The organism is Aminipila sp. (assembly GCF_032051575.1).
GTDB lineage: Bacteria > Bacillota > Clostridia > Peptostreptococcales > Anaerovoracaceae > Aminipila.
Genome location: NZ_DAMBYD010000005.1, coordinates 1 through 115343, shown reverse-complemented (window position 1 = coordinate 115343; position 115343 = coordinate 1). Strand labels below are relative to the sequence as shown.

Sequence of the window (115343 nt, the reverse complement as noted above, 5' to 3'; positions counted from 1 at the left end):
CTATTGACATTTAATAGTTCAAATATTATAATGATGGTACAATTAACGTTAGGAGGGGTACTATGTCTCATCAATATGATGAATATATGCAAGATCGATTTGACCTTTATGGAACAGAATATAGGATAGTAGCGCCTGAAAATGCAGAGGAACTTGTCCATGCATTAGAGGTAAAGTCGGCATTAGAAACACACATTAATGGGTTAATACATGATGAAGATTCAAGTGAATATGAGAGCCTTTTACAAGAACAAACTGATAACATACAAGAGTATATCGATTCGCTGGGAGAATTCGACAGTACTATACTTGCTTCTAATATTGCATTCCTTTGTAAAAAGAACGGAGTGCGTATTGGAGAACTTGAGGAAATGCTTGGAATAAGTACAGGGTATATTTCACGAACAATCAAAGAAAATTCAAAAAAGAAAATGAGTGTAGATATCGTATGGAAGATTGCACTTCTCTTCGGTACAGATATTAAAACTTTGACAGAAACACAAATGTGGGTTTCACATACCAATACTGATCTCCTTGAAAAATTTCTTAATCGCTTGTATCAGGATACAAAAGATAATTTCTTTGCATGGGAATATGATGGTGGCCTTATGACAGTTTTGAATGATCGTTATAAGCAAATGGGACTTGTAACAGAGGACGCAGATGAAACTGCTGTTTATCATCCAAATCATTTGAACCAAGGATATAAATGGTTGCTTGCAAAGGATATTGTATATCTTGAATCCTTCGAAGAAAAAAAGGATTTAGTAATTGTTCCATATAAGAATGATGGAAACGGAGAATTTGGTGGGTATGATTTCATATTTGTCTGGCAAGATGAAGGACTTTGGTGTTGGGAGAAAGTATTTTATACAAGTGATGATCCTTTTAAATCATTACAGAATGGTGCTGAGAAACTATATGACTTAATTGAGAGTGCAGAGTATGATGCAAAACTCTCGCCCAAAGTACATCAGATAATTACAAGCTATGTGAAGGGAGGACGGCCAGAATGATAAAAAAAGCTGTTCGAAATTTTGCATAGTGGCAATCCTAATCTACCTCGTGTTTTTGATGTTATTATCGATGGAGATAAGATTAATTTGGAGATTAAGATGAAAAAGGACAAGATAGATCGAATACCCTGGAGGATGTCTATATCAAGTAGAGGCTGCAAAATCCGGAGCTTAATCTAGTAAATTGAACCGACAAAGAGCCAAAGTATGACTTGAGTGAGTGGAATTCAGCCCATGAAAAGATGGGCAAGGGGATTACTCTTCTAAAGAAGAACTACTCAAGTTGAGATCTATTTTGAACGGAATAAATTTGTAAGAAGTGCATAGGACATTTTAGTAGTGCATCCACATAAGATAAAGTATCGTTTTATGGGTGCCTTTTTTAAAAGCATATATTGGGAAATAACAGATAGAATGATATTTGCACTAATACAGCATCTTAAGTGGAGGTGAATTCTGTTGGATTTAAAGTTTATAACGCAAGATGATCGAGAAGCTTTATATAACGAAATATGGACGGATCCTGTTATTACAGTAGCTAAACGCTATGGAATATCAGACAACGGTCTGCGCAAGCATTGTAAAAGGCTAGGAATTCCTCTCCCTCCTAGTGGTTATTGGGCAAAAATAAATTCAGGACAAAAGGTGCCAAAACCTGCTTTACCTAAGGTAACTGGAGAGTTAAAAAAACATATTCGTAATTATGCAATAAAAATAAGAACAGATATTAGACAAATGTCCGATGAAGAACTAAGGGCGGATGAGGAATTTCATCTATTTAGGGAAGAAACAAAGGTGTTAATAAATGAAACCTGTTCTAATATCCAGGTAAAATGTCAGCTTAGAAATCCACACCATATAATTGAAGAACATAAGGAAGAGGTTATTTATAGACGAAAACGAGACAAGATATTAAAACGGTCTAATATGAGTCCAGGATATTATTCGAATGTTAAAAGCAAATACAGAGATAATAAGGCTATTATACCAATAAATGTTTCGAAACTAGTATAAATAGAGTTTATAGAATTTTGGATGCAATTATTAGAACTCTTAATGAAATGGAAGGGTATGTTAGAGTAAGTAATGAATCAGGCACAGACAAAGCCTACTTTGTCGTCATGCATTCAGTTTATTATTTTGAGTTTAAAGAAGAACCAATAAAAAAGAGTATAAACTCCAGTTCACCTGAGCTGCAGAATATTCTCATATTATCAATCTCAACAAAGAGTTGGTTTACTGATGGTGGGCAACACATTATGAATTATAAAGATAATGGTAATGAACCGCTGGAAAACCAAGTGGGAAAAGTTATTTATGATATGTTTGTTGCGGCAAATAAGCATCTCGCCATTGATGAATTAAAAGAGCGAGAACAAAAAAGAGAATGGCAGGAACGAGAACGACTAAGGCAACTTGAAAAAATGAGAAAAGGAGAATTAGAAGAAATAAAGCTTCTTGAACAAGTTGTATTGGATTGGGATAAGGCTGAAAAGATACGAAGGTTTACGGAACGTATGGAAATAGAAATAAACAGTATTGAAGACCCTGAGAAAAAGAAGAGACTTTTCGAATGGCTCAGTTGGGCTCGTGCAAAAGCAGATTGGCTAGACCCCCTAACTGAAAAAGAAGATGATCTTTTAGGAAAAAGTAAGCATATCTTTGAATTGATCGAAGAATTAGGTTAGAACCTTTATAACAATTCTTGCTCTAGGGTTTTAAAGTCGTCTGAATCAAAAAACGTGTTAATTGAGATTTCTAGACCGTCACATATTTTTTTCAAAGTAACAATGCCGGGATTTTTACTTTCGCCATTAAGGATGCTCTTAATGGTTGCTTGTGGAATCCCACTTTTATATGCAAGTCCATTCTGAGTTAAACCTTGCTCGGTCATGAGATTATTTATTCTTTTGACAGTTGCTTCATATATCCTCATACTACATCTCCCTTTGTTATAGGATATAAAAGCTAACAAAAAAAAGTTAGTGATAACTCACTAACTTTGTAATATTTTTTTTATAATGTCTATTTTATTTCTTGTTCTAATTTTTCGAATTGTGGGGATTTAAAGAATTCACCCACAGTTATTTCAAGTCCATCGCAAATCTTTTTTAAAGTAACAATGCCAGGGTTTTTACTTTGGCCATTTAATATACTTTTAATTGTCGATTCGGATACACCACTTAAGTAAGATAATCTAGAAACGGTTAGATCCTTTTTAACTAATAATTCTGTTATACGCTCAATTGTTGCCTTATAAATGCCATCGTCCATAAAATCTCCTCCGATAGTTTTATGACGATATCATATAACATTCTCTTGGCGAAATTCGACGATATTTCGACGAGTGAGAAATAATAAATATGATATTATATTTTCATACTAATTATGCAGAGAAGTTGGAGGCTATATGGAATTTAGAATAATAAGGAATATTAGTGTTTTAGGCAAAAATAGGATGTGGATAAAAGAACTAAATATAGTTCGTTGGTATAATAAGCATGACAGATTTGACATAAGGGAATGGACTCCAGATCATATGTACTTTAATAGAGGAATAACTCTTTCTGATCAAGAAATGCACAATCTAAAAGAGGCAATTAACGAACTGTATGATAGAACAGAAGATTATTGATTAATGATATGCGTAATAATGTCTTTAAAGTTTAGATTTATTGTTACGCATTTTCTTTGTTGACAAGAGGAATTGGACGATGCCATACTTAGGGAAATCTATGAGTGTAAATGCTGCTATTGCACATAGTAAAGGTTTACTCCCTTTATCGAGTATTACAAAAGAAATGCTATTAAAGAATGGTTTTACATACCCAAAAGTTTTCTTTAATTGGTTATGTCAAAAAGGATATATCAAACCATCAGAATTTCATCATGCATCTGTGTCGTGTAGGATGGTGCGATATTATGATCCGAAACGGATAAGATTTGTGGTTCAAGTATTTGATTTAGATTCTCTTTATGCATTATACAGAAGAAAAATCACTAAAGAAGAACTTCTTCATAGTAAAAATGTTGAATTTGTTAAAGTAATTACTTCTGGATCAAGGCTGGGAGTAAAGCAGGATCTTATATTATTTTGTATTAAGGTTGATGGTTATATGATGTGGTCAAAAGATACGGCACTTGATATGAGATATACTGCACTAATTGAAAATTATGGTTTAAGTAGACCTCGAGAATGGCATAATCCAGACAGCAATAAAATCGTGCGTAAGATTATAATGTTTAAAGATTTAAGAGTGCGACGTGTACGATAATAGGCAGATGAATAGATGGGATAATATGTATAGGAAAATAAACAGTAAAAAACGTTATAAAAGATCTTTAATAATAAATAATATCATGGAAAATGATTATGATTCTATGTGTGGAATAGCAGATCAAGATATGACTAGACTTTTTCGTGAATCAGTTAAAGCCTCAATTAAAGAAAAATGGGATAAGGGATTGCCAGTTGCTAGGTATGATATGATTTTAAAGAAAGCCTACTTAGAGTGGCCCGATGGAAGACGCGAATATATATAGAACAATACATATATAGAATAATTTAATAGTTTACTTGGGTCTCATTTAAAAATTGTGTTGCAAAATATTTTAAAAAGTGATATTTTATAATAAAATTTTATTATTTGGGAGAAAAAAATGAACAAGATAAGATATTTAAGTGGTGACACATCTAAAAAATTTAATTTTAAGTTTAAAATATAAGAAATAAGGACATCTAGATGTCCTTATTTTATTTTTTGGACATAACAAAATAATTATTACATTATATAATTCATTTTTATGAAAGGAGTTTCTCTTGCAGAATATAAGTACACCTAATATAAGTAAAATTAAACCCGCAATCGGAAGCTATTACCATTTCGCTGTTTATCATCACAAACTTGTTGTGGGTGATAACAGACTTATCCAGCGTAATTTTGTCGTTATTAAAGATGAAAATAACGATATTGTCTGTTTTACAAAACTTCATAAATACATCCACTCAAGACGTAAAAATGCTGCGAAATCTATTTCTGATGATGGGAATAATCGTTTTATTTTTGTTTCGCAATTTCTAAATTATATACTCATAAGAAACTATTCGAAATATGGTATTGATAAAATCTGTGATTTTACTTATCAATCTATTCAAGATTTTTTCTATGATTACGGTTCCCTTGATGAAAACGGTTATGGAAGAACAAAAATTACAGTGGATAGGTGCTGTGAATCAGTAATGTCTTTTCTTGCTGAGTATATTAAAACTCATAGTCTAAGATGCAAACTTAGACTAGGGGACATTATTGAAGATGCTACATATATAACCAAACGAGGGATTCGAAAAACTTATAAGATACCCAAATTTGAAATAATCTATTCTGGAGTATCAAAAGAAATTCTTAGAGATATGCCTGATTCAGTTTTTCAAATGATTTTATCGTATTCAATGACATATTATAAAGAAATTTTAATGCTAATTGCACTAAGTGCATTCACAGGTATGAGGCCAGCAGAGGCTTGTAATGTGAGGCAAGAAATAAGTCCATTAGGAAGCGGAATAATTATTTCAAAATTAAACAACAGAGTTAATAGTATAAGTATTGATCTCAGGAGTGAAATGGTATTAAGAAGTGACCTTAAATCTGTTGGGTGCATAAAAAAGGAGAGGATGCAGAAAGTTTACTCTAAATTCATTACACCTTTCATGCAGTGTTACAAAATTTATCTTGAATACATTGCAGACAAAAAGTATGAAAAGGAATATTGTCCATTATCTATAAATAGATGGGGCAAAGCAATGACCTATAACTCTTATAGGCAGATATTTAATACTATGATTGCGGAAATGCAACCCCTTATGTTTAACAGTGAAAATGAGCAGATACAAGAGTTTGGGCATCTGTTGCTAGAGCATCACATAAGTCCACATATTTTTAGGCATTGGTTCTCAGTAAGACTTACTATACTGGGTGAAAGTGCAGCAACGCTAAAATACTGGCGCGGGGATAAAAATCCAGAAAGTGCAATTACTTATTTACAAAATAAAAGCGAATTATCATATAAATTTAAAGAAATTAATAATGATTTATTTGATGCAATGCTTGAATTTTCAATTAGAAGAAAGGATCAACTATGATTAACAGTTCATTGATAGATATAATTAATTTTTGGGAAGAAGTGCAGAAAGAGACTAAATCAAAAAATTATGGAGTATCAGACTTTATAACATATCTTGAAGATAATAATTGGTTTGAGACAAATCCAGTTGTTCTGCACACTGAAAATAAAGACATAATAAAAATACCTACAGAATTTATTTCACTTTATAAAAAATCTATCGTTTCATTTCTTGAAAGAATAAGTTTATCGGATGAGGAAATGCTAGAATACCTTCTATGTAAATTAGGTGAAAAATATCCTGATACTTCGGAAACAATGAGAGAGTTTATTAAAGAAAGTAAACCAAATTTAAAACATATAATTCAGATTACTGATTTCCTTATAACTTATATGTCTGAAGAAATTCACAAAATGGATAAATTAGAACAAATTCTTGATCAGTTTTCATCTGAAATGGCAATAGCAGTAGGTCGGACCTTTACTGAATATTTAAACTGGCTTAAAAACAAACGAATTACAAAGTATGAGGAAGTAAGTTTACCTAATATTAATAGAAACGAAGGTAGAAATACAAAATACGCTTATAATTTTGAAACATGTTTACGCTTGTATTATGTATTATTCTCACCACAGTCTATTGAAGAAAACGATTTCTATACATTAATTGCAGATAATCCTAAGTCAGCAGTTGCATTACTATTCCTATCCCTGCATATGATTTGTGCCCTAAGAGATGAGGATCTAAAAAGGATTAGGCACCCAAAACTAATGGATGCACCTCAAAATGTGTTGGATTCAATAAAAAATAGGACAATAAAAGATACTGATGCTATTGTAGCAGTGGAGAAAATTCTGCGTGAAATTGAAATTCTTCAACCTAAGCCAAATAAGACATCACGGCACTCTGGAATTCCATATGTCAAACTGTTTATTCCGGAAAGTATTAAAGTACATTTTGGATACCTATTTTTAGCTGCTGAAGCACATTATCTTCTTAAAGAAAACAAGAAAAAGCAATATTACATATATCCAATAACTACATATGAAGAATTCGAAAAGTATCTTGGAGATGATATTGCGGAAATCTTTTGGGATAATGACTATAGTGCCCAAAGCTTTAATAAGGCATATATGCAACTGTCACAGCAGTATATCGACTCAGACCTCAGTGGAAACCAAACAATTAAAGAACATCCTATCGGATATATGTTTGCTGCCTTTGCACGTTCCCATAAGGCATCCTATGAGGAGTTTGCAAGTATGACCGCCACCTACCTAAAAGATAGAGCTGCAACTGGACATACAATGGAGTTTATAATAAAAGAACTAACTGAAAGAGGGGTATGTTCATTTGTCGTATCAGAACTATTAGAAACTTTATATGGTAGAGATTACAGCCAATTATCAATGAAGGAACAATCAAAAGCAATTCAAACATTTAGCCTTACTCCTTATGAAATAGAAAGTTCCGTTTTGACTTATGAAGCTGCGCTTAAAAATGCGTCTTTAATTGTTTCTGAGCTCCTACAAGGGTCACAGAAAGAAAAACAAGATAGCGCAAATAGAATTCTCAATAATATCTCTCTTGGGACTGCAGTATCAAAAGAAACAGATGTAATGTGCTTAATGACTGCATTTGGTAAAGATTGCCCATATACCAGCAGAAAGCAATGTATTGGATGTAAGTATGAAATATTAACTAAAGGTGCAATGTATACACTTGTCTATGAATACCAAAGAAACCTCAATCTCTACAAAGAAGCTGAAAATGAAATATTGAAAAATAAATATTCAACGATTATCAGGCAAGTTATAACTCCTGTAATAAAAGAGATGCTTATATATATGGAAAAAAAAGTAGGTAATGATAGTGTTGAAGAGTTTGAGCAAATAGTCAAGGGGGTCTTGAATCTTGAGTCTTAAAAAAAATATATCTGTAGTAAATAGCTGGACCATGTTTGAGGTTTTAAAAACGAAGTCTGAATTTGATGACAGTTTTATAGAAGAATCAAAAATAAAATTCAAAGAGTACAAAGATCAAGGAATTATAAAAAATAGTTTATTTGACGATGAAACCTGGCAAATGTACGACGAATATAATAATCAAGGAATCTATTTTGATATCAACAAGGATTCATATAACCTACATTACAAAAAAGAAACTGGTATGACTCATGAAAGATTTACTGAATGTTTGAAGGCTTTTGTTATTTTCTGTATAGGAGATTATGTTTTAAACACATTGGCTAGTTTTGTCAATGATATAAAGAAAATATGTGCAGTTTCTATATTTATGCTTGATGAAATAAATATCAGTATTACATTTCCAAATGTATCCGAAACTTTTTTTGAAACACTTCCAATGGAAAATGAAAATGCGAAAGAACAGATTGTAGCTTCTCTAATTTTATATGCTGAATCTAAAATCAGTTATAATACGATCCAAAATAGGAGAGAACTATCAGACTTTATGAGTTATTTTAAGTTTGGATATTTATTGGACAAGTATTGGAAGCAAACTATTAGCGAAGATGAGAGACTCTTTTATTATCCCGTTTATCTCTGGTGGAAAATTACAGGTATTATTCCAACAAGACCGAGAGAATTTATTTTGACTCCACGTAACTGCCTTACTCGTGAAAACGGAACATCTATGTTGATTCTTCGAAAAAGTAATCTAAAAGGTAGTAATCGGAAAGTAAATTATAATATTGAAAAAGATTATATCAAGGTTCAGTTTCCAATTAGCGAATCCCTTGCAGATGAAATAGAAATGTATATTAAAATGACTGAAAAATACCCGGATAATGAGCTTCATACGCTTTTTAGAGCTGAGCCACATTTTGCAAAATTTAATATGAAAAAGTCAAGAGTTAACAGATTTTATACTTATGTAAACCTAAGCTGCGTGCTTCGTATTTTCTATTATGAAATATTACAAGAAAACTATGGGCTAAAAGTTTCTTTATCAAAGGGGGAGTTAGACTATAGTTTTGATAACGATAACATACAGTTTATTAACCTCGGTGAAACACGCCATATTTCAATGATCAATGCTATTGCAGAAGGCTGTTCTCCAGAAATAGTCATGCAAATGGCGGGTCATGAAAGTGTTGATATGAGTGCCCATTACTATTCTAATATGTCAACTTATGTAGAATGTAGGACCTATGCAAAATTTATGGCAATGAAACAGGAAGATATAAATTATATCCTTGGGAAAAACTGCTATATTCCATCAAACGTAGAAACATTTATTAAACTTGAAAATGATGCTCGTTGTTATTCAAAAGCATTGGCGGAAGGAGATATGACAGATTGTATTGCAGCTTCAGGGGAAAATGGTGAGATTGGTTATTGTCCAAGTTGCAGATTTTATAGGCAAGGAGGATTTGGATATTTTTTCACTAATACTGATATCTATAAAAATAAAATTGATACTGATTTGGAATATCTCCAGAAAATAGTGAAACTCGTAAGACAAGGAAAAGGGATGAATGAAGATATTAGAGAAGCATTGCTTCGTTTTAAATCTGATAGACATGATTATGAATTGTATCTTTTTGAAAAATTTGAAAAGGAAAGAAGGGAAAAATTAGATGGCAAGGCCTAAAAAAATAGATGATATTCAGCTGGTAGAGGGAACAAAGAAATATTTTATAGAAGTATGTAATGGTAATGTTAGAATGCTCAAGTATAGGTCTATAGCGTTATATTTAACCGAACTATATGGCATTCAGATTGAAGATTATGACCTAAAGAAAAGCAAAACATTCAAGGATTGTATTATAAAATTAAAAATACTTCCTGAATTAGATCACATTCCTAATAATCTATATTTTAAAAGGCTAGATATTGATGAATTTATTAAAGTAAATAATACTAACTCTTTACTAAAAAGTGCTTTAGTAACTTTAGATTCATTTTACGAAAAAATTCATATAGATGCTAGTTCAATATTAGAAAATAACAAAAAACTTGTAGCAGAAATCACAGAGCTTAAAAAAGAAAAATCGAAAATTATCGCAAATAATACTGAACTACGGCAAAACATTGAGACAGTATCGCAAACACTTGAAAATGCAAGGAATAAATGTATGGATCAGGATAAGAGAATCAAGACATTACTTAACATTATCAATACTCATATTTACCCAGAGATTGCAAATGAACTACTTGCTGAAAGTGGATTGATTAAATACAATCCTAAAATTATTAGTGAGGAAGGCAAGAAAAATATAATGAATGACTTCGATTCAATAATACCTTTTATCACGGATTGTCAGGAGAATAAAGAAGAAAAAGATACTCCAAAGGATAGAATAGTTGCTCTATGTGATGTTTTAGATAATATCTAAAAGGAGAAACAAAAGTAAATGACTAGTGAAAAAGAAGAATTATTAAAAGACACTAATCCAACTGCATATGAAGAACTAATTGAATTTATGCCTATTTATGGATATAGTTCTTATAAAAAAGAGACTCTTCCTAGTGAACTTACTCAATACTTAGGCGTATGGCAATGTCCAACAGGTAAGCACAAATGGATTTCTACCATTTCGTATAGGGCTAATACAAAATCAGATCCAGGATGTATCATATGTTTAAATAATAAATTAAGGCTTATACCAAAGCTAATTGAGCAGAGACTTCATTACACAGGTAATAGATTTATTCTTGAATCATTTCTATATAATACAAGAACATATGCAATTTACTGGAAAAGAGAAAACTTAGATACATATGATTTTAGTACTTATTCAGATAACTATGAGAGTCCCTACAGTACACTTAAAGAAATGTACCCAATACTCGCAGAAGAATGGACTACAAATAATATTGCTTCTGCAGATAAAATTTTCCCTAATGATTATTGTAATTATGAGTTTGAATGGAAGTGTAGAAAATGTGGAGGGATTTATAAAGCCTCTTTTGATAGAAAAATTAGAACCGAGAAATATGCTTGTCCTTATTGCAATGGCAGATTACCATTTTTTGAAGATTCTTTGGCAGGCAAGTTTCCAGAGATTTCAAGGAAATGGGTTCCTTCATTAAATGGTAAGCCCCCTGAGCAGCTTTTTGTTAGTCCTAACGAATGGGCGCATTTTAAATGCTCCGAGTGTGGTGTTATTTACAGTAATTCAACAGAAAACGAAGTTTATAAAGAATGCGAATTTTGCCGGTGTGGTGTTACACTGCAATATTCGGAAAGGTTATATAGGGAGGCTCGTTTTAATAAAGATTATTTACCCCCTGATATGACAACGCCTATATTTTGGACATGTGAAGAATGTGAGAATTCGTTTAATGCAAGCCCATACAATCGGTTCCACAAAAAGGCTTCATGTCCGTACTGTAGCGGAAAGTATGCTATAAGAGGTAAAACATCGTTGAAAGCTTTATATCCTAAGATTGAATCCCAGCTTATCAAAGACGAATTGGTTAACTTTGATACAGATTCCATTTTGCCAACTGACTATTCATCGAGGTATTTTAATTGGCATTGTATTGAGTGTGGAAATAGTTTCCAAGCAACGATTTCAAAACAAATTGAAGGTAGTGATTGTCCATATTGTAGTGGAAGGCTTGCTATTCCAGGCAAAACATCGTTCAGAGCTTTATATCCTGAGATTGAATCCCAGCTTATTAAAGACGAATTGGTTAACTTTGATACAGATTCCATTTTGCCAACTGACTATTCATCGAGGTATTTTAATTGGCATTGTATTGAGTGTGGAAATAGTTTCCAAGCAACGATTTCAAAACAAATTGAAGGTAGTGATTGTCCATATTGTAGTGGAAGGCTTGCTATTCCAGGCAAAACATCGTTTAAGGCTTTATATCCCGAAATTGAATCCCAGCTTATTAAAGACGAATTGGTCAAATTTGATACAGATAATATTGTTCCAACTTCATACTCATACATCCGTTTTAATTGGTATTGTAACAAATGTGAGAAAATTTTTAAAGCAACAATTCAAGAACGTATAGAGGGAAGTAGGTGTGTCTATTGTGAGGCACGAGCAAATTCAATTTTTACTTTATATACAGAACTTATAAATAGAGAATGGAAGTTTCAAAATAATACCTTATTGACAAACCCTAGATATGAATTACCATCATCAAAATTAAGGGTCTGGTGGATTTGTCCAATATGTAATAACGCTTACTCATACCCAATAAATAAACGAGTAAAAGATTATTTACGTAACAGAAATTCTTGTACTATATGTAAAGGGCGAATGAGGGTAAAGCATAGAAACTAAAAAATATTTACAAAATCTGCTCCACAATTGAGCAGGTTTTTTATTTTAAAAAAATTATTCTAGAGAATTAAAATGAATATCAATTCAAAAAAGTACTAAATTATTGCCAAAAAAATTTTTCAGTTATGCGTGATGTAAGAAAATGTACTAAGAAGGGTGTCTTTTAGTACGTTTGCAACTATTCCTAAAATATTCATTTTCGGAATAGTTATGCCTATGTAACCATATATTACTAATTATATTCTGTTTAAAGCCTTATTTTTAACAAATACTATTGATATGGCAAAAATTATTTATAAATTAAGGAGTTAAATAAAATGAAAAAAATTTTTTTACTATTATTGGTTACTACCCTCACTATATTTATGATCGGATGTTCTCAGCCTAATACAGGAATTACTTTAGACAAGAACAAAGATAACACATTTGGAGCCCAAGAAACAGTTCAACCCGTTGCTACAAAAACACAACTTGGTGATTTTAAAGCACAAGATGTTAATGGAAAAGAAATCACTAAAGACATTTTTGCAGATTATGACCTAACCCTTGTAAATCTATTTACAACTTGGTGTTCACCTTGTATAAAAGAAATCCCAGAGCTAAATGCCGTTGACAAAGAAATGGCAGATAAAAAAGTTAACATTATCGGTATGGTACTTGATGTAAATGAGAATGGTACAATTGACAAAAGTAAGCTTGATAAACTAAATAAAATCATTGAATCTACAAAAGCAGAATACACAATGGTTTTGCCAGATGATGTCTTAAGGGCTGGTCGACTAAAAGGTGTTGATTCTGTACCTGAATCATTTTTTGTAGATAAAGATGGTAATATTGTAGGCAAAACTTATCTTGGTTCTCACACGAAAGAAGAATGGATTAAAATTATTGAAGATGAACTTGCAAAGCTAAAAAAATAGCAGAAAGGATTTTCTATGCAGATACAAAAAATGAAGCATTTAAATCTTTTTACTATATTTGTTATTGCTATCAGTCTTTTCTCTATTGCTTTTGGAGTGTATCGTGGTGAAACTCCTGTTATGTTTGAGAAGGCAATTAATATATGTTTGGAGTGTATTGGAATTGGATAGAAAGTTAAACAATAATGATAATTTCAGGCATACCATGCAAATTTTTTGGGCACTTGTAACAAATAGCTTTATTATAGGTTTTGTTCAAGGTAAGATTTATCAAGGAAAATTAAAAAATGTTTGCGTTCCAGGACTAAACTGTTATTCTTGCCCAGGTGCTATAGCCTCCTGCCCTATTGGCTCATTACAAGCAGTTATTGGAAGTTATGAATTTAAATTTTCTTTTTATATTGCAGGATTCATGATCTTTATAGGTGCTGTAATGGGGCGTTTTGCATGTGGCTGGTTGTGTCCTTTCGGGTTAATACAAGAATTATTATACAAAATACCTTTTTATAAAAAAATAAAGACTTTTAATGGAGATAGGCTTTTACGGTATCTTAAATATGTAATACTTGTTGTATTTGTTATATTAATGCCACTTTTTTTAGTAGATATAATTGGACAAGGTACTCCATATTTCTGTAAACTAATATGTCCAGCTGGCACATTAGAGGGAGGTCTTCCACTTGTTTTAGCAAATAAGGCTCTTCAGGAAACTGTAGGTTGGTTATATGCTTGGAAGAATCTATTGCTTGTTATTACCATAATTGGTTCACTTATAATATATCGACCATTTTGCAAATATATTTGTCCACTTGGAGCAATCTATTCCCTATTTAATCCAATATCTGTTTATAAATATCATGTTAACACAGAAAAATGCATTAACTGCCATGCTTGTTCAAATGCATGCAAAATGAATGTCGATCCTGTTAAGAACTCTAATGATTTAGAATGTATTCGCTGTGGCCTTTGTAAGAGTATATGCCCTACAAATGCAATTGAGTATAAATACTTTGACAAAAAATCTATTAATGAGACTAAAAAGGAGATTAAATAATAAGTGCTATGATGACAGCTCAAAATGTATATTTTGTAGAGTAAATCCGGCTGCATAAGCAGTCGGATTTTTTGTTGAATATGGTTCACATAAAATTTTTATAGTATCCTTTTTTATATATTCACATTACTCATATCAGTTAATAGTCCATGTTTTTCATAACTTGTTTGCTGTACAATCTGATTATGATCATCTACAAATAATACACTAGGTTTATTCTCTTTTGCCTCTTCTGGTGTCATCAGAGCATATGACATGATAATAATTTTATCACCAACCTGTACGCATCTTGCTGCCGCCCCATTAAGGCAAATAAGACCTGAACCTCGCTTGCCTGCAATTGTGTATGTTTCAAAACGATTACCATTATTTATATCTACTATACATACCTTTTCGTATTCTAAGATGCCTGCAGCCTCTAATAGTTCTTCATCAACAGTTATACTTCCTACATAATCAAGTTCTGCCTGTACTACTGTTGCACGATGTATTTTCCCTTTTAGCATTGTAATGTTCATAATTATCCTCCATTTTACTGAATATAAAAAGCGCCTATTTACCCTCAATAGAAAACTCTATTATCGTAAGCAAACAAGCGCTTTGTGTAAACTAAAATATAAATTTATCCAGTTGCATAGTTAATACAACGAATATAATAGAATAATTTTTTTAGTTCCTGCCACTTCTGCTTTACATGGGTCAAGACTATCTAATTGGTAATACTACTATGCAGTTATTCTTTATTCGCCCTGCTGTCCATATCTTCATACGGTACAGTGAGCATCTATAAACTACAGCATATGTATAATCTACTGGATTATCATAACTCGATTTTAATTAAAAATCAAGAATTTTTTCACATTCTCCTATGATTTCTGCAGTAATAGTAAAAGCCCGAAGTTCTTTTGAACCTCGGGCTTTTAACAGCAAATTTATTTTATTACTGTAACATTACTTGCTTTAAGCTTACCATTTTTAGGATCTGTTTCTGTGTCAAAACTAACGCTTTGTCCTTCACTTAATGACTTATATCCATCAGAAAGAATAGCTGAGAAATGAACAAAAACGTCATCTCCACCATTATCATCTGCAATAAATCCAAAACCCTTATCTTCTTTAAACCATTTTACAATACCTGTACTCATTCAATTACCTCCAAAAATATTATTTATTATTCTAAACGTGCTTACATAAATTGCAAGCATTCGTTAATGACTTCTTCTGTAAGTTCAAACTCAGTAATTTTCTCTTCTATCATTATTGTCTTCCTTCCCTTTATTATTTCTATTGCCATGATACTTCATACTACTCCATTAAAACTTCTATAATGTTCCAATTGATTTAATGAAATTGTATTAATTAATTTGTTATTTCTTTTGTCTCTTCTGTGAAAATAGCAAGTATATTCACATAGATATCATCAGGCAGTTTTTCATCTAATAATGGCTTTCGGCTTTCAATACCTAGCTTTTTATCTAAAATCTTATCCATACGAATTAGAGTTTTTTGTTGGTCAAAACCTAAATTGATAATTTCTTTCAATAGATCAAGTGCGGTTCTCATTTTTATCTCCCCCTTATTAAACGGATTGCCAAATGAATCCAGATATTAATGATACTTACTTTTAGAAATTCCAATCCCATGGTAACTATTATTTCTCTTGTAAATTTCTTTCATTAAAAATAAAAAACTCTCGCAATAAAAATCACAAGAGTAAAACAATATCTTATTTATTGATTATTAATTAAATATCTAGTACTCATTGAGTACATCCTTCTGCAATGTCTTTATTATATCATATATAAAATTATAAAGCAAGGGAAAAAAGTTTATTATTTTGAATAATCCGGAATCAGTATTTTCTGTCCAGGATAAATACTATCTGCAGTAATATCATTCAAGCTGCAAATGTCATATACAATTTTTCTAACATCTGTATAATTAGGTCCATATTCACATGCAATGTTCCATAGTGAATCACCGGATTGAATTTCAATTTGTATTGGATTCTCTTTAGTTAGACTGCTGGCATTATCTAAACCAAAAAAATTATATGACATAAATACAAAAGCAATAAATATAACAGTAAGTGACGTAATAAATCTAAACTTTGATTTTATTCTATATGATTTTTTCCTATTTTTCATGGCATATTCCTCCTAAAGTCTTTAAGAACTTCTGTTCGTATTTTTATAATATACGAATACTTGTTCTTTGTCAACAGTTTTATAAACATTTGTTCTTTTGTTTATTTGACCTGAATGTCCCACTTTGTTACCTGCATATGTGGTTGCTGCAAACATCTGATTATTCTTATACCAATGTTTACTTATACATTGTATTTCACTAGTATGAACAATATTCATGATTATTTAAAGAAGAAAAGATGTGAAGAAAAAGAACATAAAAAACTCTAATCAATATTTTGATTAGAGTTTTTAGTCGTACTTATGTAATATCTCAAATTTTTCTGTTAATGTAGAATAATCTTTTACTTTACACGATTAAACATAGGATGATTTTCATTAAACTGTACCAGATCCCACAGATTTCCATACAAATCTTTAAAAACCGCAACTATACCATAGTCCTGTTCTTTAGGCGGCCTTACAAATTCTATGCTCAAATCGTTCATTTCGTTATAATCTCTCCAGAAATCATCTGTTCCCAGAAACAAAAATACTCTTCCACCCGCTTGATTTCCAATAAACGGTTCTTGTTCTGTTTTTGATGCCCTTGCAAGTAAAATAGTAGTACCAGATGAACCCGGTGGGGATACCACTACCCACCGCTTATCCTGTTCCTCTTGATAAGTATCTTCCACTAAAGTAAAATGTAGCTTATTCGTATAAAAGTCAATTGCTTCGTCATAATCCTTAACAACTAAAGCAATATGTACCAGTGATTGTACCATAACCCCTCCTTGCATTTTAATTTTCCCATATTACATATGCACAAGCTTATCATACCCTTTATCTATAAGAATCGTAAGTTTTTCATGATGCCTTGCACCCCAAATAAATAAAATAGTCATAATAACAGCAAGAACACCTATTCCAATGTAACTGCCTTTGTTAAACATGCTTCCAATCATAATAGAAGCCATCATGGCAGGAGTTCGCCCAACTAAACTAATAATAAGAAATACCTTCAGTTTCATTTCGGATACACCTGCCGCATAAGTAAATAAATCTTTCGGCAAACCTGGTATCAAAAATATGACAAATACTAATATGAACGCACGTTTACTATTCAGTTTTTCTATAAACCTTGCAACTTTCCTTTCATCAAATATAAGATGAATTGCATCTTTACCTAAAAATCTAGCCAGATAAAAAGTAATAATCGTACCAAGAGCGGTTCCTATAATGGAATACAAATAACCAAACCAGAAGGTGTATACATATCCAGCAGCAAACTGCATGGCCTGACCAGGAATAATACATATAACAATCTGCATTATTTGAATTCCTATATATACAAATACACTGGCAGTTTTATATTTCTGTAAATACGCATTTACTGCATCTAAGCTTTTAAACTGGCTTATAAATTCACTTTGGTAAAGTATTATATATAATGGTATGCCAACTATTACAAGAATTAATAGGGCCAGTTTTATAATTGTAATGATAATCTTAATTCTTACTCTTGATTTCTTCTTTTTTTCTGCGATAGTTTCCATAGATCGCACTCTCCTGCTACATGTTTTTTAATAATTTTTTATCATAAAGGGATTGAAGCGCTTTAATTACACCAAATTTTGAGTGTTCATAAGTTAATCCACCTTGAAAATAGATAATGTACGGATCTCGTAAAGGTCCATCTGCACTTAATTCGATGGAAGAACCCTGAACAAATGCCCCTGCAGCCATTATTACCTCACTATCATAGCCTGGCATAGCCCATGGTACTGGCTTTACGTGAGAATCGATAGGTGCTGCAGCCTGTATTCCTTCTGCAAATGCACACATAGCTTCTGGCGTATAAAGTTTAACCGCTTCAATTATGTCACTTCTTTTTTCTGTAGGTTTTGGACATACCTCATATCCTAAATTGTCAAAGACCTGAGCACAAAGGATTGCCCCCTTAACAGCCGCATTTACAGCTTTAGGCGCAAGGAATAAACCCTGAAACATCGTTCTTGTCTGTCCAAACATCAGTCCACATTCTCCACCAATTCCTGGAGATGTCATTCGATAAGAAATATTTTCAACTAAATCAGCTCTTCCTGTAATATATCCTCCCGTAAGGGCCAATCCTCCACCTGGATTTTTAATTAGCGAGCCTGCAATGATGTCAACGCCTACTTCAGTAGGTTCCTTCGTATCTAAAAATTCACCATAACAATTATCCGCCATGCAGACAATATTTGGATTAATACTATGAACAAATGCAGCCCATTCCTGAATTTCAGGAATAGTAATGGCTTTTCTCCATCCATATCCTGTAGCTCTCTGTACAGTTACCATTCTTGTCTTCGGTGTAATGGCTTTTTTTAAAGCTTCCAGGTCGATATTTCCTTCAGGTGTTAATTCTACCTGATTGTAAGTTATACCGAACTCTTTTAATGAGCCTTTACCTTCTCCTCTTAAACCAATAACCTCTTCTAAAGTATCATACGGAGCTCCTGTGCAATAAATAAGCTCATCTCCAGGTCTTAAAATACCTGTTAATGTAAGGGTAAGGGCATGAGTACCATTTACGATAATAGGTCTCACTAAAGCCGCCTCAGTCTTAAAAATATCACAATAAACCTTTTCAATAGCCTCTCTGCCTGGGTCATCATATCCATATCCCGTATTCCAGCTAAAGTGCATATCGCTGATTTTATTTTTCTGAAAAGCCTCTATAACTTTATATTGGTTAAAGGCCATTATATCATCAAGATCTGCAAATAAAACTGTTACAGCTTTTTCTGCTTCATCTATAACTTTCATGACTTTAGGTTCAATGCCCATTTTATTTGTTAATAATTCGTATGTATTTTTCTGCATGTAACTTTTTAACCTTTCCCCTTCTATAGTTAACATAATTTTTTTATAGTAGTTCGTTTACTGAACACTTTACCTTTTACCCTTACGTTCTAGTTCCCATTCCATATTATTTACCAAATCACGTTTAACATTCTCTTTATGTTTGGCATATAACTGAGTTGTTGTAACATTTTCATGGTCTAAAAGAACTTGAACATCATATATATCTTCACCTCTGCCGATTAAACTTGTAGCGGCTGTAGCCCTTAATTTATGCGGGCTGTATCCGCCTTTCTGTGATGTCTTCAAAGCATACGCGGTGTATTTTTTCACCAGTTCGCGAATCTGTCTTTCGGTCATCCTCTTTCCTTGTAAAGAAAGAAATAAAGCTCCTTTATTTTCTTCATCTAAAGAATCATCCGAGCCTCTTTCCTGCTCTAAATATTCATTTATGACAAGTTCACAGGACTTATTAATCGGCATAATGGATTCTTTTCCACGTTTTCTATATATTTTAAATTCTCCTCTGTCGAAATTGAAGGTGTCTACATTTAGCTGTTGTAGCTCAGAGAGTCGTAACCCATAAGTAATGAATAAGACCAATATAGCTTTATCCCGTTTTTTAGTCTTTTTCCAAAACTCAAGCTGTTTTTTAGTCATTCCTGTTCCATCAGAAACCGTGCTAAGCATTAGTCTTACTTCTTCGTCAGTAAGTGCTTTTATTTCTCTTTCTCCAGGTTTAGGCACTCTGATTGGGTCCAGTCCATCCGTAATATTCTTTGATAGAATTTCATCTCGAAACAAATATTTAAACAATACAGATAAAGATGATTTTTTCCTGGCCAAAGACCTGTTATCGTTTTCATAAATATAAATGCTATCTTCTTTTTCCTTTTGATATCTTCTGGCAAAATCCAAAAACGTATTAACATCTCTAGCTCTTATTGACTCAAAGTTATTTGGAGACAGTTCATTAATTTTATCGCACTTAAACATACAAGAGTCAATTAAATAACTGCAGAAAAACTTAATGTCATTTAGGTATGCAAGTCTGGTCATTGGAAGAACACTGCCCCTTAAATAAGCAAAAAAGCCATTCATAAAAGAAGGAAGCTCTTGTTCTATAGCCTTACATTGGTCGTAAATCTCCTGCTCTTTCTTTAAGATGTTTTCTGGCTTGCCAGTTTTATTCTGAATTTTTATCTGTTTTCCTTCAGCCATGTGATAATCTCCTTTAATGCCTCATCATCACTTTTATACTCTGAAATATTAAACCATTTTATATCATCATACCTTCTAAACCAAGTCATTTGCCTTTTGGCATAATGCCTTGTATTTCGTTTTACAAGATAGATAGCATGTTCTAAATCATACTCTCCATTTAAATAACCTATGATTTCTTTATATCCTATCCCTTTCATAGATATATTATCCGCAGTAAGACCCATATTCAGCAGGCTTTTTATTTCATCAACCAATCCCATATCCAGAAGCATGTCCACTCTAAGATTAATTCGTTCATAAAGTTCTTCTCGGTTGCGGCAAAGTCCTATTATCTTATAGGCATAATCCTTTGTTTTTATAAAAGACTGCTCAAAAGATTTTATACCTTCTTCTGAATGATCTGCAACCTCTAAAGCCCGAATAACTTTTTTTACATTGTTGGGATGAATACGTGCTGCAGCTTCCCTGTCTTTTTCTTCAAGTAATTTGTGCACATATTCATTACCATATTCTAAGGCCAGCTTTTCAAGCTTTTCTCTATACACATGACCAACAGGCGGTGCAGAAAAATCCATATCATAGATAAGAGAATTTACGTAAAGCCCTGTGCCACCAGAAATAATAGGGGGTTTCTCTTGTAAAAATATCTGTTCAATAGCACTTTTGGCACGTTTCTGGTACTCTGCTACAGAAAAGGGTTCTCTTGGATCTATTTCATCTACCAAGTAATGCTTTACCTGAGCTTGTTCTTCTGCTGTAGGTTTCGCACTTCCTATATTCATAAACTTGTAAAGCTGCATTGAATCTGAAGATATAATCTCACCATTCAAGCCTTTTGCTATTTCAATTGCATATTTAGTTTTTCCAACTGCAGTTGGTCCTGCAATAATTATTATTTCTCTATTCATAACTCATTCCATTTACCGTAAAGTAATTATTTAAACCCTTTTAAACATTTTTTCAATTTCATACTTAGTCATTTTTATAAAAGTTGGTCTGCCATGTGGGCAAGAATATGGATTTTGGCATTTAGCTAAATCCTCAAGCAATCTTTTACATTCTGCCATAGAAAGAACATCATTTGCCTTAACAGCAGATTTGCAAGCTTTCGTAATAATTTTATTGACTTTTGCCTCATTTTCAATATCTACATTTTCTGCGATATTTTCAAGGAAATAATTTACCATGTTTTGTGCTTCAGAAAGATCCATAAACATAGGGATTTCCTTAACAATGTAAGCTTTTGCTCCAAAAGGCTCAATTTCAAACCCCATGTTCCGCAGTATCTGCACCCATGAACCTTCAGTTGATTTTATAGAATAAGATACTTCAACCATTATAGGGGTTAAAATTGTTTGATGAATTTTTTCCTCACATTTATACTGCTTTAATAATTGTTCATAGAAAATACGTTCATGTGCAGCATGTTGATCTATTAAATAAAAGCAATTATCATCAGTAGCTGTAATGTATGTATTAAAAATGTTCCCTGTAATACTAAGTTTTTTAAAGAATGATTCTACCGGAGCCAATTCACTTGAAGCAGATTTACTGATTCCATCAGGTTTGTAGTTAATTTCTTCCTGTTCTTTCACCAATGTAGACAATATATTTTTTACGTCAACTTGTTCTTGGCTAACTTCACTTTTCTTTATTTCTTGCTTATTTTCGCTTAATACGTTTACAACCTGTTCATTTACTTTTGCTTCTTGAATCTTTTGCTTAAAAACAACTTCATCATTCTTTGCCTCAGTGGTATTGTGCGTCATAACCGCAAATTTATCTACTATTGGATTTATTTTTTCAGGAAAAGACGGCTTGGATAAAATCACATTTTCAGAAGAATTTCCAGTAGAACCTGTATGTGCTGAATTCTTAACGATATGATTGCTATTTACTTGTGGAATCGCCTGTGCAGAAAGTAAACCTCTTTTTATGGATTGTGCAATAAAGTTTTTAACTTCCATATCCTGATGAAAGCGTACTTCTTTCTTATTTGGATGAATATTTACATCCAAAAGTTCAGGTTTAATTTTAAAAAACAAATAGGCTATAGGATACCTTCCTTCAAATAATCTTTCACTATATCCCTCTTGAACAGCAAAATCCATTACTTTGTTAGATATAACACGTCCATTTACGAAAAAAATTTGCTGCTTCCTATTTGTTTTACTATAATCAGGCCTGGAAATATAACCATTTAAACACATATTTTCGTTTTCACTGGAAATATAAATAAGACCTTCCCCCACAGCCTTACTGTATACTGTAATGATATTGCTATATGTATCCCCTTTTCCATTTGTGGAAAATAAAATGGTGCCGTTATTTATTAATCTAATCTTAATATCGGCATATGCAAGAGCTATCTTTGATATAAAGTCTATAATTAAAGTACTTTCCGTTGCATCTGTTTTCATAAACTTTAATCTTGCAGGGGTGTTATAAAATAAATCTGAAACAATTATAGTCGTTCCGTCAGGGCAGCCTGTAGCTGACTTTTCAAAGACTTCTCCACCGTGAATCTTTAAAGAAACACCAGTTTTAGCTTCTGCTGTTTTAGTAATCAGTTCAACTCTTGATACAGCAGCTATACTGGATAAAGCCTCACCTCTAAAACCCAAAGTTAAGATACTGTTTAAATCTTCATCTGTAGTAATTTTACTAGTTGCATGACGTAAAAAAGCCAGTTCAACTTCACTCTCATTTATACCACTGCCATTGTCCGTTACACGAATATAGGTTTTACCCCCATTTCGCATTTCTAGGGTAATATTAGTCGCACCTGCATCTATGGCATTTTCAACTAACTCTTTTACAATAGAAAGAGGTCGGTCTACTACCTCACCAGCAGCTATTTTATCTGCTACATTTTTACTAAGAAGTTTAATCATTTGCAGCCTCCTGCAATTCTTCTAATATTTTAAGTGCCTCCCAAGGGGCAAGTTTCATTAAATCAATACTTTTCAGCCTTTCAATAACCGGATTTGGGGCAAAACTGAATAAAGATAACTGTTCTCCTTGAGAAGGATCCGGTTTTTTACCATTCTTTTTATTTTTTATAAGGTTGCTTTCATTATCATCTACTTCTGTAACAACATGGTTACCAATATTTAAAATGCTTTCATGGTCATATTTACCCGATTCAAGTCCAACCAGCTTATTTTCTGCTGCTTCAAGTACCGGTTTTGGAACTCCTGCAATCTTTGCTACATGAATACCATAACTTCTACTGGCGCTTCCGGATACAATCTTATGAAGAAAAATAATATTACCATTTTCTTCTGCCACATCTACATTTAAATTTCTTACCCCGGGGATACTTTCCTCTAAAGCCGTAAGTTCATGATAATGAGTAGCAAATAAAGTGCGTATTTTATTTTTATTATTACAAAGATACTCTACAACAGCCCATGCTATAGAAAGACCATCATAGGTACTTGTTCCCCTTCCAATCTCATCCAGGATAACAAGGCTCTTAGAGGTTGCTGTATTTAAAATATAAGCAAGTTCACTCATTTCAACAAAAAAAGTACTTTGACCCTGTGCTAAATTATCGGAGGCACCAATTCTGGTATAGATTCTGTCTACAATTCCTATGGAAGCACTCTCACAAGGCACAAAACAACCTGCCTGAGCCATCAAAACAATTAATGCCGTCTGACGCATATATGTAGACTTACCCGCCATATTTGGGCCTGTTATGAGCAACATGCTTGAATCGCTGTCATTGACATAAACATCGTTGGATACAAATATGCCATCTTTAATCATTTGTTCAATAACAGGATGTCTGCCTTTTGTTATGATAAGGCTGTTATCATCATTTACTTCAGGCTTGACGTAACCTAATGAAGTGGATACATGTGCAAATGAAGTCAACACATCAACAGTTGCAATAGCTGTAGATGCTTTCTGGATTATTCCAATATATTCTTGAATTCTGTTTCTAATTTCAGCAAATATTTCATATTCCATCTGATTTATTTTAGACTCTGCATTCAACACAAGGCTTTCCATATCCTTAAGTTCTGGGGTAATAAAACGCTCACAATTTACAAGAGTCTGCTTACGAATATAATCTTCCGGTGCCATATCTAGATTAGATTTGGTTATTTCAATATAATATCCAAATACCTTGTTGAATCGAACTTTAAGATTTTTAATGCCCGTTCTTTCACGTTCTTTACCTTCAAGTTCAGCAATCCATGCTTGTCCATCTTTAATAGAAAACCTTAGAGTATCTAATTCCTCTGAGAACCCATTCTTTATTAGCCCGCCTTCCTTTATGGTAAACGGTGGTTCTTCAACTATGGCACTTCCGATTAAATCATGAACCTCCATTAGTGAATCGCCTATTTCATTATTTAAACTATTAAATAGACTATTATCTAGAGAATTAAGTTCAACTTTAAGTTCTGGAAGAATAAACAACGAATTTCTAAGAGCAACTAAGTCTTTACCATTAGCATTACCACATGCTATACGGCCAGCAAGCCTCTCTAAATCGTAAACCCTCTTTAATGCTTCTTTTATGTTATTTCTGATGATAATCTCATCACAAAGCACTTCTACCGCATCTAATCTCTCATTAATCTGACTACTGCAATTTAATGGCTCTCTTAGCCACTGCTTCATCTTTCTTGACCCCATAGCCGTATGGGTTTTATCTAAAACACCAAGCAGAGATCCTTGAACACGTTTTTCGTATAGTGTTTCTGTAATTTCAAGATTTCTAATGGTAGCTTTATCTAAGGACATATGTGAACCAATATCATAAACCGTAACATTTGTAATATGGCTCAAATTATGTTTTCTTGTTTCAAATAGATAGCTTAAAAGCGCCCCTAAGGAAAGGCACGCAATTTCAGAATCGCCAAGACCTAAGCCTGTAAGCGATTTTGTATTAAATTGTTTTAGAATAGCATCGTTTACAGTAACAATATTATGATAACTTTCTGTGAGTGGGTTAAAATATGCATCCGTAACCTTTTTCATTTCTTCAATAGAAACAAACTTTTCTGCAGATTCATTAATGATTACTTCTTTTGCCTTAATTTTTACCAGTTCATTTAATAATATTTCAATCATACCAGTGCCGTTAATGCTTGTAGTATAAAGTTCACCAGTAGATATATCGCAATATGAAATCCCAGCTCCATCTTCACAAATGTAAATAGAGGCAAGATAATTATTTTCTTTTTCATTTAACATTGTCTGATTGACAATTGTTCCAGGCGTGATAATCTGTATTACTTCACGCTTCACAATACCTTTTGCAGTGGCAGGATCTTCCACCTGTTCGCAAATCGCAACTTTATATCCTTTATCCACTAACTTTGCAATATATGTATCTGCGGAATGAAAAGGGACTCCGCACATCGGAGCCCTTTCCTCTTGACCGCAGTTTTTTCCCGTCAAGGTTATTTCCATTTCTCTGGATGCTGTTATGGCATCCTCAAAGAACATTTCATAAAAATCACCGAGCCTAAAGAACAAAATACAGTCCTGATGATTTTGTTTTATTTCCATATACTGTTGCATCATAGGTGTTAATTGCATATATTCTTTATACTCCTTTAAATTAAATAGATTTTTATTTATGTCCTAATGCTTTATACTTTTCTAATCCTAATCTCATCAGTTCAACACCACGTACTAAGTCTTCCTTATTAAGTACATAAGCAATTCTAAGTTCGTCCATACCTAGTCCCTTTGTTCCATAGAATCCCTGAATTGGAGCATACATAACTGTTTCTCCACAATCATCAAATTCTGTCAAAAGCCATACTAAGAAGTCTTCAGAGCTTTCCACTGGAAGTTTAACCATGATATAGAACGCGCCGCCAGGTTTCTGACAAACAACTCCAGGAATCTTCATGATTTCATCGTAAACAGCATCTCTTCTGCTTTCATATTCAGCTCTAACATCATTAAAATATGATGGATCAAGTTCATATAATGCAGTTGCACCTATCATGTCTAGAGTTGGGCAGCATAAACGTCCCTGAGCAAGCTTCATAGCGTTGGACATAAGTTCTTCGTTCTTTGATACGATACACCCAATTCTTGCGCCGCAAGCTGAGAATCTCTTTGAAACGGAGTCAATAATAATAACTCTGTCTTTCACGTCTTCTAACTGTCCAAATGAAGTCATTTCTCTTCCATCATAAGCAAATTCTCTGTAAACTTCATCAGCAATAATCCATAAATCATGCTTTTTAGCTACATCCGCAATAATCTGCATTTCATCTCTTGTCAAAATAGTGCCTGTTGGATTGCCTGGGTTTACAAGTGAGATAGCTCTTGATTTATCAGTAATTACTTTCTCTATTCTATCTGCAAAAGCGTAACGGTAACCTTCTTCCGCATTTGTTGTAATAGGAACAACTTTACCGCCAGCAGCAGAGATAAATGTCTGATAATTTGTGTAGAATGGTTCTGGAACAAGAACTTCATCACCATGATCAAGTAAGCAAGTATAAACCATACTTAATGCTTCGGAACCTCCATTAGTAATAAGTACATCTTTACGTTCAATATTCATATCAAAACGTGAGAAATACTTTGCAATAGCATCTTGTAACTGTACAAGGCCACCTGATTCTGCATATGCCAATACTTCAGAATCAAAGCTTCTTATAGATTCCATAAATGCTTTTGGTGTCTTAATATCCGGCTGTCCGATATTAAGGTGGTAAACTTTCTTACCTTTTGCTTTAGCTTCAATTGCGTACACATTGAATTTTCTAATTGGTGAAAATTGCATTTCCTGTACTTTTTGTGATAATTTCATTTTAACTTCTCCTTCTTATTTTTTAAATGAAATAGTCAAAATAATAATTTTGAAATATATTGAAAAAATTTGAAAACTAGTCTAAAGTTTCGTGGGACATGTCAGCAATTTGCTCTACCATATCGTCACTAAAATCTTCACTTTCCTTTTTCTTTAAATGCAGTAAATATTCAATATTGCCTTTAGCTCCTGTTACTGGGGAAAAAGTAAGACCCTGTGGGTATAATCCACAATCCTTCGCATATCCAATAACATTTCTTATAACTTCTTTATGGACTTTTATATCCCTAACGATTCCTTTTTTTCCAACTTGTTCTCTTCCTGCTTCAAACTGTGGTTTTACAAGGCATACAATACTGCCAGTTTCCGCCAAAAGATTGCTTGCCACAGGGAATACCAATTTAAGGGATATAAACGAAACATCTATACTTATAAAATCAATATCTTTATCTACAGTGTCGAAATCCAAATATCGAATGTTTACCTTCTCCATATTTACTACTCTTGGGTCATTTCTAAGTTTCCAATCCAATTGTCCATAGCCTACATCTATAGCAAATACTTTTGCAGCTCCATTTTTTAGCATACAATCAGTAAATCCCCCAGTAGATGCGCCTATGTCCATACAAGTAGCTTTTTCCAGATGAAAATCAAACTCATTTAATGCTTTTTCAAGCTTAAGGCCGCCACGGCTAACATATGGGCAAATATCTTCTTTCACAAAGAATTCTGAAGTGTCACTTACTGAAGTACCGGCTTTATCGATTCTTTGCCCATCCACATAAACGATTCCTGCCATAATAGCACTTTTCGCTTTTTCTCTTGATTGAAACAATCCTTTTTCAACTAGTACAACATCCAGTCTATCCTTCAATAAAGTCACGCACCCTTTCACTTATACCCTCTACATCTAATTTATATTTTCCAAACAATTCCTTGTCATTTCCATGCTCAACAAAATATTCAGGCCACCCAATATTCCTACATGGAATATTTATATCGTTATTCAACAGCAAGGTTACTACCTGCTGTCCAAAACCACCACTAATAACATTGTCTTCAATAGTAATGATTCGTTTTGATGCTTTTGCTGCACTAATTATAGACTCTTCATCCAAAGGATGAATGCTTCTTGCATTTATAAGTCCAACATCTAATCCTGCATCGCGTAAATTTAAACACACCTCATATGCAATAGACAGCATTTTTCCTACCGCAAATATAACTACATCTCCACCTTTAAAAATATCTCTATTCTTAAAGATAGTACCATATTCACCGTTATATACAGTGGAAAAATCTAATGCCTCACCTCGAGGATACCTTATTGCACACGGTCCGTCAAGTGTTAAGGCATATTCAAACATTTCTGCCAATTCAGTGCCATCTGCCGGGGCAAGTACAGTCATATTTGGCATATGGTTTAAATAGGATAAATCAAAGACACCATGATGGGTCTCACCATCTGCACCAACATTTCCTGCTCTGTCAATGGCAAATATAACCGGTAATTTCTGCATGCACACATCAATCATCATTTGATCATAGGCTCTTTGAAGAAAAGTAGAGTATATGGCAACTACTGGTCTGTAACCTGCAACTGCAAGTCCAGCCGCAAAAGAAACCGCATGCCCTTCAGCAATACCCACATCAAAAATCCGATTGGGATATTTTGCAGCGTACTTATCTAAACCTGTTCCATTAATCATGGCTGCACAAATAGCCACAACTTTTTCATTTCTGCCGGCAAGCTGAATCATTTTATTACCGAAAACTTGAGAATATGAAAATCCATCAGCAGCTTTGAGTGGTAAGCCAGTTGATGGATTAAAGGGCGCTACTCCATGAAACTTGTCAGGACTGGTTTCCGAATTTCTGTAGCCTTTTCCCTTTTTAGTAAGTACATGTAAAACAACTGGACCTTCTACATTTTTTGCAAGCATGAGGGCTGTTGTCAAATCTTCTATATTATGTCCATCAAAAGGTCCCATATATTTAAATCCAAATTCTTCAAATAAAGCCCCTTCTACCATTGCATATTTAATGGAGTCTCTAAGATGTTCAATTCCAGAATATAAACTTTCACCTACTCGCGGAATGCCTTTTAAAGTTTTCTTAACTTGTTTTTTAAAATCCAAGTAAGTAGAAGACATTCTTAAATTACTCAGATGTTGAGAAACTCCTCCAATATTTTTAGATATGGACATCCCGTTATCATTTACTATGATAATCATTTTAGATTTTGATGCTCCCGCATTATTCAGTGCCTCAAAAGCTAATCCTCCAGTTAAAGCGCCATCTCCAATAACTGCTATAACTGCAAAATCATCTCCATTTAAATCTCTAGCCGCAGCGATTCCTGCTGCAGCAGAAATTGAATTACTGCTATGGCCTGTGTCAAAACAATCATGGGGACTCTCCTCTCTTTTAGGAAATCCACTCATACCGCCATACTGTCTAAGGGAAGAAAACCGATCCGCTCTTCCCGTTAAAATCTTATGCACATAGGACTGGTGTCCTACATCCCAAATTATTTTATCTCTAGGGCTGTCAAAAACAGTATGCAGGGCAATAGTAAGTTCTACCACACCTAGATTAGAGGCTAAATGTCCTCCTGTTTTTGATACATTTTCTATGAGAAAATCCCTTATATCATAAGTCAATAACTCCAATTCGTCATTGGACATATATTTTAAATCTTCAGGGAAATTCCCCGTTAAAAGATTTATTTTTTTTCTATCTCCCATTGTACCATTCTCAAAAATGAGCTCCTTTATAAATTATTTACCACGAACCACCATTTCCTCAGCAAAAGTATTAAAGAACTCAGCTTCATCATAATAAGATTCTAAGAAGGACAATGCTGTTTCAGTAAGCTCCTTTAAATAAGCTTTACACTCCTCCAAATCATACAAACAAGGATAAGTAGATTTATGCTTCTTCTGATCATTTCCAGCTTTTTTACCCATTTCCTGTTCATTGCCGCAAATATCCAGTATATCATCCGCAATTTGGAAAGCCAGACCTAAGTTCTCGGCATAGCCAGTCAAGTCCCTAAGCTGCTGTTCTGTGGCTCCTCCTAAATAGGCACCAGCCCGCACAGATGCAGTAATAAGAGCTGCGGTTTTATTTAAATGAATATAATCAAGCATTTCTTTTGAGCATTGCTTATTCTCTGCTTCCATATCAGCAACCTGACCAGCGACCATACCTCGGCAGCCAGCCCCCTTTGACATTTCATAAATTGCTCTGATTCTGCGCTTTAATTTAGTAGAATCATCTAAATATAAAAGCATATCCTTATTCATGGCTTCAAAAGCGCTGGTAAGCAGTCCATCGCCTGCAAGTATGGCCATAGCTTCCCCAAAGACTATATGGTTCGTAGGAACCCCTCTTCTAAGTTCATCGTCATCCATAGCTGGCAAATCATCATGAATAAGTGAATACGTATGAATGTATTCTATAGCACAGGCATAAGGAATAGCATTCTGAATGTCTCCGCCTACAAACTCACATGCAGCAAGCAGCAATACAGGTCTAAGCCTTTTCCCACCAGCAGTCAAACTGTATTTCATAGCATCATATACCGTAATGCTCTTATGGTCAATTTCAGGTAAGAAGTCCAAGATGTGTTCATCAATTAAATTTTTGTACGTGGAATATGAGATATTGTCCATAACACGCGCCTCCTTTACTGCTTAGAATAAACTTCTATTTTCTGCTTAGCGTTATTTAATATAGTATTACATTTATTATAATACTCAATGCCTTGTTCAAAACTTTTTAAAGCTTCTTCCAGAGACACATGATCACTTTTTAAGCATTCCGCCGAAAGTTCTAATTTTTCAAGAGCTTCCTCAAATGATAAATCCTTTTTGGCTGCCATGATTATTTATCCTTCCTTATTTTTGTTACTATGCCTTCAATACTTCCATCTTTCATTATGGTGATAAATTTTTCATTAATTCCTATTGATTCTACAGAATTAATGATTTTACCTTCACTATTGATTATAGCACTATAACCTCTATCCATAATATTTCGTGGATTTAATGCTTCTAATTGATCTTTAACTGAATCAATCTTATTCTTTTTATTATATAGCATATTACTTATAAGAGTAAGCATTTCTTTATACTGATTGTTAACACTATTTATCTGAAAATTAATTCTGTTTTCAAATTTTGATACTAATGCTTCTATATTACAGCTTTGAAGTTTAAGTTCTTTACATCTAATACAGCTAGTAACTTGGTTTTCTAAATTAGTTTTAAGCTGTAACATATAGTGTCTTAGTTCATTTATATCAGGAACTGCCATTTGGGCAGCCGCTGTTGGTGTTTCGGCCCTTTTATCTGCTACAAAGTCAGCTATGGTAAAATCAATTTCATGTCCAACCGCAGATATAATCGGAATCTTTGATTCAAAAATACTTCTGGCAACAATTTCTTCATTAAAAGCCCAAAGTTCTTCTATGGATCCTCCACCTCTACCTGCAATAATCGTATCCGTTTCAGGAAATAGCAGGTTGACCTGTTTGACTGCTTCTGCTATATCTGGTGCAGCACCAGGTCCCTGAACTAACACAGGATAAACCAAAACATCTACTATATTGTTTCTATTTTTTATTATTTTTATAATATCTCTAACCGCCGCTCCTGATTCAGAAGTGATAATCACAATCTTATGAGGAAAAAACGGAATTGGCTTTTTATATTTTTCATCAAATAATCCTTGCTTAGAAAGTTTTTCTTTTAATTTCTCGAATGCAATACTTAAATTTCCTAATCCGGATATTTGAATATCCCTTATATTTAAAGAGTACGTGCCACCCTTTTCATATAAATATATATATCCCTCTGCAGTAATTTCCATACCATCTGCTATTTCAAAGTGCAAATGCTGTAAATTTTCCGCAGATAAAAAACAGTTTATCTTACTATTCTCATCTTTTAGTGTAAAATATACATGACCTGTTCCATGAAATTTTAAATTAGAAATCTCGCCCACCACAGAAACACTGCTTAAAAGAGGATCTGATTGCAATACTCTTTTTATATACGCATTTAGTTGTGAAACTCTTACGGGCTTTATAGCCATAAGCTTTTTCCTCCTAATAATGCTATCCCTACAGCATTATCTCCAGACAAGTCTTGTCTACCAAATTCAATTTTAACCTCTTTATTTGCAAAGAAGTTTTTTATTTCATGACTAATATACTTACTACAGGACACTCCTCCTGCAAATATTATATCTTTAATATCAAATTGATCTGCTGCCTTTGCTGAAACAGAAGCAATAGTTGTAGTAATTTTATCAAATAATTCTTTTATTAAGATATTCTCATCAAATTCGTTGTTCTTCCATGCATCACTTTGTAAAAGTCGATTGCACTGAGTTTCTATTCCAGAAAGATTAAAGTATAATCCATCCAATTTAATCTTGGTCAGCTGTTTCTGTTTCATTTCTTTTTCTGTCTTTACTTGTATTGCACGTAAATCCATCTCTTCGCCTGCGGGGAAATTCATTTCTAGAAGGACCCCTACCCGATCAATGACTTGTCCAAAAGAAATGTCTTTACTTCCACCTACAATTTCTATTTGTCCATCAACAATTCTAAGCAATTCACAGGTTCCACCTGATAAATGCCATGCTAAAAAAGATTTCTTCTCATTCATACTGCTATAATGTTTTATTGCCTCTAAATGTCCCTCTTGGTGTGAGAATTGGAGTAAGGGAACGTTTAGAGTATTTGCAATGGCTTTACCGAAGCCATAACCTGCTTTAAAACAAGGCATATAGGATCCCTCTATAGGTCTTGGCTTATTGGATACAGCAACTGCTATTATATTTAATTTTTGACTTGTAAGTGTTTCAAATAATTCAGGAAGGTTCTCAACATGCTGAAAAAGGGCCTCTGATTGCCTCAAACCCCTTTCACCTTTCTTCACTCTTAATAAACATCTCTTGTCAATTACAATTGTTCCATCATTGTCAACAACAGCAATTGAAGTTTTATAATTACTCGTATCTATCCCTAAAATATAATTATTCATTTCTTTAAGCTTCTGCTATCTTCTGAGCTACCTTACCTAAAATACCATTTATAAATTTACTTGAATCATCCGTTCCAAATTTCTTAGCAAGAATAATCGCCTCATTTATTGATACCGATGTGGGTATATCATCCATATAAAGCAATTCTGCTGTAGCCAGTCTTGATATGGCAAAATCTACTTTACTCATTCGATTAATTTTCCAGTTTACGCTAGATTCCTCTAATGTATGGTCAATTTCAGCTTTATGTTCTAAAATAATATCAAGCAATTGGTCTATATAAGGCCTTTGAATTCTTAAATCACCTTTATCCTGTAGAAATTTCTCTTTAATTTCAACATTATATTCATTTTGTGCTTCCATTTGAAATAAAAGCTGCATCATTAGTTCTCTCGCTTCATTGCGATTCATATTTTAATCCTCCTGCGCTTCTTGATCTTTCTGCTCTGCAAAGTGTACACCTTGAACATGTATGTTTATTGTTTTTATTTGTATATCAACCATGCTTTCAACCTCTTTTTTTACATTCTTCTGAATGTTCCATGCAACTTCTGGTATCTTTACGCCATAATTAACAATTACATAAATATCTATAATAATTACATCATCCTCTTTAGATAATTTGATGCCTTTTTTTAAAGGTTCTTTTCCAAGTAGATTCCTAGAAATAGTATCAGTTAATCCACCACTTAATCCAGCTACACCTTTGGTATTTAAAGCTGCATTTATAACACAAATAGCTATAACATCATCGGATATTTTAACTGCACCTAATTTTTCTTCTTGCTCGATACTCATAACCTTCACCTCAGTAAGTTTGTCTATGTTTATTATAGCAGATGTGTTTAGTTAAAACAAGACCCTCAAACTGTGTCAGTATAAGTAAACTACTATACTTTTAGCATATTTGAGGGTCCACAGGAATATTAAACTTTACTCTGAATTATAATCTGATTTGCTGGACGGCCAGTTTCTCTAATAACAATATCGCAAATTTTTGCTACATCTGCCTGGTCAAGCTGATCTTTATTCACTGTTACATTAACCGCATTATCTGTTAATAATACCAAGCATTCTGGAAGTCCCTTTGCGGAAATTAAACTTTCTATTGTTTTTTCCTTTTCCATATAGCCTATAATCTTAAGTTTTTGCTGAGTTGCATTTTCTTTTTCAACTGCGTTATCTGTTTCTGCTACAACATCTGTCAGCATGGATATAACCTGATTCCTATCTGTGTCAATTGTGTCTCTTATTTCACCAAAATATGTATCAGTATTATTTAATTCTGCTACATCATCTGATGTCACTACTTTAGAAGTTATGCCACTATTACTAGTACTGCTAATCCCAGCTCCACTTACAGCTTGATTTCCAGCTACAGCTTTAATATTTAAACTATCAACTAATACGTCTCCATCATGTTCCAACATTTCCTGTTGTTCATAATTAGTATACTCTGCTGAAGTCTTTAAAGCTTCCTCCTTATTCAGTGATTGATTTACAGCAGCTAAACATAAAACCAATCCTAGTAAACCAAACAAAGCTAATTTTTTCTTTTTAGAAACCTTATTCATTGTACAGATCCCCCATTCTCCTCATCCTCGGACAAAATAATTGGCATGCTTACTTCAACTCCGCCATTTTCATCTACAATCTGCCTTCTTCCATCTTTATTGTTTGTAACAACCTGGAAGGTTAAAAGCATTAAGCAGAGGACAACTATAACGGTTATAAGCTTATATATTATTATCTTAGCAGAAATATTCCTCTTCTTTTTTTTCACATGAAAATCCTCCACAGTAATATATATTTAACACTCTTGTTCTTATTCCAGAAAAATTAAAAGTGGTGATAAAATTGTAGCCATAATTATCAATGAAAATATAAATTTTATATAATTTTGCATTTCGCTAGAAGGTAATAAAGTCTCAATAAAAGATAGTGCTACTACAATTATAAATATATTCCGAACCCATTCTTTTATAATCTCCATTTTTTTATAATCCACTATCTCAGCAGACTTCCTCCTCCAACTCCGATAATTATAGTTAAAAATACGAGAAACATTAATGCTGCTAAAAACAAAACCACAGCCATTGTTATAACAGAATTCCCCATTTCATTCATACATCCGGAAACCTGTTTGTTACCTATAGGCTCAATAACTATTGCAGTCACTTTATAAATTACAGCAATCGCCATCAGCTTTATCAGTGGTATTGCTAGTAAGGATATGACCAAGATAACACCAAAAATACTAATACCATTCTTTATAACTCCTATACAAGAAATTACCATATCAATAGAGTCTGCTGCAAAACCTCCTACGATTGGGACAAAATTATTTACGGAATAGCGAGCCGTATTAATAAGAACTCCATCGGCAGATTCAGAAACAAAACCTTGTATTGCCGTGATTCCTGCAAAAAAAGTAACACATAAGCCCGTTGCAAAAGTTGCTACACCTCTTAAGAATACTGCTAATTTATTTACATAATCTCTATCAGTAAGGCTATTAACTAAAATAAATATGGATGAAATAAAAATTGCTGGCAATATGAATTTTTGAAGTATTGTATTAAATAGTGTAATCGAGCCAACAACAATTGGATTTAATATACTCCCAGTGGTTATTCCTCCAATACTAATAATTAATGGTATTAATATGGGAAGCAATATCTGCATGGTTTTAGTCATAGTATTAAGTGTATCTGCACACATATTATAGGTCTGTGAAAAATTATTCAGACATAACCCAATAACAAAACAACTGCATACAATAACTCCTAATCTGGATACTGCTTTATTTCCAAAAGAGTTTGAAAGATTTGTTAACAGACCTATTACTATGCATATTGTGACTAACTGAACTCCAAGAATTAAGCTGCTTTTCATTTCATATAAAAATAGGTCTTTAAAGTTTTGAATAATGATTTGTGAATCAAATATAGGCTTACCGCTTATTGCGTTATTTATGATCTCTTGAATACTTAAATTGGGAACCAACCCTCCACTTTGAAGGGATGTATCTTCCATAATAGTTTCAAGTTCGCTAAGGTCTAAAGCGTTAAGCTGCTCTTGTATAATACTTTTGTAATCCATATGTACCTACCTCACCTTTGTCCATATTTCATATATATGGACATACTTAAATTTTATGCACATTTTTTGGACACAAAAATATGGCTTCGCCACTCCGTTATGGAACCCCATGGTTCCCTTCGGCGCTCATTTTATTCGCCGAACACCCTCCTTTATTGGCAAAGAGGCTTCCGCCCCTCTCCACTTCCTTTTTTATATAATGGAAAATATCAATAGATTTTCCCATAATATAAAAAACCCGTCAGGCATAGTCTGACGGGAAATGTAATTTGCATTTTTATTTTGTTAATTATTCTACTCCACAACTGTTTTCATGTTCATCTTCATCTGCATTAGGATCGAATCCTTCAAGGCCCTTATATGTTTTACCATTTTTCTGAGCATAATCATAAATAGCAGATTTAATTGCATGATCTGCAAGCACTGAACAGTGAATCTTGACAGCAGGTAGACCGCCAAGCTCATCAATAATCTGTTTGTTTGTTACTGCTAAAGCTTCTTCTATGGTTAATCCCTTAATCATATCTGTAGCGACACTTGAAGATGCTATTGCAGAACCACAGCCAAAGGTCTTAAATTTTGCATCCTTGATGACATCATCTTCAACCTTTATGTCGATTTTCATCATATCTCCACAAACAGGACTTCCATATGTACCTGTTCCGTCTGCATTATCAATTTCACCAACATTATGTGGGTTCATGAAGTGATCCATTACTTTATCATTATACATTGCCATAATATATTACCAACCTTTCGTCTTAGAAACAGAAGAAATGTTTCTCAATTTGTTTACAACCCCAACTAATTCTTCTACAACATAATCAATATCATCTTTCGTAGTAGGATCTCCCACTGTAAATCTTAATGATCCATGTATTCTTTCTACTGGTATTCCTAGTGCAGAAAGTACATGAGAAGGAACAAGTGATGCCGAAGAACATGCTGAGCCAGTAGATACGGCAATCCCTTTCATATCTAAATAAAGAAGCATCGCTTCGCCTTCGATAAATTCAAAAGTAAGGTTAGCATTTCCCGGAAGTCTAAATTCTTTGCTACCATTAAGTGTAACATTCTCTATTTTTGACATCACTTGATCAACAAAATAATTTCTCAGTTCACTTATTTTTTTAACATGTTCATCAAGATTCTCATATGCTAACTCTGCTGCTTTACCAAACCCTACAATACCAGGGAGGTTTTCAGTTCCTGCTCTTTTCTTACTTTCCTGAGCACCACCATGCATAAAGTTAGAAAGCTTTACGCCTTTTCTAATAAATAATGCTCCCGTTCCCTTAGGGCCATAAATTTTATGTGCTGACATTGACATTAAATCAATCCCTAATTCTTTAACATCAATATGAACATTACCTAAGGCTTGTACCGCATCTGTATGGAAAATAACTCCATTTTCTTTAGCGATAGCTGCCAATTCTTTTATTGGTTGAATAGTGCCTACTTCATTATTTGCAAACATTATACTAATCAAAATAGTTTTATCAGTTATTGCTGCTTTTAATGTTTCAGGATTTACTCTCCCATCCGGCTCTACATCAAGATAAGTTACGTCATATCCATGTTTTTCAAGATAATCGCAGGAATGCAGCATAGCATGATGTTCAATCTTGGTTGTGATGATGTGATTACCCTTATTCTTTAATGCATCTGCTATTCCGAAAACCGACCAGTTATCCGCTTCAGTACCTGAAGCTGTAAAGAATATTTCCTTATCTTGTGCATTGATAAGCTTTGCTACTTGTACTCTTGCTTTTTCCATAGCTTCCTTAGAAGTAGCACCAATTGTATATAAGCTGGATGGATTTCCAAACATTTCTGTGAAATATGGAATCATTGCCTTCATTACGGCTTCCTTAACAGGAGTCGTTGCTGAATAATCTAGATATACTTGTCGCATAATTTGCTCCTTTTATTTAAATATAAATTAATTTTCCAATAAATATTATACCAACATTTCCAGAAATATAAACCCCTTTTTTAAAATTTCCTAGTAAATAAATATGATATAAGGCTATTTTCTTATATAGGATCAAAGCAAGACAATTTATAATTATCATTATTTTTCTTAAAAACCACATGATAATTACTTTCCATGAAGTAATCTTCACTTAGCCCGCTCATCTCCCATAGAATATCTACCCTGTATGTCATATATTCTAACAAATTTTTTTCTAATTTAACATTTGTAAAGCTCATTTCTTTCACTACGTCTATTTGTGTGTTTTCCCATTGCCTCAATTGTTTTATATCTTCTGTTATAATAGGATATGTCTCAATTTTTTCTAGGTCAGCTTCTGCTTTTTCTTTCGTGATTTGATTATAAAAAGCTTTTTGCATAATGCTTGTCCTCTGTTCAAGTATATCTTTTACTATGTCCTCTTCTACAGGATTACTAAATCCTGAAAAGACACTGATAATAATTACAATAATGGCACCAAATGTTAATAAATGATAGTATTTCTTCATAACGCATATACCTCCAGAAATACTATATAAATAAAACAGCGAGAAATTTGTTACTTCTCGCTGTTTTTCTAAAGTAAATTAATTCACTTTTATTTCAATTTCGACGTCTTCTTCAACATCTTCTACAATTTCTATGTTTGACAGTTGATTTCTAAAACTCTCTCTAAATTTAGTCAAATACTCTTTTCTGAGTGTTTGCTGCTCTTCTTTTTCAACATCAGTTAATCCGACACGTTTTGATTTTTTTGCCAATTCATTAATTCTATCAATTTTTTCTTTTGAAAGCATTTTATATTCCTCTCTGTTAATTAAACCCTTTTTACTATCTCATATGCTCTATGCTCGTTTTGCTCTAATTAAAGTACTCTTGCTAATACCTGTTTGTTCTTCTACAATCTTATAGCTGTTATTCTTTAACAGAGTAAGTGCTTCTTCTATTTCAGAATCAGAAAATTTTTTCGGTCTTCCCTCTTTAAATCCTTCTTTAGTTTTAGCAATAGCTTTTCCAGTCTGAGTTCTTTCTATTATCATGGCCTTATCAAATTCTGCGAAGGCATACATTATATTTACAATCATTTTACCTGTATGTGTTCCATCAATCATACCCATGTTTATAATATTTATACGTATATTTTTACTTAATGCTTCTTCAATAAAAGCGATACCTTCCTTTATTGTTCCACAAAGCCTGTCCAATTTAGAAACTACTAAAGTATCTCCGCCATACATCTTAGTAACACATTCTTTTAAACTGGGTCTTTCTTTTGGATCCTCATATTTTTCAATTATCATTTCTGCACTGGGATATCTTTGCTTAATTAGTTTTGTTTGATCTTCTATTGAGTTCGCTTCAAATTGACCCCTTGATGAAACACTAGCATATCCATAAATCATTTGTATCAACCTTTCATATTTTGACTATAAGTTTTGGCACACAGTATGTTTTTTATTATATAATAGTTCTTTAAATACTGTCAACAGCCACGGAAAATTTTCTAGCAGATAAAGCTACTGAAATTTCTGTATGAGGATTGCACATCCTATTTTTTACGGGCAAAACTTCAAAATAAATGGTGCTAATCCTATGGACAAGCACCATTATACAAAAAAATATTTACTGTAATAAAATTATGTTAAGAAATCTTACGTTCTAATCTTAGTTTATCAGCTATAATTGCGATGAATTCCGAATTGGTTGGCTTTCCTTTGTCATTATGTACGGTATATCCAAACAAATTATTTATTGTTTCAATTTTTCCTCTGTTCCATGCAACTTCGATAGCGTGTCTTATTGCTCTTTCAACTCTGCTTGGTGTTGTATTATTAATTTTTGCTATTGCTGGATATAACTCCTTAGTAACTGCTCCAAGTAAATCCATGTCTTCAACTACCATGGTTATAGCATCTCGTAAATACTGATACCCTTTTATATGAGCAGGAACACCCACTTCATGAATAATATTTGTAATATCAACTTCCAAATCATTACTTGTTTTTTCTGTGCTATTATTTACCACAGTTCTTATGCTGGTAAGTTTTCCAGATCCTTCTTCAATCCCCTCCCCAAAAAGTTGATTGATTCGTTTTGATAAAACACCCAAATTAAATGGCTTAACCAAATAATATTCAGCGCCTAATTTTGTTGCTTTCTGAGTAATTGATTCTTGTCCCACTGCAGAAAGCATGATTGTTTTTGGATATTTTGGCAAATCCATGTTATTTATGCTTTCTAAAACACCAAGACCATCCAGGTGCGGCATAATCATGTCTAAAATCAAAACATCCGGTAAATACTTTTTCACACAATCTACAGTTTGTATTCCATCATTTGCTACAAAGGTAATATCAATATTTTCTTGTTCTGTGAAATAATCGCTCAGAATTTCGCAAAAATCCTTATTATCATCTGCAATTCCGATACTTATTTTTGTCATCACATATCCCCCTTAATTTCATAATAATCATCATAGATTATTATATTATTTAGCAATACTCCAGCATCTATTAATTTATACTTTTTCTGTAGTTTATGCAACATAAATTATCAGAAAATATACATAAGTTCTGTCATTTTTCGACATGATTCGACATTTGTTCCTGCATCATCCACTCAATAAAAATGCCATAACCTTTTTGAGGATTGTTGACAAATACGTGAGTTACAGCACCTATAAGCCTTCCGTTCTGAATAATCGGACTACCACTCATGCCTTGAACAATTCCACCACTCTTCTTCAAAAGTCTTTCATCTGTCACCTTTATTGTCATACTTTTTGTATCTGGTTTAGCTTGTTTATTTACTTTTTCAATTTCTATTTCAAAACAATCTACTTTATTATTATCTAAAGTTGTCAAAATATATGCTGGGCCTACTGTAACAGAATCCTGATATCCAACTGGTAAAGGTTTGGCATAATATGGATTAGTTATTTTGCCATATAAGCTGCCAAATATGCCGAATTCAGTATTTTTTTCCAGACTGCCAAGCGGATCATCAGCCTCATAGAATATACCTCTTATTTCACCGGGGTCTCCCGCTTTACCCTGCTTGACAGACTCTACCCTTGAATTCACCAATTCTCCTTCCGCTACTGGGAGGATTGCAGAAGTTTCAGGATCAGTTATTGCATGGCCTAATGCTCCATAGTAGTTGTTCTGTGGATCATAATAAGTTAAAGTTCCAATACCTGCCGTCTTGTCCTTGACCCAAATTCCTAATTTATACATATTGTCAGATTTCGCTATGACAGGGGTTAAACTTATCTCTATAATATCGTTTTTTCTCTGAAGTTTCAACAAAACCTCACCTCTTATTTTATTTACGATATTCTGCACCTCTGTGGCACGATAAACTTTTTGTCCATTTATCTCTAATATTGTATCACCAATTTGTAATCCAGACAATATCCCTGGATTAACTACTTCTCCAGTTATGGTTTCAATTTCCTGAAGACCTACAATTAAAACCCCTTTGACATCCATCTTAACGCCTATAGATTGACCTCCAGGCATTAATACTTTCTCTGTTACAACATTAATAGCTGCTGGTGCAGGTTCTTCTGTCTGTTTTACAACCAGTGAAATACCTGTAATAACAGCAACTAATAAAACAAATACACATAGCCCTTTAACAATTCCATGTACTCTCATTTTTTTCATAAAGCAAATAACTCCTAGCTTTCAAAGTCTTGTAATAATTCTAATAATTCATTTTCACTCTTTACCACTACACCCTCAGAAAATAATTTCTGATCCTCCTCACTCAGTAGTGAAAAAAGAATGTCCGTAGTTCTAAGTAGGTTTTCTACTCCATTCTTATCATACTGGTAAATTTTTATTACCCCATCTGATTCCTTAACTAAATAATATTCACTTGATTGATTTTCTTGAACATTATTATCATTATTATCTGAATTTAAATTACTATTTTCAGAAACCTTATCCTTTTCAATGTTATTTTGCTTTACTGTTTGATTAACATTTGTACTAATATTCTCACTTTCAATTGTAGCCTCCGGGGAGGAAAGGAGACTAGTAATCAAATATCCAATACCTAATATGGCAACTAATGTGATATAAAAGCCTTTTCGCTCTATTAAACTTTTTTTTCTTGTAAACATAAAAACCACCTCTTACTAGGATAGTTTTAACAGAATTACCTATTTTAAACCGTAATTTTACTTTTAAATTTTGCAAAAGTTTTTTCACCTATACCGCTGACATTCATAATTTCCTCAATTTTTTTAAATTGGCCATGCTCCTGCTTATAAGAAATGATTTTTTCAGCTGTTGAAGGACCTATTCCTTTAATGGTTTGTAACTCAGCAGAAGTAGCTGCATTGATATTAATTAATCCTTCTGAATCTGGATTCAGTTCATTTTGTTGATTATGGTTTTTATCTGCATTAGTAACAACTGAGGACTTACTATTTTGCATAGGTTGTTCAGCTGTGCCATTAGCAATCTGATCTTTTGTAAAAACAGTTATTTTGTCTTCATCCTTTACAATTTGTGCAAGATTAAGATTGCTTATATCTGCATCATCTTTTAACCCTCCTGCAATCTCTATTACTTCATAAACCCTTGCCCCTTCTTTCATTTCATAAACATAAGGTATCTCGACTGCTCCGGTGATATCAACATAGATTTTTTCCGGTTTATTTTTTTCTACTTTCTTCTCCCCGATTGCATTAGATGTTACAGTCTCTTCTATCTGCTTTTGATTTTGAATCCTACCATCTGCATTATTTATTAATTTAAATTCGTCATTATCCCCTTTATAGTCACGAATACAAAAAACAAAAAAAGCAGCCGCAAAAAGTATAAAACCCGCAGCTACCTTTATAATCATTTTCTTATGATACCTAATAAAATTTTCAACATAATCCCTATTTAAATAACTTTTCATAATATACCCCCCTTGAAAATAAATGTTAATTTATGATTAATTTAACTTTATTTTACATTGGTAAATTATGGATGTCAACATTTTAATTGTAATTATATGGTGAATTTATTGCTGAAAATTATGTTTACTCTCATTACATCAATATCATATCTTGACACATCTATATTTAAAAACCTTATTATTGCATCAATAAGTAATTCTGGGCTTAAATTAGACTCGCTTCCAGCATCCAAAGAAGCTGAAACAATTATTTTGCCATTAACTTTAGAAAAAGCTAACTTAATAATTTTGGTTTTTATGTCTAAATCCACTAACTCTTTTGATTTTTTCTGCTTCTTTTTTACAATAATATGTTCCTGCGAAAGAAATTCATGACAAATTTCTTCGCAGCTTTTTCCTTTTAATAACTCTTCCCCAAAAGGTATTCCTATAACATACTCAGCTGATTCCGTAAGCGCCGCTAAAGTTTTGCCGTCTTCTTTATATTCAACGCAACCTAGTATTTTCAATCCCTCAGGCATTATAGAATCTAATTTATTTTTGATTTCTTCAACCAAAATATCTTGTGATGTTTCAAATTCCAGCAATTCTGAAATACTAGAGTATCCTAAAGAAAGTGGCTGTGCAAATCCCATCTTAGGGTGGGGATTAAAGCCATGGGAATAATCTAATTTTATACCTACACGTTTAAAACTTCTTTTAAATAATCTTAATAAATCCAAATGTGATGTATATTTAAAATAGCCTTCTTTGGAGAACTTTAATACATACTTAGCCATTAATACCCTCCATTTCACACTTTACATTTTTATTCATGCCACAACCAACACAACCCTTTCTGCAATCTTGGGTTATTTCCTCTTTCCTAGCCTTATCATTTTCGCTCATTAAAAATTCTTTTGTTACACCACAGTCAATAATTTCCCATGGCAGGATTTCATTATAACTTCTTTCTCTGATTGTATAAAAATCTTTATCTATGCCTGTTTCCTCAAAAGCCTTCATCCACGCATCATATTTAAAGTGTTCAGTCCATCCATCAAATTTGCATCCTAATTCAAAAGCTCTGATAAGAACTTTTGATACACGTCTGTCCCCTCTTGCAAATACAGCTTCCAAAACACTTGTATCCGTACCGTGGTAATTAAAAGTTACGCCTTTAATAGGTCTTAACTTTTCTCTAAGGTATTTATGTTTCTCACTAAACTGTTCTGCTGAATCCTGTGACATCCATTGAAAAGGAGTATGTGCCTTTGGAACAAAGTTTGACACACTTACGGTTACATTAAATCTCCCTTTCCCATTAATTTTCTTATTCATTTCTACAATATTTGAAGCTATTGCATAAATTCCATCTATATCCTCAAAGGTTTCTGTTGGCAGACCATTCATAAAATAAAGTTTAATGTTCTTCCATCCTAATTCAAGGGCTTGTTCTACAGAGTTATAAATATTTTCCTCTGTAATACATTTGTTTATAACATCCCTAAGCCTTTGGGAACCTGCTTCAGGTGCAAAGGTCAGACCAGATTTCTTATATCCTTGTATTTCCTGTAATACTTTAAAGGAAAATGAATCTAGCCTAAGTGAAGGTAATGATAATGAAACATTATTATTTTTGCACATATGCATCAAATTAGTTGCTAATTCTTCAAATTTAGAGTAATCACTTGTGGATAAGGATAATAAAGACAGTTCCTCATGACCTGTGTTTTCAAGTTGTTTTTTAGCAAGTTCTTCAATTAGCGCCATTCTTCTTTCTCTTACTGGTCTGTAAATCATACCTGCCTGGCAAAAACGACATCCTCGAGTGCAGCCTCTAAATGTTTCCACAACAGACCGGTCATGTACAGTTTCAATGAAAGGTACAATTGGATCCACAGGAAAATCAACTTCATTTAGATCAGGAATAATGCATCTTAGAATTTTATCTGGTGCTCCTTCATATAGCTTGTCCACTCTGGATATCTGGCCATTTTCGCCATAAACAGGATTATAAAATTTAGGAACATAAACCCCTTGAAATTTTACAATTCTTTTATAGAACTCTTCTCTATTTTCTCCTGCATTTTGTGAAATCTGATATTCATTAAATAATTTAATTAATATTTCTTCTCCGTCTCCAATTAAGAAAATATCTACAATATCAGCCAAAGGTTCTGGATTATACGCACAAGGCCCCCCTGCTATAATTATAGGGTAACTTTCATCTCTCTCTTCACGTCTTAAAGGAATCCCTCCTAGATTTAAAATATTTAAGATATTAGTAAACGAAAGTTCATATTGAAGGGTAAACCCTAAAAAATCCACAACATTTATAGGAGTTTTCGTTTCTAATGTAAAAAGAGGTGTTTTCTCTTCTCTTAAAATTTGCTCCATATCAAGTCCAGGACTAAATACCCGTTCACAATAAATATTTTTTTCTTTGTTTAAGATATTATATAAAATCTGCATACCTAAATATGACATACCTATTTCATAAGTATCTGGAAATGCAAAGCAGAATCTTGTCATATCCTTTGTGATTTCTTTTTTTGCAGAATTAAGTTCGCCTCCAATATATCTAGCCGGTTTTTCAACTCTTTTTAGTATGTTGTCCAAATTTAAATTTAAGTTCATTGAACCTTCTTACCTTTCTTTACTCATTAATTCATCTATCGTAATACCTAATCTGTCCTCAATTTTTGACAACAGTAGTTCTGTTTCTGCTTGTTTCTTTAGTATTCTACTCACCGCATCAGGTCTGTCTTTAACCTTTTCTACAATATATGCCATGCGTTCAGCTAGGCCTACATATTTATCTTCTTTTACAACTCTGTCTCCAAAACAGACCATGTCAACTTCTGCTAGGTCATCCACCTCTTTTTTTAATTCATAAGTCATATGAGCCTTGATAATGTCTGCCTCATCATTATATCCCAATAATCTGGCAATTTGCGCACCTTTCTCTTGATGATTTTCCTCAACCCTAGCAATATCGTGAATTAAAGCTGCTCCCCGAATTAATTCTATATCTAAATGGCTGCCTTTCTGATTTAATGCTATTGCTAATTTAACAGCAGCATCAGCTACTGCCTTACAATGTCTAATCACATGAGGCGGCGTATTATATTTTTTTAACAATTCCAAGCATTCTTCAACAGTTAAATATTTATGTGGCATAAAAGTAACCGAACCTTTCAATGCTGATTGATTACAGCAGCGTTGTTTTTATCTAAATACGTATTATATCACATTTTTTCTATAATTAGCCATAGTTTCCTCTGTATACTCCATGGCATTTTTAGTTTTATCCTTTAAATCTTTTATATTGTCAAGAGTATTTAAGCATGTTTCTTTTATATCTAAGGTTGTATAATCCTTAAAAATAACCATCTCTACTTTGTTTGTAACCTGGCCAATCATTTTATTGTCCGAAGCTTGACATCCCATGAAAATTAAACCAATAATTATACAAATGATTGTTTGTTTTATAATTCCCATAACATTACCCTCCCCCATATTTATTAATACGTTGAAGTCCTTTAAATAATGCTATTATTAACAAATTAATAGGCAGTCCACTTTGAACTGCCTATTAATTATTTAATATTCTTCGAAATATTCAAATTCATAATCAAATATACTTATTGTATCTCCTTCTTCAAGTCCCATTTTCTTTAATTCTTCTAATGCACCTTTCTTTTCAATATATTTATACAAATATCTCAAAGAACCGCTATCATTAAAGTTAGTAGAATCAAAGATTTTCTTAAGCTGCTTTCCTGTAACCACATAGGTTCCATCGTCAGCAACTGAAGTATAAATCTCCTTGAAGTCTTCTTCCATATCATCTCTTTCAAAGTCAAAGAATTCATATTCTTCTTCCTGGTCAGGGGCTTCTAAGGCCAGTTTGTCCAACATTGCTGCTGCTTCAGCTAGTAACTCATGAATACCAAGATTAATAGGGGCAGAAATCGGGAATACTTTGATGCCCTTTGATTCCACATATGCCTTAAACTCAAGGAACTTAGGATCATCTTCCTCCACCATATCCATTTTGTTTGCTGCAACAATCTGAGGTTTTAAAGCTAGCTTTTCATTGTACAACTTTAATTCATTGTTAATTTTATCAAAGTCTTCAATAGGATCTCTGCCTTCAGAACCGGATATATCTACTACATGAATAAGAACCTTTGTTCTCTCTATATGCTTTAAAAATTCATGGCCTAAACCAGCTCCCTGATGTGCGCCTTCTATAATTCCTGCAATATCTGCCATTACAAAACCATCATCAAAAATCGCAACCACTCCTAAGTTAGGAGTAATCGTTGTAAAATGATAATTTGCAATCTTTGGGTTTGAATTTGTAGATACAGATAATATAGTAGATTTACCTACGTTAGGAAAACCAACTAACCCCACATCTGCTATTAGTTTCATCTCTAAAACTACATTTCTTTCTTTTGCAAAACCACCTGCCTCTGCAAAATTGGGAGCCTGACGTACAGAGTTCTTAAAGTTCACATTACCCTTACCGCCTTTACCACCTTTTGCGGCTGTAAAACTATCACCAGATTTTACAAGATCCTTCATAACAAATCCAGTTTCTTCATCTATTACAACAGTTCCTGGCGGTACTTTAATAATAAGGTCCTCTCCTTTTTTACCAAACCTTTTCTTTTTCATACCGTCCTGTCCATTTTCTGCTTCATATTTTCGTTTAAATCTAAAATCCATAAGAGTTCTAAGACTTGCATCAGCCATAAAGACAACATCTCCGCCTTTACCACCGTCACCACCGTCGGGGCCGCCTTCTGGGACAAATGGTTCTCTTCTAAAAGTTACAGCACCATTCCCACCTTTACCTGATTTAATTGTTATTTTGGCTCTATCTACGAACATATTTGAGCCTCTCCTTCCTATACAGAAAAATCCCAATATAAAACTATAATTTATTTTAAAAGCCCCTATAAATAGGGGCTTTAGAATCAATTTAAGCTTCTTTAGGATAAACGCTTACTTGCTTTCTTGTTTTGTCATATCTTTCGAACTTTACAGCTCCATCAATCTTAGCAAATAAAGTATCGTCTCCGCCAATGCCTACATTATTGCCAGGGTGGAACTTAGTTCCTCTCTGTCTAACTAGGATGCTACCCGCACTTACGTACTGACCGTCGCCTCTCTTAACGCCTAAACGTTTCGACTCACTATCACGACCGTTCTTGGAGCTACCTACTCCCTTCTTACTTGCCATAGACTACACCTCCTTTTTCTTGTGCTATCTTGCTAATTTCTTAGCTATTATGATAAGCTAACTTATCAATGATTTAAAAATTATTCTGCTGCTTCTTCAGCTTCATTTGCTGACTTAGTTTTTCTAGCTTTTCTAGCAGAAACCTTTTCGATCTTAATCATTGTATAAGGCTGTCTGTGTCCCTGCTTCTTTCTGTAGTCTTTCTTTGACTTATACTTGAAGATGATAACCTTCTGTCCTTTGCCATGTTCAACTACAGTTCCGGCTACATTACAACTTTCAACGTATGGAGCTCCAACCTTAACTGTTTCTCCATCGCTTATTAAAAGTACTCTATCGAAAGTAATCTTTTCTCCAGCTTCTACATCTAACTTTTCAACTGTGATTACATCGCCTTCCTGTACTCTGTACTGCTTTCCGCCTGTTTCAATTACTGCGTACATATGTTCTATACCTCCTCTATCCAGTCTCGCCATTTAAAGGTAGCAACCTAAAAAGTTACATTTACAAAAACCCATTCTGAGCGGCTTACAATAAAGTATAATATCATATAGGACATGTAGTGTCAAATGTTTTTTATGTAAACTACAATATTTTTAATCCTCAATAACAACACCATCTTCATCTACTAATAGACCTTCTTCTATTTCTTCTACCTCATTTGTAGGTTTCATATTCTCTTTTAACAATGCTTCTATCCTATTTAAAATCTCAGGATTATCGATCAAGAATTTCTTAACATTTTCTCTTCCCTGTCCAATACGATTACCGTCAAAACTGTACCAAGATCCCGCTTTTTCTACGATTTTAGCCTCAACACCACAGTCTAATACATCGCCTTCTTTTGAAATTCCCCTTCCATACATAATGTCAAATTCAGCCTGCTTAAATGGCGGTGCAACTTTATTTTTTACTATCTTTACTCTTGTTCTATTTCCAAGTACTTCATCTCCTGCTTTTATGCTTTCAATCTTTCTTACATCAAAACGCATAGTTGAGTAGAATTTAAGTGCTCTGCCTCCAGTCGTTGTCTCAGGATTTCCAAACATAACCCCAACTTTTTCACGAAGCTGGTTTATAAAAACTACTGCAGTATTTGATTTATTTATGCTTCCAGTAAGTTTTCTAAGCGCCTGAGACATAAGCCTTGCTTGAAGCCCCACATGACTATCTCCCATATCGCCTTGAATTTCAGCTCTTGGAACTAATGCAGCTACAGAGTCAATAACTACGATGTCAAGAGCTCCGCTACGAACAAGCATTTCACAAATTTCAAGTCCCTGTTCACCAGTATCAGGCTGTGACACAAGTAATTCATCTACATCTACACCTAAATTTCTAGCATACTCAGGATCAAGAGCATGCTCCGCATCAATAAATGCTGCTTTTCCTCCTGCCTTCTGAGCTTCAGCAATTATATGAAGAGTAAGCGTTGTTTTACCTGAAGATTCAGGTCCATAAATCTCAATTACTCTTCCTCTTGGAATACCACCTATACCAGTAGCAATATCCAGGCTTGCTGAACCTGTAGAGATAGCTTCAACATTTAATTTGGCCGAATCATCACCAAGTTTCATAATAGCTCCCTGTCCAAACTGCTTTTGAATTTGAGCCATAGCCTCTTTTAGTGCTTTTTCTTTTTCACTTTTATTTATATTTACATTAACTTCTTTAATTTCTTTACTAGCTGCCATTTGTTCCCCTCCTAAACACGATGAACATTTGTTCTTTGTTAATAATACCTTACTGATACGCTTTGGTCAATAGTTTTTTTACAAAAACAAACTTACAGTTATGTGGATATTTCTATATTAATATACAAATTTTACCATGTCAAGTGCTTTATCCTATCATATGTCTGTAATTAAGCCATATTAATACGGAGACATCATTCAATTAATTCTTTAACCAATTCAAACATAGTCAACATAGAAATAGTTCTATTTGATTTTCTATCACCTTGCAGCCTTAATTCCCTACATATTTTTTGATCATCATATACCGCACAAACATATACTAGTCCAACTGGTTTTTCTATAGATCCTCCACCAGGTCCTGCGACCCCTGTAACAGACACACCTATTCTAGTTTTGGAAACTCTTTGTATACCTTCTGCCATCTCAACAGCTGTCTGTTCACTAACTGCACCATATTTATCCAGGGTGGCCTTTTTTACGCCTAATTCTTCCATTTTAGCTGCATTACTATAAGTTACAATACCCCTATCAAATACAGCAGAAATGCCCGATATATCCGTTAAAGTCTGCGCAAACATTCCACCTGTGCAAGATTCAGCACAGGAAATAGAAAGATTCTTTTCTATTAATAAATTACCAACTACCATTGGTAATTTTTCATCAAAGCCCCTATTAAAATTCTCAGAATTTCTGTCATCGCTATTCTTCAGTTTTTCATTCATAATAAAACCTTCTTTCGCTTCGATTTTTCCAAATACGTTAATATGCCATAAATCTTTGATTTTTAAATAAAAATTAAGCAAAACGAGCTGCTCCAAAATATTAATTTTGCAACAGCTCTTGTAAATTCTTATATTGTCAAATTTATCCCAACGAATTTTTTATTTTAATTTATACAAACAGATATCTTACTGTAAGGTGCTAATCATTACATAGAAAATACTGATTTATTCTTTAGTATGTATTCAATACCAGAATAAATCGTCATAATCAATGATGCCCATAAGAAACCATTGGCTAACATAGTAATATAGGTTAGAACTGGAGCAAATGTTTCTACGTTTACAAGAAGTAAAAGAGGTACTGCAATCATCTGCAGTACAGTCTTTATTTTCCCACTCATACCTGCTGCTATAACAATTCCTTCTGAAGCAGCTACAGTTCTCATACCTCCTATTGCAAACTCTCTTGCAAGGATAACTATAAGCATCCAAGCTGGCACTAGGCCATTGCCTACCATAAGACAAAATGCGGAATAAACTAAAATCTTATCAGCAAGCGGGTCCATAATCTTACCAAAATTAGTTACAAGGTTGTACTTCCTCGCAATCTTTCCATCCAGCATATCTGTCAGTGATGCGACAATAAATATAAGAAAAGCTATTAAATTATATCCCATCATATATGATGCTACAAAAAAGGGAACAGCAATTATTCTCCCTATGGTTAATTTATTGGGTAAATTCATCTCTATACCTCCACTCCTACTAAATCATAATCAAATGCGTCTGTAATCTGAACCATAACCATGTCGCCTGGTTTCAAAACTCTATTAGATTTGAAGATAATTGAATTATCTATTTCAGGAGCATCATACTCAGTTCTACCAATGTAAGTGCCTTCTTCGTCCTGTTCCTCTACAAGGACTTGTAAAGTTTGTCCAACTTTCTTTTGATTAGATGAAAGAGAAATCTCCAATTGGAGTCTCATAATACAATCCTTACGTTTTTCTTTTACATCAGAACGTACCTGCCCCTTCATTTCTGCAGCAGGTGTACCTTCTTCTTTAGAATAAGTAAATACTCCAAGTCTTTCAAACTTCATATCTTGTACAAAATTGTAAAGTTCATCAAATTCATCTTTTGTTTCTCCAGGAAAACCAGTAATCAAAGTCGTTCTTATATTAATATCAGGCATAGCTTTTCTGAGTTTCTCAATCTTAGTAACTATGCTTTCACTTGTTGAACGCCTATTCATTAATTTTAAAATCTTATCACTGCTATGCTGAATAGGTATATCCAGATAATGGCACACCTTCTTTTCATTTGCCATAACCTCAATTAACTCATCTGTAATCCGGTCTTCATAGCAATACATAAGCCGAATCCAGTGCAATCCATCAATCTTACAAAGCTTTTTAACAAGTTTGGCCAGTGTAAATTCACCATATAGATCAATTCCATAAGCCGTAACATCCTGGGCAATCAAAATCAATTCCTTACAGCCACGTCCTGCTAACAGTTTGGCTTCCTGTAATATATCCTCTTCTTTTCTGCTTCTATAATGTCCACGAATATGAGGAATAATGCAGTAAGCGCAAATATTATCACAGCCTTCTGCAATTTTAATAGTAGCTGTATATGGATTTCCCTCCAGCTTTCTGGCCTTTATCTCAGTAAATTCCTGATTGCAATCATAAACATGAATTTCTCTCTCTGTCTGATGCTGTGATAAGATTTTAGGTAACTCATGATATTCATTAACACCAAGAAATATATCTACTTCAGGCATTTCCTTAAATAAATCATCTCCATAGCGCTTAGAAAGACAGCCAGATACAATAAGTAAACGCTTCTTATCCTGTTCTTCCTTTAATTCTGCCATTTCAAAAATTTTATCAATGGACTCCTTCTTTGCATCATTAATAAAGCCGCACGTGTTCACAATAATAGCATCACTGTCAACCGGATTATCTACTATACAATGCCCGTTCTGTTCCAAAATCCCTGCGGCCATTTCAGAATCGTTACTATTTTTGGGACAACCCAAAGTTTCAAAATAAATATTCATTCAAAATTTCCCTTTTATTTTATTATTTTTTATGAGGATTTTATAAAATTTCTTCAGGAACCCCATTGTCCTCAAGCACTTCTTCTCCCTCTGATCTTATATTCATAAGCTCATCCAAAGTCATCAGTACTTGTCTAGGTCTGCTGCCATCAGCAGGCCCTACAATACCTCTTGCTTCCATCATGTCCACAATTCTTGCAGCTCTGTTATAGCCTATTCTAAACCTTCTCTGAAGCATAGAAACGGAAGCCTGTTCTGCACGAACAACGGTTTCAATAGCATCTGCCAAAAGTTCATCCCCATCATCGGAAACCTCTGGAGTATTAGCTTTTTCAATACTAGATATAACGTCATTTGCATATTCAGTTTCTGTGTACTGCTTCTTTAAATGTTCTATAACGCTATGTACTTCAGAATCGGAGATAAAGTTTCCCTGAACTCTGACCGGTTTTCCTGAGCCTAAAGGATTAAACAGCATATCTCCTTTTCCTACAAGCTTTTCAGCTCCAGCCATATCTAAAATAGTTCTGGAGTCAAACTGTGACGATACTGCAAAAGCAATTCTTGAAGGAATGTTTGCTTTAATTACACCAGTAATAATATCTACAGATGGTCTTTGTGTGGCAACAATTAAATGCATCCCCGCAGCTCTGGCCATCTGAGCTAGTCTGCAGATAGATTCTTCCACTTGTGATGGTGCTGCCATCATTAAATCTGCCAGTTCATCGATAATAATTACAATCTGAGGCATAAACCGATCCGGTTCGCCTTTTTCCTTAACCAACTCGTTAAATCCAGCCAAATCACGTACGCCCTCTTCTGCAAACTTTTTATATCTGTCTGTCATCTCCGCTACAGCCCAGTTAAGCGCTGCTGCTGCCTTACTTGGTTCAGTAACCACCGGAATCAGCATATGGGGTATACCATTATAGTTTCCAAGTTCAACCACTTTAGGATCTACTAGCACAAATTTAACCTCATCAGGTTTAGCTTTGTATAAAATACTAACAATTATACTATTAATGCATACACTCTTACCTGAACCTGTGGAACCTGCTATAAGCATATGTGGCATAGTTTTAAGATCAGCTACAATTGCCTTGCCCGCAATATCTTTTCCTACTGCAAATGTAATCTTTGATTTTGAATCTCTAAATTCTTTAGAATCAATAATTTCACGAACAGTTACCATATTAATTTTTTCATTTTCTACTTCAATGCCAACTGCTGCTTTACCAGGTATGGGAGCCTCAATTCTTATACTTTTAGCCTCTAAGTTAAGGGCAATATCATCTGCCAGCCTAACTATACTGCTAACCTTCACCCCCGTATTGGGATGTATTTCGTAGCGAGTTACAGCTGGACCTTGTGTGACCTGAACAACCTTAGCGTCTACTTTGAAGTCCTGTAATGTTTTTTCTAACTTTGCAGCTTTTGTCTTTAAATTGTTAGTCAAAGCCGCATCATTTTTGTTCGTGTTATTTTTATTCAGAAGCTCAATTGAAGGGAATTCATACTTTGCCATTGCTTCACCTGATTTACTTACGTTAAGCTCTGTGGTATCTAGTTTTGCACTTATGGCCTCCTGCTTTGTAAGCTTCATCTGCATCTGGTGTCCACTTTCAATTTCATTTTTGTTTAAAGGCTCTACTTGAATAGGCGTCTTTTCTGGCTTACTTTCAATTTCTGATATATTTTCATGCAACAACTCTGTAGATGGCTCTTCATAGCCTTTAATTTTTAAACCTGATAAATCAATTGGTTTAGCTGCTACAACCGGCTCTGATATAGAAACAGGTATAGTAACATCATCAGAAAGTCCAAAACCTACAGGTATTGGAGCCGACTCTTCCAGCCCATAACTTATTTTTAATTCTGGCTCAGGCTTAACTTCGTTTTCTAATTGGCCTTCATTTTCCTTTTTCCCCTTAAAAAGCTTGTCATCCTTCATATAGTCTAAAATATTTTTCTTTTTTTCACTAGACTTAGCCTGATGAATCATAGGTGTGTAGTTTTTCTTCAAATCTAGTTCAAGCTGTTTTTGTTTTTCCACCATTAGTTCAGCCTCTTCTGCCGCTGCCTGATCTTCTATTTCCTTTTTTACTTGCTTTTTAATCTTATAATTATCAATAAACTGTGATATAGGTGTATTTATTATAAGCATTAAACAAACAATTATCACAAGCGTAGCAAAAATATAAAGCCCAGTAGTGCCTACGGCAACAATAACAATTAAGGCTAAAAACATACCTATTGCTCCACCGTTTGCCAACTTTATCCCAGCTTTAAACCAGCTTAAGAAGTCAACATATGCAAAAGATATTTTATTTACATCAATATACCTTCCACTAAAAATAATTGAAAACATAAGAAATGTTATCACCAATAAGATTGCTGACCGTTTGTTTATATGTGTTGTCTTTTTTAAAAGCAGTAAAATGCCATAAAGAATCAGATAATATGGCAAAATAATAGCAACTTGTCCAAAACAGCCTAAGAAAAAATTTTTTATAACTACACCTAGTTCTCCTGCAGCTTCGGTTTGAATGGATAACGCAAAAAAAACACCAATAGCCATTATTATTATAGCCCAGATTTCGTCCTTCACTCTGCTGCCTGTCCTATTTTGGGTCTGTGCAGACTTTTTAGCCGCGCTGCTTTTCGTACTCTTCCCCGCTCCAGATGCTTTATTTTTAGATCCAGGCGGTCGTCCCGGCTTCTTTTTTTCTTCTGCCATATTATAAATACCTCGCTAAAATAAATTTGTTCTAATTATACCTTTTATGCTATAAATACTGAATATATAATAACTGCAGCACCTAACACCCATGTATAATATGAAAAATAACATAATTTCTGCTTAGAAACAAAAGCAATCATTGCTTTAATTGCAATTAAACCTGATATAGCCGCTACTACTACGCCTGCAACAATCGGAATGATAAGTGTCATATCCATACCATCTTTAAAAGCTGCTGGAGCTTCTAAAATGACTGAACCTAGAATTGAAGGAATGGAAATAAGAAATGCATATTTAACCGCAAGTTCTCTATTTAATCCGCAAATCAGTCCACCAAACAAAGTAGAACCTGATCTTGATATTCCTGGAGTAATAGCTATGCCTTGGCATATACCCACAAGAACTGCATTTCTAAACTTCATTTCTTTGATACCTTTTCTATTCAAATTTAATCTCTCTGCAATCCAAAGAATAGTACCAGTTACAACTAATCCGATACCAATAGGCAATAATGTAGTATAAAAACTTTCAAATAAATCATTAAATAAGACTCCAATTATAGCTGTTGGTATAGTTGCAACAATAATCATATACCCAAGTCTTCTTGTCTGATTTTTCTTTGTCCCAAGTCCTTTTCCTGTAAAAATATCTCTTATTACATAACAGAGTTCTGCAACAAGTTCAACAATATCTCTCCAATAAACAATAAATACTGAAATCAATGTGCCTAAATGTAGCAAAACTGCAAAGGACAATACGCTTTCGCCCTCAATTCCAAAGAAATATTGTAACAATGCAAGATGTCCTGAACTGCTTATAGGCAGAAACTCTGCCAACCCCTGTACTAATCCTAGTATAATAGCCTCAAATAATGTCAATTTAACTGTCCCCTTTCAACTTATAAAATTCAACATAAATGATATGTCATGCCAGTGCATGATTCAATGTTGATTTCATTGCAGCAAAGCTGCTTCAATCAAATTAATATTATAACATAAAAAAGAGGATTTTCAAAGAAAACCCTCTCAAAATTAACCAAATTAATTATTATTTTATTTAGATTGAATATAGCCTTTAGCTGTTAATGTTTCTGCACAGAGAACTGCACCACCTGCTGCTCCACGCACGGTATTATGTGAAAGTCCCACAAATTTAAAGTCATATACATGATCTTCACGTATACGGCCAATGGAAACACCCATACCGTTTTCATAGTCAACATCTGATTTAACCTGTGGTCTGTTATCTTCCTCCATATACTGAATAAACTGTTTGGGAGCGCTTGGCAAATCAAGTTCCTGAGGAAGTCCCTTGAAGTTTTTCAGCTTTTCAATAAGCTGCTCTTTGGTTGGCTTCTTCCTAAACTTTACAAAAGCTGCCGCAGTATGCCCATTCAATACTGGGACTCTTATACACTGACATGTAATAACTGGTTCTGCAGCTTTTTCAATAACACCATTTACAACCTTACCCCATACTCGAAGCGGTTCCTGCTCACTTTTCTCTTCTTCACCGCCAATGTAAGGAATAATGTTTTCTATCATTTCAGGCCATTCAATAAAAGTTTTTCCTGCTCCGGAAATTGCCTGATAGGTTGTAGCAACTACTTCATAAGGCTCAAATTCCCTCCATGCACTAAGTGCAGGAACATAACTCTGAATTGAACAGTTTGGCTTAACTGCAATAAAACCATTTGTGGTTCCAAGACGCTTCTTCTGATGCTCTATGACTTCAAAATGCTCTGGATTAATTTCAGGAATGACCATAGGTACATCTGGAGTCCATCTATGTGCGCTATTATTTGAAACTACAGGCGTTTCTGTTTTTGCGTAAGCTTCTTCTATTGCTTTAATTTCTTCTTTAGTCATATCAACTGCGCTAAAAACAAAGTCCACCGTAGATGCAACTTTTTCTACTTCGTTAACATTCATTACTACTATTTTTTTTACTGCCTCAGGCATCGGTGTGGTCATTTTCCACCTTTTACCTACAGCTTCTTCATATGACTTACCCGCACTTCTTTCGCTTGCGGCTACAGTTACCACTTCAAACCACGGATGATTCTCCAAAAGAGAAATAAAACGCTGCCCTACCATCCCTGTTCCACCAAGAATTCCCACTTTCAATTTCTTGTCCATTTTCTTACTCTCCTATACATATTATATATTGAAATTCTAAAATTTATGCAATTTCACTATTTTTCGCTGTTAATTTGTTATTTTATCACAACTTTTACTTGTATTCAATATATTTTAAATATTATCTTTATTTTTTATAGTATTTTAAAACTTTTAGATTGACATTGAATATATTGAAATAAGAAAGATTATATTTTTTTATAGGTATAATGAAAGGATGATTAGGATATGACACTTTTCACAGGTGCCGCTGTAGCACTTGTAACGCCTTTTAAAAAAGGTAATGTAGATTTTGACACTTTAAAAAAGCTTATTGACTGGCAGATTGAAGAAGGTATTGATGCGATTGTAAGTTGCGGCACTACCGGTGAGGCTTCCACTTTAAGTGACGAGGAACATATTGAAACAGTTCGTTTCACAGTTGAACATACTCAGGGAAGAGTACCTGTAATTGCAGGAGCTGGCAGTAATGACACAAGTCACGCAGTCTGGCTGTCACAACAATTGGAAAATGTTGGTATTGACGGTCTTTTACTGGTTACACCTTATTACAATAAATGTACACAAAAAGGTCTGATTAGCCATTATAAAGCTATTGCAGACTCAGTTAGTTCGCCATGTATACTCTACTCAGTCCAAAGTCGCACTGGAGTAAATATCACTCCTGCAACCGTTGCAGTGCTTTGCACTCATCCAAATATCGTTGGAATAAAAGAGGCAAGTGGTAACATTTCTCAAGTAGTAGAAATTGCAAAATATATTTCCCCAGACTTTGCACTTTATTCTGGCAATGATGATATGATTGTTCCCCTTTTGTCTATGGGAGGCTTAGGTGCAATATCAACAGTTGCTAATATTATTCCTAAAGATACACACGAAATGATAACAGCATACTTGCAGAATCATTCAAATAAAGCCCGAGAAATGCAACTACGAATGAAGTCTCTTATAGACGCCATGTTTATAGAAGTCAATCCTATACCTGTAAAGGCAGCGTTAAATATGATGGGTATGATAGAAAAAGAATACCGTATGCCTTTATGCGAACCTGAAAATAAAACCTTATATCAAATAGCTAACGAATTAAAAAATTATGGTCTAATAAATAATAATATCTGATCAAAAAAGCAAATAACACCGGACGCATGTCCGGTGTTAAAATTTTGTTTGTGTTTACTTTTTTACGCTTACGCTTCAGAAGCAACAACTTCCTTACCATCGTAATAATTGCAATTCGGGCAAACTCTATGTGGAAGTTTTGGCTCGTGGCACTGAGGACAAATTGAAAGTCCAGGTAATGCCTTCTTCATGTTTGGTGATCTTCTCTTGTCTCTTCTTGCTTTAGATGTTTTCCTCTTTGGAACTGCCATTTTTTACACCTCCTTTTGCTCGTGTCTCTTTGTATTTATCTCATCACAAAACTATTTGTGATAAATGCAACTACTAAAGTATACCTTTACGAGACACATATGTCAACAATTATTTTAAATTCTTTGTGATTTCAAATGTATCTCTTGCAATCATAAGTTCTTCATTTGTAGGAATAAGGATTACTTTAACCTTTGAATCATCTCTACTGATAACCATTTCCTTACCTCTAACTTTGTTCTTAACAAGGTCAAGCTTAATTCCAAGATTTCCAAGATCATGACAGATAACATCTCTCATTTCAATTCCATTTTCCCCAAGACCAGCAGTAAATACGATTGCATCAACACCATTCATTTCTGCAATGTAAGCACCAATGTAGAATCTAACTTTATGAGCAAATACCTTTAGGGCAAGTTGTGCTCTTTCGTTACCTTCTGCTGCTGCATCTTCAATATCTCTAAAGTCACTGGATATACCTGAGATTCCTAGAACTCCAGATTTCTTGTTTAAGATTTCATTAGCCACACCAGCTTCTAAACCTTCTTTTTCTCTGATATAAGTAACGATAGCAGGATCAATATCTCCTGAACGTGTACCCATAACAAGTCCTTCAAGTGGAGTGAATCCCATTGAAGTGTCAATACACTTACCTCTCTTAATAGCAGATACGGATGCGCCATTTCCTAAATGACAAGTAATAATCTTTAAATCGTCAAGTGAACAGTTCATAATATCAGCAGCTCTTTGAGCTACATACTTATGGCTTGTTCCGTGGAAGCCATATCTTCTGATACCATGCTTCTGGTAGTATTCATAAGGAATCGCATAAATATATGATTCAGGAGGCATAGTCTGGTGGAAAGCAGTATCAAATACGGCTACCATCGGTGTCTTTGGCATTAATGTCTGACATGCTGCAATTCCCGCTAGATTAGGCGGATTATGAAGAGGTGCTAATTCAATGCATTCTTCAAGCGCCTTAATTACCTTCTCTGTAATTAATACTGAATGTGCATACTTTTCACCTGCGTGTACAACTCTGTGTCCAACAGCCCCAATTTCATCCATTGATTTAACTACACCGTGTTCTTCACTCTGAACTGCTTCAAGAACATGTCCAATAGCATCCTTATGATCGTTCATAGGTACTACAAGCTTAAACTTGTCCATACCAACTTTTTCATGTGTTATTACTGAACCTTCCATGCCGATTCTTTCTACAAGACCCTTACATAAAAGAACTTCATTTGTCATATCAAGAACTTGATATTTTAATGATGAACTTCCGCAATTAATTACTAATACTTTCATCTCATTTCCTCCGTTATATATATATAATTTTTTAAACTGTTAAACATAACTCATAACATTATACTCCCTTTCAACGATTTTTCAAGTATATTCATCAGGTTTTGCAATATATATACATAATACTACAATAGACTTTTATTATCGTATTATCTCAACCGATATTTTATTAGCTTACATATTTATATTGTTATTTATAATTAAATTTAAATGTGATAATATACAAATATGAGAGTTTTAGGAATAATAGCTGAATATAATCCATTTCATAACGGCCATCTATATCAATTGCAAAAATCTATTGATATGACTGAGGCCGATTTTGTTGTTGCAATAGTCAGCGGCAGCTTTACACAAAGAGGCGAACCTGCTATTGCTTCAAAATGGTCAAGAGCAGAAATGGCTGTCAGGAACGGTATCGATTTAATTATAGAGCTACCTTTTGTTTTTGCCTGCAATAACGCTGAATACTTTGCAAAAGGTGCAATTGAAATATTAAACAGACTAGGATGCGTAACACATCTATCTTTTGGAAGTGAGTCTGGCGATTTAACCCAGCTAAAAACAGCAGCGAACTTTCTTTCCTACGAAACGGATGAATTTAAAAACAATTTAAAAAGCAACCTTGATGCAGGTCTTTCCTATCCTAAATCCCGATCTGAAGCAGTAAAAGTTACTCTTGGTGAACAATATTCTAATCTAATGGTAGATCCCAACAATATTTTGGCCATTGAGTATTTGAAGCAGCTTCATTTGACTAATAGTGACATAATTCCAGTTACTGTAAAGCGTTACATCGCTGATTACCATGATAAAAAACTTATCGGTAACATAGCCTCTGCTTCTGCTATAAGAAAAGCCTTAATTGGCAATGAATTTAATGCTGACATAATAGAAAAATTCATTCCCCAGGAAACGTTAGATGTCTTAATAAAGAATTGCAATCATTCATGTTTAATTCATTCAAATTTTAAATTTGATGAACTTTATTACAACATGGTGACCTCAAAAATCCTTACAACTAAATGTTCTGATTTAAAAGAAATATTTTCAGTTGCAGAAGGGCTTGAAAATAAACTTAAAGAAACCATTCGAATTTCAAATAATCTTATAGAATTAAAAGATCATCTGAAATCAAAACGCTACACGGCAACTAGAATCAGCAGAATATTAACGCATATAGCTATGGGTCTTACTAAAACTGATTTCAATGATATTTTAGAAACCAATGAATATTATGCTCATATTTTGGGTTTCAATAAAAAAGGAGCAAAACTGCTTAAAATCATAAAAAATAGTGAAAAAGCAACGCTCCCATGTATTACCAATATAAATAAAGAATCCGACAGTTTAAGAAAATGTCAATTATTATTAAGTTATGATCTTATTGCTTCTGATTTTTACAATCTGTTGTCAGGCGAAAATCTTTATAATAATTCTGACCAGCTTCATAAACCTTACATGGAATTATACTAGGTCATTATAACATGATTTGGGTTAGAATATACGCTAGCCCTCCTGCTATAGCACCATGACAAATTTTAACTAATAGCAAATATGAAAACCTCACATTTGTACCTTCCAGCATGCTCATAGACTGTCCTATTATGGATAGTCCACCAAAAGAAATTAGAATACAGCATCCAATGGTCTTATCAGCTAAAGGAATAGCCATCGTACCACTTATAGACGAACAACCTACCGTCATTTCCAAAATTCCTTTTATAAGACCTACATAATAGGGATTACTTATTCCTTCTAAGATACCTGACAGCTGCATAATGTCTGTAATCATCATGAACATTACAATATAAGCCAGAATAATCCCTAACGACTTAAATGAAGTAATTATGGAATTAGTAAAAGCTTCTAAATAATTATCATTAAATCCATTCTTTTCTATTCTTTGTTTCTTAGAATACCTATAGTTTCTATATTCTTTACTTAATGCACCTATTATTACTGAAAATAGCACTCCATTTAAAATAGCACCACCAAAATGAGCTATTGCAATAATGCTTCCACTGGTATTATTGCCAATCATAGATGCTCCAACCGCGCCAACTATAAAAGCTGGTCCCGAAGTACTACAAAAGCTCATTAACCTATGACACTCTATACTTGGAATATAACCACTTCTTCCCATATCTCCAATTACTTTTGCACCCATAGGATAACCGGATAAAGCACTTAAAGAAAAGGTAAAACAACTTGGGTTTAAATATCTGGTTATACCAATACCATTCATAAAATTAGCACAAATAAAAAATGGAAGCATAGCTGGTAATATGTTATTTGCCCATATTGCTATACCCTTTTGTGCTGAAAATAAGGCTATCTCGGGAAATGCCACCATAAACACACATGCAAATCCAGCCGACAATACAGCTATTATATATCTAAATTTTAATCTTATCGCTTTTACAGCAAAAAAAATATTATCCATGATAAATCTTATGAATTCACCACAGATAATATACGTTGTTATACTATTAGTTTTTAGACATCCTTGTCCATTTGAGTCTTATACGCTAAATCTTTTATTTCACTTCTGTTTGAAGCAAGAGTTGCATTAACGCTCTGAAAGGTATTTTCCATTTTATTAAACATATCTGCAAAATATGTAGCATTTAATTGGTCCATCTTATCTTGAAAATTGAACAAAATGCTGTCTATGTAATCAAAAGTATTAATTTTAAGCTGCTTACAATTTTCTTCAGCAATACGCATGATTTCATCTGCTCTCATCTTAGATTTTACTACAATATCATCATTTTCAACCAGAACTTCAGCCTGTCTTTTAGCATCAGTTATAACAGTCTCGTATTCTTTCTTTGCTTCTTCCAGAATTCTTTGACGTTCATCCTTTATCCATTGTGCCTGCTGAATTTCATCAGGAAGCTCTACTCTTATTTCTTTAACTATTTCTAAAATTTCTTCTGCATCAACCATAATTTTTCCTGTTAAGGGAAAGCTTGTGCTAGTATCAACAATTTCTTCTATTTCATCTAATAATTCCAATACTTTCATTGAAATACCCTCCTGTTTTTCTCTCGTAAATTATGTAAATTATTTATACTTCTTTTTCATATAATCTAATACACCATCTGGTACTAAACCTTCAATTTTTCCATTAAGCATAAATACTTCTTTTGCCATGCTTGAACTTAAAAATGAAAATTCTGGACAAGTCATTAAAAATATTGTCTCAACATTTTCATCATACAATCTTGCATTCATTTGCGCCATTTGAATTTCGGATTCAAAATCTGTAGTTGCTCGAAGACCTCTTACTACAACGTCAAATTGCTGTCTGTTTACATATTCTGCAAGCAAACCTGTAAAATCATCTACTTCCACATTATCAAGATGAGAAGTCGCCTGTTTAATAAGCATCTTTCTTTCATCTACACTAAAAAGCGGATTTTTGGAAGGATTTGCTATCACTCCTACTACTAATTTATCGTATAGCTTTGAAGCCCTATTTATTAAATCTAAATGTCCATTTGTTATAGGATCAAAAGATCCTGCATATAATGCCTTTTGTTTCATTAACGTGCCCCTGACTATTTTTTGCTATCAAATATTGTAGCATATTTATCCATAAATTGATACTGCTATTTTCCCATATCTCTTTTCTTTAATAATTTGATATTTACCTATTGTTTCAGGCAATTTTTCCTGCAAACTATGCTCTGCAATAATATACCCATCTTCTGTAAGTAAATCAAAATCATTTATTCGTTGTATGCATGAAACCATTAAACCATCTTTATATGGTGGATCTAAAAAAATAATCTGTGCCTTTACTGGGATGCGCTTTAGAACCATTTCATAATCCCCTGCAATTATAGTTGATTTATCTTGAACTTTACATGTATTAATATTGTCTTTGATTAAAATTAAACTGTCTTTAGACTTGTCCCCAAAATAGCAGTGCTTGGCCCCTCGGCTAATTGCTTCTATTCCTAAATTACCTGTACCTGCAAACAAATCAATGACAACTTCATCATAATAAGAATCTGCAATCATACTAAAAATTGCTTCTTTAACTTTATCTGACGTTGGTCGAACCTTTTCATCTTTAGGACTTGCTAATTTTCTACCCTTTAAATCACCCGCTATTATCCGCAAATATAATTCCTCACTAACTTTTAAATTTCCAGTCTTTAAATCATATTTAAGACTTACGTCTTATTATTTTACCATTAAATAAAGAAAATATCTACTGTAATCAGTAGATATTTTCCTTTTCTAATGAAATGTTATTAACTTGGTTATCGGTTATTTTCCTGATAACTGCTGTTCAGCCATGTCAACTAGCTTCTTTGTCATATATCCGCCTACATAACCGTTCTGTCTTGCTGTAAGGTTACCCTTATCCATGCTGTCATAATTAGTCATTCCTAATTCAGAAGCAACTTCTGTCTTCATGTTTTTTAACGCTGGCTTGTAACTCTTATTCATTTTGTCCTGTAATGTCATCTTATACCTCCATCTCGGCTTTATGTGAATTCTATCCACTTTGCCGTTTGAAAATTTTACAGTTAAATGGTCCTATTTGAAAAACATTTTCAAATAGCCATCCGCTGTTTACGTTATTAATTTATCCCAAGGAGGTTTTTATATTCGATGTAATAATTTCATATGATGGTTGGTTTTGGATTAAATGCTTAATACTGCATCTTCCCCAAAAAGTCGTACAGTTTTCAGCTTAATTGCTGCCATTTCTTCAGTTAAAAGTTTTGGATCTTCTTCTAAAATCGATTTTGCTTCTTCTCTAGCTATGTTAAGTATTTTAATATGACGGATTAAGTCTGCCAATTTTAAATCTGGTATACCATGCTGCCTTACTCCAAAAAATTCACCAGGGCCTCGAAGTTCTAGATCTTTTTCTGCAATCACAAATCCATCTGATGTAGAAACCATAATATCTATCCTTTCTTTTGATATAAGAGTTTTTCCTTTTGATATTAAAATACAGTAAGATTGATGTTTCCCTCTTCCTACTCTTCCTCTTAATTGATGCAGCTGTGCTAATCCAAACCTTTCTGCATTTTCTATCAGCATAATTGTAGCATTTGGAACATTGATTCCAACTTCGATAACAACTGTTGAAACCAGAATATTAATGCTCCCCTCATAAAATTTTTGCATAATCTCATCTTTTTCAGCCTGTTTCATTTCTCCATGGAGTATTGCTACTTTTATATCATAAAAATCTTTTTGCAGCTGTTCATAAAGCTCTTCGGCTGAAACTACATTTTCTACGGATTCCGATTCCTCAATTAGTGGTGCTACCACATAAGCTTGTCTGCCTTTTTCAATTTCCTGCCTTATAAAAGAATAGGCTCTTCCTCTATTATTTTCATCCACAGAGTTTGTAATTATTTTCTGCCTGCCTGGTGGAAGTTCATCTATAATGGATATGTCTAAATCCCCATAAATAATTACAGCTAATGTCCTTGGAATAGGTGTAGCGGTCATAACTAATATATCTGGATTATTTCCTTTTTGCGCTAATACGTTTCTTTGGTTCACGCCAAACCTATGTTGTTCATCTGTTATGACCAGTCCTAAATTTTTAAATATAACATTGGGCTGAATAAGTGCATGAGTACCCACTAAAATATGTATTTTCCCTTCTGCCAACTGCTCTAGAGTATCTTTTTTATTTTTAGCAGACATACTGCCCGTTAATAATCCCACTTTTATATCATGCTTGTCAAATTCCTCTGTAAGCCCCTCAAAGTGTTGTTTAGCAAGTAATTCTGTTGGTGCCATAAAAACACCTTGAAATCCATTTTTTACCGCCTTATATAGGGCTATTTCAGCTACAATGGTTTTACCTGAGCCTACATCTCCCTGTACCAGGCGATTCATAACTTTATCAGATTCCATATCCTCATTTATTTCATTAACAACTTTTTTCTGCGCATTAGTAAGACTATAGGGTAATCCTCCGATAAATTGTTCTAGGTTTACTTCTCTACTAAAGCAAATTCCTTTTTCCTCTGAATTTATCTTATTATTTATTGATAAAAGACCAATTTGCAAAAAAAGAAATTCATCAAATATCAATCTATACTTTGCCACTTTCAAATGGTTTTTATCCTGTGGAAAATGAATATTACTTAAAGCATATCTTATATCACACAATTTGTTCTTTTCAATAATATTTTTTGTTAAGTGCTCTTGAAGTTGTGTAACCAAATTCCTAACTATACTTTGCCACTTGTACATATCAGCCTGGGATATTCCTGCGGTCAGTGGATATATTGGTATAATTCCCTGTTCATTATCTTCTCCACTTTTAAAAAATTCAGGATGAATCATTTTAGTCTTTCCATATTCAATGGTTACCCTGCCATAAAAGGTATATTGATCTTCAATCTGGAACTTATCTATAAGGAATTTTGCATTAAAAAATACAACTTCCATTCCGCCGCTATCATCTGTCACAAGTAATTTTAAATTTTGTTTTTTTCCATATCCACCTTTTACTTTTAATTTTACTTTTCCCTGAACTAAAGCAAGAGAGCCGTTCTCCAGCTCTCTAATTTTTCTAATCTGCCTTCTATCCTGATAATCTCTAGGAAAGAAATACAAGAAATCTTCAATTATAGTTATACCCATTTTCTTTAAAGCTTCAGCTTTTTTAGGACCTATCCCCTTAATTGCATTAACTTTATCGTTAAGATTCATACTACTATCTCCTAACTTCAATATTTCTTCTTGCAATGTTTTTTGAAATCATACCTGTAACAACAATTGCTACACTGTTAGGTTCTATAGATGTCAGTTCATAAACTTTATCGTGTATGTCATTAATTAAAGTGTTGGTTACCATACCTATACTAGTCCCAAATTTTACTACAATATAAAGTTTTATATCTAACCCTTTTTCTCCCATGGTTATTTCCATATTATTTATATCATCTGTTACACCGATTTTAGCTGCAAAAGTTGTTGCCTTATTTTTATAATTAGAAATTAGCACTTTACCATTAAATGGGAACACTGTCTCCGTCACTATTTTAGCAATAACAGCTTTTTCTATAATAATGCTGCCATTTTCAGTTTCCTCTTTATATAGCAACTTTCATTCCTCCTATCGGTTCTTAAACGTACATTAAAAAATCACTGTTATTTTATCACATTCCTTTATCAATTAAAACAAATAACAAATATATTTTATCTGCACCATTTTCTTTTTATATGCATATAATATATAGGGGGCAAAATAATGGGAAATAAACAATATGGATGTAGCAAGCCTACAAAATATAATAAATGCTGCAAGAAAAGTGACGCCAAACATTTAGCTTTTATCATGATTGTTTTTGGTCTTGTGTCAGTTTGTGCTTTTTTTCTTCCTATTAAAGCCTGGATTCTGCTTTTAGGTGGTCTTCTGATTTATTGTGGCTGTAAGCTAAAGTAAATACATTATTTAAAATTTATACTACATAAAAAAAGACCTGCTATAAGCAGGTCTAATTTATTTTGCATAATTAGATGGCACGGTTAACTTTGTTTGATCTGATGCATCTTGTGCATACGTTAGCTCTTCTAACAGTTCCGCTTTCATTAATTCTTACTGTCTGAATGTTAGCATTCCACTTTCTTCTTGAATGTCTGTTGGAATGGGATACATTGTTTCCAGAAACCTGACCCTTACCACAAATTTCACACTTTCTTGACATCTTGCCGCACCTCCTTTAAATATCTTAAGCAATTAAGCATTTTTTCGATTATTTCGAGTGAACTCGAACAAACGATATTATAGCACAAGTTATACCACTTGTACAATACTTTTTTACATTTTTCGTGAATTATTTTTATTCAGCTAGTACTATATACCCCATTTTTCTAGTTAAATTCATATCGATATATCGTTGATTTCTGCTTCCTCTAAAGTTTAATGCTAAATCTTTTTCAGCAAGCATAAATTTACCATCGATTAGATAATCTGTCAGTAATAGTAACTCATTAATGGATTCATTATTTTCTGCCATAATTTGCAACTCTTCAAAAGTATAACCCGAAAATATAACAATATCAAGACTTCTTTTTTTTATTTCTTCAGCCAATGTTAAAAACTCCGCTGGCTGGCACATAGGATCTCCGCCACTAAATGTTACTCCTGCGAGTAATGGATTTTTATCAATTTCATTAAGGATTTTTTCTATGGAACAGTCATATCCCCCTTTGAAATCGTGAGTTTCAGGGTTATGACAGCCCTCGCATTTATGTGGACATCCCTGACAAAAAATGGTAAACCTAATACCGGGTCCATCTACTATAGATTCTCTAATTATTCCGGCAATACGAATACTAGATTTTCTCCATTTTTCCGGTTGTGACATCATGTTTCACTCTTTCTTTTTCTTCAGCTTGCTTTGCATTATTAAATCGATCTACTGTTCCCACAAGGTAGCCTGTAATTCTTCTTATTCTTTCAAAGCCAGAATCCCCATCATCTTCTTTTCTATGGCATAATGGACATTCATTGTCAATAATCCCTGTATAACCACAAATAGGATCTCGATCTACTGGGTGATTGATAGAACCATATCCAATTCCACTTTCTTTCATGCATCTCACCACTTTTTCAAATGCATCTAAATTTTTGCATGGATCTCCATCTAATTCAACATAAGATATATGTCCACCATTTGTAAGTGAATGATAAGGAGCTTCTAACTTAATCTTTTCAAAGGCTGAAATATTATAATAAACAGGAATATGGAAAGAATTCGTGTAATAATCTCTGTCCGTTACGCCTTCAATAATACCATATTTTTCTTTATCCATCCTTACAAATCGTCCAGACAATCCCTCTGCCGGAGTTGCAATCAGTGAATAGTTGAATCCAGTTTTCTTTGTTACTTCATCCATCCTCTTTCTCATATATCCAATGATGTTAAGTCCAAGATTCTGAGCTTCTAAAGTTTCACCGTGATGGTTTCCAATTAATGCTTTCAAGCATTCTGCCAATCCTATAAATCCAACTGTCAAAGTTCCGTGTTTTAAAACTTCCCCTACACTGTCATCAGGCTTTAATTTTTCAGAATCAAGCCATATACCTTGTCCCATTAAGAATGGATAATTTTTAACTTTCTTTGAAGCCTGTATCCTATACCTTTCCATAAGCTGATCAACAACAAGTTGTAATTTTCTTTCTAAATCTTCAAAGAAAATATCTACATTACCATTAGCTTTAATAGCTAATCTAGGAAGATTAATAGACGTAAAGCTTAAATTACCTCTTCCTCCTACCACTTCTCGCGTTGGATCATATGCATTTCCAATTACTCTTGTACGGCATCCCATATAAGCCACTTCTGTATTTATATCGCCTGGCTTATAATACTGTAAATTAAACGGTGCATCTATAAATGAGAAATTAGGGAATAATCTTTTTGCAGAAACTTTGCAAGCCAGCTTAAATAAATCATAATTAGGTTCTCCAGGATTATAGTTGATACCTTCTTTAACCTTAAATATATGAATAGGGAAAATTGCAGTTTCACCGTTTCCAAGCCCTGCTTCTGTAGCAAGCAGAATATTCTCAATAACCAGACGTCCTTCAGGCGTAGTATCTGTGCCATAATTTATTGAGCTGAATGGGATCTGTGCTCCCGCACGGGAATGCATCGTGTTTAAATTATGAACAAATGCTTCCATAGCTTGATAAGTTGCTCTCTTTATTTCCTGATCTGCATATTTTTTAGCTTTTTGCTGAAGCTTTGTTATATCATCAGAATTAACTTTTTGTGCCAATAATTCTGCTTCTTTTTCTTTATAATCATTATCATCTGCCATAATAGGAGAAACACTAAACTTTTCTTCAATTTCATGACCAATGTTTTTTGCAATTTCCACTCCTTCTTCAATATCATAAAGGATGTTCATAAGTTTTCCTAGGTTATTCCAATATAATTTCTTATATGTTTTTTTAACGCCATCTGCCATACCATAATCAAAATTCGGAACGCTTTGTCCTCCATGCTGATCATTTTGATTTGATTGGATTGCTATACAAGCTAATGCTGCATAACTCTGAATGTCATTGGGCTCTCTAAGGAATCCATGCCCTGTAGAAAATCCGTTTTTAAAGAGATTTTTTAAATCAATCTGGCAGCAAGTAGTAGTTAGTGTTAGAAAGTCTAAATCATGAATATGTATGTCTCCCTCTATATGTGCTTTAGAATGAGTAGGATTTAATACATACATTTCATAGAACTGCTTTGCACCTTCAGAACCATATTTCAACATAGTTCCCATAGCTGTATCACCATCAATATTGGCATTTTCTCTTTTAATGTCGTTTTCTTTAGCTTCTTTAAAAGTCAGGTCTTCATAAATCTTCATTAACCTTGTATTCATTTCCCTTATTCTTGTTCTTTCTGCACGATACAAGATATATTCTTTTGCAGTTCTAGCATGTCCATTTTCAATTAAAATCTTTTCTACAGCATCTTGTATTTCTTCTACAGTTGGAGATTCAGTATGTTTTACTTCAACAAGATATAGTTCAGCTTGTCTTGCTAAATATCTTGCCATTTCAAAGTCGTTTCCGCCTAAAACCTGTGCAGCTTTATAGATTGCTTCTGCAATCTTATCTATATCAAATTTAGCCATACGACCATCACGTTTCCTTATCTTTTTTATTACATCCATTCTTTATCTCCTCCTGTTAATCCTTCCAAAGCAATAAAAATGTGAAAGCTTACTTTTTAAGGACTTTACAATATTTATTGCTATATTTATGTATAGTTGCTATAAACTGTACCATATCTAGTGCAGCCACAATAAAATTATACCTACTAATTATTGAAAGTCAACAAAAAATTCCGTCGTAATTGTTAAATAATTTGTCGTTTTTTCTGTAACCCTTTATATACCTTATTTAAAGGACCAAAAAAAAATCACATAAAAATAACACAGAGTAACTCAGTGATTCTTTAAATACAACTAGTTTGTTTTTACTCTGTGTTCTACGCATTATTCTATTCCTTACACACACTATATATAGTATATATTATACTCATCTGTCGTGGATTTTTCCATAATACTCCGCGCGAAGCAAAGCCAGCAAATGTAAATCATAATATCTGCCATTTTTCTTGCAGGCATTTCGTGCAAGACCTTCATGTTTAAATCCTAGTTTACCATATAATGTAGCTGCAATATTATTTCCTTCAAAATGATCCAGGGTAACTCTTTCCATATGTAGATTCATAAAACAGTACTCTAATATAAGTCTGAGTGCTTCTTCTCCATACCCTTTACTTCTATTTTCTTTATTCCCTATGTAAATTCTAGTTATATCCAGAGAATCACTCTCTACATCAATTCTACTAATAAATATGCGTCCTATAGGAATCTCTTCCTTCGAGCATATGGTATACTGTAATTTTGTTTTGTCAAATTCTCTTGCAAAAAATTCCCTTACAACATCTTCATAAGTTCTATCTGAATTAATGCTGAAAAATTCCGTAACAGAGGGTTCTGTCTCCCATTTTATAAACAATTCGCAGTCACTGAAAATGGTTGGCCTTATTATTATATTCTTAGATTCCATGTATATATCCTCCTCTCAAAGTTTACAAAATTACTCTTTAATTATGAAGTTTTTATTAAATCACTGTAATTTTTTTTTACACTATGTTATTATATTGAAGCATAATATCATTATAATGTAAAAAATATAAAATATAAAGAGCATAATGAAATATAGGAGTAGTTTATGAAAAAAATAATTTCTTTAATTCTAATAATCATACTAGTACTATTGTCTTGTACTGGTTGTAATAAAGGCGAAACTCAATTTGAGGAAAAATTAGCAACTGAGCTAAATGCAATTTATGAAGATTTACTGGAAAAGCTTCCTGATACAACGAATATAGATGCACAAAAGGAATATCTTCTAAAATGGGCAAGTAACCATAAGGTACCCGTTTCTTATGATAAACAAAATAATATCATTATGTCAAAGAAAGCAACAAAGGGCTATGAAGATGCACAAAGTACCATTTTACAATGTCCAATAGGAGTTGGTGAACCCTTTGAACAATACCAGCCTATGGCAACCGCTTTATATTTAATTGATAAAGTTGAAAAACATGGTTTTATTCGGGTTGTGTTTACTACAGCCACCGAGAATGAATTAAGCGGTGCAAAGACTATAAGTACTAATTATCTTGATGGAGATAACCTAATAAATCTTACATGGGCAGAAAAAACAACGTTCACTATAGGCAGTGCAGGTACAACTGAATATGATTTTTCAAAACAATTACAATGGATTGAACCTACTTATCCTAAAGCTTATGAAATATCTATAAAGGGTTTAAATGGCGGCAGCTCAGGTGTTACTTCAGGTAGTCACCCAAATCCAATTAAAATAATTGGAGATTTTCTAGCTTCTGCTAAAAGTAAAGGCGTTCTTATAGAATTAGCTTCTTTTAACGGAGGTGAAACTGCACGAAATTACCCTTCAGAGGCAACAGCTGTTGTATTAATCAATGACAATGATGTAAGCAGATTCGAAAAATGGTTTGAAAATGATGCATCAAAATTTGAGGACAAGTATAATGATACAGAAGAAAATTACACGTATACTATGACCCCTATAGCCTCTCCTCAATTTGTCATTTCTAAAGATGACAGTACCAAGGTATTCAGTTTATTATATACTATGATAAATGGTATCTATTTAAAATCGGATGAGGGTGAAATAGTAGCAACATCAAATATTGGAACCATTAGAACAAGTACTGGTAATCTTGATGTAGCAATTTGTGCAAGAAGTCAAAAAGAAGATACTTTGCAAGAGATTTCATCCACTTTTGCGGTTATTTGTGGATTGAATGATGTTTCATATAAAGTAACAAATCAATCCCCTATTTGGAATAAAAATGAAGAAAGTCCTTTACTTCTAAGGTTATCTGACGTATTCATTAGTAATTTTGATAAGGAAATAAAAAATAAAACAACCATGAAGGATACAGAATGTGCCTTATTTAAAACACGTAACCCAAATTTAGATGTCATATCCATGAGCGTAAATTTTGAAAATGGAATTACTGAAATCGAAGCACTTCAGAAATATATCGAATCTTTAAATGTACCTTGGAAACCTGCCACAGAAGAGTCTCAAGAATAAGAAACAAAAAAGCCTGAAACTTTTATAAATAAAGGTTTCAGGCTTTTTTGTTTCTTATTGAAGACTTGCCCATGTCTAGAGATTTTTTAATTTGCGACCTTGAGCTGTTCTAAGATTGAAGTACAACCTTCCTATAAAATCATCTGATTCATCATCACTTTTTAATGCTGCTATTGCATATGCAAAGCTAATATCCAATTTTTTATCTTGAACCACCAAAGGAGTCTTCGTCACTTCCTCATGAACATCTTTACAAATCTCTTCTACTTCCTGCGATGTTTTATTAATAAAAAACATACCCATTTCATCTGGCCCTAACCGCCCTGCCATTCCTCCATGAGATATAGCACACTTTTCCATTATACCCGCAACATACTGCAATACTTCATTTCCAACATTGTAACCATATAAAGAATTTATTTGCGTATAGTTATCTATATCGATTGCAGCGCCTGTTAAAGTATTAAATGCAACTTCTTTTTGTAAAAAATTATCCAGATAGTTCTTTATGTAATCAAGATTATATAAACCGGTTAATATATCTCTAACGGCTAATTCATTAAACTGAGAAACTATATTTTCCACATTTTTATTCTCAGAGCGATAATAATTAAACCCAAGCATACTGGAGGTTATGTCTTTTACTAATTCTAAGGCTAACATTCTGTCCTGAATTTTAACAGGCTTTGAAATGATTAGCATAACTTTTCCATACATAAATTCTAATTTTACATACTGTCTTTGTTTAACACAAGAATGCCTTGCGACACAGTTAGGGCACTCTTCTTTTCTATCCCAAAATATATAGCAGCGCCCTTCTTGTATGTTTAATTTATTATCTTGGTCATATTCAAATACTTCATGAGTTTTAGGATCTACTAACCTGTAAAAATCAAATATACTTTCACCTGTACAATATAGCTTTAGCGACTCATTCATTAGTTTAAACTCAAACATAGCTTTCTCCTTTTTTCATACAATAATATATTCAACTCTCTTCTTATATAGATTTTATCATATATACAAGATAAGGTCTAAAAAATTTTAAATATTTTGAATAATTTGTCATAGTAATCTGTAAATACGCTATTTTTTCTCCAGATAAAAGTCATATCATGTTGTATTTTGAGGTCTTTTAAATTAATTTTTCTAAGCGTTTTGTCTTGTAATTCCTTTTTTACGGCAGCCTCATATAAAAAAGTTACGCCACAATCCTGCTCTGTTAAATATTTTATTACATTCATGTTGCTAATTTCTACTTTATTTTTAAAATCATTTAGTGAGTAATTCTTTCCTTCCAATGTTTTCTCCAGAATTTCCCTTGTACCTGAACCATCTTCCCGTACAATAATAGTTTCATCAAATAAATCTCCAACTAATTCAGGCTGTTTTTTAAATTTATGTTTTGCTGCACATACGGGAATATAGTTTTCTCTTGAATATAGTCTGTGATCATATTCATTTTTAGTAAAATACCCCTCGACTACTGCGAAATCAATTATACCTTTATCTAATTTTTCCAACAGTTCACTTGTATTGGCTACCAGCATTTTCAAAGATACATTATGATTTTCTTTTAAATAATTGCAAACTTGTTCCGGTATTAAAAATTCACCAATGGTTAATGTAGCTCCAAAAGTAATATTTTTATTTTCAGTTAATCCTAATCTAATTTGCTCTTTTAGATGAATTTCATCATGTTTCATAGTAACCGCTATATCTAATAAATATTTGCCTGCTTCAGTTAACTTCATCTTTTTTCCTATAAACTCAAACAATTTTGTTTTATACTCATCTTCAAGATAATGGATATGCTGCGAAACAGCTGGCTGAGTAATATTTAATTTGTCTGCTGCCTTAGTAAAATTCATAAATTCACACACAGTTATAAAAGTTTCAATTCTAAAATCCAACATATTATTCCCTCACTAAATAACATTCTATTATCTACATATTTTACCACTAATCTGTCAAAATACCATAACAAATCATTATCTTTATATAATTTATTATAATTTTACTTAATAATATATTCTTGCTATACTAAAACAAACAACAGAATTTAATTAAAAGAGGTAGCATATGAACTTTATTCAAAAAAATTTAAAAGGAATTTTATTATGTATAGCAATTGCTGTACCATCCTGGTTCTTAGGAAAGTATTTTCCTATTATTGGCGGACCTGTATTTAGCATTCTTATCGGCATGATTATTACATTATTTTTAAAATCGAAAGATAACTTTCAATCAGGAATCAACTTTACCTCAAAAAAAATACTGCAATATGCAGTCATTTTATTGGGTTTCGGCTTAAATTTGTCTGTAATATTATCCACTGGAAAACAGTCATTACCAATTATAATTACAACTATTTCAACTTCACTAATTATTGCTTTCCTGCTACATAAAGCCATGAATATATCTTCAAAAATTTCTATATTAATAGGTGTTGGCTCATCAATTTGTGGCGGTTCTGCAATTGCTGCAACAGCCCCTGTTATAGATGCTGATGATAATGAAGTGGCTCAATCCATTTCTGTAATATTCTTATTTAATGTAATTGCAGCACTTATTTTTCCAACTTTAGGCTCAATCCTGGGTATGTCCACTGAAGGTTTCGGTTTATTCGCTGGTACAGCCATTAATGATACTTCTTCAGTAACTGCAGCAGCCACAGCATGGGACGGCATTCACGTGGGAAGCAATGCTTTAGATATAGCTACAATCGTAAAACTAACAAGAACGCTTGCTATTATTCCCATAACATTAGCCCTTGCTTTTTTGAGAACAAGAAAAGAGAAAGCCTTAAATTCTAAAGTAAATATAATAAAGATTTTTCCATTCTTCATCATATATTTTTTATTTGCATCTATTGTCACAACGATTTTCAATCTTTCACCTGAAATTACAGGTCCAATTAAAGAATTAAGCAAATTTTTTATCATTATGGCTATGTCAGCAATTGGCTTAAACACAAATATTGTAAATCTGATAAAAAATGGCGGCAAACCTATTTTCATGGGCTTATGCTGTTGGATTGGAATCGCACTAATAAGTATACTAATTCAGTTTGTACTAAACATTATGTAAAATTAACTCAGGAGGCTGTCTCAAATTTTTTCGAAACAGCCTCCTTTTCATAATCACTTTACGTTCTGGCACATGAATTCTACAATATTATCTTTCATTACAGGTCTGACTTGATGTTTTGTTCTTGGAACCATAATAAGCTGTACGTTTGGATTTATTTCTGGTAATACATGATTTAGCATCTTTACCCCATCACTATTTACATATCGATCAAGTTTTCCATTTTGCATAAGAATATCTACATTTTTTAACTTTTTATAATCTTTAAATGGAGAATTTATAATAATAAAATTATCTATTTTATTAATTGTATCCATATCTTCTGCTACTGTAAGCCCCTGCTTTGAACTATAAATGCTCCGACTAAGTTTGCTTCCGATTAGTTGTTCAAAATATGGCGTAGAAATAGTAGGTGCTATGGCCATTGGATGATATTTTCCATAAACCGCATAATGAAATGTAATGCATCCTCCCATAGAAAATCCCGTTATTCCTAATTTATTAACATTTACTCTATGATCTTCTGCATAATGATCTAATAGAACATCATACTCTTTAGAAGTTTTTACTATTATTTCTACTAAACTTAAGGGGTCTTCCTTTCTTTCACCATGGGCGTAAGCGTCAGGTGATACTACAAAAAACCCTTTTTCTGCCAATTGAATTGCTAATCCTATGGTTGATTCTTTTCTATTTTTGAAACCATGCTGCACTATAATGATAGGTTTTGGCTTTCCATCGTTCCTATAAGTCTCAATAACAGGAATATCTTGTACATATGTATTTGTACTTGTAACTTCAGTCACTTTCTGATTAAAGCTGTCAGGAGTTCCTTCCATATATATAAATGAACTTAGTATAAAAAGCAAACCAATTATTATGGCTATTCCTATTCTCTTTTTCATTTTTTCACACCATAAATTCTTAAAAAATGTGGCTTTGCCACTCCGTTAGGGAACCCCATGGTTCCCTTCGGCGCTCATTTTATTCGCTGAACACCTTCCTTTATGGGCAAAGAGGCTTCCGCCCCTCTGCACTTCCTTTTTTATATAATAGGAAAATCTATCAATATTTCCTATTATATAAAAAAACAGGTTTACACAGTCATCATAGCACTGTGTAAACCCATAGTCTATCTTTTCTATATCAGATTTTTCTTTTAAAATAACCTTTATCTGATTTTAAATCTTGCAATCTGATCTTTAAGTAATTGTGCCTGTGCAGATAATTCCTGACTTGTTGCAGCACTTTCTTCTGCTGTAGCTGCATTAGTCTGAACCACATTTGAAATCAATTCAATACCCGCTGTCACTTCCTCTAATGATTGCGATTGAACTTCTGTCTTTTCAGAAATTTCTCCTATAGCTGAAATAATCTCTTTTGTGCCCATTACAACATTTTCCAGAGAAGTTGCTGTAATCTCAGCAAATTTAGCCCCCTCCTGTACTGATCTAAGCGAACTTTCAATTAACCCAGTAGTATTTTTAGCAGCTTCTGCACTCTTTGATGCAAGATTTCTCACTTCATCTGCAACAACCGCAAATCCCTTCCCTGCTGCTCCAGCTCTAGCAGCTTCAACTGCAGCATTAAGTGCTAATATGTTCGTTTGGAAAGCTATATCTTCAATGGTTTTAATAATATTTCCAATCTGACTTGAAGTATTAGTTATATCATCCATAGCCTTAAGGAGTTCGTGCATCTGTTTATTACTGTTTTCTAATTCTGTTCCAACTGCCTCAGCCTTATCATTAGCATTATTGGCATGCATTGCACTTACCTTTACCTGATCTGTAATCTCCATAATTTTAGCAGAAAGTTCCTCTACCGAGCTTGCCTGTTGAATTGCTCCCTGACTTAATGACTGTGAACCATCAGAAAATTGTTCAGCACCAGTTGCCACTTGTTCAGCAGCTACTCTCATTTCATTAAAGGTTATATTCAATGAATCTAGGATTCTGTTTAAATCCAGCTTTATTCTATTGAAATCTCCCATAAATTCTGTTTGAATTGCCATATCCAGATTTCCAGATGCTACATTTTCAAGTACTTCGGATATTTCATTAATATGCTCACCTAAAATCTTGGAAGTTTCCATAAAAATTTTAGCTAGTAGACCTAATTCATCTTCTTTATAGATTATGTCTGTATTATTGTGAGAAAGGTCACCACTTCCCATCTTTTCTGCTAAATGCATTACATTATCTACTGGTGCAAGACCTTTCTTTAGTGTCATAACACTAACAAGAATAAGTACAGCTAATCCAATGGCTCCAATACCTGCTAATGCTAAAGCAATCTTCATTACTGAACTCATTGCCTCACTTTTATTTACTACAAAAGCACTTGACCAATTAACATCAGTTCCCCCTAATGTAAGTGGTTTGTGCATAACTAACGCTTTTTTTCCGTTTGAGTAAGGGTTGTTAATCTCATCTGTTATTGACTTTCCGTTTTTAACAGCTTTCTGAATTTCCTCATAATCCAAAACTGATTTCGGAACACTTCCAACAATTTTTTTATCTACAGTATTAGCCATACAAGTTCCCTGACTTGTAACTATATAACTATATGATGTCTTATACCCTCCATTCACATAACTTAGCCCTTGTATGCTATTCATATCGATATCGCAATTAGCAACACCTAAAAATTCACCATTTGCATTTACAATAGGACAACTCAAAGTAATCAACCATACTTTTTCACCTGTAGTTAATTCATACTCATAAGGTTCTGTCACATGAGTTGATAACTTTTCCTTTGCCGGCAAATAATAATCCGCAGTTCCGTAAGAATCAAAATCATTTAAGATGTCAAGACCTGAACTCGAGCCATTACGATAGACATAATACGAAAGCCCATTAGGAGTATTCGCAATAAACTTGTTTGGCTCAAAGGCAAAATACGCTGAAAATATTTTGTCATTTTTTAATACCCCTTGCAAAGACTCAATCAGCATTTTATTGGCATTTGCGCTATCCAGGGCTTGATATCTTTGAACCTCTAATGATAAAGCCTGTGAAAATATATTCATACTATCCAGATATGATAAAACTTCCTTGGCATTTTCATCCGCAATATAATTTAGTTCTTTCTCTGTCATTTTAGTTACGGTAGTACTTGTTAACCAACTCAAACAAGAACACATAACAACTATTACAATTAAGATTATAATTGCCATAGTAATAGGTATTTTTACTGACAGTCTGTTTCTCCATAAAATTTTTCCTTCATTCATCACAATTCTCCTTCTACAATTATCAAATACAAGTCCTGATCTATTTTTATCAATGAAAATAAATATAAAATCTCTAAGTGTATTAGAATAATATTTGGGTTAATTTTAGCATTTTATGTCAGTAAAAGCAACGAATTCAGCCAAAAAAGCAGAAAACCAACATCACTCTTGTTGTTTTTCTGCTTTTTTTGTCTTATTAAAATATATTAATTAATCTGTTATATGGCTTTAACTCCTTAATTTAAAGTTTCCAATTAAATCTTTTAGCATTTGTGCCTGTCCTGATAGTTCTTCACTTGCTGCAGCACTTTCCTCTGCAGTGGCAGCATTAGTTTGTACCACAGTTGAAATTTGGTCTACTCCCAAATTAATTTGTGCAATTGAAGTAGCCTGTTCAATTGATGCAGCTGCAATTTTATCAATTAGACTTACTGCTTCGTTTGTTACCCTTGCACTTTCGTCTAATGAGCTTGCTGTTTTACCAGCCAGTTCTGATCCATTTTCAACTGCCTCTAGTGTTTCATTAATTAGGGAAGTTGTACTTTTAGCGGCTTCTGCCGATTTACCAGCAAGGTTTCTCACCTCATCCGCAACTACTGCAAAACCTTTTCCTGCACTACCTGCCCTTGCTGCCTCTACAGCTGCATTTAAAGCAAGAATATTTGTCTGAAATGCAATATCTTCAATGACTTTGATGATTTTTGATATTTCAGAGGACTTTATTGTTATTCGATCCATAGCGTCTACCATGTTTCTCATTTGTTCATTACTGTTTAGCAGTTCTCTGCCTGCCAGATCAGCTCTGTCATGTGCTGATTTAGCATTCGATGCATTTTGACTAATATGTTCACTAATTTCAGTAAGAGATGCGGCAAGTTCTTCAATAGAACTTGCCTGTTCTGTTGCCCCCTGAGATAATGCTTGCGCTCCATTGGAAACTTGATCAGACCCGGTTGCTACTTCGTCTGCCAGTCTATTGATTTGTAGTAATGTAACACTTAAATTCTCCAAAAGTGCCTGCATATTATCCTTTAATATTTTAAATTGTCCCAAGTATTCTCTTTGGGGTTGAATTGTTAAATCTCCTTGTGACACACTTAATAGAGAATCCGAAATTTCATCAATATATCCCTGATAATTGATCAGCCTGTCTATAGTCAAATTAAATGATTTAGCAAGTTGTCCAACTTCATCCTGTGAATTTATGGAAAGATTAACATCAAAATCGCCATCCGCAATTTGTTGCGCTCCCTTGGTGATTTTTAGAATAGGCTTTACAATTGCAGTTGCTATAAAATAAATAGCTATTACAACCACTAATAGGATTAAAGCTATCAGTAACGCTACCGATTTAATTGTAGCTTCAATGCCGTTATCTAATAAAGTATTAATAGTTTCCATCGGTACACCAACAAAATAAATACCTATTATATTTTTATTGGAGTCATAAATTGGTTTGTATCCTGTCATATAAGACTTATTAAGAATATCTGCCTGCCCATAGTACGCTTTCCCTTTAGATATTTCTTCATAAGCTTTTCCCTTTACATCTAATGTTGTCCCAATCACTCTATTCCCTTTATCATCTGTAATAGTAGTAAGTATACGTTTATAATCACTGCCATCTTTGGCAAAAACAGTAGCAACAACATTCATATTTTCAGCTAACTTATCAATATACTCATACCTTTCATCAATTGGTTTTCCGAACTGATCTACGAGCTTTCCTTCACCTAAGAGACTTACAGTACCAAACTGTTCCTCAACATATAGTCTAAGCATATTATTGTCACCATTTAATTGATTTTCCATTTGAGTCTTCATAATGGCATCAGTAACATTAAATCCTTTAATAAGTCCAATCGTTACTGTCAACAGGGACGATACAATAACCAAAACAAGTACAACTAAAATCATTTTTCCTTTTAAACTTCTCATTAAATACATACCTCCAAATTTGTAGTCATTGTATAGCAAGTCCGTTAACTTATTTAAACTATTGGTATATTGGGAAATCTATACATTTAATCATCATAGCTTACTAATACGCATTAGCTTTTTAATGCATAAATTAACATATTTTATGTACGACGTCAATGGTTTATAAAAATTATGTCGAATTATGTTAAAAAAAGTAGCTGCTTGAATATTTATTACCACATTTTTACTATATGTAAACAAAGTAAAACGGTAACCATCAAAATTTTAAGTGTACTATTCTAAAAAAATCAAGTATACTTATAGGTAAACTAGGTTTATATAATAATGTCTAAATCTGTCTGGTGGGAGGACAATATGGATAAAAAAAATCAAATACTTAATGCTGCTTATGAACTTTTTGCTGAAAAAGGATACAGCCTATCAATGTCTGAAATTGCAGAAATTGTCAAAATCAAAACACCTTCTCTATATAGTCATTTTAAAAGTAAGGATGAAATTATTGAAATAATAATAAAAACTGAAATCGAACATTGTTTTGATACAATTCACAAGAAAGCACAAAAATTAAAAGATAAAAGTTGTGAGGAAAGACTTAAAAATATATTGTTTCATACGATTGAATATTGTGATAAAGGCAGTCACTTAAGATTTTGGAGGAATATGTCTTTATTAGAAAACAAAGAGCTGAGAAATATGAGTTCAACTTTCATCCAGGAACGGGATAACTGTCTGGTTGATAATATAAATAGTTGTTTTGAAAAGGGAATTAAAGATAAAGAAATTAAAGATACAGTAAATGAAGGACAAGTTTATTTATATTTTTCCATGATACAAGGTATCTTGAATTCAACACTTTTGATTCAAGATAATTCAATATCCACTGAGAATTTTGCCTCAATGGCTTGGGATGCCTATTGGGATGGGATCAAGGCCTAAATAAGAAGAAAAAAGCAACTGATACGTTTTATTGCGTCTCAGCTGCTTTTTTTTCACAAACCTTTATAAAATCCTTAAAAGCCGTTGGAATAGCATATTGCTGGTTTATTTGGTTTTTCGTAACCCAAATAAAATCTACTACACTTTTATCTGCCTCCGCAAGAACAAAATACCCCTTCATATGCCATTCCCTATGACTAAATATATGCTTCGATGGTATTAACTCTGTAATCTGTTTAACTTCAATTCCCATATCCGTCAAAACATCCTTACATTGATTTTCGTTCAGATAAACATCCACATTAGGAAATTCCCAAAGATTTGGTAGTAATCCGCCTGCTTCTCTTTTTCGAAGGGCAAACTTTCCCTTTGATGAAATCACAAAAACAGTCTTTTTATCAATACTACGTACTTTTTTTAAAACTTTTATGGGTATTTCTGATGTTAGTCCATGCCTATATGCCTTACAATGTTTACTGACTGGGCACTGGATACATTTTGGTTCCCCATTTGGAATACAAATTGTTGCACCCAAATCCATTAATGCCTGATTAAAATGGCCCGGTTCTTCTTGTGAAACTAGATGAGCCGCAATTTCTTGCATTTGTTTTCTTATTTTAGTGTTACTTATATCCTCATGGCTCGCAAGTAATCGTGCTATAATACGTAGAACATTTCCATCTACTGCAGGAACTGCTTTCCCAAATGCAATCGAAGCAATGGCCCCTGCTGAATATGGTCCGATTCCGGGAAGAGAAACCAACTGCGTAAGTTCTGATGGAAGTTCTCCCTGATGTTCTGCAACAAGAATCTGAGCAGCTTTCTTCAAATTAAGTGCTCTGTTATAATAGCCAAGCCCCTGCCAAAGTTTCAGTAATTTATCTTCCTCTACAGCAGCAAGTGCTTGTACAGTAGGCAATTCAGAAATGAATTTCATAAAATAAGGTATAACTGTGTCTACTCTGGTTTGCTGTAACATCATTTCTGATATCCAAACTCTATAAGGTGTAGGCTCGTTTCTCCATGGAAGTACTCTGGCGTTTTTATGGTACCATTCCAAGAGATCACACTGAAACAGATAATTATTCTTCATTTTGCGGAAATATAACTACTAGCATCATTTTAAAAGTTTCCTGTGCAGATACAGCATGTGGTTTCTTTGCGGGCATAATCAATGTTTCATTTGCCTTTAATACATATTCCACTCCATCCACAGTGAATTTACCGGTGCCCTCCAAAACAGTAACCATAGCATCTCCGCTTGAGTCATGAGAACTGATTTCTTCCCCTTTATCAAAAGCAAATAATGTAATACTCACAGCTGAATTTTGTACCAAGGTTTTGCTTACAACTTGGCCTGAAAGTACTTCAACCTGATTTGCCAATGAGATTACTTCTTCATGATTAATGTTTTTAATAAAAACGTTTTTCATTATAATTCCTCCTTTAAAATATGATTTTCTTACCTATGACTTACGATAAAGATAACTTCTTATACCTTTCATACCGTTCTCTCGAATTTTTCTCTGCCAATACAAACAATTCTTCTGCCTCATCTGGAAATATTTTAGCTAAAGAGCTGTAGCGGACCTGACCCATAAGAAAATCACGAAAACTTTCTGTTGGTTCTTTTGAATCAAGGATAAAGGGGTTCTTTCCTTCGTTCTTTAAGTCCGGATTATAACGATATAAATGCCAATACCCAGCCTTAACAGCTCTTTGAATTGTCTCCATACTTCTACCCATACCTTCCTTTATTCCATGACTTATACATGGTGCATAGGCAATGATGAGAGATGGCCCTTTATAGCTTTCTGCCTCCACTACTGCTTTCATAAATTGAGCATTATCTGCATGAATGCCAACCTGTGCTACATAAACATTTCCATATGTCATCATCATTAAACCAAGGTCTTTCTTTCCTGACTTTTTACCTGAAGACGCAAATTTAGCAATAGCTGCAGTTGGAGTTGATTTGGAGGCCTGCCCTCCAGTATTGGAATAAACCTCTGTATCAAATACAAGCACGTTGATATTCTCACCAGATGACATAACTTGGTCAAGTCCGCCAAAGCCAATATCATATGCCCAGCCATCGCCGCCGACAATCCACTGAGAACGTTTTGTCAAATAATCTTTACGTTGCTTAATACAATCTATCAATTGCATAATTTTAGGATCAGGATTCTTATAAATATCTAAAAATTTGAGCAATTTATCACTTATCTGCTTACTGATGCTCCCATCCTCTTTATTGTTTATCCAATCGTTGATTAGGCTCTTAATATTTTCATCTATATTGGCCGCAATCAATTTTCTCATATTTTCTTCAAGATTATTCCTCATTTGCTTCACTGCCAGATGCATCCCAAAACCAAACTCTGCATTATCTTCAAAAAGTGAACTAGCCCAAGCCGGACCTTTTCCTTCTTGGTTAGTAGAATATGAAGTACTTGGCGCACTGGCTCCCCAAATAGATGAGCATCCTGTGGCATTGGCAATCATCATACGCTCCCCATATAATTGAGTAATCAGCTTAATATAGGATGGCTCCCCACAACCGGCACATGCACCTGAGAATTCCATTAGTGGTTCCTTAAATTGGCTATCTTTAACTGATTTACCAAGGGCTATTTTAGTTTTATACCCAATTTCACAGTTAGCAAACTTCCAGTTCTCTACTTGTTCATTTTGTGTGATAGCAGGTTTCATAATTAATGCTTTTTCTTTTGCCGGGCAAATATCTGCGCAATTACCACAACCTGTACAATCCATAGGACTAATCTGCATTCTAAAATGCAATCCTTCATATACTTTGCCTTCTGCTTTTCGTGTTTCAAAGGAAATCGGTGCCTTTCGCACTTCCTCATTTGTAAGAAGGAAGGGTCTTATTACTGCATGCGGACAAATATATGAACATTGGTTACATTGAATACAGTTTTCTTCAATCCACTCTGGAATATTAATTGCAATCCCACGTTTTTCGTAAGCAGTAGTTCCAGATAGAAACGTACCATCTTCTCTACCCTTAAATGCACTAACAGGAAGTTTCTGGCCCTTCTGTGCCTGCATAGGTCTCATTATAATTTTTACAAAGTCAGGTTCTTCATCAAATTCTTTTGTATCCATTTTTTGATTTCCATTTAAATTTAGCCAATTCCTTGGAATCTCTACCTTGTGAACACTTTCAACGCCTTTGATTATAGCTTCTTGATTCATCTGAACTACCTTTTCTCCCTTTGTTTTGTAAGAATAGGTTACAGATTTATTCAGTTCATTAATAAACTCCTCTTGTGAAAGGATTTGAATGAGTTTAAAGAAAGCGCCTTGCATCACCATGTTTATACGATTGCCCAGACCAATGTCTTTAGCAATTTTAATTGCATTAATTGTATAAAATTTTATATTCTTTTCTGAAATTATCTTTTTATATCTAATAGGTAGATATTCTTCCAATTGTTGGTCAGACCATTGACAATTAAGAACAAAAATACCCCCAGTCTTTATATCATCAAGTATATCATACTTATTGACATATGATTGGTTATGACAGGCTACATAATCTGCATTTGCAACAAGATATGTGGATTTAATTGGTGATTTTCCAAACCTAAGGTGAGAAATAGTTACACCTCCAGATTTCTTAGAGTCATAATCAAAATATGCTTGAACGTGATTATCTGTTTTATTACCAATAATCATAATAGCCTGCTTATTCGACCCCACCGTTCCGTCAGAACCTAATCCCCAGATCTTGCATGAGAAACGGTCAGATGGTTCTGTGGAACTGATATAAAGTCTTTCCAAGGAAGTATTTGTCACATCATCGACAATTCCAAGTGTAAAATGTTTTTTGGGATATTTTTGTTTTAAATTTTCATATACAGCAGTAATGTCTATTGAATCGGTATCCTTTGAGCCTAAACCGTATCTGCCGCCAATAATCATTGGGGCATCCTCCATCCCAATATAGCAACTACATACATCAAGGAATAGAGGTTCACCAATTGCTCCTGGTTCTTTAGTACGATCTAAAACAGCAATTTTTTTAACAGTATTAGGAATGCAGTTTAGCAAATGTTTTACAGAAAAAGGCCGGAATAGGTGAACCTTTACCAAACCATATTTTTCTCCTCTTGAATTATAATAATCTATTGTTTCTTCAATAGTTTCAGTTACAGACCCCATTGCTATAATAATATACTCCGCATCTGGTGCACCATAATAGTCGAAAAGGCCATATTTTCTACCAGTTTTATTGCACATCTTGTCTAAATATTCTTCAACAACTGAAATCAGATTATTATAAAACGGATTACTTGCTTCCCTTCCTTGAAAATAAATATCTGGGTTCTGTGCGGTTCCTCTGATTACTGGATGATTTGGTGACAGAGCTCTGTCTCTGAAATCCTGAATTGCCTTATAATCTATCATCTGAGCATAATCGGAGTATTCAAGAGCTTCCACCTTGTGTATTTCATGAGAAGTTCTAAATCCATCAAAAAAATGTACAAATGGTACTCTTCCTTTGATTGCAGATAAATGTGCAATGGGAGCAAAATCCATAACCTCTTGTACCGATCCACTGGCTAACATGGCACATCCTGTTTGCCTTACTGCCATCACATCCTGATGATCCCCAAATATACTAAGTGCATGTGTAGAAAGTGCTCTTGCACTGACGTGAAGAACTCCCGGTAATAGTTCACCTGCTACTTTATATAGGTTTGGAATCATTAATAGCAGCCCTTGCGATGCAGTAAATGTAGTTGTTAAGGCTCCTGCCTGTAGTGATCCATGAAAGGCACCCGCTACACCTGCTTCTGACTGCATTTCAACCAGACTGACTTCCTGATCAAATATATTTTTCCTTCCCTTTGCAGACCAGTCATCTGTAACCTCCGCCATACCAGAGGATGGTGTTATTGGATAAATAGCAGCCACATCTGTAAAAGCATACGCAACATATGCTGCTGCTGTATTACCGTCTAAAGTCATCTGTATCTTTGACATAATAATTCTCCAATTCTATCATTCTTTTATAGCTGACTACCATTGTCTACCCAATTTTTTGCTTTTCCAATGTTATACTCTGATGGAATATTTAAATTGGTAATACTTGCTGTTTGTTCTGTGTTTGTCCACGCTGCTGTACCTTCATTATTTGTAGAATCTACCGGGTTTAATCTCATATTGTCTGCTCCGTTTAGCGTATTTTTTGTGCTGTCCTTCATTAATGTTTATCCTCCTTAACTGGTGATATAAGTAATAACTTTAAAATTTCCAAAAACATAAATTATTATGCTAATTTCATACATTTTGCTAGAAAATAAAGTTAATTATACTTTTTATACAAAAAAATAAGAGTTCTTCAAATCTGAAAAACTCTTATTACATATTTTATATTATACTATGGGCTTGACACATATGATTCTTTTGAATTTCAACTGTTTCAAAGCTTGCTGAAAGGCCATCATAATTTAGCATTCTTCCGTATAGCACACCCTCCAGACCTAATAGTATTTTTATGCATTCTACCGCCTGTAACGACCCAATTACACCAACCACTGCCCCCAAAGCAGGGCTCGGCCGTTTTAACACTGTATCACCATATCTAACACATTGGAGGCAAGCGTACTCTCTTTTAATTGCTATTATAAACCCATAAAAGCCATTTACACCGCCTTCAACTAATGGTATATCCATCTGTAGACATCCGCGATTCACAATTAACCGCGTTTCCACATTGTCAACACAATCTATAACCACATCTGAACCTTTAATTATTTCCATAATATTATTTTCTTCCAGCTTTTCCGATACCTGATGTATTGTAATTGTGGAATTAATGCGACTTAAAACCTCTTCAGCAACTTCTACTTTTGATTTTCCTACTTCTTTTTCGCCATATAGAAACTGCCTGTTTAAATTTGATTCCGATATCGTATCATAATCTACCAGAGTAATTGTTCCAACTCCTGCACAAGTAAGATAGGTAAGTACTGGTGAAGCAAGCCCACCAGCACCTATTACCACTACCTTTGATTGTTTTAATATATTCTGGCCGTTTTCACCTATCTGATTCATCAAAACCTGACGTTGATACCTCATCATCAGCCACCTCCTACTGGTGGAAATATAGCAAGAACATCTCCATTCTTAACAGGTGAATCTAGTTCAGAATGTCTCCCATTTATTAGATAGATAGATACTTCATCGTAAGAAATGTGGAAATAATCTAATACTTCGCTGGCTACGTGAAACTGGTCGGCATCTAAAAAAGTATTCTTCTGCCTGCCTTCACGAAATGTTGCAAATAACCTTACTTCAATCATCATAAACCTCCCTAAGGGCGATCATCTGATATAAATTAATTGATTCCCTTGTAATTTTTATATATGAATATTACATTAATCCTAAACGTTCTAATGTTTCCTGTGTTGGGAATCCGTTCTCCCAGCCACGCACTTTATAATACTCAGGTAATGTAATAGCAATCTGGCTTACCTGACCTTGTGAAGGTCCATTAGAAATCGGTTCCTCTGTTAATCTTTTCGGCAAAGAATCATCTTCTGGCTTCATACCGGCAGCTTTATTGAACATACGTTCAATGTTGTAAATTCTTTCGCCTACCTCTAACAATTCTTCCGCTGTGTAGCTTGTTCCTATACCCGCGTTCAATAAGTCTGCGTATTCAGCTGCCCCTAAAGCAAAAGACGTAAATAAACAAAGTCCCATAGAATCAATTACCGCAGTTAAATCCTGCAAAACCTTAGCCCACAAAGCCTTACCTTCCACTGCTGTACGATCTAACTGCTGTGGCAAACCAAGAATCTCTGGTGAGATCATATAACCACGCACATGACAACCACCTCTGTTACTTGTTGCATACGTAATACCTATACCCTGGATAGCACGTGCGTCATATGCTGGTATTTCTAGCTTCTTTACACTCATTGAAAGTTCAGGATGTCCATAATGTTCGCACAAACGATAAGAGCCTTCCGCCATGAGTTTGCCTAACGGCATTTCTGCCTCTCCCATTCGCTTAGTCCATTCAACAATAGCTTCCGAACTACCCCAATTTAGTGGAACACCCTCACATTCCTCTTCAGTTATATATCCCTTTTCATATAATTCCATAGCAGCAGCTATGGTACAAGGAGTGGAAATGGCATCTAAACCATATTCGTTACACCAGTAGTTTGCTGTATTAATTGCATTTAAATCATCTATTCCACAGTTACCGCCATATGCCCATAACGGTTCATATTCCGGTCCACCTACAGCTTTACCCTCCATCTTTACTACACGGCCACAGCCTATTGAACATCTATGGCAATAGCTCTGTTTTACAAGATAATCACTTTTCAAAGTTTCACCTGAAGTATTGTCAGCATTTTCAAAATAGGACTGCTGCCAGTTTTTCGTTGGGAAAGAGCCTGTATTATTAATAATATTCACTAGAACAGCTGTTCCAAAAGTAGGTAATCCACCACCTGTCACTCCATTTTCTTTAATAAGACTAAAACATTTTTTGCTTACTTCTTTTAATGCTTCTGAATCGTAGGCTTCCATTTCTTTTTTGGTTGCTGTAACCGTAATTGCTTTCAGGTTTTTCGACCCCATAACAGCACCAACACCACTTCTTCCTGCCGCACGATCTTTATCATTCATTATGGCAGCTATTAAAGACAAATTCTCACCTGCCGGCCCAATGTTTAAAACAGAACAATCTTCATGTACTTTTTTTAATTCTTCATCGATTTCTTCACTCTTCATGCCTACATACTCATCTGCAGGCATCAGCAAAATCTTATTATCCTCAATATTAATATAGACAGGAGTCTTTGCCTTTCCCTCTACAATGATTGCATCCCATCCTGCATATTTTAGCTTTGCTCCCCATATACCTCCAGAGTTTGAACTTGCAATCATACCATTCAATGGTGACTTTGTAACTACCATATAACGGCCTGATGTAGGAACTTTTGTTCCTGTCATAGCACCCGTGATATAAATCAGTTTATTGTCTTCTGACAGTGGATCAACTGTTGCAATCCCCTCATCATAAAGCATTTTTGTTCCAAGTCCACGTCCTCCGATAAACTTTTTTGCTAACTCCAAATTTAACTCTTCAACCTTTATTTGTCCAGTTGACAGGTTAATGCGCGCTATCTTTCCATTGTATGCTGTTTGCATAATATCACCCTTTCCTTTCAATAATGAAATGTTCACAAAAACAAATGTATTGTGTTTACATTAAAATGAAATAGAAAAGGAGTCCTTTCCAAGCACGGGAGGCATTAATTCTTAGGTTAATACCCATTGATTTTATCTACTCAAGATAAAACTCGGATCCTTTTTCAGTATAATACATTATATTTCTGAATATTTCAACCATTTTCGATACATTGCAATATATTACATGCTTTTATTCTTTCCATATCTTATCACCAACCTGTATTCTCCCCGACTGTACAACTTTTGCAAACCTTATGCCTATTTTTAATTCACATGGTTGATTCTCTTGTATCAGCCTGCACTCAAGAAAACATCTCTTGGAATATGCCGTAACCTCTATCGTTGCAGCATTTGTCTTCAGTATATCTCCTTGATTAAGATAGGCATAATTCAATCCTTCCGTCACAATATTTTCCTGAAATCTTGCTAAGCATAATCCTTCTATCTCTTGTGTAACTGTCCATATTTTCGCATTTGATGAAATTAAAGCTATTTGTTTTTCACCCCCCATTGCATGACAATCCCCTATTATGCCTTTTCCCTCCTCAAGTTCTACAAACTGAACATTTTCAAATGATAGTTCTCTATTCCTTTGTATCTGAAGTGCTTCTACATATCCTGACTGCAATTTTTCACCTCTCCGTTAGTGCATTATCTCATCAATAAAGTTGACCAGCCCTGCCTCCTCATATTCATAACCACCTGTTTCATCCAAACGAACATGAAATTCCTTACTTTTCAATACATTTATAAATGTTGTAATTTCCGGAAGTTGTAAATACTTAACTGGTATAGCAAAATCATATTCCTCTAACCCTATTTCAATAAAGTCTAATTTCATTGCTTTGGCAGCCGACAGGATTCCTAAACCTGCATCTGCACTGTCACTTGATACAAGTGCAGCTACTGCCATATGTGTAGCCGCTTCTCGGTCATATCCTGGAATCTCACAAGGCTCTATGCCTGCTTGTTTCAACTTATAATCAAATAAAACTCTTGTTCCTGCTCCCCGTTGCCGATTAACATAACGACAAACTTTCAAATCCTCTATTCCTTTTATGTGTAATGGATTGCCCTTTTTTACAAATATACCTTGAATGCGCATTACACCTTTGATTAATGCCATTGGTTCATTAAATATTTTTTTTAGATAAGATGTATTATATACACCCGAAGCTTCATCCAATAAATGAATAGGTGCAATATGAGCTTCTCCCCTTTTAAGTGCCATTAGACCTGCATAACTTCCTACATGTGTACTTGATAAATGTGTGCCCATATAATTTACAGACATCAAATCTGCAATCATATCTAGTATTAAATCATGACTTCCGATAGAAACAATGGTATGTCTTATTTCTTGCAGACTCCTGTATAATTCTACTGTTACAGTGTCTCCTGCTTCTACTCCTTCACTATTTTGATTAATTACGCAAAAACCATCTGCACGTACAAGACTCATAGCTGCACCTGCACCTCGGGCAAGTGGAGATGCAACCAATTTATCTCCCACCTTCCCAACCTTTACCCTGACATATTCTTTATGCTTCAGCGAAGACACCATACGCTTGGATATTATTGCTTCCACCACATCATTTTCATAAATACTTTCTCCCGTAAATAAAGAAAGCACTGGTTTTACAAAATTTTCGAAGCCAATATAAGCGGATACAGGATAACCTGGCAGTCCTACAATTGGCTTTCCTTCTGCAATCGAAAGAATTACGGGCTTCCCTGGCTTAATGGCTACTCCGTGAACAAGTACCTCACCTATTTCCCGTAAAATGTGTACTGTGTAATCCTCTGTACCTGCACTGGATCCTGCATTTACGATAATCAAATCATAGCTATTTAGTGCATTTTTAATAGCAGCCTTAATTTTTTTATAGTCGTCCTCAATAGGTGAAAACCTATAAGCTATTCCACCATAAGAAGTTACCATTGCCTCAAACATTCTAGAATTTGATTCAAGAATATCTCCATCCTTTGGTGTTTCCGTTGGTTCAATTATTTCTGTCCCTGTAGGAAAAATGGCAATTCGAGGGCATTTCACTACTTCAATTTTTATAATTCCTCCAGAAAATAATACTCCTATGTCAATAGGCCGTATTTTATGCATACCAGGCAACAGCATTTCACCTGTAACAATGTCTTCCCCAATAGGCCTGATATGCTGCCAACTGGCAGCTGCTTCAATAATTTGCACAGTATAATCATCTACCTCAATCACTTCCTCTGCCATAATAACCGCATCATAGGGATAACGTATTGGATCGCCTGTGTCAACCACCTTAAAGTCTTTTTCCTTTTTTAAAACAAGAGGTGTTCTTTCAGAAGCATTTTTTGTATTTAATGCAATAACTGCAATCCCATCCATAGCAGCGGCATTAAAAAGAGGGGAAGAACATTTAGCATAAACAGCCTCCCTTGTTATTCGTCCTAAGCTGTTCTCTACCGGTATCCACTCATATTGCCTGTGTATTATTCCTTTAAGTGCCCTCATATAAACATTGAGGGCTTCATCTGGTGGTGTATTACTTAAATATAAATTTCTTTTACCCATGCCTTTAGTACCTTTCAAATAAAAAACACCTCAACCACTTCGCCTTTGTTTATGCCTTCTTTATTCTGATTAATTAAAATATAACCATCTGCTCTTGTTAGAGTAGTAATTAATCCAGACTTCCCTAAAATTGGTTCAGCATAATATTGATTCCCTTGTTTAATTAGTTGCACAAGCTGACAAGTCATTTTTCCTGGAGCACTGGCAAAATTAGATGTTATTTGTGCAAATATTGATTTTTCTAGTGGCTGATTTGTAATCCTTTTCCAAAACCAGATGATAAGCAATTCAAATACCAAGATTGCAGCAACTGGATGTCCTGGAAGACCTGCCAGTAAGGTTTTTGTATTTTCGTCATATCCTAAAATTGTTGGTTTTCCTGGCTTTAATGCCAATCCGTGGGTAAACGAACCACGACTTGCTACTTGATTAATAATTTTATTTGTTACATCCTTTTTTCCCTGTGAACTTCCACCAGATATAATAATTAGGTCACTCTGCTCCATTGCCTGAATTATTGCTTGTTTAAGCAACAGCTCATCATCCTTAAGCACCTTTAAATCTATAACTTCCAGTCCATGCCTAATTGCCTGAGCATAAAGAGAATAGCTATTAATATCTCTGATTTTTCCCAAATCTGGTTTATGCTCTGGTAATACAAGTTCATCTCCTGTTGAAATAATAGTAATTTTCCAAGGTCTGTATACATCAACTTCTGTAATTCCCAAACAAGCTAATGCTCCTATTTCTTGGGGACGTATTATAGTTCCACATTTTATTACTAATTCACCCTTCTTGATATCTTCGCCTTCTAAAACTATATTTTTTCCATGTGCAATAGAAATATAAACAGCCGTTTGCCTTGTATCAAACATTTCACAATACTCAACCATTACCACTGCATCTGCTCCTTCTGGTATCATTCCCCCAGTTGGAACATATACACATTCTCCAGAATGTATTTGTTTTTGGGCAGATGCCCCCATAACAATCTCATCAATAACTTCTAAGAAAACCGGCATACTTTCTGATGCGCCCACAGTATCTTTAGAAATAACAGCATAACCGTCTACAGTTGAGCGACGGAATGCTGGCACCTGTTCTTCTGAAAAGATATCTTTTGACAAAATATATCCGTGAGCTGAAAGTAAATTCATACAAATTGTATGAAGAGTTGAATTTTGTACAATATTTATTAGTTTTTCCCTTGCTGATGCAATGGTATCTACCTTTAATAATTCCATACTACATTTATGCCTTTCCGTAATTGAACCAAGCTTTGCTAATTTCCTATATGATATCTTTCTAAATACTGTTTAATAATAGGATCTTCAACTTTTGAAAAAAGCTCTTTTGGTGCTCCAGAGGATAGTATCGTTCCGTTTGCCATAAAATGCACCTGATCACATATTTTATAAATATGTGCAAGTTGATGACTTACTATAATCCATGTAATAGGTTGTTTTATTTGAATCTCAGAAATAATCTGTTCAAACAATACAATACTGTCTGGATCTAAGTTCGCTAGAGTTTCATCCATGAGAACTACCTTTGGTTTAAATATTAATGCTCTGGCAATAGAAAGTTTCTGACGTTCTCCGCTTGAGAGACTTGGGGCATATTGCTTTTCTTTCCCCCATAACCCACACTTACTTATACACTCCATGATTTCACTTTGAGGAAGCTCTTGCTTTCTGATTTTTAATGGATAAATAAGGTTTTTATATACTGTATCGTGAAGCATGTATGGTCTTTGTGTAATAATTGTAATGTCTTTCATGGTAATTGGACCAATGTCAATTGTCCCTTTATCTGGCTCAATCAATCCTGCCATTAATTTAATCAGTGTAGATTTACCACTCCCATTGTTTCCTATCACCCCATGAATTTTATTTTCTTCTATTATTAAATCCTTAATATTCAAATGAAAGTTTCCAATGTTTTTTTCCAATTCAATAATTCTCATCATTATTCTCGTACCTTCTAATAAAATCAATTATGCTTTGGATTATAAAATATATGACAAGTAATACCACTCCCAAAGTAATTGCTTCACTGAAATCGCCTTTATTTCTCATCAATACTATTGCTGTGGTCATCGTTCTTGTCTCATATTGTATATTTCCCCCTACAATCATCACAGCACCCACTTCACTGATAGACCTTCCAAAACCAGTAATAATTATAAATAGTACATCATTTTTCAATTCCCTTATGAGCAGCCAATAGGTTTGCCACCTATTGGCGCCCATACTTTTAGCAAAATCTCGTATTTGAGGCGCCGAATTTAAAGCAGTTGTATAAACCATACCACTAATAATAGGTGTTATAAGCAGTGTTTGGGCAATAACCATTGCTTGAAAGGAAAATAGTAATTCCCACTTACCAAATAAACCTCTCCTCATTAAAAGCAAATATACCGTTAAACCTACAACCACAGGAGGCAATCCCATTAAAGTCCGATTTATTCTAACAACTATTTTCTTCCCAATAAAGTCTATCCTTTGTAAAAGGATGCCTATGGGTAATCCAATTAAACTTGATATAATCGTAGAAATAAAGGCCAGCTTAATTGTAAGCAAGATAATGTCTAAGGTTTCTTTATTTATTTCGATTCCAATATTACTCCAAAATTCCATAAAGGACCTCAATTTTCCTACTTATTCATTTGCTGTAGCATTAGGGATAAACAGTGATTCTCCGTATTCTTCTACACCAAAGTCTCCTATAAGCTTCTGTGTTTCATCTGATAGTATCCAATCAACGAAAGCCTGTGCGCCTTCTTCATTAATCTTTGAATTAAGTTTAGGATTTACAGCAATTACCCCATAATAATTTAAAAGTTGTGAATCTTTTTCACAAATAATATCCAATGTTGTTTTTTCTTTGGTGGTTAACCATGTGGCTCTATCAGAAAGAGTATAAGCATTTTTTTCATCTGCCATAAGTATGGTTGCACCCATTCCTTGACCTGCACTAACATAATTAGGATTATCAGTCGGTGTAACCCCAATGCTTTTCCAAATATCCAGTTCTTTTGTATGTGTACCAGACTCATCGCCACGAGATACAAATGTATATTGATTATCATAAATTGATTTAAAGGTTTGCTTAACGTCTTCATTCTTTTTGATGGAATTCTTTGGTCCAATGATTAAAAAATCATTATACATAACATCATAACGTTTCAGTCCATATCCAGCTTCAATAAATGCATCTTCCTTGGATTTCGCATGAACAAGCAAAACATCGGCTTCTCCTGTTTCGCCCATCTTTAGTGCTTCTCCCGTACCCACTGCTATGCTATCAACTTCCCATCCTGTCTGCTTTGTAAACTCAGGAAGTAATACATCCAATAGTCCCGAGTCCTGAGTACTAGTAGTAGTTGCTAATATAATCTTTCCTTTAGACTTTGTATTATCTGAAGAACCCTTCGTAGCATTATCATCTTCTGTAACATTACCACAACCAGAAAATACAATACTTAAAATCACAAATAATGCAATAAACACATTTTTCTTTTTCATATTTACCTCCATCCGCTACCTCAGTAGCCTAAATAATTTAATAGATATTTTGTTCGAATCAATGGAAATCATACAAAAAGTGTTTTATCTTGCGCAATTGCTAGCTGTACCCTTTAATATTTTCAGACCATGCTCTAGTTCAGGTAAAACATAAGTTAGACATTCCTCTACTGCTTTTGGACTTCCTGGAAGATTAAGGATTAATGTACCTTTACGAATACCACAGGCTGCCCTAGATAACATCGAACGTTTAGTAATTTGCATGCTATAAGCACGCATTGCCTCTGGGATTCCAGGAACCATTCGTTCTGATATCTTTTGTGTGGCTTCTGGCATACAATCTCTTTGAGAAAAACCTGTACCACCAGTTGTTAGAATCAAGTCTGCTGTATTATTATCACATAGATATTTCATCTCATCACATAACATATTCATATCATCTGGAAGAATAGTTTCATATATAACTTCATACCCATATTCCCTTACTATTCTACTTATTACTGGTCCACTTACATCTTCTCTTTCTCCTGCAAATCCAGAATCACTTGAGGTAATCACAGCTACTTTAAATCCGTTAGTTTTAGTTATTTCTAATTCCATTTTAATTACTTCCATTTGGTCTCCTTCATGAATAACACCGCCAGATAAAACCCGGGCAAAAACTCCCTCTCTTGGCATGATACAATCTCCCATTTTGTGATAGATGCTACACCCACTATGGCATTGTTTCCCTATTTGAGTTAATTCTAACAGAACCTCATTGCATTTAAATTTAGTGCCAATAGGTAACGAACGAAAATCAATTCCTTCAACAATCAGATTCTCACCAAATGCCCCTTCAGCGACTTCTGCTCCCTTATTCTTAAATGCTTCAATTTTGTCATGTGATAAAAGACTTACCTGTCTATGCCATTTTCCAGCATGAGCATCGCCTTTTATTCCATAATCTTTTATAAATTCCCCATAATGCACATTTACCTTTTCTGTACCTTTTTTTTCACTAATGCAGACTGCAATTACTTTTCCCATAAAACCTCCTGATATCATCCGCCTATTTGAGACATTTGACCTTGCTCAAATGTCTTATGATGAAGTTTCTCATTAAAATTATGGCTTAACGGCTTATCATAAATAGTTTGTTTGATTATCTGCTCTAAAACAGAATCGTCCATATTAGCCCTTAGTATGGCTTTTAAATCTGTACCTTCTGAATAATGCAGGCAGGTTTTCAGAAAACCATCTGACGTCAACCTTACCCTATTGCATTCTTCACAGAATTGATGGGATATAGCACTGATAAAACCGATTTTGCCTTGAAAATCCTGTAATGAATAATAATGTGCTGGTCCATTACCATACACATTATTTATTTTTTTGAGAGGACCATAAACCTGCTCTATTATTTTTATTATTTTATCTTCACTGAAATAGGAAAAGTTCTTTCCTAATCCAATAGGCATCATTTCAATAAATCTTACCTTTAATCTTGAGTTCTTTGCAAGACTGGCAATATTAATAATATCTTCATTGCTTGTCTCTTGAAGAGGAACACAATTTATTTTTACATTCAGCTCTGGATAGTTTAAAGATTCTTGCATAGCATCAAGAACCTTTTCTAACGCATCCTTCCTTGTAATTTTTTCATAAATCCTTGGATTTAAAGTGTCCAAGCTGATATTAACTCCATCCAGACCAGCCTTAACTAAATCTGGCAGTTGTTCTTTTAACAGAATAGCATTTGATGTCAGAGTAACACTTTTAATCCCATCTAATTCCTTGATTTGTCTAATTAAAGTAGCAATATTTTTTCTAACCAATGGCTCACCGCCAGTTATCTTTATTTTATTTATACCAAGCGTGACAAAACATCTACAAAGCCTTAGTATTTCTTCATATGTAAGAATACTCTCATGATATAAATGTTCTACTCCTTCCTCTGGCATGCAATAAATACAGCGTAAATTACATCTATCTGTTACTGATATTCGAATATAATCTATATTTCTTTTACAACCATCAATCATTAAAATTCCTTTCTATTATAAAAGTCACCACTTTTACCACCTGTTTTTTTCTCTAAATACACTTCTTTTATTTCCATATGTTTGTCCATTGCTTTACACATGTCATACACAGTAAGGAGTGCCGTAGTTACTCCAGTTAACGCTTCCATCTCAACACCAGTTTTTCCTTCTGTGGTTACAGAACAGACAGCATGTATGCACCCTGTTTCCTCACAAATATCAAAATCCACAGAGGCCTTATTTATGTTTACCGTATGGCACATAGGAATCAAAAATGCTGTATTTTTTACTGCCATAATGCCTGCTACTCTGGCTACTCCAAGAACGTCTCCCTTTTTTACGGAACAATTTAATACCGCTTCCATAACATGAGAATTAACAAAAATTGTTCCTTTGGCAACTGCTGTACGAACAGTAATATCTTTGTTGGATACATCAACCATAACTGCATTTCCTTGGGAATCAAAATGGGTAAATTCTGTCATAATATAAACTCCTATTTCTTATTTAAATGTTTGTTCATTAGTATGTAAAATATAATGGCTAACTATTCATCGCCAATGCTTACTAAGATAGAAAATATATCAAAAAATAATGTTTCTTATTGACTCAATTTTTGATTATACGCAATAAAAAACAATTTGTAAATTGATGCTTTATTTTGTTATATTATATTAGATTTATTTTAAAATAGCAAATTATTTACAGAATTTTCTGAATTATTGGCATATTTACCCCTAGTAATGTGAATTTAAGCTATAAAAAAACTGTTACAAAATAGTAAATTTGTTTACTCATTTTTTGTAACAGTCTTAGTTAATATATCTTTGTTATTCTTTTATTTTATCTTACTTTTTTCCCTGATATCAGCAGCAGCAGTGAATAGTACGTCTGTGGAAGAGTTCAGTGCTGTTTCACAAGAATCCTGTATAACTCCTACAATAAATCCTACACCAACAACCTGCATTGCAATATCATTTGGGATACCAAATAAACTACAAGCCAAAGGTATTAACAGCAAAGATCCGCCAGCCACACCGGAAGCACCACACGCACTTAAAGCAGTAAGAAAACTTAAAATAACAGCGGTTGGCAAGTCAACAGTAATACCTAAAGTATATGTGGCTGCCATGGTAAGAACTGCAATTGTAACAGATGCACCTGCCATATTTATGGTAGCTCCTAAAGGTATTGATATGGAATAAGTATCCTTATCCAATCCTAATCTTTCACATAGCTGCATATTAACAGGAATATTAGCTGCAGAACTTCTTGTAAAGAAAGCTGTTATTCCACTATCCTTTAAGCACTTAAATACTAATGGATACGGATTCTTTTTTATTGTAAAATACACAATAATAGGATTTAAAACTAATGCAACAAAAATCATAACACTAACAAGCAATAGTACAATTTTTCCATAATCTATTAAGCTTTTTATGCCTGTAGTTGAAATCGCATTAAATACAAGTCCCATAACCCCAAGTGGTGCAAATTTTATCACCCATTTAACAACTTGTGATACTGCATTGGAAATATCAGAAATCAAATTCTTTGTATTGTCTGATGCAAACTTTAATGCCAAACCTAACAAAATTGCCCAAGTCAAAATACCAATGTAATTAGCTGTTGAAATAGCATTTATAGGGTTATCAACAACTTTAAATATTAATGTCTTTAAAACTTCAACAAGTCCTTCAGGGGCAGTTATATCTTGTGTACCCCCCGCTAAAACTAAGCGTACTTTAAAAACAAAACTTGCGCAAACTGCTACGAAACCAGCTAAAAAAGTACCCAGAAGATAAAGTACTAGTATAGATTTCATATTGGTCTTTTGACCACTTTTATGCTGTGATATAGCAGACATAACTAAGAATAAGACTAAAACTGGTGCTACAGCTTTTAATGCACCTACAAAAAGGTCTCCTAATATTGCAATGCCCGCTAATTGCTTTGGCAGTGCTACTGCTAAAATAATTCCTATGATTAAGCCAATAATAATCTGCTTAACCAAGCTTATTTTGTTCCATCCCACTAATAAATTTTTTAAAAACATTTTGCCCTCCAAATTTGTTATAATTATTAATTGTATATTAAATTAAATTAAATCGTTTTACTCTAATTTTACTGACTTCATTATAATTTAACAAGACCATATTGTTTAAATTTTATCATATTTTTTATGTAGTTACAACATAAAAATCTGCTACAAATAGTATTTCATAACAATTTAATTCATAATCTTCCTCATAAATATATTTTATGCCAACATGCCTCTTTCTAATATAAAACTTTTTAAAATAATATACTGTTCAACATGTCCCATAATTGTATGTAACATGATATGACAATATTGAAAAATAGAAAAAGGGTTAATCAATAAGTCCATAACCCTTTTATTTATTATTCAGCCTGAGATTATTTGTACTGAAAGAGCACTGGTCTGTGGAGGTATACTTGTTGTCTGGAATGATTCTCGCTCTATTCTTACTGTTTGACCAGGACGTATTGCCCGTAAAGTTATTCGATTACCTCGTCTATCCCTTAATTTAGTTGAATTGCTAATCACATACCGCATCTGACGTCTTGGATTATTTGGGATTCCAGTCAATATGTATCCGAAATTACCACTCACATCAACATTTATAACCGTTCCTTCTTCTATTAACGATGACTTGTTTTCTTTAATAATCACTATGCTGAATGCTCTTGCTTGCGGAGGATTACTTTTTGTCATATCCGAAGAAAATCTTGCATTAATAACCATACCTATTTTTAAATCTCTAAATCCTATTCTGTTTCCAAACTGATCTTGAATTCTTGTATGGTTTCCAATTACAAGTGTAACTACTTGCATTTGTATTATCCGATTACGGTCCCTTATACCATAAGAAATAGTAACAAAACCTGTTCTATTGCGTGTAAATGTATCTTCAATTAAGGCATTTTCTGCCATAACATCATCTTTGTTTAATACGCTAATGGTTTTCACCTCCAAATATTATTCTTAATAACATTATATTCCTTTTCTTGAATAAGGTTCTTAGCATATTTTAAAGGGACAGAAAATAGCTTTTTAAGCTCAATTTCTGCCCCAATTTATTGTGAATATCGTACTTAAAATTTCTGCAAATTCTGCAACAATTACTAATTTCTTATCCTTTTTCCAAAAGGCTGTCAATTAATATTTCTCTTATTATCGATATAATTTCTCTTATTTGGGGGTAAAATAATGTTACACCTTTGAGTTAACTCCATGTCAATAAAATTTTGCAATACTAGTAAAATGAAATTATTGAAATTAATCATTAAATGTGCTATGCTATCAACTGTAAATTCAAAAATGTCTTTACTCTATAAATAATTAATTGTAAAATTATTATTATGACGATAACGTATCAAAGGGCTTATTATTATAAGCTCTTTTTTGATGATAAAGAAAGGACTCATATGATAAAAGTTGAAAACTTATCCTATTCGTTTCCGCAAAAGGATTTGTATAATAAAATTTCATTTACACTAGAAGACGGTGAACATTGTGCTTTTATAGGGACAAATGGCAGTGGGAAAAGTACACTGATCGATTTAATTATGAATCCAGATAGATATATGTTCGAGGGAAAGTTAGAGATAACACCCGATTGTAAAATTGGGTATGTAAGTCAGTTCTCTCAGCGAGAGAAAACAAAAGAATTTACAGTATTCGAATATATAGGTGAAGAATTTATTAAGTTGCAAAATGAATTGACCTCAATTTGTACTGAAATGGAAACTTCATTGGATGTTGATTCCTTACTGGACAAGTACCAACAATCTTTAGACGCATTTAATGCACTTGGTGGTGATGATTTCGAAAGCAACATTAACAAGAAACTAAATTTAGCGAACCTAATCAATCAGAAAGATCTGATGATTTCTGAACTTAGTGGTGGAGAATTCAAGCTTATTCAAGTGATTAAAGAAATGCTCAGTAACCCTGACTTAATGATTATGGATGAACCTGATGTATTTTTAGATTTTGAAAATCTTAATTCCCTTAAAAATCTAATTAATTCACACAAAGGAATGCTTCTAGTTATTACGCACAACAGATATCTATTGAATCATTGCTTTAATAAAATTATTCACCTTGAGAACACAGAGCTCCAAGAATTTGAAGGAAGATTTATTGATTATAACTTCTCACTGCTTGAAAGTAAAATTGAGTTACAAGAACTAGCAAACGCTGATACTGAAGAAATTGAGAGAAATGATATCTTAATCGATAAACTAAGAACTATTGCAACATACAATACGGAAGCTTCTAGAGGCAAAGCTCTAAATGCTAGAGTTAAAATTCAAGAACGACTAGAATCGCGTAGAATAAAAACTCCATTTGTATATATTAAACAGCCAAATATCCATTTTACTACAGATAATGAAATTCAACAAACAATTGCTTTAAAAGTCAAGGATTACAGTGTTGCCTTTGATGACATCCTACTAAAAAATGTTAACTTTCAAATTAATTCTACAGATAAAGTAGCCCTCATTGGTTCAAATGGTACTGGCAAAACGACTTTACTCCGAGAAATTTTCAAAAACAATCATGATTCCATTGAGATTAACCAGGACATTCAAGTGGCTTACTTTTCTCAACTTCAAGGCGAAATGTTAAATGAATCTAATAGCATACTCGATGAGTTTTTCGATGCTGGATTCAAAACTAATCAAGAGATTATATCCTATCTTTCAGACTATGGCTTTGAGGAAGAAGGAATTAATCAAAAGATAGCTTCCTTATCTGGAGGAGAAAAGAATATGCTTCAATTAGCTAAAGTTTCTGCTAGAAAAGCAAACTTGTTGCTTCTTGATGAACCCACAAGTCATTTAGATACCTATTCACAGATAGCACTGGAAAAGGCTATCGAAAACTATAAGGGTGCGATTCTAATGATTTCTCATGATTTCTATTCTATAGTAAACTGTATGGATTATGTCTTAATCATTGAAGATAAGACCATTAGAAAAATGAGTATACGAAAATTTAGGAAGATGATTTATGATAGTCATTTTGATCGAGACTATTTAGAAATTGAACAGAAGAAAAAAAACGTTGAAACCAAAATAGAATTAGCTTTGAAAGATAATGATTTTGTACTTGCAAAAGTTTTATCTGAAGAGTTAGAATCGCTGATTAAGTTACTTTAAAACTGGTTCTAATGATCTAATGTGATAATCTCTTGGTTGGTGTAGAATATATACATCAACCAAGAGATTATTATTTTACACAGAATTCAGGATTGATTCCGCTATTGAATCTTTATGTAATTAATTTACAGCCTAATTAATTTTTTTGCTTTTCTCCATAATCCACTTTGCTATCTTAGTAGCCATTTCATGTTGCGCTTTTGAACTAACATACATCCCAATATGTCCAACAGGAAAAGAAAGCATTTCTTTATCGATACTGCCTATATGTTCATTTAAAGGCTTACTTGCTGATGGAGGGACTAAATGATCATATTCTCCATAAATATTTAAAAGTGGCATGCTGATATTTTTTAAATCCACCAGTTTATCACCAATCATCAATTCCCCTTTTATTAATTTGTTCCCTTTATATAAATCATTTACAAATTGCCGTATAGTTTCACCTGCTTGTCCAGGACTATCAAATATCCATTTCTCCATTCTGAAGAAATCAGACATTTTTTGGGGATTATCAAAATTTTCCAAAGCACCTATATATTTATCAATCATGAGCTGGAAAGGCTTTAAGATGATAAAACCTGCATTCATTATTTCACCGGGTATAACACCATAAGCATCTACCATACTGTCAATATTAAGGTTTTTTCCCCATTTAAATAACAGTCCTTCTTCGGTATCAAAATCTATAGGTGCAATCATAGTTACTAAGCTTTTCACTTTATCAGGGTGTAATGCTGAATAAATTGCTGAAAAAGTACCCCCTTGACAAACTCCTATTATATTAATTTTTTCTATTTTATTTGCTTTGCATATAAAATCTACAGTATTATTTATATACCCTTCTATATAATCTTCCATAGTTAAATATCTATCTTCAGCTGTTGGATACCCCCAATCAATTATAAATAAATCCAGTCCCTGCTCTAAGAGACTTTTTATTACACTTTTGTCTTGCTGTATATCCATCATATACTGTCTATTTACTAAAGCATATATTATTAAAGTAGGAACCTTGCAAGTAGTTTTTGTTAGAGGCTTATAATGATATAGTTTCATTTTATCTTCTTCATATACAAGTTCCTTTGGGGTTGAATCTGAACCATCATCATCTACATCCATCAAAACTTCTATTCCTTTTATTATCTTTTTTTGTAATGAAAAAACTTCATCAAAAGATTTTTCCATATCCAAACCATAAGCTAAATTCATTTCTTCTCTCCTTTTAAATCGTTTAATTCTTTTTTTGCATCTTTTACCTGTTTTTTTAAGTCGTATACAGTTTTATAAAGACTCTTCATTTCACTTTTAGTTGGAATCGGAATATATTTCAGATATTCTTCTATTAAACTGTCATATCTGCTTTTAAATACCATAGAAGAATCCACAAGTTCTGAAAATAACTTGCTAAAATCTTCCGTATTAAATAATTTTAAATATGCATTTTCATTTTCCTTAGACCAATACTCGTAAAATCCTTTGAAGGTTTTAGGCTGAGTTCCAGACTTTAACATTTCAGCGTAATTATTAAGTATATCTTCCATAGTTTTTTGTGAAACAGAAAAAAGGTTAGCTGAAAATTCACCTAAAAAAGTGAGATATTTAACAAAAGTATCCATACTTTCGCGTTGCTTTTCGAAATACTCTTTATTGAGTCCCATAGCCGGACTATTCAAAATCTTTCCAAAAGATTTTGAATAGTTATCTTTCCATAGCTTTATAAAATCTAAATATGCAATAGGATTTTTATATGCTCCTTTTACCATATAATCACTTAATTCTTCATTGCTTTCAATCCATGGTCCATAAAACTTTTCAATAAACTCCTTATAAATTTCCATTATTTCCATAGGTTCTTTTACAAAAGCCTGTATAGGATCCGGTAAATAAGCAATATAACTTTTCTTTACAAAACTCATATATTCTTCTTTCCATTTCCTATAAATATCAGTGTATTCATTCATAGCGGGCTTAAAAGCCTGCTTATTTAAATCCTCCCACAATTTATATACGTTGTAATATACATCGGTGCCAAAAGACATCTTTTTAAATATTTCATATACATTGCCGCCATTAAATGAAGAAAAAAGCTTGTTATTGAAGTCAATCATTTTTTTATAAAAATCCATAATATCCTGCGAACCCTCTTTCTTTACTTTTTCATTTTTCACTTCATCTTTAGGTAAAAATGTTTCTTGCCATACATTTAACATAGTTTTTTGCATATCAAAAAACTGCTCTATAATAATATTATTAAAATCCATACAAAACCTCCTCTTAATCTTCTTTTATTTTTTTAACTACAGCTTCACCAGAAACTACTTCAACATTATCCGAATTAAAAACGCTGGTTTTTAATACAACAATCCTTTTATTGTCAATTTTACTTAAAACCTCTACCTCTGCTGTTATTTGATCTCCTAAAAAAACAGGAGCCAAAAATTTTAATGATTGGGATAGATATAAAGTACTTACCCCAGGAAGCTTTGTCCCTAAAACCGCAGAAATTAATGAACTAGTTAAAAGGCCTGGTACAATTCGTCTCTTAAAAGGACTTTTTCTAGCAAATTCTTCATCTAAATGAATTAAATTTACGTCACCAGACAATTTTGAAAACAAAATTACATCTTCTTCAGAAATTACCTTACTGATGGAATCTTTATCCCCTATTTTGATCTCATCGTAATTTCTTTTTAAATTTTGACTGCCTATACCCATAATAATCCCTCCCCATTTCATATACTAAAAAAGTAAAATATTTCATTCCTCGAATTTAAGCTAATTATGCTACATAGGCCCTAAACGAAATCTAAACATGACGAGAGTTTAGTTTTTGTTTATTTTGATATCCTATAATTATTATATTATTCAGAAAAAGATACCTTTGGGTAGTTTCCTGGATGGTTTAATCACCATATCGATTTTAGTATTAATAAATAAGAGGTGGCATGTTTATGAACAAAAATGATAAATCTATTTGCTTTATTGAAAATTGTAGTGCAAAACTTCCGCAAAACCAAAATAAACTTGAGGAATTAAAGGTGAGAATGTACAAAGAAATAAATAATGCAATTGAAAATGGCATAGATACATTCTATTTTGGTGCTTTCTATGAATTTGAACTGATGTGTGCAAATTTGGTACTTCTAAGAAAAAAGATCATTAATATACAAAATCCTAAGTTTATCAAATTAATTGCAATTGCTCCTTACCAAGAGCAAGCAAGTAATTGGTTTGAAAGGGATAGCGAGCTATATTATAATACTCTGTCGCAGTGTGATCATGTGATTCAGATAAATCAAAAGTATACAGATAATTGTTTTTTTGAAAGTAATAAATATATGGTTCAGCATAGTGGGAGAATCATTTGTTATTATAACAGTGATTTAGGAGCCAAAGCTTACATAATAGACTATACAAAAAAAAGAAAAAAATTTGAAATCATCAATTTATATTAAAAATTATTATGATGTAAAAGGAGAGTAATAATGGCAGAGATTAATCTTGGATGTGTAAGTGTTTATTCAAATAAAGATAGTGAAAATCACGATGAATTTATGGTTGAATTGGCGGCGGAAAATATGGCATCATTCATTATTAAAATAAAGAATTTGGCTGAAAAGTTTATTTTTAAAGATATTCAAGGAAACTTAATAATGCAGGTTGAGTCAGGAAAAATAGTTGAAAGTGGATTTGAAAAGCCGAATTTGCAGCTTGAAACTATTCAAAAGCTTAGGTTAATGGAACAAGGAAAACTTAATGTAAAAGAATTTGAGTTATCAGCACCAGATGAAATAGAAGTCCTATGGTCGTGTAATCAGATATGGTAATATTGTAATTGAGAGTATAGATTAAAATTCTATACTCTCATTCCCCCCTTACTATATTTAAAGCTGCTTACTTATTAATTACCATTTTCTTATTACCCATCACCGCTATAAAATCACAATATCTCTCATCATAGTTTTCTAGCAATTCATAAATCCATTTGGGCGGTTTTGTACCAAATTCCTTACCAAGCATTTTTTTATAATTTTGAAGCAATGTTAGGGCTAACCTTTTATTACCTGTAATCATACACATTTTTATCAATTGCTCATAGGCGCTGTCATCGCAGTCATTTATTGATATAATCTTTAAAAGTATGTCTATTGCTTTCTCAAAATTATTTTCCTGATTACATGAGTCTAAAATAGCATAGAGTGTTTTTTCAATCTCAATGTCCATCCAAGCTTTTACAAAGTCGCACCATTCGTAATACTTATTATTCAGATATCCCGATTGATATTTTTTTATCAGTAAATCTATATTTTCAAAATCTATTTTATTTGCTTTAATGCCATTTAATATTTCAATAAAATCCCAATAATCACTTTTCACCTTATTTTTATTAATTTCATAAACGCCATATTTTTTTATAACCACATCATCTAGATTAAATTCTTTTAATGCCGATCTGATATTATAACAAGTGACGTGTAAATTCTTTGCAGCTTGATCATAGCTCATATTCGGCCATAAATCCTCAATTACTTTATCCCGAGATACTGCTTTTTTTTGTTCAACCAAGTATATTATTAATTCTTCACATTTTGATGTGCGCCATTTAATCATTTCCTCTGCTTCACGGTACACATAACAGCCAACACTACCAAAACTATTAACATACAGCATATTGTTCTCGATTTCATTTGATTGTCTTTTATTTTTTCTCTTCGTGATGATATCCACTATATTAGAGATATCATCACTTGCAATTGGTTTTAATAAATAGCCGGAAGCATATACATGAAATGCCTGAAGTGCAAAAGCTTCATAAGCGGTAACAAAAATAATTTCTGCTTCGGAATTTGAAGATAGAATTTTCCCGGCAAGTTCAATCCCATTCATATCCGGCATTTCTATATCCAAAAAAACTAAGTCTACAAAATTGTTTTCGATAAAATTCAAAGCATCAGTAGATACTGTGAAAACATTCAGCAGTTCAATCCTTTCCTCGTTTTTTATTAACCTTGAAAAGCGGTTTAAAGAAGCTAGTTCATCATCAATTGCAATTGCAGTATACGTCATAATAGTTACCTCCTTATATAAAACAATACCGTTGTCCCACTTTGTGATGTTATATATTCCAATTTTGAATTGCAGAAGGTTTTTAACCTTGTATTCACATTATAAATACCTATACCACCATCTTTAACAGGCTTTTTAAGAAGACTGCCAATGACATCATCTGTTAAACCTTCCCCATTATCTTCAATTCTAATTTCAAGTTCATTGTAAGTTCTTTTCATTGAAATAGTAATAATATATTGCTTTGTACTAGACTTAATAACATGTTTAATGACATTTTCAGCCAAAATCTGAATTGTCAACGGAGGAATAAAAAATCCATCTATATCATCAATAAAATACTTTATAACTAAATTATTAAACCTACTTGCCTCAATCTCAAGATACGCTTTTGTTATTGCTACTTCTTTTTCAAGCGGTATTAATTTATCTGCATTAGAAAAATTCAGTGTTCCCCTTAAAAAATTAGCTATAGATATAACAAGATTGGATGCCTGTAATGAATCGGTTTCACATAAATTAACTAACGAATTCAAAGCATTAAAGAGAAAATGCGGCTTGATCTGTGCATTAAGAAAAGCCATCTCATAGCCCTGCTTGGAATCACTTAAGGATTTTATATTCAATAACGAAGCAATTCTAGCTTTTAGTTCATCTGGATGAATGGGTTTCTGAATTATATCATTAGCACCTGCCTGCAGAGCTAAATAAGTGAACTTTTCACTGACAGGTGAAGTTAAAATCAATATAGGCAGTTCGATCATACTAAATTGTTCACGGATTGTTTTGCATTTATCAAAACTTAAAACATTGGTTATAACTAAATTTATAATAACTAAATCTATATGAGAATTATTGTTTTTCGTATTAAAAACTTCATCACTTAATGATTGTAAGATAATGTGATAATTTTCTCTTGACAATACATGAAAAAGGAAATTTAGGTTTTCTTTATCATTATCTATAATCAATATGGTTTGAGCGTCTTTTTTATCATTTTGTATGTGATTTATATCAATCTCCTTATCAATTTTTTCTTTGTCATTATTCTGGCACGTATCATTTGATTTATCATCTTGAATTGAAGCTAAAGGCAAATGCAAACAAATTTTCTTAAAGTTCCAATCTGAGTAACATTTTATGCTGCCTCCAAATCCTTCCACTAATTTTTTAGTTAAACCCAACCCCATTTCGCTAAAATTATATGGAAAAGTATCATTCATACATAAAAAATTTTCCTCTAAAGTACGTTTTATCTCAGAACTTAAGATGTTATTATTAGATGCTGATACAACCAATTCAATACAATTAATCTTAGGAATCAAGGTTACATTGATATCTTCAATATATAAATTGAGTAATGCACTGTCAAAAATGCTCAACAAAATATAAATAAATTTATCTGAATCCCCTTTAATAAATAGCTTCTTATCCGGAGCTTTTAAGCTGATATTACACTTTACTTCTGCATAGATAAAACCATATGCATTTACAATGTCGTCCAATAACTTTTTGATTTCTATTTCCTTTGAACTAGATTCGACTTCATCTGCATTTAAGTTTACAATGTCATTTATCGTACCAGTTACCCTATTTAATCTTTCCATTGAATCTATTACAAAACGTAATTTATGCAAATTTTCACACGACAGATTTGCCCTTTCATCTTCTGAAATATGCTTTAAAAAACTCGATATCATAAGTAGCTGAGATTTAAATTCATTGGTTGTTTTTATAATTAATCCTTCTCTAAGTGAATTCACTTGTTTAAGTTCTTCTGTCATCAACTCTACTAATTGATGATCTACTTTATATCTTTTAATAATTAAAAGTGCCCGTACTAAAATAAACTGAAACACAGAAAACATAATAATACAATAATTATAATAGCCTGTAAAATACAAATAAGGTGAATAACTTAATGCTCCCAGCAGTACAGAAGAAACAGTCATTCCCAATAATAATGCTTCTGAATTTCTTCTAAACGCTGTAAATACTATTCCCTGTAAAATGTAAACAAGAATAAATACAAGTGCTAACGAAGCATAATAATTAACTAAATTAATTATATAAAATGAAGAAAGCAAACATAATATAGCCAATATAATAATCGAAGTCACCAATATTTTGATTATGTTTTTATTGTAAATATCTGGGATTACCGACACCATATATACTATGAAGAATAAAACAAACGTTAAAACTGCAATAGAATGTATCTTTTCAAAATTCACATATGATAAAGATGGCATTATTCTATATAATAAAGCCTCTCCATTCGTTAAGAATAAAACTATTGAAGATAGTCCTATTAGACCACAGTATAAAAAATTAGGATTTCTGCTTATACAAAATCCACCGATTAAAGAAGCTGAAATAATAAGTATCATTGAAATAATAATGGTCTCTACTAGTATAAAATTCTCTTGTACTGTCAAAATCTGCGATTGTGTACCAAAATAGACCGGTTTGATTATTCCTCCTAATTTTACTGAATGATAATTTGAAACCCAGATAACAATATCTACTATGCTCTTATTATTTTGAAAGAATACTGAATAGCTTTTATTCCTTGCTTCATAAACAGAAATATCTGTCCCTATAATCCCATCACTTGAAATTTCTCTGCCATTAATAAAAATCTTATGGGCTGTTTTGATAGAATTTACTTTTAAACCAAGTAACTGAGATTCCTGTATAGGACTCATCAGGATTTTCAGATGAAATGTTCCATATCCAAACGCATTTTTTTTATCTGAGGAAACCTTTCCTTCCCAGTTATTTGGAACATAAAATGGCATAAATTCCTTTGGCTCATTAAATTTATTTATAAATTGGTTAGGATAAAATTCCCACACTCCATCCAAATTTAAAGGTTTAGATTCCATAGCGAAGTCATATGTTCTTAAATCTATTATTCCGTTTTCTGCAATGATTCGGTTTCCTTCACAAGCTTTACTGTACCCTATGAAATAAATGTACAATATGATTATAAATATTATAAAGCTAAATAAAGGAACTATTATTTTCTTTCCCATATAAAACATAGTCACCTTTCTATTAGAATGTCACTTGAAAATTATTACATTATTTTGATTATCATTACAATATATTCATATTTTAACATTTTTCTTTATTATACTCTATTTGAAAGAATATTCCTACAATTTTTAACAGAAAAACAAAAAAACTACCACTATTTTTCGATATATTTTAAGAAAATGAAAAGCTATCGTTTTCTATAAGATCTACACATATATTCACCACTTCCTCATCATAAATAACTCCGGCTCCCCCCTTAATTTCATCAATAGCGGCAGACATTCCTAAAGCTTGTCTATATGGTCTAAACGAATTTATAGCCTCCACAGTATCTGCTACTGCTATGATTTTTGCTTCCGTGCAAATCATTTCTCCCTTCATGCCATTTGGATATCCACTACCGTCCATTCTTTCATGATGCTGATAGACAATCTGGGCAATGTCCGACAGCGATTGCTCCTTACTAAGAAGATTATATCCTACCTCTGCATGAAGATTGATAAATTGTTTTTCTATATCCTTAATGATTCCCGGCCTTGTCAGCAATTCACTTGGAACATAAATTTTACCAATATCATGTATTGATGCAGCAAGCTTTATCCTTTGAAGAAAGTCTTTATCTTTTGGTCTTATTTTTTTCGCCATTTCATAGGCCAATTGGCACACACGTTTCTGATGTCCTGCAGTATAAGGATCTTTAACCTCAAGAGCATTTGCTAAAATATGTATAATCGACTCCTGAGTCTTTAAAAGTTTATGATAGGTTTTCTTTAGTTCTTTTTCAGTATATAGCCTTTCTAAGCACATGGAAATGGTTGTCGCCGCAAAAATCAGGTATTCTCTATCCGATTTGTCATAAACATAATCATCCTTATAAAAAAAGCAACAAAGACTTCCCCTAACCTCTCCATTTTTATTTTGTAATGGTACCGCCAATATATTTAAAATTTCTTCATTTTTTTCCTTTACTTTGTAAACATTTTCTATTAAGCCTTCATTATGAATTTTGATGAAATCCTGCTTATGCTGTAAATAAATATCATTTCGATTAATTACAAAAGGCTCAGTATCTATATTATCTTCTTTTATTTGTATTGAAAGTCCTAGAGAGCTATAATGTTCATGGAGTATTAACTTTACCTCTATATAAAATTCATTTATATTTTCTTTTTGACTAGCTGCTTCATTTATTTTTTTCAATGCATATTGTACTTTTATATTTCTTTCTATTCCATTCCGAACTTTTAATTGCTCTGTAATATCTATAAAAAGCTGAAGAATAACACGTTTTTTCTTATATATAAATTCATTTTCTAATGTACGTACATAAATATAATTTCCATAGTTTTTTAACATTTTTATTTCTTTGTTTTTGAGAATATCAGCATGCTGATAGCATTCTTCATCCGTATAATTAATAAAAATGTCCGTTGAATTTTTACCAATTAATTCTTTTTTACTTAAGCTGCAAAGATTTAAGTAGTATTTGTTCACCTCTAAAATTTTTCTACTGTTATAATCAAGGATAATCGCAGCGACAGGTATTGCCGTTAAAATTTCACTGATGCTATTCACATTCATATCAATTAGTTCCAACTTTTTCATAATTATAAATTCGCCTCCTATTTATATTTAGTTTCTTTTACTAGATTCACATAATTTGTAATCATCATGGCAGCCTCTGCTCTGGTAGCCAGTCCTTTTGGCTTAAGTGAATCACTCCCATTCCCACTGATTATTTCCTGCTGATAAGCCCATGTTAATGCCTGCTTTGCATAACTAGATGTATCGAAGGCATCTTTCACTGATGCTATACCATTATAATCTGTAACCGAAGGAGAGCCTGCATATCTCCAAAGAATGGAAACTAACTGTTCACGTGTAATATTATTATTTGGAGCAAAGATATTGTTTCCATATCCTGTAACAATTCCTTTTTTTTGTGCCCATGCAACTGCATTCGCATAATACTGTCCTTTCGTCACATCTTTAAAATCACTGTCAAAGGTTTCCTCAGTGCCATCCAATCTATATAGTATGGCTGCAATCATTCCACGATTGATGCCTAAATCTGGTGAAAATGCAGAAGCATCTGTCCCTCCCATTATATTATTCTGGTTAAGGATTGCCACGCTCTTATAGAACCAATCTGATTTTGCCACATCTGTAAATGGATTAATCCAGCTTTCCACATTAATGTTTAACTTATGGTCCTTCGTTTCTTTATCAGTTATGGTTTTATCGCTGGTTGATGTACTTCCTGAAGAAGAACTTCCGCCACTGTGGCTGCTTCCGCTACCGCTACTCGAATCAGTTAGATACTGTGCATACAGCGTCACATCTGTTGTCACGTTTGCAACCGTTGCTCCTGCTGTATACTTAGTCCCGCTTCCGTCTGCCGCTGTATTCCAGCTGTCAAATTTCTTGCCTGCTGGGGCGATTACCCCTGTTCCATCTGGTATTACTGAAGAAGCTTGTCCATCTGCTACCTGCAATGAAGCTACACTTCCGGTTCCTTTGTTTGCATCAAAGCTGATGGTATGAATCACCTGTGGTATATCAATATACTGTGCATACAGCGTCACATCTGTTGTCACGTT

The 115343-nt window shown here is 33.4% G+C and carries 115 protein-coding genes and 1 other annotated feature; of the genes, 23 read left to right on the top strand and 92 right to left on the bottom strand.

Translation table 11 applies throughout. The features are described from left to right. Nucleotides 1–62: 62 nt before the first annotated feature. The 3 genes from RTW14_RS08160 (at nt 63) to RTW14_RS08150 (ending at nt 2704) form a co-directional block, all read left to right on the top strand. Nucleotides 63–1016 (top strand): helix-turn-helix domain-containing protein, encoded by a 954-nt coding sequence (locus tag RTW14_RS08160; protein ID WP_312649289.1) that lies wholly within the window; start codon nt 63–65, stop codon nt 1014–1016. A 459-nt stretch (nt 1017–1475) separates the two neighbouring features. Next, the gene (locus tag RTW14_RS08155; RefSeq protein ID WP_312649287.1) at nt 1476–2030 is read left to right on the top strand and encodes a hypothetical protein; all 555 of its coding nucleotides are present in this window, start codon (nt 1476–1478) and stop codon (nt 2028–2030) included. 17 nt (nt 2031–2047) lie between these two features. Further along, the gene (locus RTW14_RS08150; RefSeq protein ID WP_312649285.1) at nt 2048–2704 is read left to right on the top strand and encodes a hypothetical protein; all 657 of its coding nucleotides are present in this window, start codon (nt 2048–2050) and stop codon (nt 2702–2704) included. A gap of 5 nt (nt 2705–2709) precedes the next feature. On the opposite strand, the gene RTW14_RS08145 is transcribed toward RTW14_RS08150, so the two are convergent. Together RTW14_RS08145 and RTW14_RS08140 are read right to left on the bottom strand one after the other, a co-directional pair. Next, complete coding sequence (locus tag RTW14_RS08145) at nt 2710–2952, bottom strand: helix-turn-helix domain-containing protein (RefSeq protein ID WP_312649282.1); 243 nt, start codon at nt 2950–2952, stop codon at nt 2710–2712. An 89-nt stretch (nt 2953–3041) separates the two neighbouring features. Continuing rightward, on the bottom strand, nt 3042–3290 hold the full coding sequence (locus RTW14_RS08140) for a helix-turn-helix domain-containing protein (protein WP_312649280.1): 249 nt from the start codon (nt 3288–3290) through the stop codon (nt 3042–3044). 136 nt (nt 3291–3426) lie between these two features. On the opposite strand from RTW14_RS08140, the gene RTW14_RS08135 reads away from it, so the two are divergent. The 11 genes from RTW14_RS08135 (at nt 3427) to RTW14_RS08085 (ending at nt 14380) form a co-directional block, all read left to right on the top strand. Continuing rightward, the gene (locus RTW14_RS08135) at nt 3427–3651 is read left to right on the top strand and encodes a PC4/YdbC family ssDNA-binding protein (RefSeq protein ID WP_312649278.1); all 225 of its coding nucleotides are present in this window, start codon (nt 3427–3429) and stop codon (nt 3649–3651) included. A 79-nt stretch (nt 3652–3730) separates the two neighbouring features. Continuing rightward, nucleotides 3731–4291, top strand: coding sequence for a hypothetical protein (locus tag RTW14_RS08130; protein WP_312649275.1), 561 nt, complete (start codon nt 3731–3733; stop codon nt 4289–4291). Beyond that, nucleotides 4281–4559 (top strand): hypothetical protein, encoded by a 279-nt coding sequence (locus tag RTW14_RS08125; protein WP_312649273.1) that lies wholly within the window; start codon nt 4281–4283, stop codon nt 4557–4559. The genes RTW14_RS08130 and RTW14_RS08125 overlap by 11 nt, the downstream gene beginning before the upstream one ends. A 277-nt stretch (nt 4560–4836) precedes the next feature. Next, complete coding sequence (locus tag RTW14_RS08120; protein ID WP_312649271.1) at nt 4837–6156, top strand: hypothetical protein; 1320 nt, start codon at nt 4837–4839, stop codon at nt 6154–6156. Then, nucleotides 6153–8063 carry a hypothetical protein gene (locus RTW14_RS08115; RefSeq protein WP_312649268.1) on the top strand — a complete coding sequence of 637 codons (1911 nt, stop codon included), beginning with the start codon at nt 6153–6155 and terminating at the stop codon, nt 8061–8063. The genes RTW14_RS08120 and RTW14_RS08115 overlap by 4 nt, the downstream gene beginning before the upstream one ends. After that, on the top strand, nt 8053–9753 hold the full coding sequence (locus RTW14_RS08110; RefSeq protein ID WP_312649266.1) for a hypothetical protein: 1701 nt from the start codon (nt 8053–8055) through the stop codon (nt 9751–9753). The genes RTW14_RS08115 and RTW14_RS08110 overlap by 11 nt, the downstream gene beginning before the upstream one ends. Further along, nucleotides 9740–10498, top strand: a complete 759-nt coding sequence (locus RTW14_RS08105) for a hypothetical protein (protein WP_312649264.1) — start codon at nt 9740–9742, stop codon at nt 10496–10498. Before RTW14_RS08110 ends, RTW14_RS08105 begins: the two co-directional genes overlap by 14 nt. Before the next feature lie 18 nt (nt 10499–10516). Next, the gene (locus RTW14_RS08100) at nt 10517–12406 is read left to right on the top strand and encodes a zinc-ribbon domain-containing protein (RefSeq protein WP_312649262.1); all 1890 of its coding nucleotides are present in this window, start codon (nt 10517–10519) and stop codon (nt 12404–12406) included. Between the two features lie 317 nt (nt 12407–12723). Further along, nucleotides 12724–13326: a TlpA family protein disulfide reductase gene (locus tag RTW14_RS08095; protein WP_312649260.1), complete on the top strand. Its 603-nt coding sequence runs from the start codon at nt 12724–12726 to the stop codon at nt 13324–13326. Between the two features lie 15 nt (nt 13327–13341). Beyond that, on the top strand, nt 13342–13497 hold the full coding sequence (locus RTW14_RS08090; protein ID WP_312649257.1) for a CD1871A family CXXC motif-containing protein: 156 nt from the start codon (nt 13342–13344) through the stop codon (nt 13495–13497). A gap of 34 nt (nt 13498–13531) precedes the next feature. Next, nucleotides 13532–14380, top strand: coding sequence for a 4Fe-4S binding protein (locus tag RTW14_RS08085; RefSeq protein ID WP_312649845.1), 849 nt, complete (start codon nt 13532–13534; stop codon nt 14378–14380). A gap of 113 nt (nt 14381–14493) precedes the next feature. On the opposite strand, the gene panD is transcribed toward RTW14_RS08085, so the two are convergent. The 47 genes from panD to asd all read right to left on the bottom strand — a co-directional run bounded on the left by panD (nt 14494) and on the right by asd (nt 58028). After that, entirely contained in the window at nt 14494–14898 is a 405-nt protein-coding gene (gene panD / locus RTW14_RS08080; RefSeq protein WP_312649255.1) for an aspartate 1-decarboxylase, read from the bottom strand. A 414-nt stretch (nt 14899–15312) separates the two neighbouring features. Then, on the bottom strand, nt 15313–15525 hold the full coding sequence (locus RTW14_RS08075; RefSeq protein WP_312649253.1) for a cold-shock protein: 213 nt from the start codon (nt 15523–15525) through the stop codon (nt 15313–15315). A gap of 214 nt (nt 15526–15739) precedes the next feature. Further along, entirely contained in the window at nt 15740–15943 is a 204-nt protein-coding gene (locus tag RTW14_RS08070) for a hypothetical protein (RefSeq protein WP_312649251.1), read from the bottom strand. A 269-nt stretch (nt 15944–16212) separates the two neighbouring features. Beyond that, nucleotides 16213–16527, bottom strand: a complete 315-nt coding sequence (locus RTW14_RS08065; protein ID WP_312649248.1) for a LysM peptidoglycan-binding domain-containing protein — start codon at nt 16525–16527, stop codon at nt 16213–16215. A gap of 344 nt (nt 16528–16871) precedes the next feature. Continuing rightward, on the bottom strand, nt 16872–17294 hold the full coding sequence (locus tag RTW14_RS08060) for a VOC family protein (protein WP_312649246.1): 423 nt from the start codon (nt 17292–17294) through the stop codon (nt 16872–16874). A gap of 30 nt (nt 17295–17324) precedes the next feature. Further along, nucleotides 17325–18065: a TVP38/TMEM64 family protein gene (locus RTW14_RS08055; protein WP_312649244.1), complete on the bottom strand. Its 741-nt coding sequence runs from the start codon at nt 18063–18065 to the stop codon at nt 17325–17327. A 16-nt stretch (nt 18066–18081) separates the two neighbouring features. Next, nucleotides 18082–19377, bottom strand: coding sequence for a methionine gamma-lyase family protein (locus RTW14_RS08050; protein ID WP_312649242.1), 1296 nt, complete (start codon nt 19375–19377; stop codon nt 18082–18084). Between the two features lie 69 nt (nt 19378–19446). Then, complete coding sequence (locus RTW14_RS08045; RefSeq protein ID WP_312649239.1) at nt 19447–20577, bottom strand: tyrosine-type recombinase/integrase; 1131 nt, start codon at nt 20575–20577, stop codon at nt 19447–19449. After that, the gene (miaA, locus tag RTW14_RS08040) at nt 20556–21488 is read right to left on the bottom strand and encodes a tRNA (adenosine(37)-N6)-dimethylallyltransferase MiaA (protein WP_312649237.1); all 933 of its coding nucleotides are present in this window, start codon (nt 21486–21488) and stop codon (nt 20556–20558) included. Before miaA ends, RTW14_RS08045 begins: the two co-directional genes overlap by 22 nt. Before the next feature lie 30 nt (nt 21489–21518). Next, nucleotides 21519–23474: a DNA mismatch repair endonuclease MutL gene (gene mutL / locus RTW14_RS08035; protein WP_312649235.1), complete on the bottom strand. Its 1956-nt coding sequence runs from the start codon at nt 23472–23474 to the stop codon at nt 21519–21521. Beyond that, the gene (gene mutS / locus RTW14_RS08030) at nt 23467–26142 is read right to left on the bottom strand and encodes a DNA mismatch repair protein MutS (RefSeq protein ID WP_312649233.1); all 2676 of its coding nucleotides are present in this window, start codon (nt 26140–26142) and stop codon (nt 23467–23469) included. Before mutS ends, mutL begins: the two co-directional genes overlap by 8 nt. Nucleotides 26143–26176: 34 nt before the next feature. Next, on the bottom strand, nt 26177–27376 hold the full coding sequence (locus tag RTW14_RS08025) for a pyridoxal phosphate-dependent aminotransferase (protein WP_312649231.1): 1200 nt from the start codon (nt 27374–27376) through the stop codon (nt 26177–26179). Nucleotides 27377–27452: 76 nt separating this feature from the next. Then, nucleotides 27453–28250, bottom strand: a complete 798-nt coding sequence (locus RTW14_RS08020) for a TlyA family RNA methyltransferase (protein WP_312649229.1) — start codon at nt 28248–28250, stop codon at nt 27453–27455. After that, on the bottom strand, nt 28240–30123 hold the full coding sequence (gene dxs / locus RTW14_RS08015; RefSeq protein WP_312649226.1) for a 1-deoxy-D-xylulose-5-phosphate synthase: 1884 nt from the start codon (nt 30121–30123) through the stop codon (nt 28240–28242). The genes RTW14_RS08020 and dxs overlap by 11 nt, the downstream gene beginning before the upstream one ends. Before the next feature lie 33 nt (nt 30124–30156). Beyond that, a complete protein-coding gene (locus RTW14_RS08010) occupies nt 30157–31053 on the bottom strand; it encodes a polyprenyl synthetase family protein (RefSeq protein WP_312649224.1) in 897 nt (298 codons plus the stop codon). 14 nt (nt 31054–31067) lie between these two features. After that, nucleotides 31068–31262: an exodeoxyribonuclease VII small subunit gene (xseB, locus tag RTW14_RS08005; protein WP_312649222.1), complete on the bottom strand. Its 195-nt coding sequence runs from the start codon at nt 31260–31262 to the stop codon at nt 31068–31070. 2 nt (nt 31263–31264) lie between these two features. Then, nucleotides 31265–32476, bottom strand: a complete 1212-nt coding sequence (xseA, locus tag RTW14_RS08000; RefSeq protein WP_312649220.1) for an exodeoxyribonuclease VII large subunit — start codon at nt 32474–32476, stop codon at nt 31265–31267. Beyond that, nucleotides 32467–33432 (bottom strand): O-sialoglycoprotein endopeptidase, encoded by a 966-nt coding sequence (locus RTW14_RS07995; protein WP_312649218.1) that lies wholly within the window; start codon nt 33430–33432, stop codon nt 32467–32469. Before RTW14_RS07995 ends, xseA begins: the two co-directional genes overlap by 10 nt. A 4-nt stretch (nt 33433–33436) precedes the next feature. Further along, nucleotides 33437–33844, bottom strand: coding sequence for a transcription antitermination factor NusB (gene nusB / locus RTW14_RS07990; protein WP_312649215.1), 408 nt, complete (start codon nt 33842–33844; stop codon nt 33437–33439). Between the two features lie 3 nt (nt 33845–33847). After that, nucleotides 33848–34231: an Asp23/Gls24 family envelope stress response protein gene (locus RTW14_RS07985; RefSeq protein ID WP_312649213.1), complete on the bottom strand. Its 384-nt coding sequence runs from the start codon at nt 34229–34231 to the stop codon at nt 33848–33850. 128 nt (nt 34232–34359) lie between these two features. Then, nucleotides 34360–35007: a SpoIIIAH-like family protein gene (locus tag RTW14_RS07980; RefSeq protein WP_312649211.1), complete on the bottom strand. Its 648-nt coding sequence runs from the start codon at nt 35005–35007 to the stop codon at nt 34360–34362. Beyond that, the gene (locus RTW14_RS07975) at nt 35004–35216 is read right to left on the bottom strand and encodes a hypothetical protein (protein WP_312649209.1); all 213 of its coding nucleotides are present in this window, start codon (nt 35214–35216) and stop codon (nt 35004–35006) included. Before RTW14_RS07975 ends, RTW14_RS07980 begins: the two co-directional genes overlap by 4 nt. A gap of 42 nt (nt 35217–35258) precedes the next feature. Beyond that, nucleotides 35259–35426, bottom strand: coding sequence for a stage III sporulation protein AF (locus RTW14_RS18835; protein ID WP_442871568.1), 168 nt, complete (start codon nt 35424–35426; stop codon nt 35259–35261). A gap of 14 nt (nt 35427–35440) precedes the next feature. Further along, on the bottom strand, nt 35441–36535 hold the full coding sequence (gene spoIIIAE, locus RTW14_RS07970) for a stage III sporulation protein AE (protein ID WP_312649207.1): 1095 nt from the start codon (nt 36533–36535) through the stop codon (nt 35441–35443). A 289-nt stretch (nt 36536–36824) separates the two neighbouring features. Beyond that, on the bottom strand, nt 36825–37274 hold the full coding sequence (gene nifU, locus RTW14_RS07965; protein ID WP_331654418.1) for a Fe-S cluster assembly scaffold protein NifU: 450 nt from the start codon (nt 37272–37274) through the stop codon (nt 36825–36827). A 6-nt stretch (nt 37275–37280) separates the two neighbouring features. Next, nucleotides 37281–38450, bottom strand: coding sequence for a cysteine desulfurase NifS (nifS, locus tag RTW14_RS07960; protein ID WP_312649205.1), 1170 nt, complete (start codon nt 38448–38450; stop codon nt 37281–37283). 122 nt (nt 38451–38572) lie between these two features. Continuing rightward, nucleotides 38573–39019, bottom strand: coding sequence for a hypothetical protein (locus RTW14_RS07955; RefSeq protein WP_312649203.1), 447 nt, complete (start codon nt 39017–39019; stop codon nt 38573–38575). A gap of 78 nt (nt 39020–39097) precedes the next feature. Continuing rightward, nucleotides 39098–39307, bottom strand: coding sequence for a DUF896 domain-containing protein (locus RTW14_RS07950; RefSeq protein WP_312649201.1), 210 nt, complete (start codon nt 39305–39307; stop codon nt 39098–39100). Between the two features lie 48 nt (nt 39308–39355). After that, a complete protein-coding gene (locus RTW14_RS07945; protein ID WP_312649199.1) occupies nt 39356–39913 on the bottom strand; it encodes a recombinase family protein in 558 nt (185 codons plus the stop codon). 239 nt (nt 39914–40152) lie between these two features. After that, nucleotides 40153–40953 (bottom strand): sporulation transcription factor Spo0A, encoded by an 801-nt coding sequence (spo0A, locus tag RTW14_RS07940; protein ID WP_312649197.1) that lies wholly within the window; start codon nt 40951–40953, stop codon nt 40153–40155. Between the two features lie 133 nt (nt 40954–41086). After that, complete coding sequence (gene spoIVB, locus RTW14_RS07935; RefSeq protein ID WP_312649194.1) at nt 41087–42178, bottom strand: SpoIVB peptidase; 1092 nt, start codon at nt 42176–42178, stop codon at nt 41087–41089. 14 nt (nt 42179–42192) lie between these two features. Then, nucleotides 42193–42639, bottom strand: a complete 447-nt coding sequence (locus RTW14_RS07930) for a hypothetical protein (protein WP_312649192.1) — start codon at nt 42637–42639, stop codon at nt 42193–42195. A 44-nt stretch (nt 42640–42683) separates the two neighbouring features. Then, complete coding sequence (locus RTW14_RS07925; RefSeq protein ID WP_312649190.1) at nt 42684–43427, bottom strand: helix-hairpin-helix domain-containing protein; 744 nt, start codon at nt 43425–43427, stop codon at nt 42684–42686. Between the two features lie 92 nt (nt 43428–43519). After that, nucleotides 43520–44206 (bottom strand): TIGR03936 family radical SAM-associated protein, encoded by a 687-nt coding sequence (locus tag RTW14_RS07920; protein WP_312649188.1) that lies wholly within the window; start codon nt 44204–44206, stop codon nt 43520–43522. After that, on the bottom strand, nt 44199–46046 hold the full coding sequence (locus RTW14_RS07915) for a TIGR03960 family B12-binding radical SAM protein (protein WP_312649186.1): 1848 nt from the start codon (nt 46044–46046) through the stop codon (nt 44199–44201). Before RTW14_RS07915 ends, RTW14_RS07920 begins: the two co-directional genes overlap by 8 nt. A 9-nt stretch (nt 46047–46055) precedes the next feature. Continuing rightward, on the bottom strand, nt 46056–46589 hold the full coding sequence (locus tag RTW14_RS07910; protein ID WP_312649184.1) for an HD domain-containing protein: 534 nt from the start codon (nt 46587–46589) through the stop codon (nt 46056–46058). 63 nt (nt 46590–46652) lie between these two features. Beyond that, nucleotides 46653–46910 carry a hypothetical protein gene (locus tag RTW14_RS07905; protein WP_312649181.1) on the bottom strand — a complete coding sequence of 86 codons (258 nt, stop codon included), beginning with the start codon at nt 46908–46910 and terminating at the stop codon, nt 46653–46655. A gap of 102 nt (nt 46911–47012) precedes the next feature. Further along, nucleotides 47013–48311, bottom strand: coding sequence for a GTPase ObgE (gene obgE, locus RTW14_RS07900; RefSeq protein ID WP_312649179.1), 1299 nt, complete (start codon nt 48309–48311; stop codon nt 47013–47015). A 91-nt stretch (nt 48312–48402) separates the two neighbouring features. Further along, the gene (gene rpmA, locus RTW14_RS07895; protein ID WP_128745471.1) at nt 48403–48663 is read right to left on the bottom strand and encodes a 50S ribosomal protein L27; all 261 of its coding nucleotides are present in this window, start codon (nt 48661–48663) and stop codon (nt 48403–48405) included. An 80-nt stretch (nt 48664–48743) separates the two neighbouring features. Further along, the gene (gene rplU, locus RTW14_RS07890; RefSeq protein WP_312649176.1) at nt 48744–49106 is read right to left on the bottom strand and encodes a 50S ribosomal protein L21; all 363 of its coding nucleotides are present in this window, start codon (nt 49104–49106) and stop codon (nt 48744–48746) included. A gap of 12 nt (nt 49107–49118) precedes the next feature. Next, nucleotides 49119–49203 (bottom strand) — a sequence feature (ribosomal protein L21 leader region). Nucleotides 49204–49259: 56 nt separating this feature from the next. Continuing rightward, complete coding sequence (recA, locus tag RTW14_RS07885) at nt 49260–50357, bottom strand: recombinase RecA (protein WP_312649174.1); 1098 nt, start codon at nt 50355–50357, stop codon at nt 49260–49262. Between the two features lie 194 nt (nt 50358–50551). Then, nucleotides 50552–51163 (bottom strand): CinA family protein, encoded by a 612-nt coding sequence (locus RTW14_RS07880; RefSeq protein ID WP_312649172.1) that lies wholly within the window; start codon nt 51161–51163, stop codon nt 50552–50554. 125 nt (nt 51164–51288) lie between these two features. Further along, nucleotides 51289–51828 carry a CDP-diacylglycerol--glycerol-3-phosphate 3-phosphatidyltransferase gene (gene pgsA / locus RTW14_RS07875; protein WP_312649170.1) on the bottom strand — a complete coding sequence of 180 codons (540 nt, stop codon included), beginning with the start codon at nt 51826–51828 and terminating at the stop codon, nt 51289–51291. Nucleotides 51829–51830: 2 nt separating this feature from the next. Then, nucleotides 51831–53150 (bottom strand): 30S ribosomal protein S12 methylthiotransferase RimO, encoded by a 1320-nt coding sequence (rimO, locus tag RTW14_RS07870; protein WP_312649168.1) that lies wholly within the window; start codon nt 53148–53150, stop codon nt 51831–51833. Nucleotides 53151–53190: 40 nt separating this feature from the next. Next, nucleotides 53191–55887 carry an FtsK/SpoIIIE family DNA translocase gene (locus tag RTW14_RS07865; protein ID WP_312649166.1) on the bottom strand — a complete coding sequence of 899 codons (2697 nt, stop codon included), beginning with the start codon at nt 55885–55887 and terminating at the stop codon, nt 53191–53193. A 44-nt stretch (nt 55888–55931) separates the two neighbouring features. Then, complete coding sequence (gene uppP / locus RTW14_RS07860) at nt 55932–56768, bottom strand: undecaprenyl-diphosphatase UppP (protein WP_312649164.1); 837 nt, start codon at nt 56766–56768, stop codon at nt 55932–55934. Between the two features lie 174 nt (nt 56769–56942). Continuing rightward, nucleotides 56943–58028, bottom strand: a complete 1086-nt coding sequence (gene asd / locus RTW14_RS07855) for an aspartate-semialdehyde dehydrogenase (RefSeq protein WP_312649163.1) — start codon at nt 58026–58028, stop codon at nt 56943–56945. A gap of 228 nt (nt 58029–58256) precedes the next feature. On the opposite strand from asd, the gene dapA reads away from it, so the two are divergent. Further along, nucleotides 58257–59147, top strand: coding sequence for a 4-hydroxy-tetrahydrodipicolinate synthase (gene dapA / locus RTW14_RS07850; RefSeq protein WP_312649162.1), 891 nt, complete (start codon nt 58257–58259; stop codon nt 59145–59147). Nucleotides 59148–59215: 68 nt separating this feature from the next. Here dapA and rpmF read toward each other — a convergent pair whose 3' ends face one another. Together rpmF and RTW14_RS07840 are read right to left on the bottom strand one after the other, a co-directional pair. Then, on the bottom strand, nt 59216–59398 hold the full coding sequence (gene rpmF / locus RTW14_RS07845; RefSeq protein ID WP_128745463.1) for a 50S ribosomal protein L32: 183 nt from the start codon (nt 59396–59398) through the stop codon (nt 59216–59218). Between the two features lie 109 nt (nt 59399–59507). Further along, entirely contained in the window at nt 59508–60710 is a 1203-nt protein-coding gene (locus RTW14_RS07840; protein WP_312649161.1) for an acetate/propionate family kinase, read from the bottom strand. Nucleotides 60711–60935: 225 nt separating this feature from the next. Here RTW14_RS07840 and RTW14_RS07835 point away from each other — a divergent pair, with 225 nt between their 5' ends. Further along, nucleotides 60936–62183, top strand: a complete 1248-nt coding sequence (locus RTW14_RS07835) for a nucleotidyltransferase (RefSeq protein WP_312649160.1) — start codon at nt 60936–60938, stop codon at nt 62181–62183. Nucleotides 62184–62187: 4 nt separating this feature from the next. On the opposite strand, the gene RTW14_RS07830 is transcribed toward RTW14_RS07835, so the two are convergent. The 7 genes from RTW14_RS07830 to RTW14_RS07800 all read right to left on the bottom strand — a co-directional run bounded on the left by RTW14_RS07830 (nt 62188) and on the right by RTW14_RS07800 (nt 67806). Then, a complete protein-coding gene (locus RTW14_RS07830; RefSeq protein WP_312649159.1) occupies nt 62188–63153 on the bottom strand; it encodes a hypothetical protein in 966 nt (321 codons plus the stop codon). A gap of 53 nt (nt 63154–63206) precedes the next feature. Then, nucleotides 63207–63737: an ATPase gene (locus RTW14_RS07825; protein WP_312649158.1), complete on the bottom strand. Its 531-nt coding sequence runs from the start codon at nt 63735–63737 to the stop codon at nt 63207–63209. 39 nt (nt 63738–63776) lie between these two features. Further along, nucleotides 63777–64259: a pantetheine-phosphate adenylyltransferase gene (gene coaD / locus RTW14_RS07820; protein WP_312649157.1), complete on the bottom strand. Its 483-nt coding sequence runs from the start codon at nt 64257–64259 to the stop codon at nt 63777–63779. Between the two features lie 45 nt (nt 64260–64304). Continuing rightward, on the bottom strand, nt 64305–64841 hold the full coding sequence (gene rsmD, locus RTW14_RS07815; RefSeq protein WP_312649156.1) for a 16S rRNA (guanine(966)-N(2))-methyltransferase RsmD: 537 nt from the start codon (nt 64839–64841) through the stop codon (nt 64305–64307). Nucleotides 64842–64991: 150 nt separating this feature from the next. Then, nucleotides 64992–65192: an alpha/beta-type small acid-soluble spore protein gene (locus tag RTW14_RS07810; RefSeq protein ID WP_312649155.1), complete on the bottom strand. Its 201-nt coding sequence runs from the start codon at nt 65190–65192 to the stop codon at nt 64992–64994. A gap of 180 nt (nt 65193–65372) precedes the next feature. Beyond that, nucleotides 65373–67412 carry an ATP-dependent DNA helicase RecG gene (gene recG / locus RTW14_RS07805; RefSeq protein ID WP_312649154.1) on the bottom strand — a complete coding sequence of 680 codons (2040 nt, stop codon included), beginning with the start codon at nt 67410–67412 and terminating at the stop codon, nt 65373–65375. 4 nt (nt 67413–67416) lie between these two features. Then, nucleotides 67417–67806 (bottom strand): Asp23/Gls24 family envelope stress response protein, encoded by a 390-nt coding sequence (locus RTW14_RS07800; protein ID WP_312649153.1) that lies wholly within the window; start codon nt 67804–67806, stop codon nt 67417–67419. A gap of 147 nt (nt 67807–67953) precedes the next feature. On the opposite strand from RTW14_RS07800, the gene RTW14_RS07795 reads away from it, so the two are divergent. Then, nucleotides 67954–68148 (top strand): hypothetical protein, encoded by a 195-nt coding sequence (locus RTW14_RS07795; RefSeq protein WP_312649152.1) that lies wholly within the window; start codon nt 67954–67956, stop codon nt 68146–68148. 70 nt (nt 68149–68218) lie between these two features. Here the strand turns inward: RTW14_RS07795 and rpmB are convergent, their stop codons facing one another. From rpmB to RTW14_RS07775, 4 genes are all read right to left on the bottom strand, one after another. Then, the gene (gene rpmB, locus RTW14_RS07790; RefSeq protein WP_312649151.1) at nt 68219–68410 is read right to left on the bottom strand and encodes a 50S ribosomal protein L28; all 192 of its coding nucleotides are present in this window, start codon (nt 68408–68410) and stop codon (nt 68219–68221) included. Between the two features lie 135 nt (nt 68411–68545). Further along, nucleotides 68546–69076 carry an anaerobic ribonucleoside-triphosphate reductase activating protein gene (gene nrdG / locus RTW14_RS07785; protein ID WP_312649150.1) on the bottom strand — a complete coding sequence of 177 codons (531 nt, stop codon included), beginning with the start codon at nt 69074–69076 and terminating at the stop codon, nt 68546–68548. Next, on the bottom strand, nt 69042–71390 hold the full coding sequence (locus tag RTW14_RS07780; protein WP_312649149.1) for an anaerobic ribonucleoside triphosphate reductase: 2349 nt from the start codon (nt 71388–71390) through the stop codon (nt 69042–69044). Before RTW14_RS07780 ends, nrdG begins: the two co-directional genes overlap by 35 nt. A 367-nt stretch (nt 71391–71757) precedes the next feature. After that, on the bottom strand, nt 71758–72294 hold the full coding sequence (locus RTW14_RS07775) for a GNAT family N-acetyltransferase (protein ID WP_312649148.1): 537 nt from the start codon (nt 72292–72294) through the stop codon (nt 71758–71760). A gap of 165 nt (nt 72295–72459) precedes the next feature. Between RTW14_RS07775 and RTW14_RS07770 the strand changes: the two genes are divergently transcribed. After that, on the top strand, nt 72460–73878 hold the full coding sequence (locus tag RTW14_RS07770; protein ID WP_312649147.1) for a hypothetical protein: 1419 nt from the start codon (nt 72460–72462) through the stop codon (nt 73876–73878). Between the two features lie 75 nt (nt 73879–73953). Here the strand turns inward: RTW14_RS07770 and RTW14_RS07765 are convergent, their stop codons facing one another. Both RTW14_RS07765 and RTW14_RS07760 read right to left on the bottom strand, forming a co-directional pair. Beyond that, entirely contained in the window at nt 73954–74835 is an 882-nt protein-coding gene (locus tag RTW14_RS07765; RefSeq protein ID WP_312649146.1) for a GGDEF domain-containing protein, read from the bottom strand. Between the two features lie 77 nt (nt 74836–74912). Beyond that, nucleotides 74913–75794: a LysR family transcriptional regulator gene (locus tag RTW14_RS07760; RefSeq protein ID WP_312649145.1), complete on the bottom strand. Its 882-nt coding sequence runs from the start codon at nt 75792–75794 to the stop codon at nt 74913–74915. Between the two features lie 166 nt (nt 75795–75960). On the opposite strand from RTW14_RS07760, the gene RTW14_RS07755 reads away from it, so the two are divergent. Next, a complete protein-coding gene (locus RTW14_RS07755) occupies nt 75961–76968 on the top strand; it encodes a YeiH family protein (RefSeq protein WP_312649144.1) in 1008 nt (335 codons plus the stop codon). Between the two features lie 53 nt (nt 76969–77021). Here RTW14_RS07755 and RTW14_RS07750 read toward each other — a convergent pair whose 3' ends face one another. The 3 genes from RTW14_RS07750 to RTW14_RS07740 all read right to left on the bottom strand — a co-directional run bounded on the left by RTW14_RS07750 (nt 77022) and on the right by RTW14_RS07740 (nt 82144). After that, nucleotides 77022–77873 carry a dienelactone hydrolase family protein gene (locus RTW14_RS07750; protein ID WP_312649143.1) on the bottom strand — a complete coding sequence of 284 codons (852 nt, stop codon included), beginning with the start codon at nt 77871–77873 and terminating at the stop codon, nt 77022–77024. 266 nt (nt 77874–78139) lie between these two features. After that, on the bottom strand, nt 78140–80206 hold the full coding sequence (locus tag RTW14_RS07745; protein ID WP_312649142.1) for a methyl-accepting chemotaxis protein: 2067 nt from the start codon (nt 80204–80206) through the stop codon (nt 78140–78142). 228 nt (nt 80207–80434) lie between these two features. Beyond that, on the bottom strand, nt 80435–82144 hold the full coding sequence (locus tag RTW14_RS07740; RefSeq protein ID WP_312649141.1) for a methyl-accepting chemotaxis protein: 1710 nt from the start codon (nt 82142–82144) through the stop codon (nt 80435–80437). Between the two features lie 357 nt (nt 82145–82501). Here RTW14_RS07740 and RTW14_RS07735 point away from each other — a divergent pair, with 357 nt between their 5' ends. Further along, nucleotides 82502–83083, top strand: a complete 582-nt coding sequence (locus tag RTW14_RS07735; RefSeq protein WP_312649140.1) for a TetR/AcrR family transcriptional regulator — start codon at nt 82502–82504, stop codon at nt 83081–83083. Nucleotides 83084–83111: 28 nt separating this feature from the next. Here RTW14_RS07735 and mutY read toward each other — a convergent pair whose 3' ends face one another. The 18 genes from mutY to RTW14_RS07645 all read right to left on the bottom strand — a co-directional run bounded on the left by mutY (nt 83112) and on the right by RTW14_RS07645 (nt 102433). Next, nucleotides 83112–84176: an A/G-specific adenine glycosylase gene (mutY, locus tag RTW14_RS07730; protein ID WP_312649139.1), complete on the bottom strand. Its 1065-nt coding sequence runs from the start codon at nt 84174–84176 to the stop codon at nt 83112–83114. Further along, nucleotides 84166–84516, bottom strand: coding sequence for a cupin domain-containing protein (locus RTW14_RS07725; protein ID WP_312649138.1), 351 nt, complete (start codon nt 84514–84516; stop codon nt 84166–84168). The genes mutY and RTW14_RS07725 overlap by 11 nt, the downstream gene beginning before the upstream one ends. 40 nt (nt 84517–84556) lie before the next feature. After that, nucleotides 84557–88096: a pyruvate:ferredoxin (flavodoxin) oxidoreductase gene (gene nifJ / locus RTW14_RS07720; protein WP_312649137.1), complete on the bottom strand. Its 3540-nt coding sequence runs from the start codon at nt 88094–88096 to the stop codon at nt 84557–84559. A gap of 26 nt (nt 88097–88122) precedes the next feature. Further along, complete coding sequence (locus tag RTW14_RS07715) at nt 88123–88317, bottom strand: CDIF630_02480 family spore surface protein (RefSeq protein WP_312649136.1); 195 nt, start codon at nt 88315–88317, stop codon at nt 88123–88125. A 166-nt stretch (nt 88318–88483) separates the two neighbouring features. Next, the gene (locus RTW14_RS07710) at nt 88484–89197 is read right to left on the bottom strand and encodes a HesA/MoeB/ThiF family protein (RefSeq protein ID WP_312649135.1); all 714 of its coding nucleotides are present in this window, start codon (nt 89195–89197) and stop codon (nt 88484–88486) included. Next, nucleotides 89197–89418, bottom strand: a complete 222-nt coding sequence (locus RTW14_RS07705) for a MoaD/ThiS family protein (RefSeq protein ID WP_312649134.1) — start codon at nt 89416–89418, stop codon at nt 89197–89199. Before RTW14_RS07705 ends, RTW14_RS07710 begins: the two co-directional genes overlap by 1 nt. 70 nt (nt 89419–89488) lie before the next feature. Next, nucleotides 89489–91285: an aldehyde ferredoxin oxidoreductase family protein gene (locus RTW14_RS07700; RefSeq protein WP_312649133.1), complete on the bottom strand. Its 1797-nt coding sequence runs from the start codon at nt 91283–91285 to the stop codon at nt 89489–89491. Between the two features lie 232 nt (nt 91286–91517). Beyond that, entirely contained in the window at nt 91518–91955 is a 438-nt protein-coding gene (locus RTW14_RS07695) for an MOSC domain-containing protein (protein ID WP_312649132.1), read from the bottom strand. A gap of 15 nt (nt 91956–91970) precedes the next feature. Continuing rightward, on the bottom strand, nt 91971–93908 hold the full coding sequence (locus tag RTW14_RS07690; RefSeq protein WP_331654417.1) for a molybdopterin biosynthesis protein: 1938 nt from the start codon (nt 93906–93908) through the stop codon (nt 91971–91973). After that, nucleotides 93905–95134: a molybdopterin molybdotransferase MoeA gene (locus tag RTW14_RS07685; protein ID WP_312649131.1), complete on the bottom strand. Its 1230-nt coding sequence runs from the start codon at nt 95132–95134 to the stop codon at nt 93905–93907. The genes RTW14_RS07690 and RTW14_RS07685 overlap by 4 nt, the downstream gene beginning before the upstream one ends. Nucleotides 95135–95172: 38 nt before the next feature. Continuing rightward, the gene (locus RTW14_RS07680) at nt 95173–95859 is read right to left on the bottom strand and encodes an ATP-binding cassette domain-containing protein (RefSeq protein WP_312649130.1); all 687 of its coding nucleotides are present in this window, start codon (nt 95857–95859) and stop codon (nt 95173–95175) included. Further along, entirely contained in the window at nt 95843–96529 is a 687-nt protein-coding gene (locus RTW14_RS07675; RefSeq protein WP_312649129.1) for an ABC transporter permease, read from the bottom strand. The genes RTW14_RS07680 and RTW14_RS07675 overlap by 17 nt, the downstream gene beginning before the upstream one ends. 21 nt (nt 96530–96550) lie before the next feature. After that, nucleotides 96551–97417 carry a substrate-binding domain-containing protein gene (locus RTW14_RS07670; protein ID WP_312649128.1) on the bottom strand — a complete coding sequence of 289 codons (867 nt, stop codon included), beginning with the start codon at nt 97415–97417 and terminating at the stop codon, nt 96551–96553. 84 nt (nt 97418–97501) lie between these two features. Further along, nucleotides 97502–98446, bottom strand: a complete 945-nt coding sequence (locus RTW14_RS07665) for a molybdenum cofactor synthesis domain-containing protein (RefSeq protein ID WP_312649127.1) — start codon at nt 98444–98446, stop codon at nt 97502–97504. Nucleotides 98447–98460: 14 nt separating this feature from the next. Further along, entirely contained in the window at nt 98461–99441 is a 981-nt protein-coding gene (moaA, locus tag RTW14_RS07660; RefSeq protein WP_312649126.1) for a GTP 3',8-cyclase MoaA, read from the bottom strand. Continuing rightward, on the bottom strand, nt 99441–99926 hold the full coding sequence (gene moaC, locus RTW14_RS07655; protein WP_312649125.1) for a cyclic pyranopterin monophosphate synthase MoaC: 486 nt from the start codon (nt 99924–99926) through the stop codon (nt 99441–99443). The genes moaA and moaC overlap by 1 nt, the downstream gene beginning before the upstream one ends. Before the next feature lie 353 nt (nt 99927–100279). After that, a complete protein-coding gene (sstT, locus tag RTW14_RS07650; protein WP_312649124.1) occupies nt 100280–101497 on the bottom strand; it encodes a serine/threonine transporter SstT in 1218 nt (405 codons plus the stop codon). Nucleotides 101498–101848: 351 nt separating this feature from the next. Continuing rightward, nucleotides 101849–102433: a hypothetical protein gene (locus tag RTW14_RS07645; protein WP_312649123.1), complete on the bottom strand. Its 585-nt coding sequence runs from the start codon at nt 102431–102433 to the stop codon at nt 101849–101851. Between the two features lie 458 nt (nt 102434–102891). On the opposite strand from RTW14_RS07645, the gene RTW14_RS07640 reads away from it, so the two are divergent. Next, entirely contained in the window at nt 102892–104631 is a 1740-nt protein-coding gene (locus RTW14_RS07640; RefSeq protein WP_312649122.1) for an ABC-F family ATP-binding cassette domain-containing protein, read from the top strand. Between the two features lie 132 nt (nt 104632–104763). Here RTW14_RS07640 and phaC read toward each other — a convergent pair whose 3' ends face one another. The 3 genes from phaC to RTW14_RS07625 are packed head-to-tail and all read right to left on the bottom strand — an operon-like array spanning nt 104764 to nt 107349. Continuing rightward, entirely contained in the window at nt 104764–105843 is a 1080-nt protein-coding gene (phaC, locus tag RTW14_RS07635) for a class III poly(R)-hydroxyalkanoic acid synthase subunit PhaC (RefSeq protein WP_312649121.1), read from the bottom strand. Then, on the bottom strand, nt 105840–106895 hold the full coding sequence (locus tag RTW14_RS07630; RefSeq protein WP_312649120.1) for a poly(R)-hydroxyalkanoic acid synthase subunit PhaE: 1056 nt from the start codon (nt 106893–106895) through the stop codon (nt 105840–105842). Before RTW14_RS07630 ends, phaC begins: the two co-directional genes overlap by 4 nt. Before the next feature lie 13 nt (nt 106896–106908). Beyond that, nucleotides 106909–107349 (bottom strand): MaoC family dehydratase, encoded by a 441-nt coding sequence (locus RTW14_RS07625; protein WP_312649119.1) that lies wholly within the window; start codon nt 107347–107349, stop codon nt 106909–106911. Nucleotides 107350–107585: 236 nt separating this feature from the next. Here RTW14_RS07625 and RTW14_RS07620 point away from each other — a divergent pair, with 236 nt between their 5' ends. Both RTW14_RS07620 and RTW14_RS07615 read left to right on the top strand, forming a co-directional pair. Then, entirely contained in the window at nt 107586–108089 is a 504-nt protein-coding gene (locus RTW14_RS07620) for an SLOG family protein (RefSeq protein ID WP_312649118.1), read from the top strand. Between the two features lie 30 nt (nt 108090–108119). Then, complete coding sequence (locus RTW14_RS07615; RefSeq protein ID WP_312649117.1) at nt 108120–108461, top strand: hypothetical protein; 342 nt, start codon at nt 108120–108122, stop codon at nt 108459–108461. A gap of 67 nt (nt 108462–108528) precedes the next feature. Here the strand turns inward: RTW14_RS07615 and RTW14_RS07610 are convergent, their stop codons facing one another. The 4 genes from RTW14_RS07610 to RTW14_RS07595 form a co-directional block, all read right to left on the bottom strand. After that, nucleotides 108529–109701: a response regulator gene (locus tag RTW14_RS07610; RefSeq protein WP_312649116.1), complete on the bottom strand. Its 1173-nt coding sequence runs from the start codon at nt 109699–109701 to the stop codon at nt 108529–108531. Nucleotides 109702–109706: 5 nt separating this feature from the next. Beyond that, the gene (locus tag RTW14_RS07605) at nt 109707–112739 is read right to left on the bottom strand and encodes a histidine kinase (RefSeq protein WP_312649115.1); all 3033 of its coding nucleotides are present in this window, start codon (nt 112737–112739) and stop codon (nt 109707–109709) included. Between the two features lie 175 nt (nt 112740–112914). Beyond that, nucleotides 112915–114348, bottom strand: a complete 1434-nt coding sequence (locus RTW14_RS07600; RefSeq protein WP_312649114.1) for an HD domain-containing phosphohydrolase — start codon at nt 114346–114348, stop codon at nt 112915–112917. Between the two features lie 17 nt (nt 114349–114365). Further along, nucleotides 114366–115343 (bottom strand): S-layer homology domain-containing protein (locus tag RTW14_RS07595; protein ID WP_312649112.1); only part of this gene is annotated, 978 nt, incomplete at its 5' end.

Excerpts from the sequence above, each read along its gene's own strand:
- RTW14_RS07640 (WP_312649122.1), top strand. The coding sequence starts at position 102,892 with ATGATAAAAGTTGAAAACTTATCCTATTCGTTTCCGCAAAAGGATTTG.
- mutY (WP_312649139.1), bottom strand. The coding sequence starts at position 84,176 with ATGAAGAATAATTATCTGTTTCAGTGTGATCTCTTGGAATGGTACCAT.
- RTW14_RS07925 (WP_312649190.1), bottom strand. The coding sequence starts at position 43,427 with ATGAAAAGTTATTTAAATAGGGATTATGTTGAAAATTTTATTAGGTAT.
- RTW14_RS07910 (WP_312649184.1), bottom strand. The coding sequence starts at position 46,589 with ATGCCACATAAATATTTAACTGTTGAAGAATGCTTGGAATTGTTAAAA.
- RTW14_RS18835 (WP_442871568.1), bottom strand. The coding sequence starts at position 35,426 with ATGGAGATTATAAAAGAATGGGTTCGGAATATATTTATAATTGTAGTA.
- RTW14_RS07780 (WP_312649149.1), bottom strand. The coding sequence starts at position 71,390 with ATGGATGTAATAAAAAAGATAAGGAAACGTGATGGTCGTATGGCTAAA.
- RTW14_RS08075 (WP_312649253.1), bottom strand. The coding sequence starts at position 15,525 with ATGAGTACAGGTATTGTAAAATGGTTTAAAGAAGATAAGGGTTTTGGA.
- RTW14_RS07915 (WP_312649186.1), bottom strand. The coding sequence starts at position 46,046 with ATGAACTTAAATTTAAATTTGGACAACATACTAAAAAGAGTTGAAAAA.
- rpmA (WP_128745471.1), bottom strand. The coding sequence starts at position 48,663 with ATGGCAAGTAAGAAGGGAGTAGGTAGCTCCAAGAACGGTCGTGATAGT.
- RTW14_RS08085 (WP_312649845.1), top strand. The coding sequence starts at position 13,532 with ATGCAAATTTTTTGGGCACTTGTAACAAATAGCTTTATTATAGGTTTT.
- spoIVB (WP_312649194.1), bottom strand. The coding sequence starts at position 42,178 with ATGAAAAAAATGAGAGTACATGGAATTGTTAAAGGGCTATGTGTATTT.
- mutL (WP_312649235.1), bottom strand. The coding sequence starts at position 23,474 with ATGATTAAACTTCTTAGTAAAAATGTAGCAGATAAAATAGCTGCTGGT.
- RTW14_RS08060 (WP_312649246.1), bottom strand. The coding sequence starts at position 17,294 with ATGGTACAATCACTGGTACATATTGCTTTAGTTGTTAAGGATTATGAC.
- RTW14_RS07920 (WP_312649188.1), bottom strand. The coding sequence starts at position 44,206 with ATGGCTAAGTATGTATTAAAGTTCTCCAAAGAAGGCTATTTTAAATAT.
- RTW14_RS07670 (WP_312649128.1), bottom strand. The coding sequence starts at position 97,417 with ATGAAAAAGAAAAATGTGTTTATTGCATTATTTGTGATTTTAAGTATT.
- RTW14_RS08135 (WP_312649278.1), top strand. The coding sequence starts at position 3,427 with ATGGAATTTAGAATAATAAGGAATATTAGTGTTTTAGGCAAAAATAGG.
- RTW14_RS07865 (WP_312649166.1), bottom strand. The coding sequence starts at position 55,887 with ATGGCAGAAGAAAAAAAGAAGCCGGGACGACCGCCTGGATCTAAAAAT.
- RTW14_RS07600 (WP_312649114.1), bottom strand. The coding sequence starts at position 114,348 with ATGAAAAAGTTGGAACTAATTGATATGAATGTGAATAGCATCAGTGAA.
- RTW14_RS07745 (WP_312649142.1), bottom strand. The coding sequence starts at position 80,206 with ATGAATGAAGGAAAAATTTTATGGAGAAACAGACTGTCAGTAAAAATA.
- RTW14_RS07825 (WP_312649158.1), bottom strand. The coding sequence starts at position 63,737 with ATGAAAGTATTGGAATTATTAGATGAAATAGAAGAAATTGTTGATACT.
- RTW14_RS07945 (WP_312649199.1), bottom strand. The coding sequence starts at position 39,913 with ATGATTTATGGATATGCTAGTGTTTCATCAAGGGGTCAATTTGAAGCG.
- RTW14_RS07775 (WP_312649148.1), bottom strand. The coding sequence starts at position 72,294 with ATGGAATCTAAGAATATAATAATAAGGCCAACCATTTTCAGTGACTGC.
- RTW14_RS07675 (WP_312649129.1), bottom strand. The coding sequence starts at position 96,529 with ATGGAATTTTGGAGTAATATTGGAATCGAAATAAATAAAGAAACCTTA.
- RTW14_RS08140 (WP_312649280.1), bottom strand. The coding sequence starts at position 3,290 with ATGGACGATGGCATTTATAAGGCAACAATTGAGCGTATAACAGAATTA.
- RTW14_RS08045 (WP_312649239.1), bottom strand. The coding sequence starts at position 20,577 with ATGGCTGAAGGAAAACAGATAAAAATTCAGAATAAAACTGGCAAGCCA.
- obgE (WP_312649179.1), bottom strand. The coding sequence starts at position 48,311 with ATGTTCGTAGATAGAGCCAAAATAACAATTAAATCAGGTAAAGGTGGG.
- RTW14_RS07710 (WP_312649135.1), bottom strand. The coding sequence starts at position 89,197 with ATGATGAGGTATCAACGTCAGGTTTTGATGAATCAGATAGGTGAAAAC.
- RTW14_RS08130 (WP_312649275.1), top strand. The coding sequence starts at position 3,731 with ATGCCATACTTAGGGAAATCTATGAGTGTAAATGCTGCTATTGCACAT.
- rpmB (WP_312649151.1), bottom strand. The coding sequence starts at position 68,410 with ATGTCAAGAAAGTGTGAAATTTGTGGTAAGGGTCAGGTTTCTGGAAAC.
- RTW14_RS07985 (WP_312649213.1), bottom strand. The coding sequence starts at position 34,231 with ATGAGTATCGAGCAAGAAGAAAAATTAGGTGCAGTTAAAATATCCGAT.
- RTW14_RS08095 (WP_312649260.1), top strand. The coding sequence starts at position 12,724 with ATGAAAAAAATTTTTTTACTATTATTGGTTACTACCCTCACTATATTT.
- nifS (WP_312649205.1), bottom strand. The coding sequence starts at position 38,450 with ATGCGACAAGTATATCTAGATTATTCAGCAACGACTCCTGTTAAGGAA.
- asd (WP_312649163.1), bottom strand. The coding sequence starts at position 58,028 with ATGGACAAGAAATTGAAAGTGGGAATTCTTGGTGGAACAGGGATGGTA.
- RTW14_RS08010 (WP_312649224.1), bottom strand. The coding sequence starts at position 31,053 with ATGGACAATATCTCATATTCCACGTACAAAAATTTAATTGATGAACAC.
- sstT (WP_312649124.1), bottom strand. The coding sequence starts at position 101,497 with ATGTTTTTAAAAAATTTATTAGTGGGATGGAACAAAATAAGCTTGGTT.
- RTW14_RS07905 (WP_312649181.1), bottom strand. The coding sequence starts at position 46,910 with ATGGGAATTATAAAACAAACAATCATTTGTATAATTATTGGTTTAATT.
- RTW14_RS07700 (WP_312649133.1), bottom strand. The coding sequence starts at position 91,285 with ATGCAAACAGCATACAATGGAAAGATAGCGCGCATTAACCTGTCAACT.
- RTW14_RS07725 (WP_312649138.1), bottom strand. The coding sequence starts at position 84,516 with ATGAAAAACGTTTTTATTAAAAACATTAATCATGAAGAAGTAATCTCA.
- miaA (WP_312649237.1), bottom strand. The coding sequence starts at position 21,488 with ATGAATAGAGAAATAATAATTATTGCAGGACCAACTGCAGTTGGAAAA.
- nusB (WP_312649215.1), bottom strand. The coding sequence starts at position 33,844 with ATGAATCGCAATGAAGCGAGAGAACTAATGATGCAGCTTTTATTTCAA.
- RTW14_RS07810 (WP_312649155.1), bottom strand. The coding sequence starts at position 65,192 with ATGACATTACAGGACAAAATGAATAAGAGTTACAAGCCAGCGTTAAAA.
- RTW14_RS08100 (WP_312649262.1), top strand. The coding sequence starts at position 10,517 with ATGACTAGTGAAAAAGAAGAATTATTAAAAGACACTAATCCAACTGCA.
- RTW14_RS08050 (WP_312649242.1), bottom strand. The coding sequence starts at position 19,377 with ATGCAGAAAAATACATACGAATTATTAACAAATAAAATGGGCATTGAA.
- moaA (WP_312649126.1), bottom strand. The coding sequence starts at position 99,441 with ATGATTGATGGTTGTAAAAGAAATATAGATTATATTCGAATATCAGTA.
- spo0A (WP_312649197.1), bottom strand. The coding sequence starts at position 40,953 with ATGACAAAAATAAGTATCGGAATTGCAGATGATAATAAGGATTTTTGC.
- RTW14_RS07715 (WP_312649136.1), bottom strand. The coding sequence starts at position 88,317 with ATGAAGGACAGCACAAAAAATACGCTAAACGGAGCAGACAATATGAGA.
- phaC (WP_312649121.1), bottom strand. The coding sequence starts at position 105,843 with ATGAATTTAGCTTATGGTTTGGATATGGAAAAATCTTTTGATGAAGTT.
- RTW14_RS07840 (WP_312649161.1), bottom strand. The coding sequence starts at position 60,710 with ATGAAAGTATTAGTAATTAATTGCGGAAGTTCATCATTAAAATATCAA.
- RTW14_RS07955 (WP_312649203.1), bottom strand. The coding sequence starts at position 39,019 with ATGAAGAAATACTATCATTTATTAACATTTGGTGCCATTATTGTAATT.
- rimO (WP_312649168.1), bottom strand. The coding sequence starts at position 53,150 with ATGAATATTTATTTTGAAACTTTGGGTTGTCCCAAAAATAGTAACGAT.
- RTW14_RS07625 (WP_312649119.1), bottom strand. The coding sequence starts at position 107,349 with ATGGGTATAGGCAGTCAAAATTTAAAAAGAAATTACGATGAGATCAAA.
- RTW14_RS07605 (WP_312649115.1), bottom strand. The coding sequence starts at position 112,739 with ATGGGAAAGAAAATAATAGTTCCTTTATTTAGCTTTATAATATTTATA.
- RTW14_RS08145 (WP_312649282.1), bottom strand. The coding sequence starts at position 2,952 with ATGAGGATATATGAAGCAACTGTCAAAAGAATAAATAATCTCATGACC.
- RTW14_RS07755 (WP_312649144.1), top strand. The coding sequence starts at position 75,961 with ATGAACTTTATTCAAAAAAATTTAAAAGGAATTTTATTATGTATAGCA.
- RTW14_RS07610 (WP_312649116.1), bottom strand. The coding sequence starts at position 109,701 with ATGACGTATACTGCAATTGCAATTGATGATGAACTAGCTTCTTTAAAC.
- nrdG (WP_312649150.1), bottom strand. The coding sequence starts at position 69,076 with ATGATGTCACAACCGGAAAAATGGAGAAAATCTAGTATTCGTATTGCC.
- RTW14_RS08090 (WP_312649257.1), top strand. The coding sequence starts at position 13,342 with ATGCAGATACAAAAAATGAAGCATTTAAATCTTTTTACTATATTTGTT.
- dxs (WP_312649226.1), bottom strand. The coding sequence starts at position 30,123 with ATGGGAGATAGAAAAAAAATAAATCTTTTAACGGGGAATTTCCCTGAA.
- RTW14_RS07685 (WP_312649131.1), bottom strand. The coding sequence starts at position 95,134 with ATGGAATTATTAAAGGTAGATACCATTGCATCAGCAAGGGAAAAACTA.
- RTW14_RS08160 (WP_312649289.1), top strand. The coding sequence starts at position 63 with ATGTCTCATCAATATGATGAATATATGCAAGATCGATTTGACCTTTAT.
- recG (WP_312649154.1), bottom strand. The coding sequence starts at position 67,412 with ATGAATCTTAACGATAAAGTTAATGCAATTAAGGGGATAGGTCCTAAA.
- xseB (WP_312649222.1), bottom strand. The coding sequence starts at position 31,262 with ATGGCAGCCAAAAAGGATTTATCATTTGAGGAAGCTCTTGAAAAATTA.
- RTW14_RS07740 (WP_312649141.1), bottom strand. The coding sequence starts at position 82,144 with ATGAGAAGTTTAAAAGGAAAAATGATTTTAGTTGTACTTGTTTTGGTT.
- nifU (WP_331654418.1), bottom strand. The coding sequence starts at position 37,274 with ATGGCAATGTATAATGATAAAGTAATGGATCACTTCATGAACCCACAT.
- RTW14_RS07620 (WP_312649118.1), top strand. The coding sequence starts at position 107,586 with ATGAACAAAAATGATAAATCTATTTGCTTTATTGAAAATTGTAGTGCA.
- RTW14_RS07770 (WP_312649147.1), top strand. The coding sequence starts at position 72,460 with ATGAAAAAAATAATTTCTTTAATTCTAATAATCATACTAGTACTATTG.
- coaD (WP_312649157.1), bottom strand. The coding sequence starts at position 64,259 with ATGAAACAAAAGGCATTATATGCAGGATCTTTTGATCCTATAACAAAT.
- RTW14_RS07615 (WP_312649117.1), top strand. The coding sequence starts at position 108,120 with ATGGCAGAGATTAATCTTGGATGTGTAAGTGTTTATTCAAATAAAGAT.
- RTW14_RS07980 (WP_312649211.1), bottom strand. The coding sequence starts at position 35,007 with ATGAATAAGGTTTCTAAAAAGAAAAAATTAGCTTTGTTTGGTTTACTA.
- nifJ (WP_312649137.1), bottom strand. The coding sequence starts at position 88,096 with ATGTCAAAGATACAGATGACTTTAGACGGTAATACAGCAGCAGCATAT.
- pgsA (WP_312649170.1), bottom strand. The coding sequence starts at position 51,828 with ATGAATTTACCCAATAAATTAACCATAGGGAGAATAATTGCTGTTCCC.
- RTW14_RS07950 (WP_312649201.1), bottom strand. The coding sequence starts at position 39,307 with ATGCTTTCAAAAGAAAAAATTGATAGAATTAATGAATTGGCAAAAAAA.
- recA (WP_312649174.1), bottom strand. The coding sequence starts at position 50,357 with ATGGCAGCTAGTAAAGAAATTAAAGAAGTTAATGTAAATATAAATAAA.
- RTW14_RS08065 (WP_312649248.1), bottom strand. The coding sequence starts at position 16,527 with ATGAAAAATAGGAAAAAATCATATAGAATAAAATCAAAGTTTAGATTT.
- rpmF (WP_128745463.1), bottom strand. The coding sequence starts at position 59,398 with ATGGCAGTTCCAAAGAGGAAAACATCTAAAGCAAGAAGAGACAAGAGA.
- rplU (WP_312649176.1), bottom strand. The coding sequence starts at position 49,106 with ATGTACGCAGTAATTGAAACAGGCGGAAAGCAGTACAGAGTACAGGAA.
- RTW14_RS08105 (WP_312649264.1), top strand. The coding sequence starts at position 9,740 with ATGGCAAGGCCTAAAAAAATAGATGATATTCAGCTGGTAGAGGGAACA.
- moaC (WP_312649125.1), bottom strand. The coding sequence starts at position 99,926 with ATGACAGAATTTACCCATTTTGATTCCCAAGGAAATGCAGTTATGGTT.
- RTW14_RS07680 (WP_312649130.1), bottom strand. The coding sequence starts at position 95,859 with ATGATGAGAATTATTGAATTGGAAAAAAACATTGGAAACTTTCATTTG.
- dapA (WP_312649162.1), top strand. The coding sequence starts at position 58,257 with ATGACACTTTTCACAGGTGCCGCTGTAGCACTTGTAACGCCTTTTAAA.
- RTW14_RS07750 (WP_312649143.1), bottom strand. The coding sequence starts at position 77,873 with ATGAAAAAGAGAATAGGAATAGCCATAATAATTGGTTTGCTTTTTATA.
- RTW14_RS07760 (WP_312649145.1), bottom strand. The coding sequence starts at position 75,794 with ATGTTGGATTTTAGAATTGAAACTTTTATAACTGTGTGTGAATTTATG.
- RTW14_RS08070 (WP_312649251.1), bottom strand. The coding sequence starts at position 15,943 with ATGAGAACCGCACTTGATCTATTGAAAGAAATTATCAATTTAGGTTTT.
- RTW14_RS08055 (WP_312649244.1), bottom strand. The coding sequence starts at position 18,065 with ATGGAAACTATCGCAGAAAAAAAGAAGAAATCAAGAGTAAGAATTAAG.
- RTW14_RS07630 (WP_312649120.1), bottom strand. The coding sequence starts at position 106,895 with ATGGATTTTAATAATATTATTATAGAGCAGTTTTTTGATATGCAAAAA.
- panD (WP_312649255.1), bottom strand. The coding sequence starts at position 14,898 with ATGAACATTACAATGCTAAAAGGGAAAATACATCGTGCAACAGTAGTA.
- RTW14_RS07830 (WP_312649159.1), bottom strand. The coding sequence starts at position 63,153 with ATGGATAATATTTTTTTTGCTGTAAAAGCGATAAGATTAAAATTTAGA.
- RTW14_RS08025 (WP_312649231.1), bottom strand. The coding sequence starts at position 27,376 with ATGAAATTATCACAAAAAGTACAGGAAATGCAATTTTCACCAATTAGA.
- xseA (WP_312649220.1), bottom strand. The coding sequence starts at position 32,476 with ATGGCTATAAAGCCCGTAAGAGTTTCACAACTAAATGCGTATATAAAA.
- spoIIIAE (WP_312649207.1), bottom strand. The coding sequence starts at position 36,535 with ATGGATTACAAAAGTATTATACAAGAGCAGCTTAACGCTTTAGACCTT.
- RTW14_RS07735 (WP_312649140.1), top strand. The coding sequence starts at position 82,502 with ATGGATAAAAAAAATCAAATACTTAATGCTGCTTATGAACTTTTTGCT.
- RTW14_RS07930 (WP_312649192.1), bottom strand. The coding sequence starts at position 42,639 with ATGTTTACAAGAAAAAAAAGTTTAATAGAGCGAAAAGGCTTTTATATC.
- RTW14_RS07665 (WP_312649127.1), bottom strand. The coding sequence starts at position 98,446 with ATGGGAAAAGTAATTGCAGTCTGCATTAGTGAAAAAAAAGGTACAGAA.
- RTW14_RS07705 (WP_312649134.1), bottom strand. The coding sequence starts at position 89,418 with ATGATTGAAGTAAGGTTATTTGCAACATTTCGTGAAGGCAGGCAGAAG.
- mutS (WP_312649233.1), bottom strand. The coding sequence starts at position 26,142 with ATGCAATTAACACCTATGATGCAACAGTATATGGAAATAAAACAAAAT.
- RTW14_RS07995 (WP_312649218.1), bottom strand. The coding sequence starts at position 33,432 with ATGAATAATTATATTTTAGGGATAGATACGAGTAATTATAAAACTTCA.
- RTW14_RS08115 (WP_312649268.1), top strand. The coding sequence starts at position 6,153 with ATGATTAACAGTTCATTGATAGATATAATTAATTTTTGGGAAGAAGTG.
- RTW14_RS07765 (WP_312649146.1), bottom strand. The coding sequence starts at position 74,835 with ATGTTTGAGTTTAAACTAATGAATGAGTCGCTAAAGCTATATTGTACA.
- RTW14_RS07795 (WP_312649152.1), top strand. The coding sequence starts at position 67,954 with ATGGGAAATAAACAATATGGATGTAGCAAGCCTACAAAATATAATAAA.
- RTW14_RS07835 (WP_312649160.1), top strand. The coding sequence starts at position 60,936 with ATGAGAGTTTTAGGAATAATAGCTGAATATAATCCATTTCATAACGGC.